Raw genomic sequence first — 111914 nt, 5'->3', positions numbered from 1 at the left:
GCCACCCGCACCAAGGACGGGGACCGGAGCCACCTCCTTGACGACCTGCAGCCACAGCACCACTGAGCCCACCTCGCCGCAGTGTCCGCCGGCCTCGCCACCCTGGGCGATGATGATGTCGACGCCCGCGTCGGCGTGTTTGCGTGCCTGCGAGGGGGAGCCACACAGCGCGGCAACCTTGAGTCCGGCGTCGTGGATGTGTTTGATCATGTCCGCCGGCGGAGTGCCGAGCGCGTTGGCGATCATCTTCACCTTCGGGTGCTTGAGCGCCATCTCGACCTGGGGCGTGGCTGTCGCCTCGGTCCACCCGAGCAACTGCAGAGTGTCGCCGTCGCTGTCCTCGACCGGCACGCCATGATCGGCGAGGATCTTCTTTCCAAAGTCCAGGTACTCCTGCGGAACCATCTTGCGCAGCGTCTCGGCAAGCTCTTCGGCGGACTGGTTCGAGTCCATGCCCTCGTACTTGTTTGGGATGACGATGTCGACGCCATACGGGTGGTCGCCGATGTTCTCGTCAATCCAGTTGAGCTCGATCTCGAGCTGCTCAGGCGTGAAGCCGACCGCTCCGAACACGCCGAACCCCCCGGCCTTGCTGACCGCCACCACGACATCGCGACAGTGCGTGAAGGCGAAGATCGGGAACTCGATGCCGAGTTCGTCGCAAATAGGGGTGTGCATTACAACTCCTGGGATGCTGGCCGAATTGGAACGTGTTCTAGTTTAGTACGCGCGCCCATGACGTGGCCAGCGGCCCCTGACTAACGCCCTGCAACTACGACGTGTCGCTGCCACCTGTCACAGAGTCAGCGTGCGGGCCACCCACAGCACCAGGAACGCGAACATGCACCCGACACAGACCAGGTGATCGCGGCAGACCGACCGCGCCAGACGGCTTTGTTCGGGCACGCTATCGCTGCGATAGCCGAGCCGAACCGCGTCGGGAACCGTCTGCGTCAATGCCAGCATCGCCGGGATACCGCCAAGCCCGGCCGACAACACCAGCAGCCAGGCCGGGTCTCGTCCCAGGGTTGCCTGAAAACCTAACGCTCCCAATAAAATCAACATAACCAGGGCTATCAGGCGGCTCATCGGTCGCGACGTCGTGGTCGCGCGGTGGTAGTAGCCCGCGATGGAAGCCAGCACCGGTTCGGGCAATTCGTCGCCGGAGGATCGGTGCCCGAAAACCTGGACGTCGAAAATCAAATCCATCCACAGGACAGCGAAAAGGAACCCGCTGCAAGCCGTCAGTAAGACCGCCATGGCGCCTATCACCTCCCGTCGACCGCTCGGCGTCGTTCCATTGTTTCCCAGCAGCCGAAACACGGCATGCGTACGCTGAAACCACTTGCACCACTTGCATTTCAGCGGTGTCAACGAGAGCGCTTCGGCCGGTGGGCGGTCGCACTACGCGAACATAGGTTCGATGGGTTGCGCTGTGATCCAGCAGGACTACGAGGCCCAGTCAGGTTTGCTGGGCCGATGGCTGGTGCTGGGTGATGCAGTGAATCCCGCCACCTCGTTCGAATAATGGCCGTGCGTCCACTGGCACCACTTTCCGGCCAGGGTATTGCTCCGCCAGGACGGCCATCGCGGAGGCGTCCGCAACGTCGCCAAAGCTGCAGGCAATGACCCCGCCGTTGACCACCAGGTGGTTGATATAGCTGTAGTCGACGAATCCCTCAGCGTCGGTGAGAGTTGCGGGGGCGGGCATCTCAGTGATTTCCCACGATCTCCCCGCGGCGTCGTGGCTGGCCTCCAGCACAGCACGAATCTCTTGGCAGACAAGATAATCCGGATGTGCAGCGTCGCGCTGGGTGTGCAGCAAGAGTCGGCCCGGCGAGGTGATAGCGGCGACGATGTCGACGTGCCCACGGGTGCCGAAACGTTCAGCGTCCCGAGTCAGCCCCCGGGGCAGCCAGACCGCGTGGGTTGCCCCGATCGCGCCGGCTAGCTCGGCTTCTACGTCCGCACGCGTCATGCCTGGGTTGCGGCGCGGGTCACGCTGCACGGTCTCAGTGACCAGGACGGTGCCCTCGCCATCGACTTGAATGCCGCCACCCTCGTTGACCAGGGGCGAAGCGACGGTCGGAGTGCCGGCAAGCCCTGCCACGAATCGGCCGATGTTCGCGTCGCGGTCCCATCGAGCCCAGTCCTGAGCGCCCCAGCCGTTGAACGACCAGTCGACTGCGACCACGGATCCGTCGTCAGCATGCACGAACGTCGGACCGATGTCACGCATCCAGGCATCGTCCAGCGGCGCCTCGACGATGCTGAGATCTGCCGAAAGGTAGTGCCTGGCCACCGCGCGCTCGCCCGGATCAATGACTACCGTCACCGGTTCGAACTCGGCAACCGCATGTGCCACCGCCGCCCATGTTGCGCGCGCCTCGTGTCTTGCCTGTCTGTTGTTCCCCAATGAATAACCTTCGCAAGGGAACGCCATCCAGACCCGATCCTGCGGCGCCGATTCTGCCGGCATGCGATAACCGTTCAATTGTCCGCCATCTTTTCGTTGGATGATCGAGGTCACAGTGCTGGTGTCCGCGGGGGCGCGGTACGCCGCGCGCCGGTGGCCTCGAACGCCGCGGCGATCGCCAGTAGGGCCGTGTCGTCGTATGCGCGACCGGCGAAGGTCAGTCCGGCCGGCATACCGATGTCGGCCATGATGCCCATCGGCACAGTGACAGTGGGGATTCCCAGGTGTCGGGGCACCAGATTCCCATTCGCGACCCACACGCCGTTACGCCAGCCAAGATCGGCGGCCACAACGTTGACGTCCATGTCGGCGCGACCAACATCGGCGACGGCGGGAAAGACCACAGCATCAAGACCTTGTTGGTCCATCCACTCTTCGAGATCTACCCGGCGAGTCTCCTCCAAACCCCGCAACCCTTCCGCCAGGTGTGGGATATCGCGGAAAGACTCGATGGGATGGTCCTTCAAGATGGTCCTTCAAGAAGGCAGGGTAAGTGGTGATGTCGTCACCGAACCCCTCTGCACGATCCGGCAATGCCTCTGGCGGATGAACCCAGATCAAGCTGCCGTCCACGTCGGCGAGCCGGTTCAGGTTTGGATCACCATTGGCACAAAGGAAGTCGTCCCACGCCCACGCTGATAGATCCCGGATTTCGTGATCGAGAAATTCGCTGCTGACTAGACCTCGGTTTCTGATCGTCGGGGCACCTGCGCGGTCGCCCTCGTAGTTGGATACCACCGGGAAATCAACCCGCACTACGTCCGCTCCAGCGCTCACGAGGTCTGCCTCGGCGACACGAAAAAGATCCATCACCGATGCGCGGGTCTCGATACGCCGCCCGGTCGAACCGCCGATACCCGGCTGCTCGCCCGTTCCGGCATCCGGATCGGCATTCACATACATCCGTGGCACGCCGAACCTCTTGCCCGCCAAAAACTTCTGAGCCGTCCCACGGTCGACTGGCCTCAGGGCCGGATAAGAGGCGGGCCGTACCGTCGATGCCCTTGGGATCGCGACCCAGGGCTGCATACGCCACAGATCCCCACGAGCATCCGGGTCGTCGGCGACGATGACATCGAGAACCTCGAGGAGGTCGGCCATCGTCCGGGTGTGCGGAACGACGACATCCATCGTGGGGACCAGGGGCCAGTTGCCCCGCACGGAAATCACCCCGCGCGACGGGGTATAGGCGCAGAGGGCGTTGTTCGTCGCCGGCGCCCGTCCGCTTGACCAGGTTTCCTCTCCGAGCCCGAACGCCGCAAAACTTGCCGCGGTCGCCGTTCCCGACCCATTCGATGAGCCAGACCCGAACGCCGAAGTCAAGTAGTCACCGTTGTACGGGCTCTCGGCCCGGCCATAGAGACCGCGCTGCATGCCGCCATTGGCCATCGGAGGCATATTGGTGAGCCCGATCAAGACCGCACCGCCGGCCCGCAGCCGCTCAATCGCGAAGGCATCGCGCTGCGCGACCAAGTGCTCGAAAGCATGAGAGCCCGCCGCCGCGGTAAGACCTTTCACAAGGTAGCTGTCTTTAACGGTGTACGGGATTCCGTCGAGCGGGCCCAGCGTCTCGCCCTTGGACCGCCGCCCGTCCGAGGCCCGAGCTTCTTGCTGCGCATCCGGGTTGATCACCACCAGCGCATTGAGCCGGGGGCCATTGCGGTCGTAAGCATCGATTCGCGCCAGGTAGCTCTCGACGAGGTCCTGGCTCGTCAGCCGGCCCTCTTCCAGGGCACGCCGCAGCTGCGCAATGTCTGCCTCGACCACATCGAACGCATTCACCCGCACGCACTCCTGTCTCGATGGTCTCTACGAAGAGGCGACAGCCGCAGCGCCGCGTCCGCACTTCGGCAAATCGGCCGGCAAAACCGCTCAACACCGTGAGTACGGCGGTTTCATGTACGTGGCCGATCCGAGGCCGAGTTCAGATGCGCAATAGGTGCGGCCGATTTGCTTGATTTCGTCGGAGGACACGGCACGAGTCACCTTCTGCGCAGCCAGTCCATCGATCATGGTCAGCAATCGCCACGCTGCCATTTTTGGGCGGGCGACCCGGAATTCCCCCGTTCCGCGGCCCGCCCGCACGATCTCGGCGATCAACTCCAACCACTCGACCGTCAGTGCATCCGCCTCGGCGGCCAGTGCTGGGTTTCGCCGGCCCAAGCTCCATGCCTCCAGCCACAGCGCGTTTGCACCCATACTGCAGTCATCAAGCACGTAGTCGATCAACACATCGATCTTGTCTGCGGCCCCGCTGGCCGCGGCAACCCGCAGTCGAGCCTCATCCAGATCCGCCACTGCGGTGGCCCGGAACGCAGCGGCGACCAGCTGCTCGGCCGAGGAAAAGTAGTGGCTGACTAAGCCCGGTGTGACGCCAAGATCACTGGCAACCTTGCGCAGCGTGACCATGAAAAGCCCTTCGTCCCGACTAATCGCTACCGCCCTGGCCAGCAGCTCGCTGTGGCGTTCGGCGGGCATCTTCCGACGGGCGTCCGTCGTGGCAGTCCAAGTCAATTTCGCTGATCCTCTTGACGCAGGCGGTGCTCTATTGAACACTGCATCAACCCTATTGAATCACCTATCAACAACGGAGGTCAATGACCATTGTGCCGAGCGCAGCCGATCCCACGCCCACCGAAGATCGCTTCGGCCACGTCGAGGCAAAAGGTGTCGAATACCTGCCGGAGTCTGAGCGCGATTCCCGGCCGCGGAACATGCTTGCCGTTTTCTTCGGCGGTAATCTGGCCTTTTCCGTAATCGTGTTCGGCTGGCTGCCAATAACATTCGGCCTCAGCTGGATCGGCGCCGTCACTGCTAGCGCTGCCGGGATAACCCTCGGAACCCTGCTCATTGCGCCGATGGCGCTGATGGGCCCACGCACCGGCACGAACAACACGGTGTCCAGCGGCGCCCACTTCGGGGTGACCGGCCGACTGATCGGGTCAACACTGACCCTGATGTTCGCCCTGGCATACGCCGCGATCGCCGTCTGGACTTCGGGGGATGCGCTCATTGTGGCGTCTCATCGGCTGTTCGGAACGCCCGTCAACCACGGCATGCTCGCAATCGGCTATGGCATCATCGCCGCAGAGATCGTCGTGGTCGCCCTCTTCGGCCACGGCACGGTGGTGGCTTTGCAAAAGTTCGTCCTGCCTATCGTCGGGATACTGCTGTTGCTTGGCTTCATGGCTTTCGGCGGCAAGTTTGAATCGAACGCCGGCGGCGGCGGCCACTACCTTCTTGTCGGGTTCTGGCAAACCTGGGCCCTTGCCGTCGCCATGGCCGCTGGCGGCCCCCTCTCGTATGCCCCGACGCTCGGTGACTACAGCCGCCGGATTTCCCGTAGCAAGTTCAGCGATCGCTCGGTGGTCATCGCCACAATGGCCGGCATCTTCTTCGGACTCTTGCTCACCGCCGCGTTCGGATCGTTTACCGCTTCGACCTTCACCACGCTTGGCGACTCATACGTCGCCGACCTGGTCGCTGAATCGCCCGACTGGTACGTGGTGCCCATCGTGCTCATCGCTCTGGCCGGCGGCTTGGGACAAGGGGTGTTGAACGTCTACGCCAGCGGCCTCGATCTAGAAGCGCTCATCCCGAGGCTGAAGCGGGTACAGACCACGTTGATAACGTCGGGGCTGGCCGTGGTGCTGCTGTACATCGGCGTGTTCGTGGTCAAGGCCGTCGATTCCATCACCGCGATGACGTTGGTGCTCAACGGATTGGCCGCACCGTGGGTGGCAATCAACGTCGTCGGCTTTCTCGTCGCGCGGCGCGGCGAATACCACCCCGCTGATCTTCAGGTGTTCAACCAAGGACGCCGCGGTGGCCGATACTGGTTCACCGGCGGCTGGAACCTGCGCGCCGTGATTCCGTGGCTCGCTGGGTCGCTATTCGGCATCCTTACGGTTGACACCTCGCTGTACCCCGGCCCCCTGGCATACCTCGCCAACGGCATCGATATCAGCCTCGTTGGATCGGCGGCCATCGCAGCACTAGGTTATCTCGCCGCATTGCGGATATGGCCCGAACGCGTGGCCCCGGTCGACGCCGACTCCTGCTAACGCATCCTGGGGGACGCCGAAATCGAGATTACGGTTGCTATGCGATGACGACTCTTGATCGGCTCCGTCGGCACCGGGTAGCGTAGTGCTGCCAATTACGAAACGGTGAGTAGCGTAATCGGAATCCCAGTCCACCGAAAGGATCGGCTCGATGCGCAGCCCCTACTCCGGCCGCCCTTTCACCACCTCGACGGAGGACATCGCCAACGCCCTACAGGACGTCAGCATCCCGACGTTGCTGCTGTCGCTCGTCCACATCACCGGCGACCCGCGATTCATTCGCGACTACAAGCAGATGGGCATCTTCCTCAATGAGGTGCAGGGCTTCATGTCGGAGGACGACAAGGCTCGTGCCCGGGCCGAGGCGCTGACGGTGATCGGCGAATATCGCGACCGGGGCTGTCCCGAGCCTGAGCCGCTGAGCCCGGAGCTGATCAGGGAAATGATGGACTGGGCGGCCTGCGAGCATGTTCCCGACGACTACCTGCCCCTGGTCACCGAAGAACTGGACCTCGACGGGACCGACCCGCGCCGGCCGGCAGCCATACCCGCCGGGCGCGCAGCCGACATCCTGGTCCTCGTCGTCGGATGCGGGGAATCCGGGCTGTTGGCCGGCGTTCGGCTCAAACAAGCCAACATCCCGTTCACGATCGTGGAGAAGAACGCCGGCCCAGGCGGAACATGGTGGGAGAACAGCTATCCCGGAGCCCGCGTCGATGTGGCTAACCATTTCTATTGCTACAGCTTCGAACCCAACAACGACTGGACACACTTCTTCGCCGAACAGGACGAGCTGCAGGACTACTTCAACCAGGTGATGAAAAAGCACGACCTAGCCGAGCACATCCGCTGGAACACCGAGGTTCTCGCCGCCGAATGGAATGACGACGACGGGATCTGGACCGTTTCGCTGCGCGACATCGACGGGCAGACCAGCACGCTTCGGGCACGAGCGCTGCTCACCGCGGTCGGCCAGCTCAATCGGCCGCAGATCCCTGAATTCGACGGTGCCGAAAGCTTCGAAGGCCCGTCATTTCACTCAGCTGCCTGGGATCACTCGGTCGACGTCAGCGGCAAGCGGGTCGCCCTGATCGGTGCCGGCGCCAGCGGCTTCCAGATCGCACCCGCGATTGCCGGAGATGTCGAGCATCTCACGGTGTTCCAGCGAACCGCCCAATGGATGTTCCCGAATGCGATGTACCACGACAAAGTCGGTGACGGTGTGCGCTGGGCAATGCGCAACCTGCCGTTCTACGGACGCTGGTATCGGCTCCTCGTGCTGTGGCCCGGCTCGGACAAGGGCCTTGACGCGGCCGAGGCCGATCCGAACTATGCGGACCCGGACGCCGCGGTCAGCGACATCAACGCCGCCGCGGCAATGATGTTCTCCCAGTGGATCACCAGTCAGGTCGGCGATGATCACGAACTGTTGGCCAAGGTGATGCCCGACTATCCCGCCTGCGGCAAACGGACCCTGCAGGACAACGGCAGCTGGTTGCAGACACTGCAGCGCGACAACGTCGAACTGGTCCGCACGCCGATTCAGCAGATCACCCCCAGCGGGGTCGTCACCGAAGACGGCGCGACGCACCAGGTCGACATCATCGTCTACGCCACCGGGTTTCGGCACACCGACGTGTTGTGGCCGCTAAAGGTGACCGGCCGCAATGGAATCGACCTGCACCAGATGTGGGGGAGCCGACCGTACGCCTACCTGGGCATCACGGTTCCGGATTTCCCGAACTTCTTCATCATCTACGGGCCCGGCACCCACCTCGCCCACGGCGGCAGCCTGATCTTCCAGTCCGAGCTGCAGATGCGCTACATCGACCAGTGCCTTAAGCGGCTGGCCGACACCGACGTCCATTCGATGGAGCCCAAGACCGACGCCGCGACCGACTGGCATCAGCGGACGCAGACCCAGATCAAGAAAATGGTCTGGTCCCATCCAGCGGTCAAGCACTCCTACTTCAAGAACGCCGACGGCGAGATCCATACCGTGAGCCCATGGCGCCTCAACGAGTACTGGGCCGCGGTGCGCGAGCCTGATTGGTCTCAATTTATTGTGCGACAAGGAAAGTGAGCACACCATCATGCGCACGGTAGTCGTCGACGGACCCCGCAATATCCGGGTCGAGACCCGCCCCGATCCCGCGCTTTCCGGCCCCGACGCAGCGATCGTCGAGGTCACCGCCGCCGGCATCTGCGGATCCGACTTGCATTTTTACAAGGCCGATTTCCCGATGCCCGACCCGATCGCGCTGGGCCACGAAGCGGTCGGCACCGTGGTGGAAGTCGGCCCGGACGTGCGCACCGTCAAGGCCGGAGATCAGGTCATGGTGTCGTCGGTGACCGGCTGTGGCAGCTGCCCGGGTTGTGCCACCCGCGACCCGGTCATGTGCTACGCCGGTTTTCAGATCTTCGGCGGGGGCCTGCTCGGCGGTGCACAAGCCGATCTGCTCGCCGTCCCGGCCGCCGATTTCCAGCTGCTGAAGATGCCCGAGGGGATCAGCACCGAACAGGCTCTGCTTCTTACCGACAATCTCGCCACCGGCTGGGCGGCGGCGCAGCGTGCTGACATTCCATTCGGCGGCACGGTAGCGGTCATCGGGCTGGGCGCGGTGGGCTTGTGCTCGCTACGCAGCGCATTTTTCCAGGGCGCCGCAACGGTTTTCGCAGTCGATAGGGTCGGCGGCCGTTTGGACCGTGCGGCTCGGTGGGGCGCAACCCCGGTTAAAGCGCCGGCTCTGGAGGCGATCATGGCGGCGACCGGCGGGCGCGGCGCCGACGCCGTGATCGACGCCGTCGCCACGGATTCGTCCCTGACTGATGCGATCAACACGGTGCGGCCGGGCGGGACCGTATCCGTTGTCGGAGTGCACGATATGAATCCGTTTCCGCTCAACGCCCTGGGCTGCCTGATTCGCAGCACGAGCTTGCGATTCACCACGGCGCCGGTGCAGCGCACCTGGCCGGAGCTCGTCCCGCTGCTGCAGTCCGGCCGGCTAGACGTCGATGGCATTTTCACCACATCACTACCGTTGGATGAAGCCGCCAAGGGGTATGCGACGGCGGAGTCGCGGTCGGGTGACGACGTGAAAGTCCTGCTGAAGCCTTAGGCCCCGTCACGTTGCGCTATCTGGCGAACGTGGTTCGCCAGATAGCGCAGGGTCCGCATCGGCCGGCCTCGCACCGAGGCGAGGCACATCACCGGCCAGCCGTGTGCCGCGGCCGCTGCGGCCAGGCCCGAACGCGGGTTCACCGGTCGGGGATAACCGACAACCGACATCGACGCCGCATCCTCGTCGCCGTCGGCGTAGAAGTAACTGTGTTGCACCGCAACGTTGTTTTCGGTGCAGAACTGTTGCACCGCGGCCGCCTTCGTCGTCCCCCACACAATAGGTTTGAGGATTTCGCCGGTCAGGCGCCCCAGGTCGTCAAGCTCGAAGCGATTGCACTGCACGTTGGAGATCCCGAGAAAGCGGGCGACCGGCAACGCCTGAATCGACAGCGCCGATGAACTCAGCACCACGGTGTGCCCGCGCTCCTGATGCACTTGCACGATTTCACGCATGTGCGAATACAGCCGCGAGGCAACACGTTCGACGAACAGCCGCTCGCCCAGCTCGTCGAGTTCGACCAACAACTCGCCTTGCAGATAGCCCGCGGCCCGGACGATGAGGTTCTCGAATTCCAGGCGGCCGAATCGATATCGCAACGCGGCTTCAAACACGCCGAGGAGCTCGCCGATCCCGACTTGCCGGCGCCGGATCCGATCGCCGACGTGAACCGCGGCCGTGAAGCCGTCGACCAACGTACCGTCGAGATCGAAGAACGCACCGACCTGCGGTCCCGGCGAACTGGCGGCGATCTCGGCAATGGCATCGCCGGGGGAGAGCATCGTCATCGCCACCATGCCGACTCCGTCCGTTACCGGGTTGCCGTTATGTACTGCGAACGCATGAAACCGTCGATCTTCACGTCGACGTCCGGCGGCGTCATGCCGTAGCCGGCCTGCAGATCGAGGGTGTTGCGAACGGGCTCGACGCTCCAGCCATGCGCCGCGAACCATTCGGCGGGGTCGCCCTTGGGCTCGTAGGTAAGCGCGGAGAAATCCACGTCGCCGGACACGTTGACGCCGGGGTGGTTGGTTTCCAGCGCTTCGAGCTGATCGTGGTCCAGCCGCGATCCCAGTGCACCGATGGCGATTCGGCTGCCGGGCACACTAAGCCCGCTGATCCGGCTGAACAGCGTGTTCTGGGCTTCATCGGTGAGGTAGGGCAATATCCCCTCCACCGACCAGGCGCTAGGCCTTTCGGTGTCGAAACCGGCCGCTTCCAACGGCCGGGACCAGTCGGTACGGAGATCGGCGGCGACCTCGACCCTGCTCGCGGTGGGCACCGCGCCATGCTCGCCCAGCACGCGCGCTTTGAATTCCAGGACTTTCGGCAGGTCGATTTCGAAAACGCTTGTTCCGTGCGGCCATTCAAGGCGATACGCGCGAGAGTCCAATCCCGCGGCCACGATCACTGCTTGTCGTATCCCCGCATCACCGGCAGCGGTAAAGAAATCGTCGAAGAAGCGCGTCTGCACGCCGTACAGACGCGGGAAAGCGGTCTCGTCGTCGTTGCTGCCCGGATCGGCGAGCACACCGGCCAAATACGGGTCCCGGGATGCCGCGATGAACACCTTCGCATATTCGTCGCGGACCAGCGGTCGCGCGCTAACCGCGTGCAGTGCGCGCCATCCGGCCACCAGAAGGGCGGTATAGCCGACGCTGCTGACGATGTCCCACTGATCGTCATCGGAACGGAGCGAGCCGAATTCAGGCCCGGACTCGGGCGCAGCGTCCATAGTCGCCCCTCCTAGTTCAATCGGCCACAACGCGCCGACATATCCAAGGTACCTGCGGGGCGTGTTCAGAGCTCGAGAAACACCGTTACCGGTCCGTCGTTTACCAATTCGACATGCATATTCGCACCGAAGACGCCGGTCTCGACGTGAGCACCCAACCCGCGCAACGCCTCCGCGAATCCCGCGACCATAGGTTCGGCGACCGTTGCGGGGGCCGCCATGTTCCAGGATGGCCGGCGGCCCTTGGTGGTGTCGGCATAGAGCGTGAACTGGCTGACCACCAGGATCGGCGCACCGACGTCGGCCGCTGATCGTTCGTCGGCGAGAATCCGTAGGTTCCACAGCTTTTCGGCAAGGCGGCGCGCTATGTCGAAGTAATCGCTGTGGGTAACACCGACAAGTGCCAGCAGCCCCTGGCCGTCGGGCCGAATGGCACCCACCACCTCGCCGTCGATGGACACCGCAGCCGACGAGACCCGTTGCACCAGAACCCGCATGCTTCGATGCTGCCAGGCCGGATGGGTACGCTCGTCAGGGTGTCTGTCCTAGTCGCGTTTTCCGTCACCCCGCTCGGCGTCGGCGAAGGTGTTGGCGAGATCGTTGCCGAAGCGGTTCGGGTGGTGCGTGAATCCGGCTTGCCCAACAAGACGGATTCGATGTTCACCGTGATCGAAGGCGATACCTGGGAGGAAGTCATGACGGTCGTGCAGCGCGCGGTCGAGGCCGTGGCCGCTCGGGCACCGCGCGTCAGCACCGTAATCAAGGCGGATTGGCGGGCCGGTGTCCAGGATGCGATGACGCAGAAGGTCGAGACGGTCGAGCGCCACCTCACCCACGGATAGCGCCGCCCCGCGTTTTCAGAGCACCGGCGCGTCGACTGTGCACTCGACGCCAAAAACGCACACTCGATGCCGACCGGCTGACCGGGCAGCGCAGGTGCGTAGGCTCAAGCCGGTGAGCGCACGCGCAGGCATCGTCGTCACCGGAACCGAAGTCCTCACCGGACGCGTCCAAGACAGAAACGGCCCGTGGATCGCCGACCGGCTGCTGGAACTGGGCGTCGAGCTGGCCCACATCACCATCTGCGGAGATCGCCCTTCCGACATCGAGGCGCAGCTGCACTTCATGGCCGCCCAAGGTGTGGACCTGATCGTCACCAGCGGCGGACTGGGACCAACGGCCGATGACATGACCGTCGCAGTGGTCTCGCGCTTTTGCGGGCGCGAGCTGGTGCTCGACGAAGAAGTCGAAGGCAAGATCGCCAATATCCTCAAAAGGCTTATGGCGCATTTTGATTCGGAAAGTTTTGACGCGGTCCGCACCGCCAACCGCAAGCAGGCCATGGTTCCCGCCGGCGCCCAGGTGCTCGATCCGGTGGGCACCGCCCCGGGCGTCGTGGTGCCCGGTAAGCCCACGGTGATCGTGCTTCCGGGACCCCCGCGCGAACTTCAGCCGATGTGGCACACGGCCATCGAGACTCCCGCGGCGCAGCAAGCGATCGCCGGCCGGACGATCTACCGCCAGGAGACCGTCCGGATGTTCGGGCTGCCCGAGTCCGGGCTGGCTGAAACGCTGCGCGACGCCCAGAATTCCGTCTCCGGATTCGAATCGCTGGAGATCACCACGTGCCTTCGGCGAGGCGAGATTGAGATGGTCACCCGCTACGAGCCGGACGCGGCGGACGTCTACGCTCGACTGACTCAGCTGCTGCGTGAGCGGCACGAACAGCAGCTCTACTCCGAAGACGGATCCCAGGTCGACGCTCTGGTCGCCCGACTACTGTCCGGGCGCCGGATAGCGACCGCGGAGTCCTGCACCGCGGGCCTGGTGGCCGCACGGCTTACCGACCGGCCGGGGTCGTCGGACTACGTGATGGGCGGCGTGGTGAGCTACTCCAACGACGCGAAGATCCAGCTGCTCGGCGTGGACGCCGCACTGATCGACGCGCACGGCGCCGTGTCGGAGCCGGTGGCCGAGGCGATGGCGGCCGGCGCCTTGCAGCGCTTCGACGCCGATACCGCGGTCGCGATCACCGGTATCGCCGGTCCCGGCGGGGGAACACCGGAAAAGCCGGTGGGAACGGTCTGCTTCACCGTGCGACTTGCCGGGGGCCGCACCGACACCCGGACACTGCGTCTTCCGGGCAACCGCTCCGACATCCGAGAGCGCTCGACGACGGTCGCGATGCACATGCTGCGACGCGCGTTGAGCGAGCAGGCACCCCTCTAAGTCACTTCACTTCCGTTGGAAGAAAAGCGCTTTCGGCAGTACCAAAACGGATTCCGGTCGCGTCCTTGCCGATCAGCGTCAGGAACGCCACCGCGCATAGCACCGGAACGATCGTGACGGCCAACGCGAACGGATAGCCGTGCGTCTCCGCAAGGCGTTCCTGGATAGGCAGATTGAAGGCAGCGAGCAGATTGCCGAGCTGATAGGTCACCCCGGGATAGAGGCCGCGGATCGCGTCCGGCGACAACTCGGTCAGATGTGCGGGAATCACACCCCAGGCACCCTGCACGCAGACCTGCATCAAAAACGAGCCCAGGCACAACATCGCCGCGGTCCGGGAGAAGGCGAACAGCGGGACGATCGGCAGTCCCAAAATCGCGCAGAAGACCACCGTGTAGCGGCGACTGAATCGTTGCGACATGGAGCCGAAGAACAGCCCGCCGAGGATGGCACCGATGTTATAGACCACCACGATCCACTTGACCGTCACACTGTCCAGACCGGCGCCGTGGTTGGCCGTCGAGCCCAAAAACGTCGGGTAGACGTCCTGCGTACCGTGGCTCATCCAGTTGAAGGCGGTCATCAGCAGCACCAGGTAGAAGAACCGGCGAACGATCTTGCCATCGCGCAGCACGTCGGTGACTTTGGTGTTGGTGAGCTTCATCTGATCCTGGGCGGCTTCCCACACCTCGGACTCCTGCACCCGGTAGCGAATGATCAGGCTGATCAGTGCGGGAATGATCGACAGACCGAACAACCAGCGCCACGACAACCCCAGCCAGTCCATCACCACCAGCGATCCGATACTGGCCAGCAGATAGCCAAAGGCGTAGCCCTCCTGCAGCAGCCCGGAGAAAAAGCCGCGCCGCTCGACCGGGACTTTCTCCATGGCAAGCGCGGCGCCCAGTCCCCATTCCCCGCCCATGCCAAGGCCATACAGCAGCCGAAGGATCACCAGGACCGTGAAGTTGGGCGCGAATGCGCACAGAAAGCCGACGACCGAGTAGAAGATCACGTCCACCATTAGTGGCGTTCGTCGACCGACCCGATCAGCCCACAGCCCGAAAATCAAGGCGCCCACAGGGCGCATCGCCAGGGTCGCCGTCGTAATGAAGGCGACTTCGGCCTTGCTGTGGTGGAAGGTCTTCGCGATGTCGGCATAGACGAACACCACGATGAAGTAGTCGAAGGCGTCCATCGTCCAGCCGAGCATTGCCGCGATGAACGAATTTCTCTGATCGGCGCTGATCTTTTCTCGTGTCACGAAAGCATCCTGGCGTACGTAGCGTGTTGGCGCGAGCCGGTTCCACTCTGAAAACGGCAAGAGTAAGTTCCCGACAATGCGAATCATCGATGCCGATGGACACGTCGCCGAAAACTCCTCGCTGGCGATCGAAGCGATCAAACGCTGGCCCGATCGCGTTAAGCCGAGCACCGACAGACGCCTGCGGTTGATGATCGAAGGCCGCAACTACCCGGAGGATCGCGGCCCGGGCGCCGGTTGTCCACCCGAGCACGGAATCAGCAAGTCGCCCAACATCAACTGCTCGTCACCCGACGGCGTGCTCGGTGACGCCGACCGCGATCACATCGACACGATGGTGCTGTACCCGAGTCTTGGGCTGTGCGCACCCAGCCTCGAAGACCCGGAATTCGCCGCGGGATTCGCCCGGCTCTACAACCAATGGATCGCGGATTACTGCGCCTCGTCGGGCGGCCGGTTACGTGGTGTGGCCGTGACGCCGATCGAACACGGGCAGCTGGCCATCGACGTGATGACCGAGGCCAAAGACCTAGGCCTGGTCGCGACTCTGGTCCCGCCGGCGCTCAAGACCCGCAATCTGGACCACCCCGATCTCGACCCGTTCTACGCCGCCGCCGTCGAGCTTGCGATGCCGCTCGGCATTCACGGCGCCCCCGGAATCCATCTGCCGAAGATCGGCGTGGACCGTTTCACCAACTACATCCAGGTGCACTGCATCAGCTTCCCATTCGACCAGATGACGGCGATGACAGCGATGGTCTCCGGCGGCGTCTTCGAACGCCATCCGCAGTTGCGGGTCGCGTTCCTCGAAGCGGGCGCGGGCTGGGTTCCGTTCTTCATGGACCGCCTGCACGAGCACTACGAGAAGCGGGGGGACTGGGTCGAGCGCGGCTGGCGGCGCGATCCACACGAATACCTGTCCGCAGGCAACATCTGGGTAACCTGCGAACCCGAAGAACCGATCCTGCCCGGCGTGATCGACGTCCTAGGCGCGGACTTCATCATGTTCGCCAGTGACTACCCGCATTGGGACGGCGAATGGCCGGAGAGCACTAAGCACCTGCGAACGCGCGCGGACATCAGCGAAGAGGCGCGCGAAAAGATCGGCTGCCGCAACGCTCAGCGGTTCTACGCCTTGAACTGAGCCTTCCGGTGGCAGGATCGTGCAGCATGGGTCCTTTTCTGCTTCGCGCCACCTTGACGGGCTTTGCCTTATGGATCGTCACCCACTTCGTTCACGGGCTGAGCTTCGTCGGCGGCAAGACACCGCTGGACAGAGTCGGCATCATCTTCGTCGTGGCCGTGATCTTCGGTCTGGTCAACGCGTTCATCAAACCGATCGTTCAGTTCTTGTCGATCCCGCTGTACATCGTGACCCTCGGTCTCTTCCATGTCGTCGTCAACGCGTTGATGCTCTGGATCACCGCACGGTTCACCGAAAACACCACGCATTGGGGACTGGCGATCGACCACTTTTGCACTTTTGGTGGACGGCAATCTGGGCCGCAATCCTGTTGTCCGTCGTGAGCTGGCTGCTGTCCCTGGTGATCCGCGACGTCGACCGCCACGCTCGCCGCTGATCCCTCAGCGCGCCAGCCATCGGGGCGGTCGCTTCTCGGCGAAGGCGCGCGGACCTTCCTTGGCGTCCTCCGTCTCGAAAACCCGGTCGCTGTGCCGAGTCTCGTTGTCGTAGGCCGCCTCGAGGTCAAGCGTCAGCCCTTCTACCGCAGACTGTTTGGTCGCGAACACCGCGAGCGGAGCGTTAACCGCGATGCGCTCGGCGTAGTCATAGGCCGTATCGATCAGTCGGTCTGCCGGGACCACCCGATTGAGCAGCCCCATGGCCAGGGCCCGTTGCGCGTCCACCATGTCGGCAGTCAGTAACAGCTCCATCGCCAGGGCATAGGGAATCTGGCGCGGCAGCCGCACGGTGCTGCCGCCACCGGCGAAAAGCCCCCGCTTGGGCTCCATCACCGCGAATCGCGCTTCGGGCACGGCGATGCGGATGTCGGTGCAGCCCAACATCTCAAAGCCGCCCGCCACGCAGGTGCCGTTCACCGCCGCGATGATCGGTTTGTACACCGGGAACCGATGGAGCACGGCGTGGATGGCGTCAAGGGCGTCCCACCCGTCGGGTTTGGGAAGGTCGCCGGTCAGTTCCGGAATGAATTTCTTCAGATCCGCCCGCCGGTGCAGAAATCTCGCCCGACGCCGGTGACGACGGCGACCCACGCACCGTCGTCGTCGCGGAAGTCGGCCCATGCGTGCGCCAAATCGCGGAAATGTTCCATATCCAGCGAGTTGCGTGTCTCGGGGCGGTTGATCGTAATAGTGGCAATGTGAGCGTTAAGCGCGTAATCGATGCTCACCGGTGTGCCGCCGTTTCGGTTCGTTTTGCTACCGTTACTGAAATAGTAAGGGTTTCAGTGCCCTTCGGCCGCGAGCCGGCGCGGGGAAACTGGGCGATTTGTGCAATTTCACGTCGATAAATCTCAATTGCACATATGCTTAGCAACGACGTAAAACCGACGGGGGTCGCTTTGCCGACAACCCTGCCGTCCTTTTCGGGAAAAGGACGGCGTCGCCTGATACTGCCCACGACGACGGGATGTCGCAGAGATGGACACTGCCGCAATTGGATTCTCACGGCCCCACAACGGGTCGTATCTTGGCAATGCACCAAGCGGTCTGCGCACGGTTACCGAGCGCACCGGTTCCTCGGTGGTCGTCCGCGTCGGCGGTGACATCGACGCCAGCAACGAGAGGGCGTGGCAGGACGTGCTGAGTCGCGGTGGCGCGGAAACCGTCGCGCCCGGACCGTTCGTAATCGACGTCTGCGACCTCGATTTCATGGGGTCGTGCGGGTACGCAGCGCTGGCGCACGAGGCGACGCAGTGTCGCCATCGCGGCGTCACGCTGCGGCTGGTCACCTGCCAGCCCATCGTGGCCAGAACCATTGCCGCCTGCGGACTGCGTCCGCTGCTGCCGACATACACAACCGTGGAGACGGCACTGTCTCCGGTCAACGATCAGGGCTGACCAGGCGCATTACCTCGCGCGCACAACCCCAGGACAGCGTCACGCCGTTGCCACCGTGGCCGTAGTTGTGGATGCAACGGGCCCGCCCGAGCGACTCGGCTTCCAGTCGCACCGAAGGCCGATCGGGCCGCAGCCCGGTGATCGTCTCGAGCACCTCGGCCTCGCCAAGCCTCGGTTCGATCCCACGACAGCGCGCCAGGATGCGATCGGTGATGTCGGGGTCTGCAGTGGTGTCCCAGCGATCGGGGATGCTGATCCCGCCGCACACCACGCGCTGCGGGTGCGGAAAATAGCAGACCCACTCCGGACCGTTGTTGATCTCTAGAAACAGTTGCCGCAGACCAGGATTGGCGAGGACAACATGCTGGCCGAACAGCGGCCGCACCGTGTCGTCGCCCACCAGCGCCCTTGCGCCGAGGCCGGAACAGTTGATCACGATCGGTGCGGCGTCGGCCGCTTCCGCCAACGACTGGACGGGATGTTCTTCGATCTCGCAGCCGGCCGCGGCAAGTCGCTGCCTCAGATAGTCAAGGTAGTGCGGCATGTCGATCATCGGCAGGGTCGCACGGAACCCGACCTCGAAGCCCGCCGGCAGCTCGGCAGGCTCAGCCGGCCGCAACTCGGGGATCGACTGCGCGGCAGACGACATCGCCTCGGTCGCGGTCAACTCGCTGACGCTGAGCGCCGGCGACATCTGCACGCCGCTGTCGGGATCGGTGGCCAGTTCGCGAAACACCCCGAGTGAATATTCGGTCCACGCCAGGGTTTCCGTAGCGCGTTCGGCTGGCCGCGGCGGAAGCCACACCGCACCGGCAATCACCGAGGTCGTCTGCTTTGGCATTGCCGCGGTCCATACCCGAACCGGCCAGCCCGCCTCGGCCAGACACAGCGCCGACGTCAGTCCACTGACTCCGGCACCGACGACGACGATCTGTTGCGTACTGAGCACGGACGCCACGCTATCCAAAACGCGGCGATCGGGGACTGCGGCTAGCGGCCGCCGTCCGGCGATCAGGTACCGGGTACCCGCTGTCCGTTCGGCGCGAGCAGCCCGTTGAGAGTGCCGATGATGCCCTGTACCTGGGCGCCTGCGACCGGCCCGGGGACGTCTGGGGGCGGGCTGGCGTCCGGGGTCAGCTGCCAGGGCTGGCAGCCGTCCGTCTTGAACGCCTTGTCCGCCGGGTCGATCCTGACGACCTGCGGCTTTTTGCTGAGCGAGTTATCGATCAGGGCGCCGTCAGGGTTGGACGTGCGTTTCCAGTAACAGGTGCCGTTGCCGATGGGGCCGCCACTGCTGTAAATGCCCGGCACGATGTCGGTACCCACCGCATAGAGGCCGTCTTTGTCCATGACGGTCTTCGGCTCGCCGGGCGGCGCCGATGACGGTGCTGCCGAGGGCGACGCTGCAGGTGCCGGTGACGCCGGCGGCGATGGCGGTGCCGATGACGGCCCCGGTGCCGGCCCCCGTGTGTCGTCCGGATCGGCGCTGGCAACGACTGTGGACGCGGCCCAGCCCGTGACCATCAGACTCGCAGCAGCCAACCTTGCCGCAATAGCTACTCCACCCATAGAAATCGAGGATACCGGGGTCGAGAACCTAATTCACGTCGTTGTGAAATCAGCCGAGCAGCTTCGCCAACGCCTAGGCCAGCCGCCGCACTGTGCCGGCATAGCCGAGCGCATGCTCATACGTGTCGAGGTTGTCCCGCGAAATTTTCGCGTGCACCGCCCGTTCGAGGAAGAGGCGCAGCACCGGGTTGTAGGCGTGATACGTCTCGTGGAACGTCAGCACGGTGGTGCCGTCGGGTTGCTCTTCAAGTTGGTGATAACCCTCGGCGCGCGACCACAGCGGGGCACCCACGGCCACATATCGCGACAACTTGTTGAGCTCCGCTTCGGTCACGGTCTCCCAGGAACGCGCCCTACCTCTGGTCAGCAGATATTTAGGCACTTCGAAAATGCAGGTGCGGACCAGGCCCTCGCCGGCTTCGTTGCCCTCGTTCAGGATTTCCATGCTGCCGGTCGGCCACTTGAGCACCCGCGGGCGCGGGGCGTTCGGCGGCGCCGGCGGATGCAGCACTCGCCAGACTTTTTTCGGCGGCGCGTCGACGTGGAATCGCACGGTGTAGGACTGCATCAGCCTTCTCCATCAGCCGGTATCCAACTGTTCCAATAGGTGATGGTCTCCGCGGGCGGCCGCGTGGCCGGCCGGAAGTCGGTACCGATCGTGTAAGCGACGGGGAACAGCGCGGCCTGGGTAACGGTGGGTGGGATGCCGAGCAGCTCGGCCACCTCCCGCTCCTTGAACAGATGCATCGTCGTCCACACCGATCCCAGGCCACGGGAGCGAAGCGCCAGCAGAAAGCTCCAACCCGCCGGAATGATCGACGCCCAGGCCGCCGCTGCGATACCGGGCTCCGCGGTCTCGATGCGCTGGGTGAGGCAGGGAATAACGTGCACCGGAACCTGCCCCAACGTTTCGGTCAGGCTCATCGCGCTCTGGTACACCCGCTGTGTCTGCGGGTCCGTCGCGTTGTCAGCCGCGTACGCCAGGTACTGGGAGCCGATGCTGCGGTAGATCTCGGCGATGGCCGCGCGCTTGTCCGCGTCGGTGATCACCAGCCAACGCCAGTCCTGTGTGTTGCTCGCCGTGGGCGCTTGCATCGCCAGCTGGATGCACTCCAGAATCACGTCGCGGCTGACCGGCCGGCTCAGGTCGAGGCGTTTGCGCACCGACCGTGTGGTGCTCAGCAGTTCGTCGACGGTAGCGATGTCCATGGGTTCCCTTCAGATGCTTGGTTAGAGGTCGATGGCGCAGGAATGGTCGACGCCCAGCACCGTCAGGGAGCGTCCCAGGCCGAGGAATACCGCGACGCACAGCGTGAGATCCAGGATCTCCTTGTCGGAGAATGATTCTCGAAGTCGTTGGAAGAATGCGTCATCCATGGACGCATGATCGTTGGCGAAACGCTCGGCGTACTCGATGGCAAGACGCTGGCGCCGCGTGTAGCCCGGGTAGGTGGCATATGCGGCGACGTTGTCGTAAAGCTCGGGTGCCACGCCGGCCTCCAGCACCGACTGGGCGCGGAAGCCCGAGCAGGCGACGCAGTCGTTGATCTGCGCGATCCGCATTCTGGCCAGCTCGCGCTCGTCGGCCGGCAGAATGCTCTGCTGATAGGCGCCGCGGATCATGCGTTCGACCATGCCGCCGAGTTGCGGACGCAGCGACCAGATCATGGCGGCTTCACCACCGGGGCCGTCCGGCACCTCGAGCCTTGCCATGGGAAATCTCCTGCCCGGTAACGACGGTGCCGACTTGAGCAAACCAGATTCTCAACTCGGCTGTCTAGGCCACCGACCGGGCCTAATTGTGCATATGACTAACCCGGTCTGGACGTGCCATACGGCCGGGGTTTACCGTCCGTGAAGCGGCTTGCAGCCCAACGCCGCGAACGGAGGTCTGTGCGTGCTGTTCATGCACGAGCTACACACGGTGCGCGGCCGCAAGGAAGACGACTTCGAGGCGGCGTTCCGCGACGGCTGGATGCCGATACTCGCCAGCGGTGACGACGCTCGATTGCTGTGGTACGCCAACCAGGCGCATGGCAGCGGACCCGCGTACACCGTCGTCACTGTGACGGCCGTCCGCGACGGAGCGGCGTGGGAACGGCTGACCTTGCGGGTGCAGCAGGGCGACCTTCAGGATTGGATGCGCGGTCTCGACGAACTCCGCCACGAGGTGGACGCCAAGCTACTGATGCCGCTGCCGTGGTCACCACTTGGTGAAGTGCAGTTCGACGAGGTGCCGGTCGACGGGCGAGAGCACGAGATGACCCTCTACATGGAAGACACCATGTGGCCTTACGAGGACAAGTTCGAGGAATACATCGTCCGCTGCGGTGAGGTGTACGCCAGAAGTCTCGAGGAACCGTCCTCGATGCTGACGATGCACGCCGCATTCCAGCCCGCACTCGGCAGCCACGTGCGGCGCGCGGTGATCCTGATGCAGCGCATCAGCAGGCCGGACGCGCTGCTCGACCTGCTTCGCAGCCATATCCCCGCCGAGTACCGCGCGCCGGGCACCTGGATGTACGACGCCCTGGACCTGCGCGATCAGTGGAGTAGCCGGTTGCTGCGCACCTCCGATCCCCGCCGAGTACCGCGCGCCGGGCACCTGGATGTACGACGCCCTGGACCTGCGCGATCAGTGGAGTAGCCGGTTGCTGCGCACCTCCGAGTGGTCGCCTCTTTTCTAAGGGGTACTGCGGCCGCGATGAACACCGGGACGATCCATGACGCCGCCGCCAGCGGCGATCCCGCCCGGCCTGCGCTCGTCGTCGGCGAGCGCACCGTCAGTTACGGCGACCTGGCGACGGCAGTGCGGCAGTGCGCGACGGGTCTGGCCGCACACGGTGTCACACCCGGACAGCGCATCGCCGTCGTCGATGGTGGCAGTCTGCTGGCGGTTGCCGCCTTGCTCGGCGCGGCGCGCGTCGGCGCAGCGCCGGCGCTGATGAATCCCGCACTGACGCCGCCCGAGTTGCAAGGTCTGCGCACGAATGCCGGCTGCGCCGAGGTGACTGTCGCGGGGGAGCAGTACGTCGATCGGGTCCGGGAATCGGGTGCCCGCACGGTATTGACGCTCACCGATCTCACGGGTGGCCCCGGGTCGAACTCACCCGCCGTCGAACCCGATCCCGATGCCGCTGACGACCGCGATGCGTTGATTCTATTCACCAGTGGCACAACGGGACTCCCGAAGAGCGTCAGTATCACCGAACGTCAGCTCACCAGACGCATCACCGGAATGTCGCGACCCTTCCGGGTGGGCGCGAAACCCTCGGTGAGCATGCTGACCGTTCCGTTCTTCCATGTCGGTGGCGCGCTGGGCGTCCTCGGCAGCTTGTATTCGGGCAACACCGCGGTGATACAGCAGCGATTCGACGCCGGCGAGTGGCTGCGTCTGGTATCGGAGCACCGCGTCAGCACCACATTCATGGTGCCGACAATGCTGCAGCGGATCCTCGATCATCCCGACTTCGCCGGCACCGATCTGTCGTCCCTGATCGCCATTGCGTATGGGGCCGCGGCCGCGCCGCTGACTCTGGTGCGCAGGGCCATGACAGCACTGCCGCACGTGGGGTTCGCCAACGTATTCGGCCAGACCGAAACCCTGGGCGCTTACACGACTTTGATGCCGCAGGATCACCTCGATCCGGCGCGCGCCGCTTCCGTCGGCCGGCCACTACCCGGAGTCGAAGTGCGCGTCGTAGACCCCGACACCGGCAACGACGTCAACACCGGAGCGGTCGGCGAGTTGTGGGTGAACACCACCCAGAACGTCACCGAAGGCTGGCTGCACACCGGTGACCTCGCCCGCCAAGATGCCGACGGCTACATCTTTCCTAGCGGACGGCTGAAGGACACAATCAATCGTGGGGGAGAGAAATTCGGACCGATCGAGGTCGAGGAAGCATTGCGTTCACATCCGGCAGTCAGTGATGTCGCGGTCGCCGGGATCGCCGACGACGAGTTGGGCCAACGAGTCGGTGCCGCCGTGGTGATTTGCAGCCCGGTGACCCTCAACGAGTTGCGGGCCCACTGTCGCGAGTTGATCGCGTACTTCAAGCTCCCCGAGCGATTGACGATCATCGACAGCATCCCCTATAGCGCAACCGGGAAGGTCAACCGCGATCAGCTCGCCACGCTGATCGCGGATGGCGCCTGAACCTAGGAGTCCAAGTGCTGTTTCTGCACGAGACCCACAAAGTGGTGGGTACACGGCAAGACGAGTTCGAGGCTGCCTACCGCGAGGGATGGATGCCCACGCTGGCCACCGAAGACAATGCTCGGCTGCTCTGGTACACCAACCACACGCACGGCACCGGGCCTTCCTACACCGTGGTCACGATCACGGGCATCGCCGATGGCGCGTCCTGGGAGAGTCTTGCGCGGCGTACCCAGCGGGGCGATCTGCGGCCGTGGATGCGTGAACTCGACAACCTGCGCCACGAGGTGACGGGAAAGCTGCTGCTGCCGGTGGCGTGGTCCCCGTTGCAGTCGGTCGACCTGGCGACCGTACCTACCGACGCGGGAACACATCCGCTGAGCCTCTTCATGGAAGACACCGGCTGGCCTTCCGCGCCACTCGACGACTACATCCGCTCCTGGAACGACATCTACTATCGGCCGCTGTCTCAGGCGCCGGCACAAATGCGAATACTGGACATCCAAGCCTGTTTCCAAATCGCACATGGAAGCTATCAACGACGAGAAGCCATGCTGTGGCAGAAGATTGATGACTCCAATAACTACGCGGCACTCGTCCATCTGCTGACCAAAGAGGTGCCGCCCGAGTACCGGGCGCCGGGCAGCTACATGTTCGAAGCCCTTAGGTATCGCGATCAGTGGGAGAGTCGGTTGCTGCGGACGTCGGACTGGTCGCCCCTGTACTGAACGTCACTCCCGACCCAAGATCCGGGCGGCGTCAGCCGCCATCTCGCGCACGATGTCGGCAGCCGGGCGAATGTCGCGAACGAGTCCTATCGCCTCGCCGACGAGCATGGGGGCTGCGTCGAAATCCTGTTCGGGCTCCGCCTTTTCGAAGGTGGCCACCGCATCGGGCAAGACCGCCGATAGCTGGTTCTCGTTGCCATGCCAGGTATCGAGGAAGGCGTTCCCCAGCGCTCGCGCGTTGTAGTTGGCGGGCCAATCAAGCTGTCGCACAACGTCATAAACGCGCGTCCGGAAGGTCTGGTCACCGCCGGCCGGGATGGCCCGCTGGTGAGCCCGCGGCGAGACCAACGCCTCCGCGCTGGCCCAGAGCCGAGTGCCGACCAGCGCACCATCGGCACCGAGTGCCAATGCCGCCCCCAGCCCACGGCCGTCGGCGACGCCTCCGGCGGCCACGACCAACGTTTCGGGGGAGCCGGCGACGACGAGATCGACGACTTCGGGAACCAGCGTGAAGGTAGACCGGACGGCCATTCCGTGGCCGCCGGCCTCACCGCCCTGCGCCACAATGATTTCGGCGCCGACGTCCAGCGCCTGGCGCGCCTGGTCCAGCTTCTGCACCTGGGCGATCAGCGGAACACCCGCCGCGTGGATTCGCTCGGCGAACGGCCGAATATCGCCGAACGACAACATGATCGCGGCGGGTTGCCGGTCGAGGACCTGTTCGAGTAGCTCAGGCTCTCGAGCCAGGCTCCAAGTGATGAACCCGCAGCCGACCTTCGCGCCGCCGGCTTCGCCGAATTCACTCCGGAGCCAGTCGGCGTTGCCGTACCCACCGCCGATCAGACCAAGGCCGCCACCGGATGCCACCGCGGCCGCGAGCCGGCCGCCGGAAACCATCGCCATCGGCGCGAGCAGGATCGGATGTTCGATACCGAAGAACTCGGTGAGGCGGGTGGACAGCGCGCTGTTCACTGGAGCTCCCCAGTCAGAAACTGAGCCCGGCCATGACCGAAAGACCAATCTTCGTCGCCATTTTCGGTGATCGACACGATCAGATCGGCCGGATCGAGCCCACACCGTTCGGACAGATTCGACGCCAGCAGCTCGTAGAATCGCTCTTTCATTGCGCGAGCGCGCCGCCTACTCACCACGTGGACCACCACCAGCCGTGCCGAGCGATCGATGCCAAGACTGGTGTCCCAGGCCACGATCTCGTGGTCGGGATGGGTATGCGCCACCTGGTAGCGGTCGCGCGGCGGCACCCCAACGATCCGACGACGGCGTCATGAACGGCGTCCAGCAGCGCCCGAACCTCCGACGGTGTGCGCCCCTCGATCAGGTCGATGTACACAAGCGGCATTTGTTCTCCTCTGCTCGGTGCGCCTCGGTTACGACATTAGGTCCGTCGGCAGCGGCTGTGAAATTCCTGTCGTCAAGCATCTTTGCTTGTCAGGCATGGGCATGCTGGACGGCGGCCGAGTCGAGTTGCGGCACCTGATAGCGGTCGGGTACTTACGGCTTTCGGTGTGCGTGAACCACGGCACCCGCCGGCGTATCGGACGCCTACGGCGGATTACGCCAGCGGCGCCAAGCCGGAGCGAACCAATTCCAGACTCGCGATCACCAGCTCGCCAAGATCGTCGACGCAACCATTTCGGCCCCAATGCTCCACTGCCACAACGAGAGCCGCAGCTATGGCAGATCCCGCGACCTCGGCACTCAGATCTAGATTCGGCGCTTTGGGATTACGGTTCCTGATGAAATCGGTCAGCACCGCGGCGAACGAGGATTGCACGACCCGCAAGTGGCCGGCGATGCGTTCCGCACTGATCAACTCGGTGCGGGCCGTCGCGGCCTGGCGGACCACTTCCAGGTCGTGCGGGAAAGCCGCGACACTCGCCAGCACCGCATCGAATAGCGACTCGGCGGCCGGCCGTTGCGCGAGGGCCTCGGCTAGCCATTCCAGCTGCGTCTCGTAGTCCTGGAACAGCACCGACTCCTTGGTCGGGAAGTGCCGGAAGAAGGTACGTTCCGTAACGCCGGCCTCGCGCGCCAGTTCGGTGACGGTGACGTTCGCAAATCCTTTGTGGGCGAAGCTTTTCAATGCGGCTTGGCGTAACGCCTCATGCGTCGATCGCCGGCGCAGTTCGTGGCGATTGGTCGGCTTACCCGCGAGCACAGTCATTTCGAGCATTTCGAGACGATCGTATCGCACCGGTCGTGTCAGAACTGACATCTTCCAATTATATCAGTACTGACATATTCTTGTCACGCACAGGCCATCGACGGAGGGCAGGACCAGCACATGAGCAAGACGGAGTACGACGCGATCGTGGTGGGTGCAGGGCACAACGGGCTGACCGCCGCCGCGATTCTGCAGCGCGCAGGCCTGCGGACGGTGTGTCTGGAAGCCAACACGTACGCGGGAGGCATGGCGGCAACAGTCGAACTGATCGACGGTTTCCGTTATGAGATCGCCGGTTCGGTGCAGTTTCCGACGTGTTCCCAACTCACCAAGGACCTCGGGCTGGACACACTGCCCGCGATAGAGCCCGAAGTCATGTCGATCAACATCGGCGAAAACGGCGAAGAGCCGATGGTCTTCTACCGCGACCCGATGCAGCTGATGACCCACCTGAACGAGAAGCACGGCGTCCAAGCCGTGATGGGTATGGCTGAGCTGATCGGGTGGAGCCAGGCGCCCGCGCGGGCGCTCGGCCGCTTCGACGTGCGCCAGCCACCCAAGACGCTTGACCAGATGTATGCGTGCGCAACCAATGACGCCGAACGCCGAGCGATCCACGAGATGCTGTTCGGGTCGGCAATGGACGTGATCGACCGCTACCTGCCGGACAAGGACAAGCACGCCGTAATGCGCGGAATGCTCGCATTTTTGGCGGTCAACTCCACCTATCGCGGCCCCTACACACCGGGCAGCGCCGCATGTTTGGCGTTCGCGCTCGCGGTGCCCGACGACAGCACCCCGATGATGACCAAGCTCAAGGGCGGCATCGGCGCACTCACCGAACACCTGCGCGAGCTGTTCGAATCCCACGGCGGCGAGATCCGTTTCCGCACCAAGGCTGAACAGATCCTCGTCGAGAATCAGAAGGTATCCGGCGTGCGACTGCGGGACGGCTCGACGATCTCGGCGCCGATCGTGGTCTCCAACCTGTCGCCCGACGTAACGCTCACCGAGCTCATTGCACCCGAACACGTCCCCGCGGAACTGGTCTCACGTGTCTGTGACCGTGACCACCGGGCCTCGTTCGTGCAGCTTCATTTCGCGCTGGACGGGCTGCCCGAATTCGCGCCGCCGTATGAGTTCCTCAACGAAGAGGGCATGCAGCAGTCGGTGGGTATCTTCGGGACACCGGAAGAGCAGCAGCGGCAATGGGAGATATGCCGGCAGGGCATCGTTCCAGACAACCCGTCAATGGGCATGCAGATCCCCTCGGTGCATGACCCCGGCATGGCGCCGCACGGCAAGCATGCCGCGAGTGCGTTCGCCTACGCGTTCCCCGTCGAAGTCGACCGTGACCAGCATGGGCATCTGAAAAACGAGATGGCACAGCGCGTTATCGACAAGATCTCCAAATTCGCACCCAACTTCAAAGACATTGTGATCCGCCATATCACGTTCGCGCCCTACCACATGAACACGATGTTCGGCGCACCCGCCGGCGACTTCTGCCACGGGCTGTTGCACCCGGATTTGATGGGCCCCAACCGTCCCGGCCCGAAAGGCTTCCTCGACATGCCGATTCCGATCGATGGTCTCTACCTGGGCGGCGCGGGATGCCATGGCGGCCCAGGTATTACGTTTACTCCCGGCTACAACGCGGCCTACCAGATTCTGGACGAGCGATAGCAGATCAGCCGCCGAAGTTCTAGGGAACCAGGACGACCTTCCCGATATTCTCCCGCGCCGCCAGGATCCGGTGTGCCCTCGGCGCCTCGTCGAACGGGACGGCCGCATGCACGATGGGCGAGATGGTGCCGTCGTGCAGGGCTTCGGTCAGCGGCGCGATCCAGGGCTCCAGCGTGCCGCGGTCGTCCCATAGACGCAGCATGTTCAGGCCGATCACGGCCTTTGACGCCGAGAGCTGGTCCATCAGATTGAAACCACGCAGCATCGACAACACCTGCGGAGCCGCCCTGCGCAGCGAGCGTTTCTCACCTTCCTGCAGCGACGAAACCCCGTAGCCGACAAGCCTTCCGCCGGGGCGCAGCAATTCATATGAGCGCCGCAGTGAGGTCCCGCCGAGGGCGTCGAGGATCAGGTCGTACGGGCCGACGTCCTTCCACCAGCCGTCGCGGCGGTAGTCGATCGCGCGGTCCACGCCGAATTCGCCGAGCTTCTGATGCTTGCCCGGCGAGGCGGTACCGTGCACTTCGGCGCCGGCCGCCTTCGCGAACTGGATGGCCGCCGTGCCAACGCCGCCGGCCGCGGCGTGAATCAACACCCGCTCGCCGCGGCGCAGCGAGCCATAGCCGTGCAGCGCCGCCCAGGCCGTCGCATAGTTGACCGGGACGGCGGCACCCTGCTCGAAGCTCAGCGCGTCGGGCAGGGCCACGGAATCGGTGGCGGCGACGTTGACGATTTCGGCGTAACCGCCGAATCGCGTTCCGGCCAAGACCCGTTCGCCAACGCGGTTGGCGTCGACGCCTTCGCCGACGGCCGCGATGGTCCCGGCGACCTCGTAGCCGACGATCGCCGGAAGTTTCGGCGCGTCGGGATAGAGCCCGACGCGAGCCAGGTGGTCGGCGAAGTTCACCCCCGCGGCCCGGACCACAACCTGTAGCTGGCCCGGCCCCGGCCCGGGTGGGTCGGGGCGCTGCTGCACCTGTAAGACCGATGGGTCCCCGTGCTTGGTGATGACGACTGCGCGCATCGCGATCCTTTCCTTACGCTTGTGCCGCCGCCTGGGCGAGGCGGGGGAGTACGACATCACGCCACCCGGGACCCATCCGGTCGAAGGCCTGAGCCATCCTGGTGTCGTCAAGGTCAAAGCCGCTGTGCTCCAAGAATACTCGGGTGCCGGAACCGTCGGGTTCCAAGCGCCAGGTGAGTGTCCAAGCGGGGGTGAAGGTGTAGACGAAGCGGTGCGGCGGATCGACCTCGAGCACCTTACAGGGTTGCTTGCCGTAGCCGGGCATGTCGAGGACAAACTGGTGGCCGACGACCGCGGCTACTTGGCCTTCGGCCCACCAGATCCGCATCAGGTCGGGTTCGGTGAGCAGCCGCCACACCTTCTCCGGGGGCGCGGCCACGAATTGGTCAACAGTGATCGTCGCGGGTGATGGCGTCTGATTCATTCCAGCTCCGCTGCTACATCGGCCAGCGCGGCCAGCCGTCCGCGCCAGAACTTTTCGAACGGGTGCAGCCACTCGCCGAGTTGGGCAAGCGGCTCCGCGGTCAACCGATAGATACGGCGGCGGCCCTGCGGCTCGTCGGCAACCAGGCCGGCGTCGCGCAGCACCTTGAGGTGCTCGGCGACGGCGGGCCGACTGAGCTCGAATCGGTCACTGAGTTCACCCGCGGACAGTTGCTGGCGCGTCAGAATTTGCAACAACTCCCGCCGCACCGGATTCGCCAGGGCGAGAAAAACGCGGTCCGATGTCGCCACGTCCGCACTATATGTCGGGAATTCCCGACACGTCAAGCGCCTGCAACGCAATACCGGCGCGCGCTACGTTTCTCCTATGCGATTCACCTGGGAGTGGCTGACCCCCAGCGTTTATCGCTGCCGGCTTCCGTTCTGCGACGTCACAATTGGCCTGGTGCGCGGACATACTGGAGCATTACTTGTCGATACCGGCAGCACCCTGACCGAGGCGGCCGCGATCGACGAGGACGTCCGGCAGCTCACCGGCGGCCCGGTCACCCATATTGTGTTGACGCACAAGCATTTCGACCATGTACTGGGCTCCTCGCTATTCGCAGAAGCCGACATCTACTGCGCGCCGGAGGTTGTCGACTACCTGTCGTCGGCGCACGACCAGATTCGCGCCGACGCGCTCAGTTGTGGCGCGGACGCCGCCGAGATCGACCGGGCTATTGCGGCGTTGCGGCCGCCGCAGTGCGGGGTCTACGACGCCATCATCGACCTGGGCGACCGCGTAGTGAGGATCACCCACCCCGGCCGCGGGCACACCATATCGGACTTGATCGTCATTGCGCCGGGGCCGGACGATCACGACGACCGGGTCGTGATATTCACCGGTGACCTCGTCGAAGAGTCCGCCGACCCAGCCGTCGATGTCGACTCTGATGTGGCAGCGTGGCCCGCAACACTGGATCGGGTGCGGGCGATCGGTGGTCACGCAGCGATCTACGTCCCAGGTCACGGGAAGATCGTCGACGCGGAGTTCATCCGCCGCCAGCGGGCTTGGCTACAACGACGTTCGGGCTAGCCGGCCGCAACCGTGCACGCTGCGATCAGCGCGTCCGGATCGGTCACGCTGAGTACCAACGAGCGCAGCGTCGCCGACCTGAACGGAACTTTCGCCTGGACACCAGGCTCGATCGTCAATGCCACCAGCTCTTTTCCCGAACCGTTGACCAGCCAGCGACCGTTTGAATAGTGCACGCCCGCGGTGAAGGCCCGCTCTTCGGTCGCTTCGGCGCGAGTGATTGACGCGATCGGGATACGGGCGTCAAACGCCCAGCCCATCTTTACGCGCAGAGCCCCGTCTTCGACCCGCACCTCGCTGCTTTTGGGCCCGAGACCCAGCGGCGTGGATAACAGCACATACCAACGCTCGTACCGGAATTCCGTCTGCACCCGACCGACCTTACTCGTAGTTTGCTGGCTGGGATGGATTTATTTTCATTTACCCATCTATGTAGTTTGCTACCTGGGACACAGACCGCGGCCCGAACCGGCATGGCGGCGACAGCCTCATCGAAATGTGTTGCCCTGCAATGCCTTAGCAGGATGGCAATAGCGGGAATCCGCGCCTCGCCGGGCCCGACCTGCCGCATCGGTGTTCTTTGACCCCGGAGTACGGGGTGTGGCAACAGATTTGGCCCGGCTCGGTAACCGGTCAATTAACCATGATTGAAATATCGGGTCCGGGGATAGACTCACGTGCAGCGAAATCGTGCTGACAGAGGAGCCTAAGGCCATGGCAATCATCGACGCGGACACCGAGGTCTCCGCACCCTTCGAGCAAGACCTGGAACAACAGACAGCCGCCACGCAGCAATACTTCGATGACCCACGGTTTGCCGGGATCATTCGCCTCTATACGGCCCGCCAAGTAGTAGAGCAACGCGGCACGATACCGACCGACTACACCGTGGCCCGGGAAGCGGCGAAAGCGTTCTATCCGCACCTGCGCGCGCTTTTCGCGGCGAAGAAAAGCATCACCACCTTCGGGCCGTACTCACCCGGACAGGCGGTGAGCATGAAGCGGATGGGCATCGAAGGGATCTATCTGGGCGGTTGGGCAACCTCCGCCAAAGGGTCCACCACTGAGGATCCCGGGCCCGACCTCGCCAGTTACCCGCTGAGCCAGGTGCCCGAAGATGCCGCGGTGCTGGTGCGTGCGCTACTCACCGCGGACCGCAACCAGCGTTACCAGCGGCTGCAGATGAGCGAACAGCAGCGCGCCACTGCCAAGCAGTATGACTTCCGGCCGTTCATCATCGCCGACGCGGACACTGGTCACGGCGGTGATCCGCACGTGCGCAACCTGATCCGCCGCTTCGTCGAAGTCGGCGTGCCCGGCTACCACATCGAAGACCAGCGCCCGGGTACCAAGAAGTGTGGTCATCAGGGCGGCAAGGTTCTGGTTCCGTCCGACGAACAGATCAAGCGCCTCAACGCCGCGCGCTTCCAGCTTGACGTCATGGGTGTGCCGGGCATCATCGTCGCGCGCACCGACGCCGAGGCGGCCAACCTGATCGACAGCAATTCCGACGAGCGCGACCAGGCGTTCCTGCTCGGAGCCACCAACCTGGACATTCCGTCCTACAAGAGCTGTTTCCTGGCGCTGATGCGGCGATTCCACGAGCTGGGCGTCAAGGGGCTCAACGGACATCTTCTGTATGCCCTCGCCGATAGCGAGTACGACATCGCGACGGCGTGGCTGGAGCGGCAAGGCATCCTGGGCCTGGTCTCCGAAGCCATCAACCAGTGGCGCGAGAACGGACAAGGCTCGATCGACGACCTCTTCGACCAGGCCGAATCGCGGTTCGTGGCCGCCTGGGAGGACGACGCCGGGCTGATGACCTATAGCGACGCCGTGGCGGACGTGCTGGCGTTCGGCGAAAGCGAAGGCGAGCCGGCGAGCATGAGTCCCGATGAGTGGCGCCAATTCGCCGTGCGGACGTCGCACTACGCAGCCCGCGGCAAGGCGCGAGAGTTGGGCGCCGCCCCACAATGGAGCCCGGAGCTGGCAAGGACCCCGGAAGGTTATTACCAGGTCCGCGGCGGCATTCCGTACGCGATCGCAAAGTCACTCGCGGCGGCGCCGTTCGCCGACATCCTCTGGATGGAGACCAAGACCGCGGATCTGGCCGATGCCAAGGAGTTCGCCGACGCGATCCACGCCGAGTTCCCCGACCAGATGCTGGCCTACAACCTGTCACCGTCATTCAACTGGGACACCACCGGGATGACCGACGAGGAAATGAAGCAGTTCCCCGTCGAACTCGGCAAGATGGGCTTCGTCTTCAACTTCATCACCTACGGCGGACATCAGATCGACGGTGTGGCCGCCGAGGAGTTCGCCACCAACCTCAGACAGGACGGCATGCTCGCGCTGGCCCGCTTGCAGCGCAAGATGCGCCTGGTCGAGTCGCCCTACCGGACGCCGCAGACTCTGGTCGGCGGTCCCCGCAGCGACGCCGCGTTGGCCGCCTCCTCGGGCCGCACCGCGACCACGAAGGCGATGGGCAAAGGCTCGACCCAGCACCAGCACTTGGTGCAGACCGAGGTGCCCAAAAAGCTGCTGGAGGAGTGGCTGGCGCTGTGGAGCGAGCACTACCAGCTCGGCGAGAGACTCCGTGTGACGCTGCGGCCCCGCCGCGCCGGCTCGGACGTGCTCGAACTCGGCATCTACGGCAGCGATGACGACCCGCTGGCCAACGTCGTCGTCGATCCGATCAAGGACCGGCACGGCCGCAGCATCCTGCAGGTGCGCGACCAGAACACGTTTGCCGAGAAGCTGCGCCAGAAGCGGCTGATGACTTTGATCCACCTGTGGCTGGTGCACCGCTTCAAAGCCGACGCCGTCTACTACGTGACGCCCACCGAGGACAACCTGTATCAGACCGAGAAGATGAAGTCCCACGGCATCTTCACCGAGGTCTACCCGGAGGTCGGCGAGATCATCGTCGCCGAGGTGAACAAGCCACGCATCGCCGAGCTGCTGACAGCTGACCGGGTAGCGCTGCGGAAGCTGATCACCAAGGACGGCTAGTCTTCGCAGCCATCCAGTCCATGAAACTGGTTGGCTGCCCTAGTCTTTCGTTGCGTCGTGGCTATGAGCACCGCGATGTGGCCACTTTGTGGCGCCGCCGTGTGGCGGGTTTGCTGATCGCGGCACTCAACAAGCCGCCGGATGCCCACCACTCGGGCAGGCCAATGACGAGTACCCGTCGGGTTGGGTTCCCCGGGCCCGTTAGACATCCCAGCTAAACCTCATAAACCCTGGCACCCAACGCGTGAAAGCCATCACATTTCAGATCCCTAGGCGAATTATTCTTCCAGCAACTATTGCACAAGTGTATGATTTAGCCATCGGCGAAGTTAGCGCCCAATGGACACCCCGACAGAGAGGACAGACCGATGAAGTCTCAGACCAAAATGACCATCACCACCTTCGGCGCAGCTGCGGCACTGGCTTTCGCCGTCGGCTTCGGCGGTCTCGGTGCCAGCCCGGCCGCGGCGGCACCGGCAACTCACGCGCCCTCGATCGTCACGCCAGCGAACGCGTCGGCGCCCGGCAGTGTCCACCAGGCCGTCCTCATCGCCTGCATCTCTGGACTCAACTGCTAGACCGCCGCACGCAGCACACCTGTCTATCGATCGCCCATCTCCACCCCCGAGATGGGCCATCGTCATGTCCAGGCCGATGCGCGGTTTGCGGACGACGCGAGTGGGTACGAACCAAGGAGTTTGCAGGAGAGTCGGAGAGAGTGGGGAGTCTGATGAGATCGGAAGCTCGGACGGCGGCTGCGGTTTTCGGCGGTGCAGCCATGCTCGTGCTGGCGGTTGGGTGCGGCGGCAATAAGGCACCCAGCAGCACAACAACGACAACCACCACAACCACCTCGACGTCCAGCGTCGCGCCCTCCACTGCCCCGGACACCGGCGGTCCGAGCGGCAGCGGCGGGCCCGGCGGCGGCGGTGGCACGGTCCCCGGCGGCCCCACTGGCGGCGGCGGACCCGGCGGCGGCGGCAGCAGCATTCCCGGCGGCCCGACCGGCGGCGGCGGACCCGGCGGCGGCAGCGGCACCATCCCGGGCGTCGGTGGCGGCGGTGGCGGACCCGGCGGAGGCGGTGGCTGCGTCGGCAACATCTGCGGCCACAGCTGATCGCGCCCTCGCGACAAATATCTGCTCGCGGTAGCCGAGGGGCCGGATAGATCTGGTCCCTCGGCTGCCCAGTAGCGCGGTTGAGACGAATAACGACGCGGTCGAGACGATCGGCGAGGTCAAGGCCGCTGACCCTCCCTGAGCCTTACCAGCTTGAGTTATGGTTCTCCGCAACTCGACTGGAAGGTCTGCCCGATGGCCAAGCTCAGGTTCGGATACTTCATCGCCCCCTTCCATCGCGCGGGCACCAACCCGACACTGGCGTTGCAGCGGGACCTCGAGTTCGTCCAACACCTCGACGCTCTCGGCTTCGACGAAGCATGGATCGGCGAGCATCACTCAGCCGGCAGCGAACTCATCGCCTCGCCGGAGATCTTCATCGCCGCGGCCGCCGAGCGGACCAAGCGGATCAAGCTCTGCACCGGCGTCATCTCGCTGAGCTACCACAACCCGCTCTGGGTCGCCGATCGGTTGATGATGCTGGATCACCTCACCCACGGCCGCGTGATCGGCGGGGTGGGACCCGGCTCACTGCCCAGCGATTCGTCGATGATCGGGCTGAACCCGACCGACACCCGCGAGCTGTTGGAAACCAACCTGGACATCGTGGTCCGGCTGCTGGCGGGGAGACCGTGAGCGCCAAGACCCCGACGCACGAGCTGCATAACGCCAAGCTGCAGCTGGCCCCGTACTCCGACGGCGGGGTTCCGCTGGCGGTGGCCGCGGTCGCCTCCCCAACCGGTGCGCGGCTGGCCGGCAAGCACGGCATCGGCCTGCTCTCCATCGGGGCAACCTTGACCGTCGAGGGCTTCAACGCGCTGCAATATCACTGGGACATCGTCGAAGAACGCGCCGCGGCGTTCGGCACCACGGTCGACCGCAAGAACTGGAGCCTGGTCGGGCCGTTCCACATCGCCGAAACCGACAAGCAAGCGCGCGAGGACGTGAAATTCGGCCTGGAGCCCTGGTTCCGGTACTTCCAGAAGGTGGCCGCGTTCCCGCAGATGACGATGCCGGGCGAGCAGATCGACGAGATGATCGACGTCATCAACGAGAACGGCGCGGGCGTGATCGGCACTCCGGAGCGAGCGCGGGCGCAGGTGCAGCGGATGTGGGATCAGTCGGGTGGGTTCGGCTGCATGCTGCAGATGGGTCACGAGTGGGCCAACCCGGCAGCCACCAAACGGTCGGCAGAATTGTTTGCCGCCGAGGTGATGCCGCACTTCCAGGGGCAGTCTCAACCGACAGTGGATGCGGCCGCACGCGCCAGCGAAGCGCGAGAAGGGCTCGCCGAATCGCAGAATCAGGCCGTCGAGCACATGACCAAGAAGTACCAGGACGAACTCAACGCGAAGAAGTAGCGCTCACAGTCCGAACCATCGCGCGAGCGCACCGCGCAGTTCACCCACGTCGTCCGCGCCGGGAGCGGCAGCCGACGACGCCCACGCCACATAGCCGTCGGGGCGCACCAGCAGCGCGGTGGCCGCCACGTCGCCATCCGCATGTCCGGCGGCGACGGTGAGCTGGTCCGCGACGTCCGCCACCGCGGCAGCCACGTCGCCGGTGTCGGTCAGATCGAGAAGCAGCGGCCGTCCGGTGCGGGCCAGCTCCGCGACACGGCTCGTTGCGCCGCCGCTAGCCACGCCGAAGTCGGGCACCCAGTGCCCAGTCAGCGGGTGCGCCTCGGGGTCGGCGCCGTACCGATTTTCAGCGCCGGATATCAGGTCGCTGAGACGACGGGCGATATCGGAATCGGTGAGCAGCTCGGAAAAGAGCTGCCGCAGCGCGGTGACCTCGGGCCCGGGCCGGACGAGCGCTAATTGCGCGCGGCTGTGCATGATGACCCGCTCCGCAGCGGGACGGCGCTCTGCTTCATAGGTGTCGAGCAAGGCGGTCTCGACGCGCCCGTGCAACACCGCGGCGAGCTTCCAGCCAAGGTTCACCGCATCCTGCAACCCCAGATTGAGTCCCGGTCCACCCAATGGGGAATGGACGTGCGCGGCGTCGCCTACCAAGATCACCCGTCCCACCTGGTACCGCGATGCGATTCGGGAGTTGATACCGCAAAATCTGCGCAGATCCAGCGGCGCGTCCGGCGACGCGGGTCGCAGCGGGACGTCGGTGCCGAGCACACGCTTGACGCTGGCCTCCAGTTCGGGCAAGCCCATCGGCGGTTGGTCGTCGTCGTCGTCAACGCGTTCCTCGCGAGCCGATTTGTCCAGCTCGAAAACGAGCATCGCCGCGCGGCCGCCGAGCGCGCCGTATGCGAAGACCCCCTGATCTGCTCGATGAAACTGCAGGGGTGGCACTCGGCCAAACCCGGGGATGTCCAGCTCGCCGCTGACTGGGTCGACCCAGTCCGCCGGCGGCAGTACGTCGAAACCCATCCGGGCGATCACGTCGTACGACGACATCCCGGGAAAATCGATGCCGGCCAATTTGCGGGTCACGCTGGTACCGCCGTCGGCGCCGATGAGGTACTTGGCCCGCAGCTGATAGGCGCCGTCCGGCGCGTCGATTTGCACCATGACGCCGGCTGCGTCCTGATCGAAACCGGTCAGTGCGTGACCCCAACGAAGATCCACGTCGTATTCGTTGGCCCGGTCCGCAAGCGCCTGAACAAGCTTGGGTTGTTGAACGGGCAGCAGAAACGCCTGCGAGTCGGGCATCAGCGCAAGATCCAGTGCGAAGGCGGCGAACATCGGCCGAGGATTGAGCCGCGGCGGCTCCGCGGTTCCCGCGAGTGTGCTGTACAGGCCGCGATGGTCCAGGATCCGAACCCCTTGGCCGATGACACCGTTGGCCCGCCGCAGGGGATTAGGGCCGGGCATCGGCTCCAGCACCACCGGCCGGATCCCGTTCAAGGCGAGTTCACCGGCCAGCATCAGCCCGTTGGGGCCGCCACCCGCAATGACGACGTCAATCACTTAGCCAAGCTTAGTAGTTGGCGACTGAACCGGCAAACGCCGACTCAACTGACAACGCCTGCTTTCATAACTCGGCGCTAGCCGCTTCCCAGCTGACGGCTAGTGACGAGCGCAAATCTGACGTATGACCACCGCGCCCCGGCACCAGCCGCGAATCATCCAAGTCCTCTTCGCCGGGATCGCGAGCATCGCAATGTTGGCGTTTGTCGACGCGGCCCAGCCCGCCGCCGCGGCGGCCATGTTCGGACAGATACGCCTAACGGCCATTGAGACGCCAGCGCCGCAGGCCCCACCGAACGTCGTCGGCGGCGGTTTGGCCGCCGACGACAACGACGACCAGGCCCGGCTTCAACAGCAACTGGCCGAGCAGCAGCTGCAGCAGTCCGAGCAGCAGGCCGAACAGCAAAACGAGGCAGCCCAACAGCAGGCCCAGCAAGCTGAACAACAGGGTCAATGGGTCGAGCAAAACCCCGGGCCGTAGTCCCGCTACCAGCGTGGCGGCCGCATGGCGCGGCCGTCACGCGCTACTCCGCGAAAACCCTTGCCCGCCAAGGGGCAGGTTAGCGTCCGCCGCCCGATTGCCGGTCGGCCGCTTTCACCAGGCGATCCGCGAGAAGCTTGACCGCCCCACCCAGCGCGGCCCGGGTCGCCGCGCCGGTGCCGCGAACTCCCTCGACGAACGAGCCCGACCAGCGAATGTCGGTACCGCCGGCCGCATTCGGGGTCAGCACCACCTCGCCGAGGTAGTCCTTTGCCGGCGATGGTGGTGCAACCACCTTGTAGACCTGCCGGCGATCCTGCTCGTACTCGACGATCTCTTCCTGCGCCAGGATCGGCCACACACCGATCTTGCGAATCGCCCCGACACCGCCGGGCGCCGGATCACCTTGGCGGGCCCAACTCGAACTAACGACCACCGGCTTGGCCCAGCTAGACCAGTCGGCGCCGTCGGCCAGCAGCCGGAACACCGTCGCGGCGGGCGCACTAGTGGTCCGGTTGACCTCGAAGGAAAACTTACGACCAGACATAGCCGCGTACCCTACCGCGAAGGCAATGGCTGCCGAGACCGGGCGGTGAGGACTCCGCAGCCAGGCCGGTGAAATCCGGCACGCGGCGGCGCGCCCACGTGCATACTCACCGTGTGAGTCCGGGGGGTTAACGCGGACCCGCGACTGACACGGTGGGGGAATTCTCAAGCGTGATGAAAAGCTCTGACGGACAGGCCATTTCGAAACTGTCCGATGGCTTCGAAGGGCATGGTGAGGTGCGGCGATTCCATCGGTACACGTGCGCGCCGCTGGCGCTGTGCGCTGCCCTGCTATTGCTCTGCGGCTGCGGCAAGCCAATGCATCCAGCTGCGTCAAAACCCGGCGCGACCGGCAACGCCGTCACCACGACCGGTGGCAACAATGCACTGATCAAGGTGAAAAGCCAGCGCGTGCTGGAAGACGCCGTCAACGCCAACGCCCCCGGCTGCTCGGCCGCGGTGGGATCCAAGGGAAACATCGTCTGGGCTGGAGTACGCGGCCTTGCTGACACAGCGACCGGCGACAGGATCACCCCGACACCTTGTTCGACATCGGCTCGGTGTCCAAGCAGTTCACCGCAGCCGCGATCCTGTTGCTCAACGACGCACGAAAGCTCACGCTCGACGATCCGCTCGCGCAACACATGCCCGAATTTCCGAAATGGGCCTCCACCGTCACGATCGCCGAGCTGATCCACCAGACCAGCGGTATCCCCGAGTACGAGGGACTACTCGCAAAGCAGGGGTTCGGACCCAAAGACCGCACCACCCAGGATCAAGCGGTGCAGGCGCTGGCAGCAGTGCCACAGCTGAATTTCAAGCCGGGCACCCAATTCGGATATTCGGACTCCAACTATCTGCTGCTCGGCGAGATCGCCCATCGAGTGTCGGGGGAACCGCTGCCCCAACTCCTGCGCGCAGAGATCTTTGGTCCGCTCGGTCTGGGGATGGTGATGGATCCGGTCGGACAGATTCCGCATAAAGCCGTCTCATATTCGGGCGGCAGCGACGGATACCGGGTGAGCACATCGGCATGGGAGCAGATCGGCGACGGCGCGATCCAAGCGACGTCCGGCCAGCTGGTCAAGTGGGCGGACAACTACCGAACCGGCCGCGTGGGCGGACCGCGGCTGCTCGATGAGCAACTGTCCGGGGCGGTGGAGATCGGACCCGGCATCCCGGTGCATTACGGCGCGGGCATCTATATCAAGGCTGACGGCTCGCTCGACCACGATGGCGCCTCAACCGGTTTCGTCACAGCGTTCCGCGTCAGCAAGGACCGGCTGACGTCCGTCGCCGTCAGCTGCAACACCGACGACCAGATCCCGGAAGCCCTGGCCGACTCGATAGCGAAGCTCTGGACGTAGTGGATGGCGACCGGAAGCGCCATCATTCACGGTATGGCGAAACGGCCGATGCTCCTTCTCGCGATCGTGGTGTTGCTCAGTGCCTGCAGCGGTGGTCAGCAGTCGGCGCCGAAAACGACCACCTCCGCGGCCACCGCGGTCAACGAAGCCGCCAAGGTCGCTAGCCAGAAAGTGCTGAACGACGCCATCGACGAGGGGGCTCCGGGATGCTCGGCTGCGGTGGGCGTCAAGGGAAAGGTGGTCTGGACAGGTGTGCGCGGCCTGGCTGACCTGTCGACTGACGCCGCGATCACCACAGACACGGTGTTCGACATCGCATCGGTGTCCAAGCAGTTCACTGCCACCGCATTGCTGTTGCTCGTCGATGCCGGAAAGCTGACCCTCGACGACCCGGTGTCCCGGCAGCTGCCCGAGCTACCGCCGTGGGCGGCCACCGTGAACGTCGGTCAGCTGATGCACCAGACCAGCGGCGTCCCCGACTACATCGGTCTGCTCGAGGCACAGGGATTTCAATTCAGCGACCACACGACCGAAGAACAAGCATTGCGTGCAGTGGCCGTTTTGCCGAAGCTGAGGTTCGCGCCCGGCTCCCAGTTCGAGTACTCGAACTCGAACTATCTGCTGCTCGGCGAGATCGTCCATCGGGTTTCGCAGGAACCATTGCCGCTATTCCTGGCCGAGCAGATTTTTCATCCGCTCGACCTCGCGATGGTCTTGGATCCAACCGGACAGATTCCCGGCAAGGCCGTCGGCTATGAATCGGACAGCGACGATTACCACGCCGTATCGTCGGGCTGGGAACAGGTCGGTGACGGTGGAATCCAGACCACACCAACCCAACTGGTCGGATGGGCCGATAATTACCGAACCGGCCGGGTGGGCGGCCCCGAACTGCTACACGCACAATTGAGCGGTGCCGTTCTGACCGATTCGGGCGGCGGCGACAGGTATGGAGCGGGAATCTTCCTGCTTGCCAACGGAACACTCGATCACGACGGCGATTGGCCCGGATTCGTGACAGCCTTTCGGGTGAGCAAGGACCGAACGACGTCCGTCGCGATCAGCTGCAACACCGATGAGCAAGATCCGGAAACCCTGGCCGCGTCGATAGCAAAACTTTGGATGTAGTTCGACACCAAAGCTTTTCGAGTCAATTAGTCTTCCGCGGTCACACCGATGACAGTGCGGCCGTCCTCGAGTTCGACGTTGGTCAACGCCGACAGGAAGCGCCCCAGGCCGGCTTCGGAGATTTGGAACAATTCACCCGGGCGACCTTCGACCGTCGAGATCTGCCCGGCGAACCGGGCGCCGAGTCGCTCGAGTTGCCAGTGCAGCGGGTGTCCCCGCAGGTGGGCGCCGAATACCGCGAGATCGACGCCGGTTCGGGTCAACAGCGTGGCCGCGGTACCGGTGAGTCGTGCGCCGATGTCGACTGCGATTTGGTCGTGAAAAGCCGGGACAACGATCGTCACTCCGAATGGAGTGCCCGCTTGTGTCGGCGCACTGGGAACGGTGACCGCGGCCATGTCGAGCAGATTGCAGAAGTTGGTGTAGGTCCCCATCCGGCGGTTGATCCCGACGGGATCGGCACTGACCTCGCTGAGCGTCGGATGTTCGGTGGTGGTGGGCAACAGCAACGCATCGAAGCCGTCGAGTAGGGACGCGGCGTCGACGCGCGCGCGCCAATGCGTCCAGGTCGGCCGCGAACGCGGGACCGGTGACCGCACGGGCCGCGGTGATGATCGACGAAACCACGGGATCAGCGCTTGCCGGTGCGCTGCCAAGGAATTCGCCGACCGCCGCGTATCGTTCGGCGACCAGTGCGCCGTCGTAGAGCAGCAAGGCCGCATCCAGCAACACCGAGATATCGAGCGGTTTGACGCTCAGCCCGGCATCGACGGCAAGGCGCACGGAGTGCTCGAACGCGTCGCGGTAGCCGGGACGCAGCGCGGTGAGGTTCGCGGGCTCCGGAATTGCCAGCCGGGGAGCGGCGGGCGCGGCCAGCCGAACGTCGGCGGGCCAGGGGCGGCTGCGGGGGTCGCGCGCATCAGGGCCGGCCATCACGGCGACGGCGGCGGCAGCCAGCTCGAGGTCGGCGGCGAGGACACAGACGGCGTCGTAGCTGGCGCAGGCGGGGACGACCCCATGCGTGGGGACAATGCCGAGCGTGGGTTTGATGCCGACCAGATCGTTGAGTGCGGCGGGAACCCGAATCGATCCCGCGGTGTCGGTGCCGATGCCGATATCGGCGATTCCCAACGCGACGGCGACTGCGGAACCGGAACTGGAACCTCCCGAGACCAAGTCCGGATGGCGCGAATTGCGCACGGCTCCATACGGACTGCGGGTGCCGGCCAGACCACAACCGAATTGGTCGAGGTTCGTCTTGCCGAGGACGACAGCTCCCGCATTCCGGAGTCGCTCGATGGCGACCGCGGTGGTTGCCGGCTGGTAGGCGAACTCTCGGCACGCCGCGGTGGTCGGTAGACCCGCGACGTCGATGTTGTCCTTGACGGCAATCAACAGCCCTGCCAGGGGCAAACGCAGTCCCGCGCCGACTTGTTGTTCGACCGCTGCGGCGTCTTTGAGCACATCGTCGCGATCGCGCAGCGTGATCCAGACCTCCGGCCGGTCGGCCTCGGCGATTCGCCGGTACGCAGCCATCACCCGCCCGGTGGGCGAGAGATGCGTTGCCACCGAATTCTTCACAGCACGTGGGGTGCGATGAGGACCGCGGCGCCCGACACCGCGAAACCGATCAGGAACGCGATCACCGTAAAGCCCATCACCTGACGCACATTGAGCTTTGCGATCGCCAGCACCGGCAACAACCAGAACGGTTGAACCATGTTCGCGACGCCCTCACCGACCGCCACCGACATCGACATCAGCCCGAGGTATGCCGGCGAGTGTTGGCCGATGGCCAGCGCCGAGCCCACCGCGATCGGCCCCTGCACCGCCCAGTGCCCGCCGCCGGACGGTACGAACAGCGAGATGATGACCGAGCCAACGAACGTCAGGAACGGAAGCGTGAATTGATCCGCACCCCGCACCAGGGCTTCGGCGAGCACCGTCTGCAACGCTCTGCCCGACCCCGGCGGCAGGTAGCCCAGCAGACCGGCGATCCCGCCATACAACGGATATTGCAGTAGTAGTGGGCCGGACACCTTCGCCGCACTAGAGAACGCGCGGATAAACCGAATCGGCGTACCGTGCAGCAACGCGCTGGTGACGGTGAACAACATGATCATCGACGAAATGTTCAGCGTAAAGCCGCTCAGCACGAAATACGTTATGCCCGCGGCGAACACAAGCACATTTAGAATCCATAGATTCTCCAGCCGCTCGGCGAACGTCTGTGCGCGCTGCGGCGCATCAGGCGTGGGCTCTTCGTCGAACACCGCGGGATCGGGTTCCAGAGTTTCATCGGGCGCCATCCGCCAGATCGTGACCGCGACCAGTGCCACCACAGCGATGACGGCGATCCAGCTGTAGGGCTCAAAGATCGTCAACCTCAGCGGCACGATCGTTCCGGTCATCTTGTGAATCACGTTGATGGGGCTGGTCGTATCGGTGTTGGCCAGCGCGATCGACGAGGACAGACCCTGCGTCCACACGAGGTAGCCCATGAACCCCGTCGCGATCAGGTAGCCGAAATGCACGCCGGGCAGCCGTTTTGCGACCTGCCGCGCAACCAGCGCGCCGGACACGAGACCCAATCCCCAGTTCAACAACGAGAAGACGCTGCTGACGCCGAAGCACAGCAAGGCTCCCTGAGCCTGGTTCGTCGGCTTACTCGCCAGGGCAATGATGGCCCGTTTCACGATGGGCGCCTCGGCCAGTGTGTAGCCGGTCACCAATACCAGCACCATCTGGAACGCGAAGGTGAAGATGTTCTGCGATCCCCACACGCCGCCGTACCACGCTTTCAGCGCGCCGGCGGGCGTGGCGTCCCGGACGAATACCGCTACCAGTGCGACCACGATGAGTGTCAGGATTACCGCGAACAAATACGGGTCTGGCATCAAGCGTTCGACATACCGGACGCAGAGCATTGTGAGGCGCTGCATGAGGCCGCGACGGCCGACATGCTCGCTCTTTGTGGTCGTCATTGCCCGCCTTTACCGCGATACTGCGCCCGCGTACTAGTCGCGTCGGATAGTTGAATCGCTCAGGTAACTCTAGATTGGTGGCCGGCAGATGGCTTTAGACGAACTCGTAGACAAAGACAACGACGATTGCCACTGCCAGCAGAATCAAACCGGCGACGATAACCATTCGGACAACACGGGATTGGCGATGGAACCAGTGCTGCATTTGGGTGAAGCGCCAATCGGTCCACGCGTAAGCCCGCGCCGCCCAAAGGGCTTCGACCGCCAGCAGGCGGAAGGCGATCAGTAGCGCCGGAATACCGAACTCGGGGAGCAACACGGTGAGCGGAATGGAAGCGACGAGCAGCAGGCCGCCGAGGACGGCGAGGCCCACCCGGATCGGCATCGCTCTGGCCTGCCCGCGGGTGCGGTAGGCCAGCACCCGGGCTAGTGCGTCGTCACGGGTCTGGGGGTGCTGATCGCGTGTGTCCACGTTGCTCCTCTGGGCTTCCGCGGCGGTTTCGGCTGGGACTATATCCGAAGCTCGGATTCGCGGGGCAGGCCCTGGGCGCACCTAGACTGCGAACATGGATGACGGTTCCCGACGGAACTCCGTGGCTCCAAAAGGCCTGCTACGAATAGAGGATTGCCTGGACGCCGATGGCAACATCTCTTTGCCGCCGGGAACCACACTGATTTCTCTGATCGAGCGCAACATCACAAATGTGGGTGATGCCGTGGCGTATCGCTACCTGGACTACGCACGCTCGGAAGGCCACACCCTCGAAGTGACCTGGGCCCAACTGGGTGTCCGATTGCAGGCCATCGCCGCGCGCATCCAGCGGCTGGCGGGCGAGGGTGATCGGGTGGCGATCCTTGCGCCGCAAGGCATCGACTACGTCGCCGGCTTCTACGCGGCGGTCAAGGCGGGAACCATCGCGGTGCCGCTGTTCGCTCCCGAATTGCCGGGTCATGCCGAGCGGCTTGCGACGGCGCTTCGCGATTGCGAGCCGACCGTGATGCTGACGACCGCGGCTGCGAAAGACGCTGTTCAAGAGTTTCTGGTCCATGGCGCGCACCTGCGAAAGCCGGATGTCCTCGTCATCGATCGGATCCCCGATTCGGCGGGGGAGTCGTTCGTCCCCGTGGAGTTGGGTGTCGACCGGGTTTCCCACTTGCAGTACACCTCGGGCTCGACCCGGCCGCCGGTCGGCGTGGAGATTACGCACCGGGCAGTGGGCACCAACCTGACGCAGATGATCCTGTCGATCGACCTGCTGAACCGGAACACGCACGGCGTGAGTTGGTTGCCGCTCTACCACGACATGGGGCTGTCGATGATCGGCTTTCCCGCGGTGTACGGCGGCCATTCCACCCTGATGTCGCCAACCGCGTTTGTGCGTCGCCCGCAGCGGTGGATTCAGGCGTTGTCGGCAGGGTCGCGCGAAGGCAATGTCGTCACCGCCGCGCCCAACTTCGCCTACGAGTGGGCCGCGCAACGCGGCCTGCCCGCGCCGGGCGACGACATCGACCTGAGCAATGTCGTACTGATCATCGGCTCCGAGCCGGTCAGCATCGAGGCGATTGCGACGTTCAACAAAGCGTTCGCGCCCTACGGGTTGCCGGGCACGGCATTCAAGCCCTCGTACGGCATCGCGGAGGCGACGCTGTTGATCGCGACAATCGAACCCACTGCCGAAGCAAAGGTTGTCTACCTGGACCGGGATCGGCTGGGCGCGGGCCGCGCGGTGCGTGTCGGCGCCGATGCCCCCAATGCGGTCGCCCAGGTCTCGTGCGGCCGGATCGCTCGCAGTCTGCGGGCTGTGATCGTGAACCCGGATACCGCTGCCGAGCTACCCGACGGCGCGGTCGGCGAAGTCTGGTTGCAGGGCGCCAACGTTGGCCGGGGCTATTGGGGACGCCCCGAAGAAACCGAACGGGCATTCCACGCGGTGCTGCAATCGCGGCTGCCCGACGCCAGTCGAGCCGAAGGATCGGCGGTCGGAAGCTGGTGGCTGCGCACCGGTGACTTGGGCGTCTATCTAGACGGCGAGATCTACATCACCGGCCGTATCGCGGATCTGGTGACCATCGACGGCCGCAACCACTACCCGCAGGACATCGAGGCCACCGCCGCCGAGGCGTCGCCGATGGTGCGGCGCGGCTACGCGACGGCATTCTCCGTGCCGGGCAACGAGGTGCCGGAGACCGGCGGCAGCTTGGTGATCATCGCCGAACGCGCGGCGGGCACCAGCCGCGATGACCCGCAGCCGGCCATCGAGGCGATCACGGCCGCGGTGCTACACCGGCACGGTGTCACCGCCTCCGACGTGCGCCTGCTGCCGGCCGGCGCCATTCCCCGCACCACCAGTGGGAAGCTGGCTCGCCTGGCCACCCGGACGCAGTACCTCAGTGGCACGCTGGGCGCGCACTAACGACCCGGTCGAGTGGCATTCTGACCGTATGGGTCTACTCATCCGGCTGGCGGAATTCCTGATTCTGCTGCTGCCGCTGGTGGGTCTGGCTATCGGCGCGGTACGCGCGTTCGGTGCCAACAAGCGTCGCGCCCCCGAAGCGATGGAGCCTGCGGCCGCGCCGCCCGAACCGACCGCCAACAGCCAGGCCGCCCAGTGGCAATCGGTGCGACGGATCGTCGAGGAGCACGGCCGCACCGACACACGCTGGCTGTCCTACGAACTCGACCTCGCCAAACTGCTCGACTTCCCGGTGATGACGGATCTGCGTGATCCGCGCACCGCTGCCTTTCACAAAGCCAAGCTACGGGCAGACCTGCTTCGGCCTATCAAGGCCGAAGATCTCCTCGACGACCGGGACGCCGCCACGAAATATCAAGTCGCCGTAGAGGACTACGCGACCGCGTTCAACATCGCCGAGGCGGAGGCGATGCGCAGGCGGCGCACCGACTTCTCACGCGACGAACAACAGCGGATTGCTCGCGCCCAGAGTCTGTTCAGGATGGCGTCGGACTCGACCGCCGCGCCGCAGGAGCGTCGCACTGCCTACGAGTCGGCACGTAAAGAACTCGATGGCTTGATCGTGTTGCCGACAAGCGCTCAGGCCAGCATCGAACGCGGGATCTCCGGTGAGATCGAGGGATAAGTCGCGCGGGCGTGTCACGATGACGAGATGACGATGCCCGGCCAGCCGGCCCAGCCCGATCGGGTGCTCACCGGCTATCCCGTCACTCCGCCACCGCTGCCCGGCCCGGTCACCTTCGACCAGCAGTGGAGCGACCTGACGTTCGTCCACTGGCCGGTGCAACCCGACAGCGTCGCGCATTTGTACCCACCCGGGACGCGACCCGACGTTTTCGCCGACGGGCTGACCTATGTGGCATTGGTCCCGTTCATGATGACAGGCACCAAAGTCGGTACCGCACTGCCGCTTCCGTACTTCGGCGGCTTCGCGGAGACGAATGTCCGGCTGTATTCGCTGGACGACGCCGGACGGCACGGCGTCCTGTTCCGGTCGCTGGAAACGGCTCGCCTGGCCGTCGTGCCCGTCACCCGGATCGGCCTTGGCGTCCCCTACACCTGGGCGAAGATGCGGATCACGCGCGACGGCGACCATATCTCGTATAACAGCGTGCGGCGGTGGCCGCGCCGCGGCCTGTGCAGCCGGCTGACCGTCGCGATCGGCGACGCGGTGGAACCGACGCCGCTGGAGGTCTGGCTGACCGCCCGCTGGGGCGCGCACACGCACAATGCCGGCCGGACCTGGTGGGTGCCCAACGAGCACGGGCCGTGGCCGTTGCGTGCGGCCGAAATAGTTGAGCTCAGCGACGAACTGATCGACGCGAGTGGGGTGCGGCCGGCCGGCGATCGCCTGCGCGGTCTCTTCTCGCCGGGTGTCCGAACCCGCTTCGGCCGCCCCTGCCTGGTTCGGTGACGCCGCCGCGATCTCACGGGATGGTGTAACCGCCGTCAATGACGATGTCGGAACCGGTCATGTAGCTGGACGCGTCGCTGGCCAGGTAGACGTAGAGGCCGGTGAGTTCGTCGGGCCGACCGATGCGGCCGAGTGGAATCTTCGGCTCCCACAGCCGGTGATACTCCGCCATCGGTTCGACGAGTTCGGTGAGAATGTAGCCCGGGCTGACGCTGTTCACCCGGATGTTGTGCGGCGCGAGCTCGATGGCCATCGCCTTGGTCAGTTGGATGACTGCGGCCTTGGAGGTGCAGTAATGGCCCGCCGGTTGCGGGATGTTGATGATGTGGCCCGACATCGAGGCGGTGTTGATGATGGCGCCGCCGCGGCCTTGGGCGACCATCGCCCGGGCGGCCGCCTGCGCGGTCAGGAATACGCCGGTCACATTGGTGTCCTGGATGGCCCGGAATTCCTCTGGCGACATGTCCAGCATTGCCTTCAGATTGATGATCCCCGCGTTGCAGACGGCGATGTCGATGCCACCCAACTCCGCGATCACCTGATCAACCATTCGCGTCACCTGATCCGGCTGGGTCACGTCGCAAGGGATCGGGATGACCCTGCCGCCGGCCGAGGCGAGCTCGGCGGCGACCTTGTCCAGCACCTCGGAATGCCGCGCCGCGATGGCTACTTGGGCACCCGCTTGCAGGTATGCCTGTGCCACCTTTTTGCCGATGCCACTGGACGCCCCGGTCACCAAAGCCGACCTGCCGCGCAGCTCAAACAAGTCCAGCACGCTCATTCAATATCCCTATCCAGACGAGGCTCCAAAAAAACCAGAACACGTTCTAGTGTGTCCGCTATGGGCAACTTCAGCAGGGCCGAAATCGAGCAAGCCGTCGAGCACTACACCACTGTGGCGGAAGGGTGCAGCGCTTCTGGCGACTGGGCGCCTTTTGCGGATCTGTTCACTGAGGACGTTGTCTACATCGAACACCATTACGGTGTCTTCCACGGACGCGAAGCGGTCAGGGAATGGATCGTTGCCGTCATGGCCCCGTTCCCGCACATGCGTTTTCCCAGTGCCTGGATCGCCTATGACGACGACAATGACGCCGTTGTCATCATGATCAAGAATCTGCTCGATCACCCGACCGACCCGAACGAGGAACCGTTCTGGTTCCCGAACTGGACTCGCCTGGTGTACGCCGGAAACGGCCTGTTCTCCAGCGAGGAGGACATCTACAACCCGAACCGCGATGCGCCGGGCGCCGTCGCGGCCTGGATGCAGGCCGGCGGGCAGTTTGCGTCAACCGAGTTCCTGCAACCCAACCCCAGCTAGGCCTTCGGAGAAACCGCGGAGAGGTCCGGCTGTCGTTTCCGGCGCCGGGACCGTACCGCCGACAGCGCCTGCTCCCAGGCGATCAACGTCGTCGCCTTGAGGTTTGCCGGCTTGGCACTGTCTCGGGAGAGCAGCGCGGCGGCAGCGGCTTTCGTGCTTGCCGACGCCTTCGACAGGTGGCCGGAGTCAAATGGTGGCTGCGGGTCGTATTCGATCGCGAGCTGGATCGCCTTGGCTCTGCCTTCGCCGCCGATCTCACCGGCCAGCCAGAACGCGAGGTCGAGTCCCGCGGACACCCCCGCGCTGGTGACGACGTTGTCCTGGCGCACGACCCGCTCGTCGCCGACCGGGGTGACGCCGAATCCCTTCAGCAGGGGGAGCGCCATCCAATGCGACGTGGCCCGCCGGCCCTCGAGCAGGCCGGCCGCGGCCAGAATCACCGACCCCGAGCACACCGACGCCGTCCAGCGAGCGGTTCGATGCGCCCCGCGCAGCCAGTCCAGCAACACCTCGTCGCGCGCGTGCACCGTGCTCGACGCGCCACCGGGGACGAGAATGATGTCGGGCGAAGGGGTTTCGGCCAGCGAGTGCGTGGCGCCGATGACCAGCACGCCGGAGTCGGCGGTGATCGGCCCGGATTCGCGCCAGACGAACCGCACCTCGGCGCCCGGCAGGTTGCGCAGCACCTCATACGGGCCGATCATGTCCAGCGCGGTGAATCCGGGGTAGGCCACGAATGCGATTTGGGTCATCGTGGGTGTCCTTTCTGACTGAGCCTCAACTAAGCAAAGGTCTTGCGGTATTGGTCTGGCGAAATGCCAACACGGCGAATGAAGTTGCGCCGCATCGTTTCCGCGGTGCCGAAGCCGCACCGCACCGCGATGGCAACGACGGTGTCGTCGGTCTCTTCCAACTGCCGGCGCGCGGCCTCGGTGCGGACACGTTCGACGTAGTGGCCGGGAGCCTCGCCCACCTCGTCGGTGAACACCCGGGTGAAATGACGAGGGCTCATCGTCGCCCGGCGGGCCAAATCTCCGATGCTGTGCGCGGCGCCCGGCTGCGCCTCGATGGCTTCCTGCACCTCGCGGATGCAGGCGCGTTTGGCCCGCGGTACCCACACCGGCGCAGCGAACTGGGTCTGTCCGCCGGGGCGACGCAGATAGAGCACCATCCAGCGGGCGACCGTCTGGGCGATTTCGGTTCCGTGGTCGTCCTCGACCAGCGACAATGCGAGGTCGATGCCCGAGGCCACCCCCGCGGCGGTCCACACCACCTCGGAGCTTCTGATGAAGATCGGATCGGGGTCGACATCCACGGCGGGAAACTGCTTGGCAAGACGCTCGGCGAACGCCCAGTGGGTGGTCGCGCGGCAGCCGTCCAGCAGTCCAGCCTCGGCTGCGAGAAACGCGCCGGTGCAGACGGTGACGATGCGGTGGGCGGTGCCGGCGACGGCCTTGATCCAGGCCACCAGCTCCGCGTTCGACCGCGCGGCGTCGACCCCGCCGCCGCCGGGCAGCACGACGGTGTCGATCTGCTCATGCGGGTCTGGCAGCGGGCTGCCCACGAACGCGAGACCGGTTCCGGTGTGGATCGGCTGGCCGTCGACCGAGACAAGGCTGACGTCGTATCCACCATTGGTCAGCACTGATGCGCCGATGAACACGTCGTGCGGCCCCACCACATCGAGTGCCTGGACACCCGGGAAGCCGACGATGACCACCTTGCGAACCATGGATTCAGTGTTGGCCCGAGCGGGGCGTGTCGTCTAGGCCTGGTACCCCACGAATTAGGACATTTGGACCTGACCCCAGGCAGTTCGATCGGCCTTGGCAGACTGTTGCCATGGCACAGATAACCCTGCGTGGAAATGCGATCAACACCGTCGGCGAGCTTCCCGCCGTCGGATCTAAAGCCCCAGCCTTTAATTTGACCGGCTCCGACCTCGGCGCGGTCACCAGCGACCAGTTCAGCGGTAAGTCCGTGTTGCTGAACATCTTTCCGTCCGTCGACACCCCGGTGTGCGCGACGAGCGTGCGGAAATTCAACGAGCGTGCCGCTTCAGGAGGTGCGACCGTGGTGAACGTGTCGAAGGATCTGCCGTTCGCGCAGAAGCGCTTCTGCGGCGCGGAGGGAATCGAGAACGTCACCACTGCGTCGGCATTCCGCGACAGCTTCGGCGAGGACTATGGCATCACGATCACCGACGGCCCGATGGCCGGGCTGCTGGGCCGCGCCGTCGTGGTGATCGGCGCCGACGGCAACGTTGCCTACGCGCAACTGGTCCCCGAGATCGCCGAGGAGCCCGACTATGACGCGGCGCTGGCAGCGCTGGGCTGACCTTCGGTCATAACCCGAGCAGTCGGACCGTTTCGGCTCGCATGTCGACTTTGCGCACCTTTCCGGTGACGGTCATCGGGAACTCGTCGACGATGTGGACGTAGCGGGGAATCTTGTAGTGCGCCAGCTTCCCCGCACAGTAGGCCCGGACGGCTTCGGCGTCTAACGGCCGACGGTCTGGCCGCATTTTGATCCAGGCACAGACTTCCTCGCCGTACTTGGCGTCGGGAACGCCGACGACCTGCACGTCATCGATATCGGGGTGGCTATGCAGAAAGTCCTCGATCTCGCGCGGATAGAGGTTTTCGCCGCCCCGGATCACCACGTCCTTGATGCGCCCGACAATCGCGCAATAGCCGTCGTCCCGCATCACCGCGAGATCGCCGGTGTGCATCCAGCCGTCGTGATCGATGACCTCGCGGGTTTTGTCATCGTCGTGCCAGTAACCCAGCATCACCGAGTAGCCGCGAGTGCAGAGTTCGCCGGGCCGTCCGCGCTTGACGATCTCGCCGGTCCCGGCGTCGACCACCTTGATCTCGACATGCGGATGAGCCCGGCCCACGGTGGCGGTCCGGTGCGCCAGGTCGTCGTCGATCAGGGTCTGGCAGGACACCGGGGACGTCTCCGTCATGCCGTAGGCGATGGACAGCTCCGACAGGTTCAGTTCGTCGACGCTGCGCCGCATCACCTCCACCGGGCATGACGCACCTGCCATGATCCCGGTCCGCAATGACGACACGTCGCGGCCGGCGAGGTCGGGATGGCCGAGCATCGCGATGAACATCGTGGGCACACCGTAGAGGCCGGTGCAGCGCTCTGATTCGATCGCTTGTAGCGTCGCGGCGGCATCGAACCCGACCCCCGGAATCACCATGGTCGCTCCATGGGTGGTGCAGCCCAAGTTGCCCATCACCATGCCGAAGCAGTGATAGAAGGGCACGGGGATGCACAGGCGGTCCCCGGGTCTGAGCCTGATGCATTCGGTGACGAAGAACCCGTTGTTGAGGATGTTGCGGTGCGACAGGACGGCGCCTTTGGGGGAACCCGTTGTGCCCGAGGTGTATTGGATGTTAATCGGGTCCGATGGCGTCAATGCCGCCAGCCGGCAGCGCAATTCGCCATCGGATACGTCATCGGCGTGCTGCCGCAGCCGGTCCCAATCATCGGTACCCAGGAACACCACGTCGATCAATCCCGGCACCCCGGAACGCACGTCGGAAATCATCCGGCGGTAGTCGGAGGTCTTGAAGGTCGTTGCCGACACCAACAGCCGAGTATCAGAATCTCGCAGCACATGCGACAACTCGTGCGTGCGATACGCGGGATTGATTGAGACGAGAATTGCGCCGATCTTGGCGGTGGCGTACTGAAGGATGACCCATTCCGGACAGTTCGGAGACCAGATCCCGACTCTATCTCCGCGCTGGATACCGATAGCCATCAATGCCCGTGCCAAGCAGTCGATCTCGGCATTGAGTTCGGTGTAGGTCCAGCGCCGGCCGCCGGCCACATCGACAAGCGCCTCGGCGTTCGGGTAGGTAAGCGCGGTGCGCTCGAAGTTCGCCCCGATCGTCTCGTCCAGCAGGGGAGTATCGACGGGCCCCGCATCGTAGGAATCAACGGCTGCGTGCTGACGCCGCAGCTCGTTCTTGAGCACCTTGCCATTGGCATTGCGCGGCAAGGATTCCACCACCACGACGCGACGAGGACGTTTGTACGCAGCGAGATGCACGCGGCAGTGCGTCTCGATCTCGTCGTCGGTCGGCGGGTTCGCGGGATCGCGCGGGACGACCACCGCCATCGGGATCTCGCCCCATTTCGGGTCGGGCACCCCGATGACCGCGACCTCGGCGACCTTGACGTGCGCTGCCACCACGTTCTCCACCTCGGCGCTGTAGATGTTCTCTCCACCCGAGATGATCATGTCTTTCCTGCGGTCGACGACATAAATGTAACCGTCACCGTCGCGCCGGACCAGATCGCCGGAATGAAACCAGCCACCACGAAAGGCGTCAGCGGTCTCGATGGGCCTATTCCAGTATTCCTTCATCACCAACGGTCCGAGATAGACGATCTCGCCGATTTCGCCCGGCGCAACGTCATTCATCTCGTCATCGACGATGCGGACCTCGACGCCCAGAATCGGGGTGCCTACCGATCCGATCTTGCGGATCGCGTCCTCACCGCACAGCAGGCAAGTGATCGGGCTGCACTCGGTCTGCCCGAAGGCGGCGATGACCTCGGCTTGTGGAAAGGCGTCGAACATATTGCGCAGTAGCGTGGTTGACGCGGGAGCCGCGCCCCACCAGACGCGCCGTAGCCGGCTGAGATCCCACGACCGAAGGTCTGGCAGCGCACACGATCTTGCGCGGAGTTGCCCGCAATAGCGAGAATCCGTTTGCAGCGCCGGACTTTCGCCACTTGTGAGCTGTGGTGTCGGTGCAAACGCGTGTTAGCCTGACGATTCCCGTCGCGTTAGCCTCGGGCTCGGCATACAAAGGAGTATCGCGCAATGATGCGTAGCACCAACCTTGCGGCGGCAGCCGTGGCCGTGGGCCTGATGAGCGTCCTGGCAACCGGGTGTAGCAGTAAATCGACCGTGAAACCCGACGGGGCAGCACAGTCGGTGGTTGACGTCGTTTCCAAGCAGACCGGTTTCCATCCCGGCGATGTGCACTGCCCGGACGGGGTAGAGGCCAAAGTCGGTGTGCAGTTCGACTGCCACTTCACCGGCCCGGAGGGCAAGGAGTACACCGCGAACATGAAGATCACCAAGGTCAACGGCGCCGAGGTCGATTTCGCCGTCAACAGCCATCCAAGCTAGGCCTGGGCTGGCCGGAATCGATTCGCGGTCGCGGCCAGCACCTCGCGGCAACCCGTCCACATTTGGTTGATGATCTCGGCGGCCGGCGGGAGGTCGTCGATCCGGCCGGCGACCTGACCGGTGTTGGCAACGCTGGCGTCCATATCGCCCTCGAAGTAGAGCCGCTGCACGCGTTGCAGTGCCGCGCCACCCTCCTCGAAAGCGGCTGACTTGTCCAGCTTTTCGGCGGCCGGGGTCCGGATGACACGCATCATCCGCTTGCCGTCGAGCGGGAGGAGCACGGTCGCGGTTTCGTCGGCGCGTACGACCGCTTGCTTGAGGTTGCCGTGCACCGGCGAATCCGCCGAGGCCAGCAACCGCGTGCCCATCTGCACGGCTTCGGCGCCGAGCACGAACGCGGCCGCCATCGATCGGGCGTCGCAGATCCCTCCGGCGGCCACGATCGGGACGTTGACGTGAGCGGCCACCAATGGCAGCAGCACCATGGTCGAAGCCCCGAATCGGTTCTTGAATCCGCCCCCCTCCACCCCCTCGACGACCAGCCCGTCGACCCCGGCATCGACGGCCTTTTTCGCCGCGGCCAGCGTGCCCACGACGTGGAACACGGTGATCCCGGCATCGTGGAGCCGATCGGTGAACAGCGAGGGGCTCCCGGCCGAGGTCGTCACAAAGCGAATGCCGTTGGCGGCGAGCAGGTCTACCACCGTCAGGTCACGGTTGAACAGCAGCGCGATGTTCGCACCCACCGAACCGCCGGTGAGACTGCGCACGCGTTGCACGTCGGCGCGGCCCTGATCGGAGGTGGTCTCGATGATGCCCAACGCCCCGGCATTGGACACCGCGGCGGCCAGCTGGGCGCCGGCGATGTAAGTCATCGGCGCCTGAATGATCGGAATATCGATCTGCGCGAGTTCGCAAACCCGATTGGTTGCGGGTTCGCCCCGGCGGGCGGTCATCGGTCCCGCGGATCGACGAGTTCGCGGAAACGCTCCGGCGCGAACACCGAGGCGCCCAGGCTCCGCACCCGGTCGCTCAGCACCCGATCGGACGTCACGACGTGGATATCGTCCGGTCTGGTGGCGGCGTGAACCAGTCGGACGATCTCGTCGTCGGCCGAGTTCGCTCCTGCTTTGGGCGCATGCGCAACCTCGATCACCGTCGCAGTGATGGCGGTCGGCCGCTCGAATACCACCGTCACCGTGTCTCCTTGCGTGCAGGCCCATCTGTCCAACTTGTCTACCAAAGCGACCATGGCGCGGTCGCGATCCCTCCACCAACCGTCCGGGCGACTGCCGATCACGTTCATACCGTCGACGATCCACCGCACCAACCCACAGTAAGACCGGACTGCCGGCACAAATCCACCGCCGCCCCATTGCCTCGGCCGCACACCGCCGGATCAGGTCGAGATTCTGCGCGGCAATGGTTTTCATCACGACGGCATCGGAGCGCCACATCGTGGTCTGGCCGGCCGGCAGAACTGGCGGAAATACACCTGAATCGGGTGCCGATTTCGATGGCTAGACACTTTGAGTAATTGGTACGGTCACCGGTATCAGTGTCCCGGGTTTGACAAGGAGAGAGCGCCAATGACGTCGTTAGCCGATACGGACGACCGTGTGGTCTCGCTGGCGCGCGGCATGCGCGACCTCGTGGGAGCGCAGGCCGCGGAGTCCGAACGGATCCGGACCCTGTCCGCGCCGATCGTGGCTGAGATGTGGGCCAGCGGGCTGATGTCCTCGTTCAACCCCGCGGTGGCCGGCGGTGTAGAGCCGTCCTTCACCGAGATGATCGAGACATGGATCGAAATGGCTTGGCAGGACGGCTCATTCGGATGGGTCGGCATCGCCAACCTGCCGTCGTCGTTCGCCGCGGCAGCCTATCTGCCCGACGAAGGTTTCGCCGAGGTGTTCACCGCTCACGGCAACCGCGTGACCATGGGCGGCCAGTTCTTTCCCAACGGACAGGGCACAGTCGTCGACGACGGATTTCTGCTGAACGGAGCGTGGAGCTTCGGTTCCGGCATCGGCCACTCCGAATACGTCGCGGCCGGATTTCTGCCGTTGGACAACGGTGAGATGCGCTGGATCAGCGAGGGCCTGCCCGAGATGCACGTAGCCGTGCTGCCCCGAGACCAGGTCAGCTTCAACGACGGATGGCACGTACAGGGGCTCAAAGCAACCGGTTCCTACGACTACAGCGTCACCGACGTGTTCGTCCCGGCCAGCCGCACCTTCGAACTGTTCAGCCGCCAGCCACGCCGTGGGACCTCGCCGGCCACCCGGATGGGGCTGATGCCCGTCACCGCCGCCGGTCACGCGTCGTGGGCACTGGGCGTGGCCAAGAGCATGCTCGACGACGTCCAGGAACTGGCCGCCACCAAATTCCGGATGAGCGACATGGCATCACTGGCTAGTCGCCCCACCTTCCAAAAGGGGCTCGCACACCACCGGGCGGCCTGGCGAGCCGCCCGGCTTCTGGTGCTCGACGCCTTCACCACAGCCGAAACGACCGTGGCCGCCGGCGAAGATCTCACCCCAGCCCTGCGTGCCGACATGCGAGTGGCCGCCGTCTACGCCACCGACACCGCCCGAAACTGCGCCGAATGGGCGCACCTGGTCGCCGGGACCAGCGCGATCCGCGAGGGCACTCGCCTCGAACGCGCCTTCCGTGACATCTACACCGGAACCCAGCACGCCTTCATCAGCGAGAAAGTGGCCATCGACGCCGCACAAATATGGCTCGGCATTATCGAAGATCAACCAGGGCTGTAAACCGCTGTCGCGCAGGTTCTCTCAGAGCAGCCGCTCACCAGCAGCATCGGAAATCTCGCGGCCCGGGTCATTCTCGTCGCCGGTCAACGACGATGCCAGTGCCGGTCCGGCGCCGCCCGCGGCCGCTCCGCCCGCCGTAGCGCCGCCGACGCCGCCCTGACCAGCCGAGCCGAGGGAACTCAGCGTGCTCAACGGGGCGCTGCCGGCACCGAGCAGCGTTGACGCGGCGTTCGTTACCGCGGGCATCGAAGCTCCGCCGGTCGACGGGGTCGGCGACACGGCACCTGCGATCAAATTGGCCATCGCCGGGGTGCGGGCCGGCGTTCCTGCCACGCCGGGCACCGCTTCGGCACGTAGCAGCCTCGCACCCGTACTGGGGCCCAGCGGGTTCGCCCACGGACCGCCCACGCTGCCGAATTCGATGGCGCCACTGCGTGCCGCATTGGCCTCCAGGTGGCCGGCGGCCGTCGCGTCGACCTGCGCGTACATCCGGGTGATGTTCACCAGCGCCGCACCCATGCGTGAAATCTCCTCGTGTGCCGCGGCGTGGGCGGTGAGCGTCATGCTGGCCTCGACGCCAAACGCCATCGCGGCCTGCATCGAGATCTCCTCGGCACCCGCGGGCACCAGCGCGGTGATCGACGGCGCAGCGGCTGCACCTGCGGTGATGGCACGAACACCCATGTCCGTCAATTGCCCACCGATGACGGCAACAGCCGGATCGTGGGACATGGATGTCATGTACGTCCTGCTCCTAGGTATTGGTGCGCACACCTTGGCGGAATGCATTCATTCTACTGAGGCGCCCGGCCGCCAGGTGCACAAATCTCGGCCGCACTGCGACCGGGGATCCGGTCACAGGTAAGTCAACAATCGATCGGTGAATTCCTCGGGATGTTCTCGGTGCATGAAATGCCCACCGGGGACCTCCTCGACGATGTACTCGCCCTCGAACATCCGCGCAGCGCCGCGATAATCCGAGGGCTCGGCGACGGGATCATCCAGTCCGGCAAAGGCGACCGTCGGCACCTTGATCCGGGTTTTCAATGATGCACTCGGCACGGGGGAGAGCTTTCGGTAGTAGCCGAAGGCGGCGTTGAGGCTCGCCGGATTCGCAAAGCTCGCGCGCACGGCATCGAACTCGCCCGGATCAGGGTTCCACAGCGGCGACCATCGCCGGTAGATCGCGGGCAGCGCCGCGAAGTCATTGCGCGCGAAGCGTTTCGCCGCACCCGGCAGCTTGTACGCCACGAAATGGCGGACGCCCCAAGCCTTGCGCAGCGTTGGCTTGAGCGCCGCCGGATGTGGAATGCCGATGACGAAAAGCCTTGTCACCCGATCCGGGGCGAGTGCGGCCGCGCCGTAGGCAGCCGATGCTCCCCAATCGTGTCCGATGACGATGGCGTCGCGCGCCCCGAGCGCTTCGATCAACGCCAGCGGATCACGGGCCAAGGTTTCTTGATCGGGGTCGCGATCCGGGATCCCGCTGGGGTCATATCCCCGCATATAGGGGCTCACCACGCGATAGCCCTTCGCGGCGATTCGCGGGCGCAGCTGGTCCCAGGAATGGGCGGTGTCGGGGAACCCGTGCAACATCAGCACGAGAGGCCCCGAACCCTCGTCAAGACATGCGAATCTGAGCCCGTTCGCCTCGACGAAAAGCATCGAATCAGCCATGACTTGGGCGACGTTACGCCGATCGTCGCGGTCCGGCGAGCTCAGGCTCACGCCGGTTCCACAGCATCGCCGACGCCCCCCCGGCAGATGTCCCCCGAGCGTCGCCTAACATCAGCAGATGCACGGCTCAAAGATCCTGATCACCGGCCCAACCGGGCAAGTTGCCACCCCCGTCGCCAAGGCGCTGGCAGCCGACAACGAGGTGTGGGGCATCGCCCGGTTCACCAATCCCGCGGTTCGAGAGGACCTCGAGAAATCGGGCGTGCGGTGTCAGACGGTCAACCTGGCCGCCGGCGACTTCACCGGTCTCCCAAACGACTTCGACTACGTCCTCAACCTTGCGGTGGCCAAGAGTGGCCACTGGGACAAGGACATGGGGGCTAACGCCGAATCCGTCGGGCTCCTGATGGCTCACTGTCGCAACGCAAAAGCCTTCCTGCACTGCTCATCTGGGGCCGTCTACGACCCGCCGGACGACGAAATCCGGACCGAGGACGCCGCCTTGGGCGACAACCACAAGCCGTTGTTCCCCACCTACTCAATCTCCAAGATCGCCGGCGAGGTCGTCGCCCGCACGATGGCGCGCGCGCTGGGCGTACCGACGACGATCGCCCGCCTCAACGTCCCCTACGGCGACAACGGCGGGTGGCCGTTCTATCACATGGAGATGTTGCTGGCCGAAATCCCGATTCCCGTCCCGGCCGGCGGCCCGGCCCGCTACACCCCGATCCACGAGGACGACATCATCGCCACCATCCCGAAGCTGTTCGAGGTGGCGTCGGTCCCGGCCACCACCCTCAACTGGTGCGGCGAGCAGACCGTCAGCCTGCAGGATTGGTGCACCTATCTCGGATCATTGGTCGGCAAGGCGCCGGTGTTCGAGGAAAGCGGGCAGGCGCTACGCGGCAATCCCACCGACGCAAGCCGGATGCGCGAGCTGGTCGGCGCCGCGGCGGTGGACTGGCACGACGGGATGCGCCGCATGGCAGCCAAGTTCCACCCCGACCTCGTCGGCGCCTAGCGCGGCTACCAGTAGCGCATGGCGTGGCCGAACAAATCGGCCAGCACCGGCTTGCTCATCTCTCGCGGGGCGTTCTGCAACAGACGTTGCTGGGGGAAAGCGCCCTCGGTGAGAGCCGCGATGTCGTCGTCGGTGTAGCCCACCCCGCTCAGCCCGTTCGGCATACCCACCGCACGCATGATGCGGATGATTTCCGATGCGAGCACCTCGCCCGCATCGTCGGGACCGGCGTCGCGGGTGTCGGCGCCGAGCAATCGGGCCGCTTCGATATGCCGCTGCGGACTGGCCTGCGCCGTGAAACGGAATACCGCGGGCGCGTTGACGATCACGGACATGCCGTGCGGCACCAGCGACTCGTGGGGCGGGTATCCGGCGGGGTGGAAGTCCCGCACCAGCCCGGCAACCGCGTAGGCCATGCCATGCGGCGCGTGGACGCCCGCGTTGCCGAAGGCGATGCCCGCAAGCGTTGCGGCCCACATCATCTGCTCGCGCGCATCGCCGTCGGAGGCATCGCGCACTGCTGGCTCCAAGTTGCGGCCCAGTACCCGCAGCGCCTCGCTGCAGCCCAAGTCGCTCCACGGGTTGGCGCCCTGACTCATCGGGCGCAGGCTGGGCCGCGCGGGAGCGGGCCGGTGCACGTAGGGGCGCGCGGTGTACGACTCGAGGGCGTGCGACAGCACGTCCAGGCCCGCGGCGGCGACGACTCCACCGGGCAGGCTGGCCGTGCAATCGGGGTCGACGAGCGCCTCGGTGGGCCGCAACGCGGGCGACGCGATTCCGGTCTTCACCGTCAGCGAAAGCAGGTCGAAGATCGCGATGCCGGTGACCTCGCTACCGGTGCCGGCGGTGGTGGGGCAGGCGATGTGCGGCCTGAGCGGTCCGGGTATCGGTTTGCCTTCGCCGATGGGCGCATTGACGTACGCCAGAAAGTCCGCTGGATAGGTGGCGTACAGATTGGCGGCCTTGCACGTGTCGATTGCCGAACCGCCACCCAGCGAAACGTAGCCATCGGGCTTCGCCTCTTGGGCGAAGCGGGTGGCTTCGGCGAATGACGCGTCCGTCGGTTCGACGTGCACGTCGGTGTAGGCGACGACGTCCACACCGGCCCCGGCCAGCGAGTCGCGCGCCCTGGCGAAGATGGGCAGGGCCGCCACGCTGGCGTCGGAGAACAGGGCCACTCGCCGAAGGCCCAGCGCGCCGGCCCGCTCGCCCAACTCGGCGATACAGCCGCGCCCGAACGTTATCCGGGAAGAGTCGACGGTAAAGGCTCCGTCGCAGCCCTGAGCCACAGCCGGGAATTCGCAGCACGCCATGCTGCTATCCAACAACTCCACACTCGGCCGGCCAATGGCGGCCGGGTTGGTCCGCGGGCAAGATGCACCCATGCCGCTCTACATTCGTCACACCCGGTCGGCCCGAATCGTTGAGCTGTCGCGCCGGATCTGCGGCAAGTTGGCCGAACACGCCGCGTCGCGCCAAATCGACCTCAACGATGTCCGGGTGTGGCTGACGCATAGCGAAAACCCGCCGGCCAGTTCGGCATTCGGCAGACTACTGCGCCGGCGCGCCAATCCGGTCGATCCCGACGAAGAGCACTGGACCGCGGTGGTGCTGCATCCCACGCAACTACTCGTGGCGACCGACGGCGCAAAGCGCGGGACCGCAGTGCTGTCCGTGCCATTGCTGCAGGCGTCGATAACGGCGGACACCGGCTCCGGCGATCCTGCCGGATTCACGATCACGGGTTTCCCGGGCGAGCAAACCGGCAGCTACTACGTCGGACTCGGGCCCGAACCCGATGCCGCTGGATGCATTTCGGCCGTGCAGGCGGCGATCGGCGCGGCCAAGCAATAGGACATCGCGCAACCGGAGCCGGCCACCGCCTTGACCGCACTATACTGACAATGCTAAGCAGGTGCTCAGCATTCATGGGCACGGCAGCCCCGGGCTCGATCAAAGTTGATCGGGAAGGAAGCAGATGACGCTGCAGGCAGTACTGGACGAGCTGAGTAAGCGCCCCGGCTCGGGCGAGACCATTCCGATCATCAACCCGGCGACTGAAGAGACGATCACCGAGTTCACCGACTGCGGTCCGGAGGCGGTGAACGAGGCCGCGGCGCGGGCGAAGGCGTCCTTCGAGTCGGGCGTCTGGTCGGAGCTGCCGGGCCGCGAGCGGGCCAAGGTCTTGTGGCGGATCGGGGACTTGATCGACGAGCACGCCGAAGAGTTCGCCCAACTCGACTCGCTCAACACCGGCATGCCGCTGATGCAGGCCCAGTTGCAGATGTCCACCGTTTCGGAGTTCTTCCGCTACTACGCCGGCTGGTGTTCGAAGATCAACGGCGTCGCGTACGACGTGAAGACCGACGGCATCGCGACCGACACCTACGTCAACATGCACGCCTACACGCTCAAAGAGCCGTACAGCGTGGTGGGCCTGATCTTCCCGTGGAACGGCCCCATCTTCAACGCGAGCGCAAAGCTGGCGCCGGCCCTGGCCGCGGGCAGCAGCCTGCTCGTCAAGCCCGCCGAGGAGACGCCGCTGTCGGCAGTGCTGTTGGACAGGCTCATCCACGAGGCCGGCGTTCCTGAGGGTGTCGTCAACCTGCTGACCGGTTACGGGCACACCGCGGGTGCGGCAATCACCGCCCATCGCGACGTCCAAAAGGTCGCCTTCACCGGTTCGACGGAGGTCGGCAAGGAGATCGTGCGGGCATCGGCCGACAACCTGAAGAAGGTCACGCTCGAACTCGGTGGCAAGTCGCCGGTGCTGATCTTCGACGACGCAGACTTGAGCAAGGCCATCATGATGGCGTCACTGGGTATCTTCGTGCACTCCGGTCAGGGCTGCGTGTGTGGGTCGCGGATCTTCGCACAGCGCGCAGTGTACGACCAGGTCGTGGAAGGCATTGCCGCGATGGCGAACACGTTCAAGCTGGGCGCCCCGAGCGAGGAGGGTTGCGTCAGCGGCCCGCTGATCAGCCAGAAGCAGCTAACCCGCGTGATGGGCTTCATTGACGAAGGCCGCGATGACGGCGTCGATGTGGTCACCGGCGGTCACCGGCTGGACCGCAAGGGCTACTTCGTGCACCCGACGGTGCTCACCAACGTCGACACCAGCATGCGGCTGTACCAGCAGGAGATCTTCGGGCCGGTGGTCAGCATCCTGCCGTTCGACGACGAAGACGAGGCCGTGGCCCTGGCCAACGACACCACCTACGGCCTAGCTGCCACCGCCTGGACCGAGAACCTCGGCCGGGCCCACCGGATCATGAAGCGACTGCAAGCCGGCAGTGTGCAGGTGAACTGCCAACTGGTCTTCGATCACGATGTGCCGTTCGGCGGACACAAGCAATCCGGCTGGGGTCACGAGTTCGGCAAAGAGGGCCTCGACATTTACCTGAAGACGAAGTCGGTCTGGGCCCAGCTGTAAAGCGCGGCCCCGCGACGCGAAAAGTCCCGGACCCCAACCAGGTCCGGGACTTTCCGGTGACCGCCCGACGGCGTCAGGATCCTTTGTTGTAGCGAGTCAGGAACCCGACGGACGCGACCCCCGCGGCGGTGCCGATCACACCCCACAGCACCAGCTGGAAAGCCATCGCAGAAATGAACCAGCCAAACGTCATTCCGATGTAGAGCATCCAGATCAGTCGGAAAAAGCTCCAGACCGCAAGCAGGCCGGTGCTGATCCCGATGTACAGGCTCCGTTGGCGATCGACGCGGTTGATCTGCTCCTGGACGCTGGTCGGCACGATGTTCATTTGCTGTCTTCCCTTCATGAGGCGCCGCCTCGTTGGCGGTGTCGTTGCGACAAGTACAGACGGCCGGATCGGCTACCGATCCCAACAACGTCCGAGCCCCATCGCTGACCTGCGGTGGTAAAGACGCGAACTCAGGATGCCGGCGCTGTTGTCCCGGCTCGCTCGCCGACCGCGTGATTCATTTCGGTCAGGAACTGTCGGTAACGCTCGGCGTGGTTAGGGCGGCGTCGCACGATCAGCCAGCCGACACCGAGGACTACAAACCACCCGGGGAACCACGCCAACGCGATCGCGGTGTCATTTTCCGCACCGAGTGTCCAGATGACGAACACGAAGAAGACAAGGACGGCCCCGCACATCACCCGGCCACCTGGCATTTTGAAGGTCGACTCCGCATGACGTTGTGCGTGTCGGCGGCGATAGACGAGGTAGCTGACGATGATCATCGCCCAGACGAACATGAACAGCAGCGCCGAAATTGCTGTCACGAGCGTGAAAGCGCCCATCACCGAACCGCGGAAGTGCTGCAGCGGGATGGACGTCAGCAGCAGTGCGGCCGTCAGAAACAGCGCCGACGCCGGCACGCCGCCGCGGTTCAGCCGGCGGAAAACCGCTGGCGCACTACCTTCGTCGGCCAGACCGTAAAGCATGCGGCCGGTGGAGTACATCCCGGAGTTGGCCGCCGAGGCGGCCGCGGTGGTCACGACAAAGTTGACGATCGACGCAGCACCGGCAAGGCCGGCCAGGGAGAACATCATGACGAACGGTGACTCGTTTCCGGCGAAGCGCCGCCAGGGGATGACTGTGAGAATCACCAGAAGCGCACCGATGTAGAAGATCGCCACCCGCAGCGGCACGGCATTGATTGCGCGGGGGAGGGTGCACCGCGGGTTCGCCGTCTCGGCCGCCGCAGCGCCGACCAGTTCCACACCGACAAACGCGAAGAACGCGATCTGGAATCCACCGACCATGCCCATGAAACCCGTGGCGAAGAATCCGCCATCGTTCCAAAGATTTTCGATCGTCGCGGGATAGCCTTGCGGGGAAACGAAATTGGTGCTCAGCAGGATTGCGCCGACGATCATCAAGCCGATGATCGCAGCGACTTTGATCAAGGCGAACCAGAATTCGATCTCCCCGAAATTGCGGACGCTGAACAAATTGAACAGCAGGATCAGTCCGCATGCGGCGAGCGCGGGCACCCACCCCGGTAAGCCAGGCCACCAGAACTGTAAGTAACCCGAGATCGCGACGAGTTCTGCGATCCCGGTGACGATCCAGGCAAACCAGTACGACCACCCGACGAAAAAGCCTGCGGCAGGCCCTAATAGGTCGGCCGCGAAGTCGACGAACGACTTGTAGTTCAGGTTCGACAGCAGCAGTTCGCCCATCGCCCGGAGTACGAAAAACAAGAAGAACCCGATGATTCCGTAAACCACCACGACCGACGGACCGGCGCGGGAGATCGTTCGTCCGGCGCCCATGAACAGACCCGTCCCGATCGTGCCGCCGATGGCGATCAGCTGAACGTGGCGGTTGGACAGACCCCGGTGAAGCTGCGAGACAGCAGGATTGAACTCGCCGACGTCCTCGCTCATGTGTCACGTCCTCGTGGGTTCCGAGTTGTTGGCAACCACAGCTAACTCCTGTTGTAGCCAAACACAATAATTCTTACCTTCGCCTCCGGCCCTGACCACGCCGATTGTCAATTCACGTACGCTCACCTGCATGAGCTGGTTCGGGCGAGCAAAGGAAGCCAGTGTGGGCCAGCGGGTCACGCGGTCCGACAAGCAACAGGCGATCGACACGATCGCCGAACTCAACGCGCTCAATGCAGAACGGGAGCGGCTGATGCGCGAAGGCCTGCCGGGTGTTGCGACGATCGTGGCCATCCACGAGAACGTCGCGGCGACGCCGCTGGGTTGTTGGCACGAGCTGGAACTGGAAGTGCAGTTGCCCGACCAGGACCCCTACCGCGCCAGGCGGCGCGTCTCACTGCAGCTGTCGGCGTCCCCGCACATCGCGGTTGGTGCCCAGGTGCCGGTTCGAGTCGATCGCGGGGACCTGTCGAAGGTCCTCGTCGTCGCGACGCCATGACCGCTAGCTCGTCTTGACCATCAGCTTGCCGACGTTTTTACCGTCAAACAGCATGTTGATTGCGGTCGGCAGCTGTTCGAAGCCCTCGACGACGGTCTCCAGCGGCGTCAGCTTGCCCGCCGCGATCAGGCCGGCGATCTCGCCTGCCGCCTCGGCTGCACGGCCCAAGTGGTCCAGAACGATGAAGCCCTGCAGGGTCGCGCGCTGGATCAACAGATTCCCGAAGGCGCGCGGCCCGGGAGGCGGGTCGGCCTCGTTGTAGCCCGAGATCAGGCCGCACAGCGCGACGCGCGCCCCGATATTGAGGCGGGCGAACACCGCGTCCATGATGACGCCACCGACGTTCTCGAAGTCGACGTCGATGCCTTTGGGCGTCGCCGCCCTGAGTTGAGCGGCCCAGTCGTCGGCGCGGTAGTCGACGGCGGCGTCGAAGCCGAGTTCCTCGGTGAGCAGCCGGCATTTGTCCGGGCCGCCGGCGATTCCGACAACGCGCGCGCCGTCGGCCTTGGCGAGCTGGCCGGCGATCGAGCCGACCGCGCCCGCCGCGGCCGAGACGACGACGGTCTCACCTGGCTGGGGCTTGCCGATGTCGCGGATCCCGAGCCACGCGGTCAGCCCTGTGGTCCCGAGCGCGCCCATGTAGGCGCTTGGGGAGACCCCGTCGGCGACGTCGACCCCGAACAACGGAGCGGTGTCGGAGACCACCAGGTACTCCTGCCAACCGACGAGGCCCTGGACGATCTGGCCGACCGAATAATTGGGATTCTTCGATTCGACGACGTGGCCGAGTCCGCCCGCCCGCATGACCTCGCCGATACCGACCGGAGGAAGGTAGGTCGGAGTGTCGTTGATCCAGGTCCGATTGGTCGGATCGAGCGAGATCCAGTCGACGCGCACCAGCGCCTCGCCATCCGCGATCTCGGGAACCGCCTCCTCACTCAGCTCGAACGTGCTAGGGCCGATACGTCCGGTGGGACGCTCACGCAAAAGGAAGCGGCGATTTCGATCAGGCATGAGCGCACGCTACGCCGGTACAATAACCCAACCTATGGCGGAGCACACCATTACCCGTGCTTCGGATACCGCACGTTGGACCGCATTGCATCGGGCAACCGAGTCGACACGCAACGGTGGGTGGCTCGTCGCGCGCACCAAGCTCATCGACGACTGACTAACCAGCAACCTGCACAACCGATTTCGTGGCCTTGCGCGCAGAAAAATCGGCCTGCGGACCATTCGCCTGCCAAAGCGCGCCGCCGATCGTAGTATCGCGACATGCGCATCTCGGTCAAATTCGACCTGAGCTTCCAGTACTCCGAGCTTGAGCGGCTGTGGCGCACCGCGGATCGTATTGGCTTCGAAGCGGTGTGGGATTACGACCATTTCTACGGACCAACGGAAAGCACTGACCCGACCTATGAGGGCTGGACCACCCTGGCCGCGATGGCTGCGGTTACCAAGCGGGCGCGGATCGGCTGCCTGGTGTCCAGCGTGACGTTCCGAAATCTCGCGGTCATGGCCAATATGGCGGCCACCGTCGACCACATTTCGGGTGGACGGCTCAACTTTGGGATCGGCGCCGGTTGGCATGAGGCCGAACATTGCGGGTACGGAATCGACTTTCCCAGCCCCGGCACCCGAGTCGCGATGGTCGACGAGGCTCTCACCGTGCTTCGCCGGCTCTGGTCGGAGGAATCGGTCACGTTCAGAGGGCAGTACTTCACCCTCGAGGAGGCGCTGTGCGAGCCCAAGCCTCTTCAGCACCCACACCCGCCGATCGTGATCGGCGGGAGCGAGCCAAAGATGCTGCGAGTCATTGCGCGTCACGCCAGCATGTGGAACATGCCCGGACACGAGGGGCCGCAACGATGGGGTGCTGTCAACGCCCAGCTCGACGAAGCATGCGCCGAGGTGAAGCGCGCGCCGGCCGAGATCCTGCGTTCGGCACAGATTTCGCTGCATCCCGCGGAAGCCGGTCAGGTGGACGAGCAGCTGGCGTTGTTGCCGGAGTTCGAGCAGCAGGGCTGCGAGCAGATGGTGCTGGCGTTCCGCCAGCCACCCACGAAAGCAATGCTCGAACGTTGCCTCGCCCTGGATTCCGCCTCTCGGCCGGTTGCAGCCGTCTGAGCCGCAAAGTTTGCCGCCGGCTCTTTAAAAGAAGGCTGTCGCGGAGGATTGTGACCTGGATGGACGCGTCGCGAGTTGCCGTGCTGCCGGTCGTCGCCGCCGCGCTGTTCTGGGTGACCGGACCGGCAACTGCCGATCCACCACCTACTCAACAGATCACGACGGTTGCCGTCGGCTCCAAGGGGCAGGCGGTCAACGGCTATCAAGAGACGCCTCCCGAGGGCAACGTCCCGTTCGTCAGCGGCTGCACACCATCGCCGTCCGCGGTGGCCGACGACGTCTACTCGTGCTCTCCCAGCGCGGCCGGCGCCGCTACCTGCTGGACGTCGACGCCGGGATCGCTGTTGTGCGTGGACAATCCATGGGATCAACGTCTGCACCGGGTCGCTTACCGCGGTCAACTCCCGCCAGTGCAGCCCACGAGTTCCCCAGAACCGTTTGCGCTCGCGCTCGACGACGGCACCCACTGTCTGCTGCGCAACGGCGGAGCATGGGACAGCCGCGATGACGGGTACGTCGGCGGCTACTGGTGCGGGAAGTCCAGCGCCAATCCCTCGGTGCTGTGCCTCCCGAGTGATCAGTCGTGCATCGACCGCTCGGGGCCCGTGTGGAGCGTCAAAGTCGGTCAACTGGGCGCGCCGGACGCCCACTTTCCGCCGCCGCAAGTGCACGCGGTAGCCAGCGCGTGGTTCGCCGGAGATCGCATACCGGGCTGACGCGGCCGGCTACCAGACCCGGATCCAGTCGACCAGCATGTCCGCGGGATAGCTACCCGACCCGGGATCGCCACCACCGGAGCCGGCGACAGCGAGGTTGAACACCGGATACACGGTGTAGCCAGGGCCGTTGAACGGCCAATCCGGTAGCGAGCTGGCCGGCACATCGAAGTACGGCTGGGCGCCGTCGGAATAGTCTTTCCAGAACCTGATGCCGGCCTCGTCCCACTGGCAGCGCCAGGTGTGCCAGGCGCTGTCGACCGCGATGTTGTGCGTCTTCCACTCACCGCCGTTCGCTTTGGCGTGCACGGTGGTCGCCGAGGGCCAGCTGCCGTTGCCGTACCACTCCATGACATCGATCTCGCCCTGCTCCTCGTTGCCGAGCCAATAGGCGGGCCAGGCGCCGGGGGTCAGGCAGCTCATTTTGATTCGGGCTTCCCAAGTGTGACCCACGCCACCCCGCCACAGGCTTTGCACCTTGCCGCTGAAGTAGGTGGGGCCATCTTTCGCCGCACGAAGGACGAGGTTGGAATTGCCGTCAACGAACACGTTGCGGCGATCGTCGCGGTACTGGCCGATGTGCTCGGGCAGCTCCCAGTACGTCGGGTCCTTGATCGTCTCGCGGGCTTTCGCGATTGCCCACTTCGACGAGTCGGGTGACGAGCCTGCCGGCCCATCGAATTCGTCCTGAAAAATGTAGCTTCCGGCCTGGCCACTGGGTGCGCCGGGCGGTGGGACCCGCCCTGGGAAAGCCTGGGCCGCAGGGATGGGGAGCGCGGCCGCCAACACACCGATCCCTGTCGTCAGCATCATGCGGCGACGGTCCATCTCTGGCATAAGCAAGCGACGATAGCAGCCCCCGCCGTACGGGGTCGAAACAGAAATTGTGTCGGTGGGCGTCGTTAACATTTGGATCGCCGCTCGGCCCAAAACCGACGGCAGCACGGTACTAGCTCGGAATTTGTCATTAATTCACGGCCAATTCTCATGATCACGCTTGGTTTGGTCTCAGGATTGCCTGGGCATCCTGGACACGAACAGATAACACGTCCGTGATTTTGCGGCTGAGTCGGATGCTCTGAGAGGAGTTGACAATCATGGCGAATGCATCAGGGTCGACGGTTATCTTCCTTCAGTCCCATCCGGCTTGGATCGCCGCCCAGCGTCGTGAGCGTGAACGCGCCGAATCTATGCATCGTCACCCGTCATCTCGGGGGCGGCGCGCCGCTGCAGGGGTTGACCACGCTGTCGCCGCTGCTGGCCGTCAGTTCAAGGCTTACTCGGGCTCCGACACACCCGCTTAAGCTGTTTCCGGACCCGCCATCAGAGAATCGGTCCGCGCCGCAGTCCTATCACCAACCAATAACCGGCACTCAAGCGAAATCCTGATCTTTTCGAAACTGCCTGACCGGCCTGTGCGCAGTGACCTGCACCCGCGGTTCAATTAAAGTTTGCTAAGTGGTACTTCCCGCACGCGTTAGCCCGACTACGCGGTCGCCTTCATTCAGCCAAGCCGTTCGCGCCCCCTGCCCGAATTACTACAATTTGTAGTAGCCGACGGCGGGCCGGTGACGCATTTGGGCCCTCGGTCGTAGTTGGCGGAATGATCCAGAGCCTTTTCGTGGTTGTGGCCGTGGCGCTAGCGGTCCGACAACACCGCTGTGCCGCCCAAGCCGCGCAGAAATGTCATATGGTTCTGGCGACTCACCGGCGCCGGCATAGTTCAAGCCGACAAAGCCACAACCCGGTCTGGCACTGGTACCACTGGTCACTTACGAAGCGCGAGCTAGCCCCATCAGCGAGGCCCGGTAATCATGGGCAACAGATACTGGCGCACATAGACGCGGGTGTCGTCGATGGTGGCGAGGTTGATGCTGGTGTGCGGAGTCACGATGAACGACAGCGTCAAACGGGTGTGGAGCTCTGAGACGGTGCGCAGGTGGCGCTCCTGGTCGGGCGTGATGGCGCCCGTGCCGTAGATCTCGGTGCGCAACTCGTCGACGCCCTGGTCTGTGGCGAAGTCGAGGATGGGGCCGGCCTCGACGGTCAGGCTTGGCAGCAGAGTCTCGGGCTCGGTGCGTAGCAGCTTTTTGAGCAAGCCGTGTTCCCGCAGGAATGTCACGGTGAACACGGTGCCGTAGACGAGGCGGTCCTCGAGCGTGGTGGCGTGCGCGCAGGCCTGAACATGGCCATCGAAATAGCGGTGAGCTTCCGCCAGCACAACGGCGTCAATGAGGGCAGCTTTGGTGGGGAAGCGGCGATACAAGGTGGCCATGCACGGCGTGCCGCGGGCGTTCATGAAGGTTCGGGGATGGCGCGGCGACCCGTTGGCCCGGCTGATCGCCAGTCACGGGCGGGTCACCGACCCCTACCCGTTGATGGAGGAGATCCGGGCACGCGGCACCCTGGTGTGCGCGCCCTTCACCTGGGTGAGCGTCGATCACCGAATTTGCCGAGAATTATTGCGCGACAAACGTTTCGATGTCACATCGCCGTCCGCGATGGACGTGCCGCGCCCGCTGCAAAGGATGATCGCCCGCACCGATGCCCCAGGCGTGGCCAATCCGGTCGAACCGCCCGCCATGGTCGTCGTCGACCCGCCCGAACACACCCGCTATCGACAACTGGTGGCGCAAAGCTTCACCCCACGCGCGATCGACCGGCTCAGCGCCCGCGTCACCGAAGTGACCGACGAGCTCATCGAGCGCCTCGCGGCGACGCCAAACCCGGATCTGATCGCTGATTTCGCGTCCCTACTGCCCGTGGCGGTCATTGGCGAAATTCTCGACCTGCCCTCCGATAGTCACCCCCAGATGCTGAAGTGGGGACACAGCGGGGCTCCGTTGCTGGACATCGGAATCGGCTGGCGAACGTACCGGCAGGCCATCGCCGCCCTGCGCGACGCCGATCACGAACTGCGCGAACGCTTCCGTCAATTGCGCTCCGGCGAGGTCGGCGACAATCCGTTCAGCCGGCTCGCGGCCCACGGCTCGCTGACCGATCACGAATTCACCGCGAACGCTGCGCTGCTCATCGGTACCGGCTTCGAGACCACCGTCAACCTGATCGGCAACGGCATCATGCTGCTGCTGCAACATCCCGATCAGCTTGCGCGATTGCGTGACGACCCCGAGCTATGGCCGTCCGCCGTCGAGGAGATCCTTCGGATCGACAGTCCGGTCCAGATGACGGCACGTACCGCGCACTGCGACGTCGATATCGCCGGCCAGCACATCGGCGCGGGCGACATGGTCGGCCTGCTTCTCGGCGGTGCCAACCGCGACCCGCAGGTATTCGCCCGCCCCGCTGACTTCGATATCACCCGGGCGAATGCGCGCGATCATCTGGCTTTCGCGTCCGGAATACACGCATGCCTGGGTGCGGCTTTGGCCCGCGTCGAAGGGACCACGGCGCTGCGCGCGTTGTTCGAGGCATTCCCCGACCTAGCGCTCACCGCGCCGCCGCAACGGCGGGGCCTGGTCAACCTGCGCGGGATTGCCCGCATGCCCGCACACCTGGGTACCAGGAGCGCCGCACCGCTGCGCGCGTGACACCGCGACGGCGACCCAATCAGCCGGCCGCAATCCTCTCGGTGACCGAAACGGTCACGAGGCATGGGTTTCGGTTTCGGCACGCGTGTGCGATCCCAACGCCAGCACACCGTCACGGCCCTGCATGATGTGCTCGGCCATCAGGGAACCGGCGCGCTGGGCCTCGCCGTCGGCGATCGCGTCGCGGAGCATCCGATGGAACAGGTTTGAGGGCTCACTTTCAGCCCGAGTCTGATGCCGGAACACTTGATACACCAACGGAATATCGACCGCGTGTGCGAGACAGGTCGAACATCTCGCCGATGCGCTGTTCAACGAGTCGCGAACCCGGCTCGAAATCACCCTCGGCGATCGCGCGCCGGATCAGCCGGTAAGCCAGGTCTGATCGGCCGTCGATCTCGGTCATCTCAGTCATCCCCCGCGGTAGCGGCGCCGATGTCCAGCACACCGCCGCCCTCGGGGTCGTCGACCTCCACGATCGGATCGTCGACGTCGTCGAACTCCAGGCGCAGCGCCCGCGACATGATCGCGTGCATGACGTACATGGTGGTGGTGTAGGTGAATTCGAGGATCTCGGTGTCAGTGAACACTTCCCGCAGTTGGGTGAACAACTGCTCGGGCACCCGGCCATGTTGGCCCGCAAGGCAATCCGCGTAGGCCAGCAGCAGCCGTTCGGTGTGATCGAAACAGTCGGCGGTCTCCCACGACGGTATCGCCGCGATCTTCTCCTCGGACAACCCCGCGGACCGGCACGCCTTGCAATGCTGGGAGTAGACGAACTGACTGCCGACCACCCAGCCCGCCCGGATCTGACCGAGCTCACGGTGATCGGGCCGGATGCTCACTTCTTGGCGGTACAGGCGAAAGCCACGAACAGCATGGCGCAGGGCAGCGGGGGACTGGGCCATCACCGTCCACCAGTTCCCAGGTGTTCCACCGACGGTGCCCGGTTCGGTCACCGGATCACGATCGCCGAACATGAAGTCGTACATCTTCAATGTGAATTCGTCGTTGACCTCACTCCTGGGAACAGGATTCAGGCGCGGCATTGCGGATCCTCTCGAGAAGAATGCAGATTGCATTCAATCCCAGCCCTATCCACGACGTCAATGCAGTTCGAGGTCCAACTATGGCGTGCATTGCGCACAGTCCGGTGAAACCATGTGCTGTGGAAATCGAGTGTGCGCCGCGGGCGTAATTTGAGCCCCGACTCCCGCCGTAGCCGCACACTCAAGCCGAAACGGCACACTCAAGGCGCGCCGCCGAGGTCCCCGGGTTCCGCGTAGCCTTTTGCCAAAGCTGGCAAGAGCGCGACAACGGATCGGCGGTTGACCCCATGAACGATGGCGGTGCGGAAACCCTCGAGTATCTCCGCAGCACTGGACGGATTGCCATGGCGCACAGGGGATTCACCTCGTTCAGGTTTCCCATGAACAGCATGGGCGCATTTCACGAGGCGGCGAAGCTGGGATTTCGCTACATCGAGACGGACGTTCGCGCCACCCGCGACGGAGTGGCGGTGATCCTGCACGACCGTCAGCTGCCCGCCCAGTCGGAGCTGCCGGGCACGATCGACCAACTTGCTTGGCCGGATGTCCGCACGGCGGATCTGGGTGCGGGGGAGTCTATCCCGACGCTGGAGGAACTCCTGGTCGAACTACCGACGATGCGGGTCAACATCGATATCAAGGCCGAGTCGGCCGTCGAACCGACCGTCGAGGTGATCGAGCGATTGAACGCGCATGACCGGGTGCTGGTGACAGCCTTCTCCGACCGGCGTCGCCGCCGCACACTGCGCTTGCTGTCCAAACGCGTCGCCACTTCGGCGGGCACCGTCGTGTTCCTGGCGCTGGTAGCGGCGAAAACGCCGGCCAGCCGGGCATACGCCTGGCGGATGTTGCACGACAGTGACTGCCTGCAACTGCCGCCGCGGCTCGGACGCCTACCAGTGATCACGCCCGCGCTGGTGCGGGCTGCCCACGCCTCGGGGCGTCAGGTGCACGCGTGGACGGTCGACGACCCGACCGCGATGCGGACGCTGCTCGACATCGGCGTGGACGGGATCATTACCGATCGCGCCGACTTACTGCGCGACGTGCTCGTCGCCCGTGACGAATGGCTCTAGCTAGAGCTTGCTCGCCGCGAAGTCGGCGGCCTGATTGGCCATGCCCGCGTCGATGTAGGCACCGGCGAGATGTGCAGGCCAGTTTTCCTTCCAGGTGTTCGGGTCGGCCGGGTTGCAGATCGGGTCCGCGCCGTGACACAAGTCGATGGTCCGGTCGTTGTAGGTCGGATTGAAGTTCGTAATCGGACCGACCCATTGGCTCCCGTTGCCGAACAACGCGACGGCGGCGATGTGCTGATCCATGCCCGGCGGCAGGGGGCTGTCGAAGCCGAACGCGCCGATGGGCGCGGCAAGCACCACGTCGGTGACGGCGGCACCAAGTGAGTAACCGCCTAACACCAGCCGGGTGTCCGGGCAGTTGTTGGCCATGTCCTGGATGTGATGGCTCATGTCGTTGGCACCGACGTCGACCTGCGTGTCGGCGGGGTACTTCACGGCGTACGAGCTGAAACTCTTATTGCCGACCTTGGATTGCAGATTATTGATGAATGCGTTGCCGAGTTGCCCCGGTCCCGGCGATTCATTTCGGCCACGGGCGAAAACCACCTGGACCTGAGGACAGCTAGCCGCCGCCGATGGCGCCGACCATTGCGACCCAAACGGCAGTGCCGCGGGCGCCAACATCAGTGCACCCGCGATCACGATCGCAGCCAGGCACACACCAACCGATTTACACATGAGTAGAACGCGCACAGCACGATGTTAAATCGAATCCGTCTCCGCCGCTGGGCTGGGTGAACTCCGATCCCGACGGACCCCGACCACGATGTCAGCCACAGCACGCCGACCGATAGGTTCAGCCCATGAGCCACACCGACGCGAGTGCACCCGAGCGCCTATTCGCGCTGGCCGAACGGGTGACGGGTTTCATGCCGGACGACGAGGGGCGCGCGCTGTACGACGCGGCGCTGCGATACCTCAACGGCGGTGTCGGTGTCGAGATCGGTACCTATTGCGGCAAGTCGACCCTGCTGCTCGGCGCAGCGGCGCAACAGACGGCCGGAGTGCTGTTCACGATCGACCATCACCATGGCTCCGAGGAACATCAGGCCGGCTGGGACTACCACGACGCCTCGATGGTCGACGAGGTGACCGGATTGTTCGACACGCTGCCGACGTTTCGACGCACCCTGGACGCCGCCGGGCTGGACGACCTCGTGGTGGCGGTCGTGGGTAAGTCACCGATCGTGGCCCGCGGTTGGGGGTCACCGCTGCAGTTCTTGTTCATCGACGGCGGCCACTCCGAGGCCGCGGCCACCGAGGACTTCAACGGCTGGGCGAAATGGGTGAACGTCGGCGGGGCACTGGTCATCCATGACGTATTCCCCGACCCGAAGGACGGCGGGCGTCCGCCGTATTACATCTATTGCCGCGCACTAGATTCCGGTCAGTTCCGGGAGATCTCCGCACTTGGGTCGCTGCGGGTGCTCGAACGCACCAACGGTCGGGTCGGCGAGCCGATCGAAGTCATCGACCGGGCCCGGTAACCACACATTCACAATCGAAGTCGGTCTGCAGACCCAGCGGCAGACCATGGGCGCGGAAGATCCCCGCGCCCGCGGTGGTGTCCGACAGCGCGTCGGCCGCCAGGATCACCGCCGCACCGGTCCACGCGGTTCGCTCTTCGGGCCACCGCTTGCCGTCGGCGAATACCAGACCGGTCCAATACGAACCGTCTTCTTCGCGCAAGTGCTGCATCGCCGTGAATTGCTTGTGCGCCGCGGAGCGTTGCCCGATGGCTTCGAGCGCCATGACCAGCTCGCAGGTTTCGGCGCCGGTCACCCAGGGCCGGTCGGCTACGCAGCGAATGCCGAGACCGTCGACTACAAAGTCGTCCCAGCGCTGCTTGATTCGTGCTACAGCGGCCGGGCCCCGCAGCGCACTACCGAGGATGGGGTAGTACCAATCCATCGAGTAGCGGTCTTTTTCGGTGAACGCCTCCGGATGCGCGACCAGCGCGTGCCCCAACCGCCCCAATGCCAGCTCCCACTCAGGCTGCGGGTCGTCCAGCAGGGCAGCCAACGCGAGCGCACACCGGATGCTGTGGTACACACTGGCGCAACCTGTGAGCAGGGCTTCACGTACTGGCCCGGATTCGCTTCGAGCCCAACAGATCTCACCGTAGCCAATCTGCAGATCGATGACGAAGTCGATCGCCTTGTGGACCGTCGGCCACATGGATGCGGCGAATGATTCGTCACGGGTGACCGACACGTAATGCCAGACACCCGTAGCGATGTAGGCGCAGAAATTGCTGTCGCTGTTGGCGTCTTCGATTGTCCCTGCCCGGAACTGAAGGGGCCAGGAGCCGTCGGACCGCTGAGTGCGACGGCTCCACTCATATGCGGCCCGGGCCGGTTCCAGCAGTCCGGCAGCGGTGAGCGCCATTGCCGATTCCACGTGATCCCACGGGTCGGTGTGTCCGCCGTGAAACCAGGGGATGGCACCCGATGATTCCTGCTCGGCGGCGATGGACAGGGCTGTCTGGCGACACTGCTCCGGACTGAAGACACCCGGAACTGCCGGCGCGTTAAATCGACGCAACTGAATACCCCGGGGTTGCTTCGGCTTCCGCTGTCTGCGGCTTGGTGAAATACATCGCCACGCTCTTGCCCACGAGAGGATTGAGCACCGACTCCGCGATCCGGGTGAGCTTCGGCCGCTGCATGAGATCCCACACCAGGAGTTTGTGGTAGGCCGCGACCGCGGGGTGCTCGGTATTCTCAACCCCGACAGCACATTTCAGCCACCAGAACGGCGAATGCAGTGCATGCGCATGATGGGAATGCGTCAAGTCCATGCCGCTATCGGCGATCTTGTCCCGCAATTCGCTGGCCCGGTAGATGCGGATGTGGCCGCCCAGGTTGGCGTGATACTCGTCGGACAGTAGCCAACAGACTTGTTCGGGAAGCCACCGCGGCACACTGACTGCCAGCGTGCCACCGACTTTGAGTACCCGGATCAGCTCCACGATCGCCTCGTCGTCTTGCGTGATGTGTTCCAGGATTTCGGATGCGATGACACAGTCGAATGTCTGGTCCGGGTAGGGCAATTTCAACGCATCACCGACGACCGTCTGCGCTGATGCCGCGGCGGGCGCCTCGCCGCCTTCGGCCATCGCTTTCAGAATGGCGTCCACAGACTGCAATTCGTCTTCGTCGCGGTCGAACGCGATGACGTCGGCACCGCGGCGGTATGCCTCGAATGCATGCCGGCCGGCTCCGCAACCCACGTCGATGACCTTGCTGGTGGGCCCGATCCCCAGCCGATTGAAATCGACTGTCAGCATTGCAGTTCGCCTTCGGTCGCGGCCTTTCGTGCGATCGCCCGCTGATAAACCTGCACGGTTTGCGCAGCGACGGCTTCCCAGCTGAACACGCTGACGGCGCGCGCTCGTCCCGCCTTTCCCAGGCTGCGGCGCTTTTCCGGCGAATCGAGGAGCTCACCGAGGGCGCGGGTCAACGCGTCGACGTCGGCGGGCGGCACCAATTCGGCGCACGCGCCATCGGTCCCGAGAACCTCGGGCAGTGCTCCCACCCGGCTCGCGACGATCGGGGTACCGCTCGACATCGCTTCCACGGCAGGAAGCGAAAAGCCTTCGTAGAGCGACGGAATGCAGGCGACCTCTGCCGAGGCGAACAAGGCTGCCAACTCGGCATCGGAGAGCCCGCTGGTGATGTGCACGATGTCGGAGATGCCCAGTTCGGCAATCAGCTTGTGCGTAGGGCCGTTAGGCTCCACTTTGGCGACGAGCCGCAACTCGACATCCCGATTCACCCGAGTCTTGGCGACCGCGTGCAGCAGAGTACTGACGCCCTTCAGCGGGGTGTCGGCGCTGGCGATCGCGATGATGCGGCCCGGTTGCCGTGGGCCCGAACCCGGTTGGAACAGCTCGGTGTTCACACCCAACGGCACAACGTGCAGCTGATCCGCCGACACACCGAAGTCGGAGATGATGTCCGCGGCCGACGACGACGAGACCGTCAACAAGTGCGGAATCTGGCGCGCAACCTGTTCTTGCATCGTGGAAAACCCATACCAGCGGTGCACCAACGGCTTTCGCCACCACTTTGCGGCAGCCACATCGAGCACCCGGTCACGGGTGATGGGGTGGTGCACGGTAGCGACCACCGGCATCCCGGTGCCCGAAATCGTGAGCAGTCCGGTGCCCAGGCTCTGGTTGTCGTGAACGACGTCGAAATCTCCGGCACGCTCAGCCAATAGCCGCGCAACACGCATCGTGAAAGTCCGCGGCTCGGGGAACCCCGCGGTCCACACGGTGAGGAGTTCCAACAGGTCGATCGAGTCGCGGATCTCGCTCGGGCGCGGCACCCGGAACGGGTCGGGCTCGCGGTACAGGTCAAGGCTCGGCACCTTGGTCAATCGCACCCGGGGATCGAGCAGTTCCGGATACGGCTGTCCGGAGAAGATTTCGACGTCGTGACCGAGTTCGACGAGACCGTGGCTGAGATGGCGTATGTAGACGCCCTGCCCACCGCAATGGGTCTTACTACGGTAGGACAACAAGGCAATACGCATACTCAACTCTTCTTTGCTGGTTAACGAACGCGGAAGGGCGCCGAATCCATTGCGATCAACGAGCTCCCGAACCCCGTGACAGCAAACTGGACATGTGTCCAGACTATAGTTCGATCAGCTAATCGACGCAACGCGCCATCGGTGCCCTTCAATCCTAGGTTTCGGCGACTTTCGCCCCTCGGTGCGGCCGCCAGATAACTGTTCCAGGCCGTGCTGAAACGCTTGCCGCACGGATCCTGTTGTGAGCCAATGGGCTCATCATCGATCGATGCCGAGGAGCAATTGTTTGCTGGCGTAAGCGCCGGCGTGGCACAGACGAAGTCCCGGTTCAGCGGTCGAACAGATCGGACAGGGCGTCGGAGACCATGCTTTCGGGGCTTTGGTCGATCCCGACATTGCGCAGCTCACCGTCGATGGCCAGGGATGCGATGCCGTGCACGAGGGACCACAGCGGTCCGGCGGCCTCGCGCGGTTCTTGGCCGCGCAGCGACCCGGCGGCCTGATACGCGGCTATCCCGTCAAGCAAAACTCCAAAGGCTTGACCTGCAGCGACCGCCAAGCTCGGGTACTGGGTTTTGTGGGTATCCGCGCCGAACATGACTCGGTACTGGTCCGGATGACCAATGGCAAAACGCACATATGCGCGACCTATTTCAATCAGCTTCTCCGTCGGCTCCGACACGGCATCAACGGCGGCCGTCAATGCCGTGTGGAGCTCGAGAAATCCCTGTTCAGCGACCGAAGCGAGTAGGTGGGCCTTGTCGGTGAAGTGACGGTACGGAGCCGCGGCGCTGACGCCCGCCCGTCGCGCCGCTTCGGTCAACGTGAAACCCTTTGGCCCCCGCTCGGCCACGAGCGAGAGCGCGGCGCTGGTCAGCGCTCGTTTGAGATCGCCGTGGTGGTAGCTGTCACGCGGCTTCGCCGTCGCAGCAGGTGCCTTCTTCGCAGACATGTTGACGACATTAACATGCTGACTTATGTTTATGGCATTCACATTTTTTGGAGGGAGTCGAAATGTCAACTCAACGACACGGGGGAGCCGGCGGCTGGGCGGTGATCACGGGTGCCAGCTCCGGTCTCGGCGCGATCTTCGCCGACATGCTGGCCAAGCGGAGTTTGTCATTGCTACTGGCCGGACGCGACGAAGTTCGGCTAAACGCGGTGGCGCAGCGAGTTCGCCATGGCACTGCCGGGATTGACGTCGAAGTGGTCGTCGGGGACCTGGGCACCCGGTCGGGCGTCGATGCCCTCGCGGCGCGGCTCGAGGGACGTGCAGTCGAGGTGCTGGTCAATAATGCCGGGTTCGGCACGTACGGACGGTTTTCGGAACTGGATGCCGACCGCGAGCATGAGCTGGTCGCGGTCAACGTCGATGCGCTGGTTCATCTCACCCATGCGGTGCTTCCCGGAATGCTGGCCCGCGGTCGCGGCGGCATCCTCAACGTCGCCTCCACGATCGCGTTTACGCCCGGGACCTATCAGGCCACCTACGGCGCCTCGAAGGCTTTCGTACTTTCGCTCAGCCGGGCGTTGTGGGCAGAGACCCGGGGCTCGGGCGTAACGGTGACTGCGCTGTGCCCAGGACCCACCCGCACCGGATTCGTCGATGCACTGGGATCGGATGTCTCGCACACCGCGATCTACCGACGCCTGGCGGCACCGGAGCCGGTGGTGTCAGCGGGACTGCGCGCACTCGACCGAGGCCGAGGCGTCGCGGTCCCCGGGTGGCGCAATCGGATCATGTCTACCGCCAGCAGCTTCTCACCCGGTTGGCTTTCGGCCTTGATCAGCGCCCGGTTGCTGCGGCCCGCGGCCGCGACGACACATGCAGGCCGCTGAAATGTCCGGCAAGCTCGTCGGCTTTCTCGCCAGTCGCCTCATGAAAGCCGCCGAACGCCTGTAATCCACATCACATCTGACAACCCCGTGCTCCACGTGCTCCGAATTGAGGCTATCCACACGGGAATTCGTGGGTCCGGGTAACCATCCGGCCCGTCCCAGCGTGGCTAGGACGGGGTCATCGTGAAGGCGGCAATACGAACAAGCTACGACGTGATCGTGTGTGGCGCCGGTTCGTCGGGATCGGTCATCGCCGGACGGTTGGCGGAAAATCCCGACGTCTCGGTCTTGCTGGTGGAGGCCGGCGGGAGCGACGAAGTTCCCAGCGTCACCGATGCGAGCCAGTGGCCACTGAATCTGGGCAGTGAACGCGATTGGGGATTCGTGTCCGACCCCGACCCCAGGCTGCACGGGCGCTCGATCGGATTCTCGATGGGCAAGGTGTTGGGTGGCGGATCCAGCATCAACGTAATGATCTGGGCACGCGGGCACCGCAGTGACTGGGACCTGTTCGCGGCCGAGTCCGGTGAACCGGCCTGGGGCTATGAGGCGGTCCTGGATCTGTACAAACAGATCGAGGACTGGCACGGCGTAGGCGAGCCGGACCATCGAGGCAGGGGAGGCCCGGTGTTTGTTCAGCCGGCTCCAGGCGCGCATCCGGCCGCCGCCGCGACGGTGAAAGCGGCTAGGACACTGGGGATCCCGACGTACCAAAGCCCCAACGGTCGCCTGATGGAAGACATGCGCGGTGCCGCGATCACCGACCTGCGTAGCCGCGGTGAAAAACGCCAGTCGATATTTCGCACCTATGCCGCCCCATATCTCGACAAGCCGAACCTGACCGTGGTCTCGAACGCGTTGGTGACACGGGTCGAATTCGAGGGGAATCGGGCCACCGGCGTCGACATCCTCCATCAGGGCACGATCCATCACGCGACCGCCAACGTCGAGGTTGTGTTGTCGCTCGGAGCGATTCACACGCCCAAGGTGCTGATGCAGTCTGGCATCGGCGACGCGGACGAACTGTCCCGGCTCGGTATCGCGGTCCGAGAACACTTGCCCGGGGTCGGACGTAACCTTCAAGACCACTTCGGGTTTGACTGTGTCTGGGAGCTGCCCGAGGACGTGCAGGGCAGCACCGAGTCGGGGGCGACGCTGTTTTGGGACTCCGGCCTCGGCGACCATGACGGACCGGACCTGTTCGCTTGTTTCGCTCCTTTTGGCAAATCCACGCCCGAAAACGTCGCCAAATATGGGTTACCGCAGAACGCATGGATCCTGTTCGGCTCCCCGACGCACCCCAAGAGCCGCGGGCAGTTGCGATTGACCGGTCCCGATCCGAGCGACCCGCTTCGGATCGAGGCGAACGCGCTGTCCGATCCCTACGATGTCAAGACGGGCATCGCCTGCATCGAAACCCTCAGGGAAATAGGCAATTCCACTGAGTTGAGCCCTTATGTCGCGCGCGAAGTCATGCCGGGCAACCTGACGGGTGACGAGTTGGAAACCTACTTACGCAACGCGGTTACCACCTACTGGCACGAATCGGGAACGGCGAAGATGGGCCGTGACCAAATGTCGGTGGTCGATGGACACCTAAACGTCTACGGCGTCGAGAAGCTGCGCGTCGCCGACGCGTCGATCATGCCGCGCATCACCAGTGGTAACACCATGGCGCCCTGCGTAGTAATCGGCGAACACGCCGCACAGTTCATCAAGGCCGACCACCGCTTCTGACATCAAAAGATGTCGCGCCGCGGATCAGGCCGCCGTGCATCCGGCAACGAATCCACAATGACCAAACATCAACGTCCCGATAGGAATCCGATCTCATGCTGGAACTAATCGATAAAGGTCAAACCAGCGAAGAGCACCCGCACCCGTTGCTCTTCGTACACGGCGCCTTCCAGGGCGCATGGAGCTGGGACGCACACTTTCTGGACTTCTTCGCCGAATGCGGGTTTCGTGTCTTAGCGCCCAGTTTGCGCGGTCACGGCTCGAGCCCGGCGGACAAACCCCTTCGCAGGTGTTCGATTTCCGATTTCGTCGACGATGTCACCTCAATCGCTAATAACGTTGCACCGCAGCCAATCCCGATCGGCCATTCGATGGGCGGATTCGTCGTGCAGAAGTACCTGGAAAGCAATGACGCCCCGGCCGCAGTGCTGCTGGCGTCCGCACCGCCGCATGGACACCTGCGGACACTGTTGCGGACGATGCGTCGACACCCATGGGGCTGCAACAAGTTCGCGCTGACGGGCCGACCATCCGACATGTACGGCGGGACGCTGGCGGGCGCGCGCGAGTTGTTCTTCACCGCCACGACGCCCGAATCAGTGGTCATCGAGGGCACCGAGCGGCTTCAACCGGACAGTACGAGGGCAATTATCGGCGACATGGTCGCACTCAAACTCGTCAAGACCGCGCAGGTGACCACGCCCCTGCTAGTGCTCGGGGGTGAGCAGGACGCGATTTACCCCGCGTCCGACGTGCGGAGAACCGCGAAGGCCTACAACACCCAACCGACGTTCATCTCGGACATGGGGCACAATGTGACGCTGGAACCAAAGTGGCCGACAGTCGCCGGCCACATCCTGTCCTGGCTGAACGAGCGAGGACTCTAGCTGGTTTTGCTACCATCGCGCGATGCCCGATTCGGCTGCGCCACGATCTGTTTCACGACGCGAAGTCTTCAAATATGCCGTCGCTCCGGCGCTACTGAGCCTGACCGCAACGTGCGGTGCACCCCGGGCCGCCGCCGACAACATCCAGCTGATCGACTTTGCGGAGAAACGAATCTCGCCGGATGAGATCAAATCGGCCGGTTACGCCGGGGTGATCAACTACGTATCGGCGGAGCGGCCGGGGGCGCATTTCGAAGCGAAGCCCATCACTCGCCAGTACGCGGACGCATTGCGCGCAGCAGGACTTCAGATCGTCAGCAACTTTCAGTACGGCAAGCCGGGATGGCCCGCTACCCCGTCTGATCTCACCCGCGGACACGACGGCGGCGTGGCGGACGCTCAAACGGCCCTGCAACTCCATACCGCTGCCGGAGGCCCGAATTCGGCACCAATCTTCTTCAGCGTCGACGACGATATAGACCAGAACACCTGGAATACTGTTGCCGTCGACTGGTTTCGGGGAATCAACTCGGTACTCGGCGTAGGCCGCACCGGCATCTACGGCCACAACAACGCGTGCGGGTGGGCGATCAGGGACGGCGTGATCGGCAACTCGACGAGTGCCGGACACCGCTGGGCATGGCAAACACGGTCGTGGTCACATGGCCAGCGCGAGCCCATGGCGGTGCTGTACCAAGCGATCGTCAACAGCCCATCCAATCCCGGCCCCCTTCTTGGCGGCATCAACGTGGATGTGGACGACGTCCTCGCGGCCGATTACGGACAGTGGGATCTCAACCGCTGAGCCCGCTACATGCCCAGCGGCACCGAGCTGCCCGTCGCCTGGGGTGTCGTCGAGGCGATGAAGTCCTCCAGGATGTCGGCCACCGCCGCCGGCGCTTCCACGTGGGGGAAGTGCCCGACACCCTCGATCACCTCGAGCCGACTGCCGTCGAGCGCATCGTGGGCAGCGTAGGCGTGCGCGACCGGAATGATCCGATCCTGATCACCCCAGATCAGCACGGTAGGCAAGCCGGCCGCGACGTGCAGCTTGTTGAGCGCGCTGACCGCCTGACCGCGATAGTCCACGACTGAGCGCAACGTCCGCAAAAACGCCTGACGGGTCCGCGCGTCCGACAGCGAGCAATACGCCTGCCACATCTCACCTGCTCGCGGTGCGCGAACCCCCGCGGTCGCCAACCATGAACCCACCTTGTTGCCGACGTTCAGCACCGGCTGCGGCGCGACCACGGGCAACACCAACTCAGCACCGGGTGCCGACAGCATCCGCAGCACCGGGCTGAGCTCTGGGCCGAGGCCGCCGCTGCCGATCAGGGCCAGCCGCTCGCAGTAATCCCGGTGCTGATGGGTGAATTGCATCGCGATGCCGCCGCCCAGCGACTGCCCGACCACGGTTGCGCGCGTCACGCCGAGTTCGTCGAGCAGATCACGCAGAGAAACCGCGAATGCTCCCAGCGAGTAATCGCCGCGGGGCTTAGCGGACTCGCCGTGGCCGAGCAGGTCCGGCGCGATGACGCGGTACTTCTTAGCCAGCTGCGGGATGATTTCACGCCAGGTGGCCGAGCTGCCTGCCATCCCGTGTATCAGCAGCAGGGCTTGACCGTGGCCGGCTTCCCGGTAGGCGATCCGGTCGCCGTGCAGTTCGATGTACCTCAAGTCGCTCATCTCAACCGTTTACCCAGCTTTACTCGTTGGACGCATCGGCGCTTCAACAAAGCGTACGCAACTTACGCTCTCGTAGGTTACTCGTGGGTAGTAGTGTGGCGGGCCTCACGGGCTCGCCGAGACGAACGACACCCCGCGAGCCGGGGCGCCCGCGGGGTGTCGTCTGGTAGCAGCGATCAGGCCGGTATCACTTGAGGTCGTACCGGTCGTTGTTCATCACCTTGACCCACGCCGCGACGAAGTCCTCGACGAACTTGCCTGCGTTGTCGTCCTGCGCGTAGACCTCGACGAGAGCCCGCAGGATCGAGTTCGAGCCGAACACGAGGTCGTTCGCGGTTGCGGTCCACTTGGGAGCGCCAGAGGCCCGGTCACGGCCCTCGTAGACGTTCTCCTGGGTCTCCGACGCCTTCCACTCCGTGCCCATGTCGAGCAGGTTGACGAAGAAGTCGTTGGTCAAGGCGCCCGGCTTGTCGGTGAACACGCCGTGCTTGCTCCCGCTGTGGTTGGCACCAAGGGCACGTAAGCCACCGATGAGCACCGTCAGCTCCGGACCGGTCACACCGAGCAGGTAAGCCCGCTCCAGCAGGAGCTGCTCCAGCGGGGCCTTCTCCCCGGGCCGCGCGTAGTTGCGGAACCCGTCGGCTCGCGGCTCGAGCACCGCGAACGACTCCACATCGGTGTTCTCCTGGGAAGCATCAGTACGGCCGGGGGCGAAATGCACCGCGATGTCGTACCCGGCTTCCTTGGCCGCCTTCTCGACCGCCGCCGAACCGGCCAACACGATCACATCAGCCAGCGAGATCTTCTTGCCGCCCGACGCCGAGGCGTTGAAGTCCCGCTGGATCTTTTCCAGCACGGGCAACACCTTGTCCAGCTCGGAGGGCTCGTTGACCTCCCAATTCCGTTGCGGCTCAAGACGAATCCGCGCCCCATTCGCACCACCGCGCTTGTCGGTGTTGCGGTAGCTGCCCGCCGCCGACCATGCGGTCTTAACCAGCTGGGGAACGGTCAGGCCGGACTCGAGCACCTTCTTTTTCAGAGCCGCCACGTCCTTGTCGTTGACCAACGGGTGGTCGACGGCGGGAACCGGATCCTGCCACAGCTGCGGTTCGGGAACCCACGGACCGAGGTAACGCGAAATCGGTCCCAGATCACGGTGCAGCAGCTTGTACCAGGCCTTGGCGAACGCCACCGCCAGCTCGTCGGGGTTCTTCAGCCAGCGCTGGGTGATCTCGCGGTAGATCGGGTCTTCTCGCAGGGAGACGTCGGTGACCAACATCGTCGGAGCACGGCCCGGTCCGCCGAACGGATCGGGAATGGTGCCCGCGCCGGCGCCGTCCTTGGCCGTGAACTGCCAGGCTCCGCCCGGGCTCTTGACCAGCTCCCATTCGTAGCCGTACAGCGTCTCCAGGAAGGTGTTGTCCCACTTGGTCGGGGTAGGCGTCCATACCACCTCGAGGCCGCTGGTGATGGCGTCCTCGCCCGAGCCGCTGCCATAGGAGCTCTTCCAGCCGAGCCCCTGCTGTTCGATCGGGGCGGCCTCGGGCTCGGGGCCGACCAGATCACCGTTGCCGGCGCCGTGGGTCTTGCCGAAGCTGTGGCCGCCGACGATCAGCGCAGCGGTCTCCTCGTCGTTCATCGCCATCCTGCCGAAGGTCTCGCGGATGTCGATCGCCGCGGCAACCGGGTCCGGTTTACCTTCGGGGCCTTCGGGATTCACGTAGATCAGACCCATGGTGGTCGCACCGTAGGGTTCCGCAAGATCGCGCTTGCCGGAGTAACGCTTGTTGGTGCCCAACCATTCGTCCTCTTCGCCGAAGAGGATCTCTTCAGGCTCCCACACGTCGGGGCGACCGAAAGCGAACCCAAAGGTTTCGAATCCCATCGACTCCAGCGCAACGTTGCCGGCCAGCAGCAGCAAGTCCGCCCAGGAGATCTTGTTGCCGTGCTTCTTCTTGACCGGCCACAGCAGTCTGCGTGCCTTGTCCAGGCTGGCGTTGTCGGGCCAGCTGTTCAGCGGCGCGAAGCGCTGCAAGCCCTGACCGCCACCGCCGCGGCCGTCGTAAATGCGGTAGGTGCCGGCGGCGTGCCAGCTCATCCGAATGAAGAAGCCACCGTAGTGGCCGTAGTCGGCGGGCCACCAGTCCTGGGAGGTGGTCAGCACCGACACCAGGTCGGCCTTGACGGCCTCGACGTCGAGCTTGGCGAACTCTTCGGCGTAGTCGAAGTCGTCGCCGAGCGGGTTGGCCTGGGGTGAGTGCGGGTGCAGCCTCGATACGTCGATCTGGTTGGGCCACCAGTCCTGGTTGGTCCGGGGCGCATCACCCTTGGGCTCGGGGGCCGCGATGCCCGGGTTCTCACTCTCGCTCTTGTGGGATGTATCTGATGACACAGCATTCCTTCCGGTGGTGGGTGAATCGGGCTGTGATCACGGGCTGTGATCAGGAATCTGCACTCGAGCAGTTGGGGCAAGTGCCCCAGTAGATGACTTCCGCCTCATCGAGGACGAAGCCATCGAGAACGTTGTTGTCGTCCGATGGGGTCAGGCAGGGGGCGTCGCCGACCGCGCAGTCGACGTCGCCGATGATGCCGCAGGACCGGCATACGACGTGATGGTGGTTGTCGCCGACCCGAGATTCGTATCGCGCGACCATCCCCAATGGCTGGATGCGCCGGACCAGGCCCACCGCCGTGAGGGCATTGAGCACGTCGTACACCGCCTGACGCGAAACGTCGGGGAGACCGGCTCGCACCGAGGAGAAGATCGTCTCGGTGTCGGCATGTGGATGGGCGTGTACTGCCTCCAGGACCGCAATCCTGGGCCGGGTCACACGCAGATCGGCAAGCCTGAGCCGCTCTGCGTAGTCCGACGTTGACGACACAAGGCCAGTATGGCCCACTTATCTGGAATCAGTCAAGACTTTATCGGTGCAACACCCCGTAAAAATTTGGTGTCGCTAAGCGGGCTTCAACGCGCTGCCGCCGCGCCACTGGTCCCAGCGCAGCGTCCAGTCGCCGTTTTCGGCCAGTTTCAACGATGGCCCACCGGTGTTGCGGATCTCGACCACGTCACCGGGAACGGAGAAGCCGTAGAACCATTTCGCGTTGTCGGCGTTGAGGTTCAGGCACCCGTGCGAGGTGTCGGTGTGTCCCTGCGCCCAAACCGTCGCGTCGAGCTGGTGCAGATAGATGCCGTCGATGCTGATTCGGGTCGCGTAATTGATGGTCTCCCGGTATCCGAGGCGGGAGTTTTTCGGCAGCCCAAATGTCGAGGAGTCCATCACCACGGGATTGCCCTTGTCCAGCACGGTGTAGATGCCGGAGGGGGTCCACAGCGATATGGTCTGCGCGCCGACCGTCTCGGTGCCACCCATTCCCATGGAGGTGGGCATGGTGCGGACCAGAGCTCCGTTGCTGTAAACGCTGACCGTCTTGGTGGCATCATCGGCGATCGAGACGTGAGCGTCGCCGATCCGGAACGACACCCGGGTGTCCTCTTGCCCGAAGAGGCCGTCGCCCAGCGCAATTCCGTAGATTTTCGCTTCGACGGTGACGGTGGTACCGGATGCGTAGTAGCGCTCTGGTCGCCAATGCGCGTTCTGCTCGTCGACCCAGAACCAGGAACCTTGCACCACGGGATCGGTCGTCACTTTCAGCTGTCGCTCGGCGGCGGCGCGATCGGCGATCTTCTCGTCGAAGTGGGCAACGACCACGGTGCCGACCCCGTAGCTGCCGCCGTTTCGCAGCGAGGCCTGCGATGTGGTGGTGAACGAGACTTTGGTCTGGTTCGACGGCTGCAGTGTGGAGAATGACGACACCTGAGTCGACACAACGCCGCCTGTGCCGCGACTGCTGACGTTCAGCGTGTAGGTACGTCCATAGCCCAGGGGAGTGGTGGGCATCCAGACGGTGTTGTCGGGCGTCATCACGCCTTCGATCGACTTGCCGCCATCATTGACCATACGAACATCGGTGATCGTCCCGTTGTCAGCCTTCACCTCTACCTGCGCGACCGGGTCGACGTCGCGTGCATTGACAGCGGGAGTGATCGAAACCTTTGCCGCCCCAGACCCGTTCGCCGAGTCTGCCCGATGTGAGCACCTACCGTTCGGGCAGTCGGGGAGCACCGCGACCTGCGCTGCACCGGCCGCCGCGATGAAAACGAACACCACGAACAGGAAACGGCGTGGCCAGCTGATGCCAAGTATTCGGTGGACATACCCGGCGCTGCTCTTGGACGTCATTGAAACGGGGGATCCTCATGGGCTCGTGATTGCTGCCCATCAAGTAGCCCGCCAGCAGCTCTCTGAAACCGATTCGTGTTGGTTCGCCCAGAACACCGTCACCGTGAGGGGGGCCTCAGGTAGCCAGCGGAGCCGCGGCCCAGGGTTGAAAGTCGTTCCCGTTATTGATAACCCAGACGTCGGGCAAGGATCGTCGCCGAATCAACCCTGCTTGCGGTACACGAGCCAGCGCAACTCGATGGGGGATTCTTCACGCGCGACATCGAAAACGTCGAGACCATTAGCCCATCCGTCGAACCAGTCCGTGGGCGGCCAGGCGCCGTCGGGCAAATTTGCTTTCTCGTACTCGTAAGCCGAGTCATCGGAGACGAGCAAGAACGGCAATCCGGCCGCCGCCGTGGTGACCTCGTCACGGGTGAAGAACGTGGTGTTGCATTGCTGCCCGAGTTCTCGTGCGGCGTCGTCGGGGGTGTAGCCGTCGCGCGCCAAAAAGGTGTTGAACACCAAACGGCCGCCGGCGGCAAGACACTGCTCAGCGAGTTCGAACATGCCGCGCAGCTCGTGTGCGGTGCGGAAGTCGGGCACCACTTCGGCGAGCACGATCAGCTGATAGTCCTCGCGAACACCTTCCATCGCGACAAAAACGTCGCTTTGGATAACCCGGACATCGAGTGAATCCCGGTGGGCTTCCGCGCGAATGATGTCGGCGAACTTGGCAGCCAGCTCCACCGCGTCGACCGGGTGACCACGGCGGGCCAAGGCGAGGGCATTTCGTCCGGTGCCGGCACCGACGTCCAGTACCCGACACGTGCTCGGGTCGGTGGCTTCGTTGGCGAGCGCCCATACGCGCGCGTCAGGTGCGGTGCCGAACAACGGCCCCTCGCGGGTGGTGACCCAGTTGTCGTATTCGATGCCGACCGTGGACACTTGGGGTTTGACGCGGTAGTTCAGCATCGTGCCGAACGGTGCGCTGAACTGTATGACAATGTCCGAACGCGAGGAGCCCTTAAAGGCTTTTGCCAGTTCCCCTTGCAACACCCCTCTGAGCTGAGTGCGTTCCTCGTCTGTGTGCAGAATGCCCTGGCCGCCGAAGATGGTTTCGCACATCTTGACGTACTCGTCGAGCATGCCCGGAACGGCTGGCAGCTGAATCTGCCCCTCGGCATTCGACCGTCGATACAGCCGCCGGGCCATCGCTTCGCGCAGCGTGGACGGGTCGAAAGATCTGCGGGCCCGATCCTCCATCAGACTCTTGTACACGACCCGGCCGCTGACTGCACGATGGGGCGGGATACCCGATGCAAAGCGCGGCGCTATCCGTCGCCGAGAGGGGAGATCATGAGCGAGGACGCGACCGCCCGGTTAGGCGATGAGAAGTTCGTATCTTTGACGACGTTCAAGCGCAACGGCGATGCGGTCGCCGTGCCGATGTGGATCGTCGATGACGGTGCACACCTGTCGGCGTGGACACCGGCCGACTCGGGGAAGGTCAAGCGGATTCGACACGATCCCCGGGTCACGCTTACGGCGTGCGGTCGAACCGGCAAGGTGCGGGCCGGCCAGCCTGTCGTTGCGGGGACCGCCGAGGTGATCACCGACCCAGGGGAGGTCGCGCGCGTCGAATCACTTGTCAAGCGCAAATACGGGTTCGGGTTTCGGGTCGTCACCCTTCTCGAAACCATCGCCGCCTGCGGCCGCAAACCGCGGTTCGCCCTGCGCGTCACGTTGTCAGCTGGTGGATGATGGTCGGCAACTGGGTGTGCGGTGTCGCTTGATGGGAATATTCGGATGAGGGTCGAGAGCTTGCGCCGGTACCCGGTGAAATCGATGCTCGGAGAAGCCGTCGATCACTTGTTCGTCGACGAACGTGGCGCGGATGGAGACCGGCGGCTGGCACTCCTCGACACCGCAACCGGGCATGTAGCCAGCGCCAAACAGGCGCGGCTATGGCGGGGGCTGTTGAAATGCACTGCCAGCGCAGACACCGGGGGCGTAACCATTGGGCTGCCTGACGGTACGCGAGTCGCGGCCGACGACCCCGACGTCAATGAGCTGCTCTCGCGCCTGTTGGGACGTGCGGTCCAACTGGTCAGCAAGCGGACGGATGGTGCGACGGTGGAACGTCCGGACCCCGAAAAGCTGCTTGACCTTGGGTTGGACGCCGAAATCGCGGGCCGCATCTTGGAGATTGGCCTGGGAACGCCGGGAGATTCGATTACCGACGATGCTCCACTGCACGCGATCACCACCGCCACCCTGGAACACATCGGCGCCGAAGCCCTGCGCTACCGGCCCAATATCGTGATCGCGACACCGCCCGATTGCCCTCCTTACGTCGAAAATGACTGGGTTCAAAAGGAGTTCGACATCGGCGAACTTCGGCTACACGGCCTGGAACTTACCCCCCCCCCCCCGCTGCGTGGTACCGACGTTGGAGCACGGGCCGCTACCAAGAGCTCCGCAGGCGCTCCGCACACCCGCCGCCGAGAATCGTCTGGAAGCAGGCAGTTGCGGACTGGCGGCCTGCGCCGGCATCTACTTCAAGGCAACAACGAAAGGTGTTATCCGCGTTGGTGATCGGGTGGTCCTGGTAGACGCCTAGCGCCTAGTTGCCGAAACCATTGGGCGCGTGCGTCACTGGTGCCGGTGGGCCGGGGGCGGCATCGAGACGGCTGGCCGCAAAGGACGCGCCCTTGTCGATCATGGTGCCGTCGTCGGCGTAGGTGTTGTGCGCGGCGAAGTTCATACCATCCGAGCACACCGGGTCTTCTTCAGCGCAGACCTTGATGGTCTTGTCGGCATAGGTCGGCCCGATGACCACGGGCGGCTCGCCTAGGAAGTTCATCGCCCGCACGTTGGGCATACCGAAGAGCACCACCGCGGCGACATGGTCGGCGACGCCAGGCGCCAGCGGCTTGGGAACCGTCGCGGGATCAACGCCAGCGGGTACCGCGTCCGACGTCACGAAGCCCATCACGGCCGCGCCCTGGGAGAACCCGCCGAGCACCATCTTGGTCTTGGGGCAGCTGCCCGCCATCGACACGACATGAGCGCCGGCGTCCCTAATGCCGTCGATCCCGGTCTCCCACTCATTGCTGGCGGGGTAGTTGACCGCGTAGACGTCGACGGACTTTCCGCCCTCACGCCCACGCAGGTTGTCGACGAAGGCTTGCCCGGTCGGGCCGATTCCCTCTGGCTCACCAGTACCGCGAGCGAACACCACTTGCGTGTCCGGGCACGGCTCGGCCGATGCTGGGGCAGGGGAGAAAAGGACAGAGGTGCCAAGGCTCAAACCTGCTGCAGCCGCAGGACCCACAAAACGCACGACGTAACCGGCAATCATGTTCAATTAAGTGCCCATCCAGGCCGATCACCAAACGGCGGATAATCCGCCCGCGTTCGTAGCGAACGCAGTGGCCACCGGCGTGGACCCAGCGATTTGGGCCTGCGGCCGACGAACACACCAGTGGGGGCGGGCACGCAGGGTCGTGGCCGAGGCGCGGCGACACCCGATTTCACGTTGTGACAACGCATGTTGCCAGCTGCGGTCGGCCCTACCGCCTGCGGCGGATCAACGCCACTTGATGCCGCAGCCTATTGACGGCCGCTGGTTAGGGTCGACCGGCTGCCCGGCCAGCACGGCGTCGACCGCCGCCCGGATGTCGGCGCCCGTTACCGGTAGCTCGTTTTTGGGCCGGGAGTCGTCGAGCTGTCCGCGATAGACGAGTCGGCGTTCGCCGTCGAACACAAACGTATCGGGCGTGCACGCCGCGGAGAAGGACCGCGCAATGTCTTGCGTCTCGTCGTACAGGTACGGAAACGTCCAGCCGTGGCGGCGGCCCTCGGCGACCATCTGGTCCGGGCCGTCCTGCGGGTAGGTGGCCACGTCATTGCTGGAGATCCCCACCATTGCGACACCTTGGTCGGCCAGGTCGCGGCCCAGCGCGGCCAGCCCGGCGGCGACATGCTGGACATACGGGCAGTGGTTGCAGATGAAGGTGACGACCAGTGCGGGACCCGCCAACTCGTCGAGGCTGACCACCACTCCGGTTGCTGGGTCGGGCAACGCGAAGGGCGGCGCGGACGTTCCGAGGGCGAGCATCGTGGACTCGATAGCCATGCCCGCCAGACTAGTCCGCGGCGACCCCGGCGCGATCGCCGAGCGCGGGTGCGCAACGCTGTATCCGGTGGGGCCAGAGTTAGCCGCGTTGCAATCCGGGGTACCAGTCCGAAACATGGGGTGGGTGATATCGCACGCCGTCGCGATCTGCTCAGGGCTGCTCGCCGCGTTCTGGGCAGCAGTCGGCATCGTCGTTCGACAGCGCGCCGCCCAAAACGTTGCGGCTGGTGACGATCTGACCGGGCCGACGGTGACGAACGTGGTTCGCCAGCCGCTGTGGTGGGCAGGTCTGCTCGCCGCCATCGCCGGTTTTGTGTTCCAGACCCTGGCTCTGGCGCACGGATCCCTGATGCTGGTGCAGCCGCTGCTGGTTTCGTCGATGCTGTTTGCGTTGCCGTTGAGCGCGAGGCTTTGCCATCAACGCATCACCCGGGCCGAGTGGAGTTGGGCGATCGTGTTGACTGTCGCCCTGGCGGCGTTCTTGCTCGTCGGCCAGCCCCGCGAGGGTTACAACCGTCCGCCGATACCGTCGTGGACCCTGGCGGTGCTGCTCACCGCACCGCTGGTCATCGCCTGCCTCGTCGTCGCACGGCGCACTATTGGGCGTCCGCGCGCCATGCTGCTGGCGGTCGCCGTGGCGGTGCTGCTCGGCGTGGTCGCGGTTCTGACGAAGATCTGCACGCACCGCTACGCGGTGGGGGGATGGCACGCACTGCTGACCGTCCCCGCGCCATACCTACTGGTCGTGCTGGCGGTCGCGGTGACCATGGTGCAAAGCTCGGCTTTTCACGCCGGCGCATTGCAGGCGTCGGTGCCGATCATGCTGGTCGGCGAACCTGTCGTCGCGGTAGTGCTCGGAGTTGTCGTGCTCGGCGAACACCTTGAGGTGCGGGGATCGGCAACACTGGGCCTGCTCGTCGCCGTCGTCGCGATGGTGGCTTCCACGATCGCACTCGCCCGCGACCAGGCACCCGGCACAGACGGCACGACCGTGAAAGCTGTTGGTGCACAAGGCGCTAACGAAGACGGTGTGGTTTGCACCTAGGCAACGCCGGCTCGCGCTCATCGCGGCTGCTTGAGAGCGGCCTCTTCCAGGAGATCGACGGCGCGCGCGATGCTTTCGGCGGGCTTGGTCATCAATGCGGCAACCTCACGAGCCCGCGCGGCCAATTCCGGAGCGAGGAGGCCCTGCAGGTCCGCGATCACTGAGTCCAGGGTGCTTTCCATAAAGCCGCGTCCAGAGCCAACTTTCAGTTTTGCGACCCCGGCTGCCCAGACCGGCTGATCAAGCCAGAACCACAAAATCAGTGTGGGGACTCCGGCCCGCATGCCTGCCGCCGTCGCGCCGGCGCCGCCGTGATGGACGACCGCGCGACACAACGGAAACACGGCCGCGTGGTTCACCCCGGTCACAATCTTTACGTGATCGGGGTGCGGGACGCCGGTGACTTCATTTGGGCCGGTGCAAATCAACGCCCGCTCGCCGACGCGCGCGCTGGCCTCGCTGATCACCGCGATGGTCTCGACAGGCGATGTCAGCGGTGTGCTGCCGAAGCCGAAGTAGATCGGCGGTGCGCCAGCGGCAATCCAGGACAACACCTCGTCGTCAGCATCGCTTGGCAACCGCAGCGTCAGCGCACCGACGAACAACGGCGCAGTTTCCGGTTCCAGCCATTCGTCCACCGGCCCCGGCAAGCAGATCGCGTCATAGGCCTGGATTTCTAACCCCGGTCGCGGATCTCCGGTGAGCTCCGGCAAGCCGAGCGCGCGGCGGTGCGCGTCGTCGGTTTCCTTCATTATCTGCGGACCGAATGCACCGGAGCCCAAGATCCGCGACGGGAAGTAGTGCAACGCCCCGAGGGGAATGCCGTGATACTCCGCGATGTTGGCGGCCAGGCCCTGCTCGTTGAAGGCAGCGACCAACAGGTCGGATCCGTTTGCCAACGATGTCAGCACGGCGCTCTTCTCCGACTTGACCTGGTTGACATGCCGGGCGACCTCGGCCCACATAGTGACGGGGTTCTGGACCTTGTCGACGAAGGCCGCGGCGAAGTCCATCTGTTCCCGCGAGTCGGGACCGTACGGGACCGCGGCCAACCCTGCCGATTCGACGAAGCCCACCATGTTGGGCGCGACCGCCATCTGCACGTCGTGGCCGCGTCGCATCAGCTCGCGGCCGACGGCGGCCAGGGGCTCGACATCGCCGCGACTTCCATAGCCCGCCAGCACGCATTTCATCGACGGAACCTCACTCGCGGTGCTGCCTGTCCCGTGCACCAAATCTGTTCTGTAGGTTGCGATCCGTCGCGCGGCGCTGCGCGGGGGGCCGTTAGCGGACCCGGTCGGCCGCGTAGTTGGCTGCTTGGTCCGTCATCCCATCCTGAATGTAGGAGACATGCGCCATGATATTCCCGCCGCCGGAGCAGATCGGATCGTCGGGAGCGCACAAGCTGATGGTCTTGCCGCTGTAAACCGGGTTAATCGTGGGCAGCGGCTGGCCGCCCCACAACATGCTCGAGAATTGACTGGTCGGCTCGCCGAACAAGGCAACCGCGGCGACATGGTCAGCCACCGCAGCCGGCATCGCCTGGGTGGCAAGGTCGATCACCGTCGAACCCTGGGAGTACCCGCCGAGCACGATCTTTGTGTTGGGACAGTTGGCGACGGTGCCCTGGATGTGACCGCTCGCGTCGTTAGACCCGGCCGGCGCACTGTTGTGGTAATCGTCGTTGGCCGGGTAGTTGACCGCGTAGACCCCGACGGACTTCCCGCCGACTTTCGAAGTAAACGAGTCGGCGAACGCTTGACCGATGTTGCCCAGCCCCGGGTCCTGATGGGTACCGCGAGCGAAAACCACCTCGACGTCCGAGCAGGGATCAGCGGAGGCGGTAGGGGAGATTGGCGCGGCAGCCAGCGCCCACATCATCACTGCAGCGACGCCAACGATACGAATAAGTCTGAGTGCACTCATTCCCAAATGCTGACACACCGACCGAGACGGCTCTACCGGCGGCTCGCTTTACCCGGATGCGGACCAGATATGCTGGCACTATCAAAATGAGGTATCTGCCGACGGGAAGGAACTGCATGTTCGCACAGTTTGAGTTTGGTAACCCGGCGACGCCGTAGAGATCCGTCCTGGGGGTTCTGAAAGGCTGGGAAACGTGACCGACTCAACGACCGGGTCGAAGACCGGTGCGGTGTCCGCAGACCGGTCACGTCCGGTGCGGATAGGCGTTCAGCTGTGGGCGGGTGGAACACCGGACTACCGGACATGGCGCCAGGCGGTGTTGCACGCCGAAGAGCTAGGCGTTGACGCCATATTCGGCTACGACCACTTCCACAAACCCTTCCTCGACATGGTCGACGGCACTCCGCAACTGCAGGATGAGCAGCCCGAAGTCAACAACTTCGAGGCATGGACCGCGCTTGCATCGTGGGCCGAGATCACCAGTCGAGCCGAGATCGGACTGCTCGTCAGCGGCATGCCGTATCGCAACCCCGACCTGGTTGCGGATATGGCACGCACGGTCGATCACATCAGTGGCGGCCGATTGATCCTCGGCCTCGGGGCCGGCTGGTATCCGCAAGACTTCATTGGCTACGGCTACGAATACGGCACTGTCAGATCGAGGATGGACCAGTTCGACGAGGGCTTGCAGCGCATCGAATACCGGCTCAACCATTTGACGCCCAGCCCGCTGCGTCAGATCCCGATCCTGATCGGCGGAGGCGGGGAGCGGCGCACCATTCCCGCGGCGGCCCGACACGCCCACATCTGGCACAGCTTTGCACCCATTGACGAGTTTCGACGCAAGAACGAGCTCCTCAAACGGCTCGCAACGGACGCCGGACGCGACGAGGCCGGCATCGAACGCGCGATGGCGTGGACCGACGCCAAGTCGGCGGATGCTTTCGTCGACGCGGGCGTCACGCTGTTCACCACCAAAATCCACCCAGACGACAACGGGTATGACTTCTGTCGGCTCGAGGCGATGCTGGCCTGGCGCGGTCGCAGATGAACATCTGATTTTCCGGAGCAAGCCGATGCGAGCCCACCGCTGCGGAGATGTCGCGACAGTGGAAGTATCTCGGGAGTGGCCGCTAAGAAACCGCAGACGATCTCTTACCCGGCGCCTGACTCACGTCCGCGCCGCCACGACTACGACCCGCTCGACCCCCATGTCATCGTGTTGTTCGGCGCGACGGGGGACTTGGCCAAGCGCAAGCTGATTTCCGGCTTGGCTTATCTGGATCAATCCGAGCTCGCGCCCGATATCCAAATCGTCGCGACGTCGCTCGAAGAACTCAGCGATGACGAGTTTCGCGATATCGCGAAGAACTCAATCGACTCGTACGGCACTCACAAGCTCACACCCGAGCAGTGGGCCGACTTCGCGAAGATCGTGCACTACGTCCCGCAGGGCACCGGGCCCGAGGCCCTGGCCGCCGCGGTCGCCGAGGCCGAAAGCAATCTGGGGCCGAACGTGCGGCGACTGCACTACCTGTCGGTTCCGCCGAAAGCAGCCCGCGCCGTCATCACCACGCTGCGCGACGCGAATCTCGTCGAGCGATCCCGAGTGGTGATGGAAAAGCCGTTCGGCACCGACCTGGCCAGTGCGGTGGCCCTCAACGACTTCCTGCACGAGACATTCGACGAATCCCAGATTTTCCGGATCGACCACTTCCTGGGGAAGGAGGCGGCCCAGAACATCTTGGCGTTCCGCTTTGCCAACGGTCTGTTCGAGCCGATCTGGAACCGGAACTTCATCGACCACATCCAGATCGACATTCCCGAAACGCTCGGTCTGGACCAGCGAGCCAACTTTTACGAAAGCACCGGCGCCTACAAGGACATGGTCGTCACCCACCTGTTGCAGGTGATGGCGTTCGTGGTGATGGAACCGCCGACGGCCCTTGAGCCGTATGCGATCAGCGAAGAGAAGAACAAAGTGTTCCGCTCCATGCTGCCCGTCAAGTGTTCAGATGTGGTGCGCGGCCAGTACAGCGGGTATCGCGAAGAGAACGGTGTGGCAAGGGATTCCGATACCGAGACGTTCATCGCGCTTAAGGTCGGCGTCGACAACTGGCGGTGGGCCGGCGTGCCGATCTACCTGCGCACCGGCAAGAAGATGGCCGAAGGCATCCGCATTATCTCGATTGCGTTCAAAGAGGCTCCGCGCAGCATGTTCCCGGCAGGGTCAGGCGTGGGGACTCAGGGTCCCGACCACCTCACGTTCGATCTGGCCGACAACTCAAAGGTGTCACTGTCCTTCTACGGCAAGCGGCCCGGCCCCGGGATGAGGCTCGACAAGTTGTCGATGCAATTCTCTTCGCAGGAAATCGACACCGCGGACCAAACGCTCGAGGCATACGAGCGGCTCATTCTCGATGCGATGCGCGGCGATCACACACTATTCACCACCGCCGAGGGCATCGAATCCCTTTGGGAGCGTTCGGCAGATCTGCTCACCGACCCGCCGCCCGCCAAGGTATATCCGACCGGAACCTGGGGCCCCAACGCCATTCACCAACTGATTGCGCCCAACGCGTGGCGGTTGCCGTTCGAGCGCGGATGGCGCGAAAAATCGCACGGTCAATAGTCAGAACACCATCCACGACAGCACCGAGGCTTGCAGCCCCGACAGGGCGCAGATAAACACCAGGAACACCACGCTCCACAGGACCACGCGGCGGAAAACGTCACCCTCTTTTCCGTGCATGTCGACCGCCGCCGCGGCGATGGCCAGGTTCTGCGGGGAGATCATCTTGCCCAGCACACCGCCGCTGCTGTTGCCCGCGGCCATCAGCAGCGGTGACAGACCCGCCTTGGCAGCCGCGGTCACCTGCAGGGCGCCGAACAGAGAATTCGACGAGGTATCGGATCCGGTGACCGCTACGCCGAGCCACCCTAAAATGGGGGAGAGCAGTGCGAAAGCACCGCCCGCCCCCGCCATCCACGCGCCAAGGGTAATGGTCTGTCCGGAGGCGTTCATCACGAAAGCCAGTGCCAGCACTACCATTACAGTGAGGATGGCCCATCGGAGCTGATACAGCGTTGCCCCATAGGCCTTGACGGCCCCGGCCACCGACAGTCGCAGCACCACCATGGCGACGACGCCCGCTAGCAGCATCTGCGTGCCCGGAGTGGTCAGCAGATTGAAGGTGAAGTTCGGCAGCGTCGACGGGCTGCCCTTGGCCGTGTACAAGTGCAGTCCCGGCCAGTGCACGGTATAGGTCGCGTGTTCGAGAAATTTCTTCACCGCCGGTACCTGGCAGACGACGAAAATGGCGATGATGATCGCGTAGGGCGAGTACGCGCGGGCCACCTCGATGCGCGAGTCCGGACGCCCGAGATTCGCAGCGAATTCGGGGGACAGCGTGTCAGAAGCGCCGCCCGCGACCACGGTGGCCCGCGGTGCGGATTGTTGACGCTGGACGCGCAGCAGCAACACCACGGCACCGGCGGACAGCAACGAAGCCACCACATCGGCCAGCGGCACCGACACGAAATTCGAAGTGGCGTATTGGCCGATGCCGAAAACCACGCCGGCCACCAGCGCCGCGGGCCAGGTTTCCCGAACTCCGCGCCGACCGTCGGCGATGGCCACCAGAACCAGCGGAACGAAGATGGCCAGGATCGGGGTTTGACGCCCGACCATCGCGCCGAGCGCGTCGCTGGATAATCCGGAAACCTTGCCGAGCGTGATAATCGGTGTGGCCATCGCCCCGTAGGCGACCGGTGCGGTATTGGCAACCAGCGCGAGGACAGCCGCCTTGAGCGGTTTGAATCCCAGGGCGAGCAGCATCACCGAGGTGACCGCCACGGGCGCACCGAATCCGGCCAAGGCTTCCAGTAGAGCGCCGAACGAAAACGCGATGATGATCGCTTGGATGCGGTGGTCGTCGCTGACACTCGCGAAACTGCGCCGCAGCACATCGAAATGCCCTGTCTGCACAGTCATCTGGTAGACCCAGATCGCGTTGATCACGATCCAGAGAATCGGGAAGAATCCGAACACGGCACCCTCGCCGCCCGCCAGCAGCGTCTGGCCAATGGGCATGCGATACACGGCAACCGCGATCGCGATCGCGACGGCCAGCGATAGCAGTGAGGCCCGCCACGCCCGCACACGCAAAACCCCAAGCATCAGGAAGAGCATCGCCAGCGGCAGGGCGGCCACCAGGGAACTCCAGCCCAGCGAGTGGGCGACAGGGTCGAGGATCTGACGATACATATTGGGCACCTTATGGACCCCGAACGGCGCATTGTTTCTGATCCGTCGGCTGACAACCACGAATGTCTGAACGAGATTTGGAGAACCATTAAATCAATCAGTTTATTTAGGCGTAGAGTCACCACCAGCTCGCGCTCGCGCAGCCGACGGGCTGCGTTCGAAGAGACCGGTGACCAGCAAAGGAAGAGAACATGCCACCAGGCGTTGCCGCAAAAAATGCCACCGAGCAACTCGTGCTCGACTTCATCCACACCTTCTACGGGCAGAGCATCGACATCGGTGCGGCAACAGCCCTGATGACAGATGACTTCATTTGGCAGCTGCATGTGCCGCTGTCACTGGTGATCGTCGGACGCGACGCGGCGCGCGCGGAACTCGAGAAACACAACAGCCTTTCCACCGGCATGATCGACGGCAGCGAAATCCGCACGATTGTGTCGACCGGCGACACCGTCGTGGTCGAACGTGTTGACGTGAATTCCCTTGGTGGCGTGCCGGTAACGTTCCACGTGATCGCGGTCTTCGAAGTGCGCGACGGGGCGGTCAGCCACTGGCGTGAGTATTGGGACACCAGCCATGTTGCTCAGCAGATCGGCATCGACCCGGCGCACATGTTCGAACCGCTCGCCGGTTAGTCGGCGCGCAAATCACGGGCGCGCTCGGCCCAGCGACGACGGAGCCGATCAAGCACTTTTTCGGCTTCGGGGCGGGGCGCCGACGAGCAGGAACAGGAACTCGTCGCCACCGATCCTGCGATCAGCTACCGGGGAAGGCGTTGACTCCCATGACAAGCGCTGCGGTGCCACCGTAGAGATAGGCGACCTCGACCGCTTCGGTGACCTCGGCCTCCGAGGCCCCCGCGGCACGGGCGTTGTCAGCGAGCGACCTCACCCCGTCGGGATGCGCGGCGATCGTGTCCGTGATCATCCCCATCAGCAGCTTGTACTTGGCCGGAATGACACCTTCGTTGAGGATTCGTTCACGCATCCCCTGATAAGAGCCGGCGAATTGCGGGTCGCGCTGTTCCATCGCCGCAAGCCATGGCGGGCGACCGGACGGCGCTTGCGAGGCAGGCACGGGATCGGTACAGCCACTTGGCGAAACGTGGGCCGGTCCGCCATCGCCGCACCAGTCGGCGCGGCTAAGTGGTGCGACCTCGACGGCCAGACTCCCGCCGATTATCAACACAGCTGCAGCTAGTGCCGTGAATTTACCGACTAGAACCCGGGCAGGCTCAAGCACTCCGAGTTGGGGGTGAGATGTATTCGTCATGCCGGAACGGTACGCTCGCGCCGTCAGCCGCGGCAACCGAAAGCTATTGCGGCACTTAGTATAACGTCGCAGTTCCAGGCTCAGGCGGCGGCCAGGGCGAACGACGTACCTACAGCGCTGGGGACGAAAGCGTCGGGCAGTGCCGTCGCGAGCCGGACCTGGGCGCGCCATCCCGTGCAGTGCGCCGGGACGACGAGGCCGGGGGACAAGGCCACGAGCGCATCGACGGTGGGTTCGATAATCGGCTCGAATCCTGGCCCGGTCAGGTGAAATCCCCCGAGCAGGCCGTGCAACCGATCGACGCCGGTGAGCCGCATCGCGTGCCGCGCAATGTTGATGGCCCCACCGTGCCCACATCCGGTCAACACGACAAGCCCTAGTCCGCGGACATGGACGACGAGCGCCTGGTCGTCGACGATCAGGGGATCCGGCTCCCAGGCACCGTCGCGCGACACCTCGTGGAATTTCATTCCGATCTCGAAATCGGTTGTGCGGTCGATCTCACCGGTGATCAGCACGCCCCCGTCAAGCAGGATCGAGGGCTGGCGTCGCTCGATGACCTCGAAACCCTCGCACTGCAGCGAAGACTTGCTGAGCACGGGGAGTTCCCAGCCCGGACGCCCCGGCAGGGCGATCCTTCGCCGGCTCCACACGAGCGGATGCACCGTCAACGGCAGCCCGGTGCGGCCGCGCAGGCGAGCCAGACCGGCGAAGCCGCCGGCATGGTCGAAGTGGCCGTGACTCAGCACGACGGCTTCGATGTCGGCGACGTCGACACCCAATCGCTCCATGTTGGTCGCCATGCCGTCAGGTGAGACACCGGTATCGAACAGCAGCGTGCGTGAGCGGTTGCCCCGCCGCATCGTGACCAGCGCCGAGAACCCATGCTCGGCGAGCATTCCCGGGACCGTGGTGCCGCCGTCGAATTGCGCCGCTTCCACTGCCGGCGTACGGCTCATCGGCATTCGCCGCGCCGGGCCCATGTCCGTCATCAAGCCGTCGTAGCTGTTGCGACCAGAGTCGTGATCACCAACTCGTCGACCGGTTCAAGCGCAATCGGATCGACCGCCTCGCCCTCGACGACGCGGGGCGCCACCCCGCGAATATCGTTCCCACTACCGCCACACATAGTCCAGAGCATGTGCACCACGCGAACCGTAACGCCAGCATCTAACCTGGTCCATCCTGCAATGTCCAGAGAACTGCGTTCTTAGGCTTGAAGCTGAGCCGTTCGAAACGTGCTGCACTGCAACGGAACAGCCTGGCACAATTGCACATTGCGGTAGGTGCCGGAATCGATTTAGTCTCGGGAGCGATGACCTCCGGCACTCCTCACGACGCGCAGACCGGAGCCGCCGCGACTTACAACGCGGCGGCTGATGCGTTCGACGATCCGGCGAATACGTTCTGGGCTCGCTTCGGTCGCGAGACCGTCGAGCGGCTTGCCCTCGCACCCGGCCACCGGGTCTTGGACGTTTGTTGCGGCAGCGGCGCTTCGGCGATACCCGCAGCGCAGATCGTCGGGCCTCGCGGGGCGGTGGTCGGTGTCGATCTCGCTGAGCGACTGCTCGCGCTGGGACGGGCAAAGGCCGAGGCATTGGGCTTACGCAACATCGAGTTTCGCTCCGGCGACATGCTCGATCTCCGGCTAACACCCGAGGAATTCGACGCGGTCGTGTGTGTGTTCGGTGTCTTTTTCGTGCCCGATATCGACGCCGCGGTGCGGGCGTTGTGGCACCTCGTTCGCCCGGGCGGCAAGCTCGCGATCACCACCTGGGGACCACGCTTTCTCGAGCCCGCCAATACCGCTTTCTGGGATTCGATCCGCGAGGTCCGACCCGATCTCTACAAGGGCTTCAATCCGTGGGATCGCATCTGCGATCCGGCATCGTTGCGTGAAGTGATGCGTGCGGGCGGAGTGGAGCAGGCCGAGGTCGTAGCCGAATTCGGCGCACATCCGATCACGTCGCCCGAAGCCTGGTGGGCGGCGATACTGGGCTCAGGCTATCGCGGCACCGTCGAGCAGCTCTCGCCGCACGATCGCGATCGCGTGCACACGACGAACCTTAATTACGTTCGCAGTTCTGGTATCACCAGCGCCGAAACCAATGTCGTGTATGCGGTGGCCACCAAAGACGGTGGATAGGGTAGTCGAACCTGCTGGGCTGCAGATGATTTAGGACGTCGTCAGGTCTTCGAGTCAAGCAGCTCACGCAGGATCTCTTCGAAGTGGTCGACGAACATGAGGTGGCCTTCACCCGGCACGACGTGCAGGGTGGCGCCCGGGATCGCTGCGGCCTGACGCCGTGCGTGGGCCACAGGGACGTTCACGTCGACGTCGCCCTGCCACACCTGCACGGGTACGTTGATGTCCTCGAGCCGAAAGCCCCAGTCACGAGCGAAGAGTCGGAAATCTTGCGCCGCAGCGCGGCCCGCAGTAGGGGATGCGTCTGCCAGCATGCTAATGAACATGCTCAGCACCTCGGGCCGCGACAGCACCCCGATGTCGACTGCCGGCATGCTGTTCATCAACAACGGCAATACCCGGTGAGGAGCTCGGCGCCCGAATAGAAAGATGAGCCCGAAAATTGCGGTATTGGCCGCGGGCACTCTCCGCCCAAGCCGGGCGAACAACCTGTTGGCTACCATCATTCCCGACTCCGACCCGGGCTCAGCGAGCGAACCGACCCCGCTGATGAGTGCGGCGGCACTGACCCGGTCGGGTAGGAAGCGGGCGCAGACCGCCGCGTGGGGCCCGCCTCCGGAGATGCCGAGGACGGCGAACCGCCGAATGCCCAAGTGGTCAGCGAGTTCGGCCACGTCGTCCGCCCACCCCGCGAACGCGCGCCGCCGTTGCCGGGTGCTGGCCCCACAGCCGGGCCGGTCCGGGACGATCATCCGGACGCCCGCAGCGTGCAGGGACGCCGATTCGACGAGGATGAGGATTTGGTGACGGGAACCGGGCGTGCCGTGGAATGCGAACACCGGATAGCCGCTGGGGTCACCCAGCTCCGCCCAGGCCAGCTCTCGTCCGTCGATCAGCTGCATGAATCGTGCATCCACAGCAACGACCCTATGCGCTGAATGTGTATTCGACTGAGCGACAAGTATTTACGGTGTAGTGACATCCCGCATTTTCAGCGGATCTTCCACAAGTTGCAGCCTTTGAACTGATAGATGACGCGTCGCAGTGACAATTCCACCGCGGCAACCTCATTGAGTATCGTCACTGCACGGTTACCGCGGTATGGATCTGATCGGCATGCAGTTGAACTGATGTTCGCCACGGGGGAAGGCAGGATGAACAAGCAGGACAAGCCATTGCTGGTCGAGTTAACGCGCGGGCCCATCCTTCCCTCCGAACTGAAACAGATGCTGGCGTTGGGAGCCCAGGATGCGAATTGCCTCATCATGACGGTGGTTTGGTCGGACAACAGTCAGGCATCAACTACCGATGTCGACCAGATCGAGCCGATCGAGGATGCCGAAGGTATCAGATCGGTGTTCGCCAAATTCCACTACAGCGACGGTTCGAACTTGACCATCTGGCTACGCCGGTACTACTGCAACATCGTCGAGGCAGTCGGAAAAATGTCGCTTCAGCGTCAATCATCGATAGCTCAATATTGGGCCAGCCTGCCTGACCGCAGCTCACTGACCTATCGCGCGGCCAACTGGCTTCGCTCCCTGCCGATTGCACTGCTCGGCGGCGCATGTACATTTTTCGCCGCCGGCTTCGTCTTTCACGGGCATCGACATTCCATGGCGCCGTGGGCGCTGCGGATAGGATTCTTGTTAATCGCTCTGTGCTCGTACCTGTTTGTGCGATCCACGCATGCCACCCGCGGGTTTTCCAAATTGGTCGTCTTGGCGCGCCGTCCCCGCAGGGATACCTGGACTGTCGTTGCCGGACTTTCGGGGATCGCAGCACTCGTTCTTAGCCTGATTGCCTATCTTTTCCCACGGTAATGAATCAGGCCTGCGGCCCCTCTGGCCGTAAGGCGTTGTAGCACAGCAGAATATGCAGCGAGCTCAGGCAATGAAGCTCACATCGTCGCTGCCTAGCCGGCGGCGCTGAGGATCTTGATCGCGAAGATGAGCGAGTCGCCGGGCCGGATTCCAGCGCTGGGCTGACCTTCGGGATAGCCATCCGCAGGGACCATCGCGACCGCGACAGTAGACCCGACCTTCTGCCCCGCGATGCCTTTTTGAAAGCCCGGCACAACTCCGGTAAGCGGGAAGTCAACCGGGGCACCCCGGTCGTAGCTGCTGTCGAACACCGAGCCGTCACGTCCGTTGACGCCCATGTAGCAGACGGAAACCTTGGCGACAGGTGAGACCACCGGTCCGTCGCCAACGTGCAGCGTGTGCACCTGGGTCTGGCTCACGCTGAACGGTGCCGTCACGGTCACGCGCGGAGCGGTCGTATCCGTGGGGCCGATGACCGCGATGCTGCCGGTGGTACCGGCCAGCGTCCAGTCAGGCGTTCCGCCGTTCGACGCTGCCGCCGTTGGGCAGGAGCCGGCCGCGGTTGCCACGCCCGTTGCACCCAGAGTCAGAACAGTTGCCGCGACACAGGACGCAAGCGCGGCCGAAGAGTACGCCGAGGAGAACTTCACGGCCGTCACGCTACAGCCAGCCTGGTTTTCCGGCACCGCGGACCCCGCTGCCCGCTGGTTTGCCCGAGCCCAGGCCTTCAGTTGGCTACGCCTGGCCTGCTGGTATTCCCGGCTCCAGGTCATCCGCCAAGACCAACCGAGACGGGGAACTCTGGTCCCACGCGCCGAACGATGCGGGGACGGCACGCGGGGCGGGTTCGCCGGCTAAGGCGAGGATTTCATCGAATCCGGCCAGCAGACACTCGGCGAATAACTCTTCGTGTCGCACGGCCGCCCGGTCATAGCGTGCGGTAATGGTGCAGATCCCACCCCTGGACAGCAGCGCCACTTCCACCGCCGTGCCGTTCAACGGACCAAGCCCGAACTGCCGCAGCACCTTTGCGCCACAAATGTAGGTGTCATGTGGGTAGACAGCAATGTTGGTCGCCAGCACATCGGAGCCGGCCGCAGAGCGGAGCATCATCTGCACCAACACCGTTGTCGGCAACATACTCAGTGCCGGCGCAACGGCGCCGATCAGGCCTTTGGCGGGCTCCTTGCGGCGCCGCGTCATCTGTGCGCGGATCTTCTGTATTCGCTCCAACGGGTCGGCCGTGCCGACCGGAGCCGCAAGGCTGACAGTGGTAAACCTGTTGCCGCCCTCGGGATCTGCTTCGGAGCGTAAATTCATCGGCACCACCATCGGCAGTTCGTTCATCGGCGAGCCGAGTGCAGAGTGGTAACGCCCCAACACAGCGCACAGGGCGGCAAGATAGACGTCGTTGATCGACCCGCCGCACGCTTTGGCCGCTGCGTCTAGATCGCAGAGCTGGAACTCGAGCGCTTCGCTGCGAGTCGCAACGCCGCGGCTGCGTAGCAACGGCGAAGGCTCGGCTGCCGGCTGAAGTATTCGCGCACTCGAACGGGCGTAGCCGAAGACGCCCGTCACCGTTGCGGCAGGGTCCCGAGCCGCGCGGGTGACCGTTGACAGCACACCCCGGACCCCTTTAAGAAAGGCGCCGGGCAGCTGATTGACCCCTTCTCGCATCAATTCGGTGGCAGACAAGTCCTGCGGGATCGGTTGTGGTGGTAGCGGTTCCGCGGGTGGGTGCCGTTCCAGGTCGAAGATGGGCACGAACATCGCCATGCTGCCGAGGCCGTCGGCGACAGCATGGCTGAGATGCAGCAGCGCCGCGGCCCTCCCGTCGGCCAGCCCCTCGACAAGCGTGGCGGTCCACAACGGCCGAGCAAGGTCCAGCGGCGACTGCAGCATCACCTCTGCCAGGTCGAACACTTCGCGCAAGGTGCCGGGTTCCGGGGCACGCACGCGTCGCACATGGAAGTCGATGTTGAAGTCCGGGTCGGTCACCCAGCGCGGCGCGGCCGTGGGCAGCGGTGGCGCGACCACTTTCTGCCGCAGCCGCAACACGCGGCGGGAGACATCTTCGGCGCGAGTCCGAAACCGCTCCCAATCCGGCGTATTGTCAAGAATTTCCACCGATATGAACCCCGAGCGCAACCGTGGGTTGGCATCACCTCGAAGCATCAGATAGTCGACCGCCGCTAATTCCGTGCGCGGCTCGCGCTGACTCTGCGGGTCTAGGCGGACTGGATTTGTCGCCACGGTTGTGCCTCCTCAAGTTCGTATGCCAATTCGAGCAGCCGAGCATCCTGCCCAATGTCGGCGGCCAGCATCATTCCCACTGGCATGCCGTCTACCGATTCGGCCAGGGGGAGCGAGATCGAGGGCTCCCCGGTGATGTTGAACTGCGGCAGAAATGCGACAAAATCGGTGAGCCGATCGATGACCTGTTGAAAGGTCGCGGTGGGGTCGAGATACCCAATTCGTGGAGTTTCCCGACTCAGCGTCGGTGTCAGCACCGCGTCGTAGTCACCGAAGAAGATGGCGCTTCGTTGCCGCAGACCTTTCAGCCGATCGATCACCCGCGGCATCCGGTGCAGATTGCGGCGGCCAAGGCGGGCCAGACCAAGCGTGAAGTTGTCCAGCTTGCGGCGGTCGACGGCGGGGCCACCCACATAGCGGCTAACCCGCACCTGCGTCATCACCAAACACGCGCAATACGAACAAAACAGTAAGAAGTCGTCGGCGAAGGACGCCGGCACCAATGGCTCATCGACTTGTTCGACGCGATGCCCGAGTTCTTCGAGTAGGGCTGCGGTCTTCAGCGCCAACTCGGAAACCCCCGTGCTACATGTCCCCACGCTCGGCCGCGTGCATACCGCGATCCGCAGGCGAGCTCGACCCGGTGCGCTGACGTCACCCACGCCCGGCAGATCTTGATTGCGGTACAGCCGCTCGGCCTCGCGGTAAAACGCCGCGGTGTCGCGAACTGATCGAGTGAGCACGCCGTTTTCGATGAGGACGATCGGCAACCGGCGCATCTGCTTGTCCATGGGCAACCGGCCACGCGAAGGCTTGAATCCAACCAACCCGTTGCACGAGGCGGGAATTCGGATCGATCCGCCGGCATCGTTGGCGTGCGCGATCGGCACCACGCCTGCCGCGACGAAAGCCGCTGAACCCGAGGATGATCCGCCCGCGGTGCAGTCCGGATTCCAGGGATTACGAACCGCGCCCAGCCGCGGGTGCTCGGTTGCCGCGTTGAACCCGAACTCCGACATGCGTGTCAGCCCCAGCGGGACCATTCCCGTCGCCAGGTATGCGCTGGCGAATTCACCGTCAGCCGCGGCGGGTCGGGGTTTCCACGCGTCGCAGCCCGCCATCGTCGGCATTCCCGCCACGGCTTCGCAGTCCTTGACGAAGGTGGGCACCCCACCCAAGAATCGCTCACCACCGGTAGTCGCGGCTCTTTCCCGCGCGCGATCGAAGGCCTGAAACGACAGCCCGTTGAGCACCGGATTTACCGCCTCGGTGCGCGCGATGGCGGCCTCAACAACCTCGGGTACCGACACTTGGCGGGATTTCAAAGCGGCGACCAGACCAACCGCGTCGTGGTAACCGAGGGCATCATCACAAAAAGCATGTACGGCATTCACCTAACGACTTCCAATCGCTCTAGGAAAACGTGAGCCCATCTTGATGTGCAAACGGTCACGACGGCCACCACGATTCGTCGCTTGGCGTGTGAGTTAGGCCTCATCACAAGCAAACAGCTAGAAGCGCAGTTCATTGACTGCCTACAGATGTTGTCAATCGACTAAATGCTTCTCCGTACTCCGAAGCAGGGACAGTGACGTCGGGGTCCCTGCCGAGTGTCAAGTGCCCAGCCCTCCTGCGTAAGAGGAAGCGCGTCATGGCGTGGTTCCTTACTAGTGGTCATCGTTAATCCAGTCAGCACAATGTGCCGAGATCGGCTTGGGTGCCGAGCTACGTTCTCGCGCAGTGAAACTGGAGGCTTACAAGGGGATGCCATGCAACATCTAGCCAACCGGATGCGGTCTTCTGGCAGATTGACCGCGTTGTGGCGATTCGTCAGCGGCGCACCGCTCACCTATCTATGGCTAATCACCTTGTTGATCACCTCCACCATCGCCCGGCACTTGACCAGGTATCAATTGCACGCCTTGCTCGTGCGCGACTCCACGAACATCTACCAGCTGGCGACCGATCCGCTCGACGTACTCTTCTCCAGCCTGCTATTCATCGATGGCCGCTTTTGGACGCCGTACTTGTTGCTGTTCACCGTGTTCCTTGCCCCAGCCGAGCACTGGCTTGGACAGATGCGTTGGCTCACAGTCGGATTGACCACGCACGTTGGTGCAACGTACTTCACCGAAGGTGTGCTGCTTCTGGCCATCCGTTATCATCAGGCTCCCGAAAAGCTGGTTGACGCTGTCGATATCGGGGTCAGTTACTTTCTTGTCGGCGTCATCGCGGTGCTGGCCTATCGCATAGCGCCGCCATGGCGTTGGGGGTACATCGCCATCTTGATCACAGTCTTCTTCGTCCCGCTGGTCATCAAGGTGGATTTCACGGCGATCGGCCATTTCTGCGCGGTCTTCATCGGGCTGTGCTTTTACCCGATGGTGCGAAAACACAGCCGGCCAACAGTTGACTCGGCATAACCTGTGTGCCGGTACCTGTTGTAGCACAGCGCAATTAGGCGCTCTGCACAGCCATCGGCCCTAAGGGTGCAGATAGTCCCACGCATCATCGTGACGCAGTTGAGTGTTGTCCAGAACCACCGAGATCACCTCCTTGCGAGATGGAGATCGCCCAGCCACGTGTGCCAGCGTAGCTTGACAACGAAGAGCACCCCCACGGCACGAACGGACAAAGATGTCGTGCAAATCAATCACCAGATGTAACAAAAACCGTTGTGCGCGTTGATAACCCGCACCTGCACAAGCGTGGGCTCAGGTGAACTTCAAAGACGACACGTCAATGCATGTGAAATTCAAAGAATTGTCGAGAAAGGTCGTTTGTCGAGGGCAAATGGGTTTTCAGCGGCTTGCCGAGACGTTTGACCTTTATCACAGAGGTAGGCGATTGACTGCCCCATTGCGCTAGAAAAGGCGTCGAGGGTTGGACGAGAACTTGGAGTCGACGACGATGACAACTGCGGCGCCCCCATGCGCAGTCGTCGACCGCGACCTCGGCAAAGCCCGAGCTAGTGGCCACCTGGGCTCGGTTATCGGCGGGCGCGTTCGAGGCGGCGTTCACCACGGCGATGCCCCCAAAGCGGCGGCGGTCGCGGTGAACACGAAATCGGGTGCGGTACATGAGCACCGTGGTCTCGTCCGGCCGACCGGGAGGTGACCGGCCCGTCCCGTAAACGCGGCCAGCTACACGTTGGTTCTTACGGTCGCGACCACAGTGGCCACAGTGGCGGAGCGCGATGGCCGCAGAGGGCCAAGGTTATGCCTTTGGCATGAGGTTTGCCTCCATAATTGATAATGACAACCGTTTTCACTTATTGTTCGGTAGTTCTGCAAGCCTTCCCAGCCCAGGAGTCGCCGATGTCGTTGCCTGCCGTAGTCATCCCGTTGGTCGCTGATCACAGGAGCGGCGTTCGCCGATGACCGCACCGATGTGGATGGCTTCTCCGCCGGAGGTGCATTCGGCGCTGCTGGGCAGCGGTCCCGGGCCGGCGTCGCTGTTTGCCGCGGCGGCCGCGTGGAGCGCGATGAGCGCCGAATACGCCGCGGCGGCAGCAGAACTCAGCAGCGTGCTGGCGTCGACGCAGGCC

General features: G+C 64.4%; 109 protein-coding genes and 10 pseudogenes (1 of these 119 only partly in view). 51 read left to right on the top strand and 68 right to left on the bottom strand.

Translation table 11 applies throughout. From position 1 onward, the window contains the following. The 5 genes and pseudogenes from H7K34_RS04025 to H7K34_RS04005 form a co-directional block, all read right to left on the bottom strand. Positions 1 to 678, bottom strand: partial view of an NAD(P)H-dependent flavin oxidoreductase gene (locus tag H7K34_RS04025; protein WP_264060184.1) — the 5' portion only. 453 nt of this gene lie to the left of the window's left edge; 678 of the gene's 1131 nt are visible here — the first part of the coding sequence; its start codon is at positions 676 to 678; its stop codon lies off the left edge, out of view. 117 nt (positions 679 to 795) lie between these two features. Next, positions 796 to 1260, bottom strand: a complete 465-nt coding sequence (locus tag H7K34_RS04020; protein ID WP_264060181.1) for a hypothetical protein — start codon at positions 1258 to 1260, stop codon at positions 796 to 798. Positions 1261 to 1462: 202 nt separating this feature from the next. Beyond that, the gene (locus H7K34_RS04015) at positions 1463 to 2479 is read right to left on the bottom strand and encodes an agmatine deiminase family protein (protein WP_264060176.1); all 1017 of its coding nucleotides are present in this window, start codon (positions 2477 to 2479) and stop codon (positions 1463 to 1465) included. Positions 2480 to 2526: 47 nt separating this feature from the next. Then, a pseudogene (locus tag H7K34_RS04010) lies at positions 2527 to 4243 on the bottom strand (amidase). Between the two features lie 105 nt (positions 4244 to 4348). Next, positions 4349 to 4990: a TetR/AcrR family transcriptional regulator gene (locus H7K34_RS04005; protein ID WP_264060170.1), complete on the bottom strand. Its 642-nt coding sequence runs from the start codon at positions 4988 to 4990 to the stop codon at positions 4349 to 4351. Positions 4991 to 5073: 83 nt separating this feature from the next. On the opposite strand from H7K34_RS04005, the gene H7K34_RS04000 reads away from it, so the two are divergent. The 3 genes from H7K34_RS04000 (at position 5074) to H7K34_RS03990 (ending at position 9659) form a co-directional block, all read left to right on the top strand. Beyond that, a complete protein-coding gene (locus H7K34_RS04000) occupies positions 5074 to 6540 on the top strand; it encodes a purine-cytosine permease family protein (RefSeq protein WP_264060167.1) in 1467 nt (488 codons plus the stop codon). 151 nt (positions 6541 to 6691) lie between these two features. Next, positions 6692 to 8623: a flavin-containing monooxygenase gene (locus tag H7K34_RS03995; protein WP_264060166.1), complete on the top strand. Its 1932-nt coding sequence runs from the start codon at positions 6692 to 6694 to the stop codon at positions 8621 to 8623. Between the two features lie 10 nt (positions 8624 to 8633). After that, complete coding sequence (locus H7K34_RS03990; RefSeq protein ID WP_264060164.1) at positions 8634 to 9659, top strand: alcohol dehydrogenase catalytic domain-containing protein; 1026 nt, start codon at positions 8634 to 8636, stop codon at positions 9657 to 9659. On the opposite strand, the gene H7K34_RS03985 is transcribed toward H7K34_RS03990, so the two are convergent. The 3 genes from H7K34_RS03985 to dtd all read right to left on the bottom strand — a co-directional run bounded on the left by H7K34_RS03985 (position 9656) and on the right by dtd (position 11891). Beyond that, positions 9656 to 10456, bottom strand: a complete 801-nt coding sequence (locus tag H7K34_RS03985) for an HAD-IB family hydrolase (protein ID WP_372510678.1) — start codon at positions 10454 to 10456, stop codon at positions 9656 to 9658. The two genes, H7K34_RS03990 and H7K34_RS03985, sit on opposite strands and share 4 nt — an antisense overlap. Before the next feature lie 14 nt (positions 10457 to 10470). Further along, positions 10471 to 11394, bottom strand: coding sequence for a class I SAM-dependent methyltransferase (locus H7K34_RS03980; protein ID WP_264060162.1), 924 nt, complete (start codon positions 11392 to 11394; stop codon positions 10471 to 10473). Positions 11395 to 11459: 65 nt separating this feature from the next. Next, entirely contained in the window at positions 11460 to 11891 is a 432-nt protein-coding gene (gene dtd / locus H7K34_RS03975; RefSeq protein ID WP_264060160.1) for a D-aminoacyl-tRNA deacylase, read from the bottom strand. 39 nt (positions 11892 to 11930) lie between these two features. Here dtd and H7K34_RS03970 point away from each other — a divergent pair, with 39 nt between their 5' ends. Together H7K34_RS03970 and H7K34_RS03965 are read left to right on the top strand one after the other, a co-directional pair. Then, positions 11931 to 12236, top strand: coding sequence for an MTH1187 family thiamine-binding protein (locus tag H7K34_RS03970; RefSeq protein WP_264060158.1), 306 nt, complete (start codon positions 11931 to 11933; stop codon positions 12234 to 12236). A 112-nt stretch (positions 12237 to 12348) separates the two neighbouring features. Beyond that, a complete protein-coding gene (locus tag H7K34_RS03965) occupies positions 12349 to 13623 on the top strand; it encodes a competence/damage-inducible protein A (RefSeq protein ID WP_264060156.1) in 1275 nt (424 codons plus the stop codon). A 1-nt stretch (position 13624) separates the two neighbouring features. On the opposite strand, the gene H7K34_RS03960 is transcribed toward H7K34_RS03965, so the two are convergent. Next, positions 13625 to 14836, bottom strand: a complete 1212-nt coding sequence (locus H7K34_RS03960) for an MFS transporter (protein ID WP_276059263.1) — start codon at positions 14834 to 14836, stop codon at positions 13625 to 13627. Between the two features lie 127 nt (positions 14837 to 14963). Here H7K34_RS03960 and H7K34_RS03955 point away from each other — a divergent pair, with 127 nt between their 5' ends. Next, on the top strand, positions 14964 to 16031 hold the full coding sequence (locus H7K34_RS03955) for an amidohydrolase family protein (RefSeq protein ID WP_264060147.1): 1068 nt from the start codon (positions 14964 to 14966) through the stop codon (positions 16029 to 16031). A gap of 26 nt (positions 16032 to 16057) precedes the next feature. Then, positions 16058 to 16467: pseudogene (locus H7K34_RS03950) on the top strand (phage holin family protein). A 4-nt stretch (positions 16468 to 16471) separates the two neighbouring features. On the opposite strand, the gene H7K34_RS03945 reads toward H7K34_RS03950, so the two are convergent. Next, positions 16472 to 17119, bottom strand: a complete 648-nt coding sequence (locus H7K34_RS03945) for an enoyl-CoA hydratase/isomerase family protein (RefSeq protein WP_264060139.1) — start codon at positions 17117 to 17119, stop codon at positions 16472 to 16474. Then, positions 17062 to 17256 (bottom strand): enoyl-CoA hydratase/isomerase family protein, encoded by a 195-nt coding sequence (locus H7K34_RS26725; protein ID WP_264060137.1) that lies wholly within the window; start codon positions 17254 to 17256, stop codon positions 17062 to 17064. Before H7K34_RS26725 ends, H7K34_RS03945 begins: the two co-directional genes overlap by 58 nt. Positions 17257 to 17506: 250 nt before the next feature. On the opposite strand from H7K34_RS26725, the gene H7K34_RS03935 reads away from it, so the two are divergent. Continuing rightward, positions 17507 to 17926: an anti-sigma factor antagonist gene (locus H7K34_RS03935; protein WP_264060135.1), complete on the top strand. Its 420-nt coding sequence runs from the start codon at positions 17507 to 17509 to the stop codon at positions 17924 to 17926. Here H7K34_RS03935 and H7K34_RS03930 read toward each other — a convergent pair. From H7K34_RS03930 to H7K34_RS03910, 5 genes are all read right to left on the bottom strand, one after another. Beyond that, on the bottom strand, positions 17910 to 18875 hold the full coding sequence (locus H7K34_RS03930; protein ID WP_264060134.1) for an FAD-dependent oxidoreductase: 966 nt from the start codon (positions 18873 to 18875) through the stop codon (positions 17910 to 17912). The genes H7K34_RS03935 and H7K34_RS03930 overlap by 17 nt on opposite strands. 62 nt (positions 18876 to 18937) lie before the next feature. Beyond that, a complete protein-coding gene (locus H7K34_RS03925; RefSeq protein ID WP_264060133.1) occupies positions 18938 to 19495 on the bottom strand; it encodes a hypothetical protein in 558 nt (185 codons plus the stop codon). 73 nt (positions 19496 to 19568) lie between these two features. After that, the gene (locus tag H7K34_RS03920) at positions 19569 to 20063 is read right to left on the bottom strand and encodes an SRPBCC family protein (RefSeq protein WP_264060132.1); all 495 of its coding nucleotides are present in this window, start codon (positions 20061 to 20063) and stop codon (positions 19569 to 19571) included. Beyond that, positions 20063 to 20704 carry a nitroreductase family protein gene (locus H7K34_RS03915; RefSeq protein ID WP_108923658.1) on the bottom strand — a complete coding sequence of 214 codons (642 nt, stop codon included), beginning with the start codon at positions 20702 to 20704 and terminating at the stop codon, positions 20063 to 20065. Before H7K34_RS03915 ends, H7K34_RS03920 begins: the two co-directional genes overlap by 1 nt. A gap of 21 nt (positions 20705 to 20725) precedes the next feature. Then, a complete protein-coding gene (locus H7K34_RS03910; protein ID WP_264060128.1) occupies positions 20726 to 21208 on the bottom strand; it encodes a carboxymuconolactone decarboxylase family protein in 483 nt (160 codons plus the stop codon). Positions 21209 to 21401: 193 nt separating this feature from the next. On the opposite strand from H7K34_RS03910, the gene H7K34_RS03905 reads away from it, so the two are divergent. The 3 genes from H7K34_RS03905 to H7K34_RS03895 are packed head-to-tail and all read left to right on the top strand — an operon-like array spanning position 21402 to position 24382. Continuing rightward, positions 21402 to 22142: a hypothetical protein gene (locus tag H7K34_RS03905; protein WP_264060538.1), complete on the top strand. Its 741-nt coding sequence runs from the start codon at positions 21402 to 21404 to the stop codon at positions 22140 to 22142. Positions 22143 to 22199: 57 nt separating this feature from the next. Beyond that, complete coding sequence (locus H7K34_RS03900; RefSeq protein WP_264060126.1) at positions 22200 to 23654, top strand: class I adenylate-forming enzyme family protein; 1455 nt, start codon at positions 22200 to 22202, stop codon at positions 23652 to 23654. A gap of 14 nt (positions 23655 to 23668) precedes the next feature. Continuing rightward, positions 23669 to 24382 carry a hypothetical protein gene (locus tag H7K34_RS03895; protein WP_108923662.1) on the top strand — a complete coding sequence of 238 codons (714 nt, stop codon included), beginning with the start codon at positions 23669 to 23671 and terminating at the stop codon, positions 24380 to 24382. A 3-nt stretch (positions 24383 to 24385) separates the two neighbouring features. Here H7K34_RS03895 and H7K34_RS03890 read toward each other — a convergent pair whose 3' ends face one another. The 4 genes and pseudogenes from H7K34_RS03890 to H7K34_RS03875 all read right to left on the bottom strand — a co-directional run bounded on the left by H7K34_RS03890 (position 24386) and on the right by H7K34_RS03875 (position 26567). Continuing rightward, the gene (locus tag H7K34_RS03890; protein ID WP_264060124.1) at positions 24386 to 25354 is read right to left on the bottom strand and encodes an NAD(P)H-dependent flavin oxidoreductase; all 969 of its coding nucleotides are present in this window, start codon (positions 25352 to 25354) and stop codon (positions 24386 to 24388) included. Then, positions 25351 to 25644 carry a tautomerase family protein gene (locus tag H7K34_RS26720; RefSeq protein WP_264060121.1) on the bottom strand — a complete coding sequence of 98 codons (294 nt, stop codon included), beginning with the start codon at positions 25642 to 25644 and terminating at the stop codon, positions 25351 to 25353. Before H7K34_RS26720 ends, H7K34_RS03890 begins: the two co-directional genes overlap by 4 nt. Before the next feature lie 35 nt (positions 25645 to 25679). Then, positions 25680 to 25742: pseudogene (locus H7K34_RS26860) on the bottom strand (tautomerase family protein); the annotation flags it as partial. 213 nt (positions 25743 to 25955) lie between these two features. Next, the gene (locus H7K34_RS03875; protein WP_264060537.1) at positions 25956 to 26567 is read right to left on the bottom strand and encodes a TetR/AcrR family transcriptional regulator; all 612 of its coding nucleotides are present in this window, start codon (positions 26565 to 26567) and stop codon (positions 25956 to 25958) included. Between the two features lie 120 nt (positions 26568 to 26687). Between H7K34_RS03875 and H7K34_RS03870 the strand changes: the two genes are divergently transcribed. Continuing rightward, positions 26688 to 28253 (top strand): phytoene desaturase family protein, encoded by a 1566-nt coding sequence (locus H7K34_RS03870; RefSeq protein WP_264060120.1) that lies wholly within the window; start codon positions 26688 to 26690, stop codon positions 28251 to 28253. Between the two features lie 19 nt (positions 28254 to 28272). On the opposite strand, the gene H7K34_RS03865 is transcribed toward H7K34_RS03870, so the two are convergent. From H7K34_RS03865 to H7K34_RS03855, 3 genes are read right to left on the bottom strand one after another with little or no spacing between them, the layout of a single operon-like run. After that, positions 28273 to 29277 (bottom strand): zinc-binding dehydrogenase, encoded by a 1005-nt coding sequence (locus H7K34_RS03865; protein WP_264060117.1) that lies wholly within the window; start codon positions 29275 to 29277, stop codon positions 28273 to 28275. A 13-nt stretch (positions 29278 to 29290) separates the two neighbouring features. After that, positions 29291 to 29701: an SRPBCC family protein gene (locus H7K34_RS03860; RefSeq protein WP_264060112.1), complete on the bottom strand. Its 411-nt coding sequence runs from the start codon at positions 29699 to 29701 to the stop codon at positions 29291 to 29293. Further along, positions 29698 to 30012 carry an ArsR/SmtB family transcription factor gene (locus H7K34_RS03855; protein WP_264060104.1) on the bottom strand — a complete coding sequence of 105 codons (315 nt, stop codon included), beginning with the start codon at positions 30010 to 30012 and terminating at the stop codon, positions 29698 to 29700. The genes H7K34_RS03860 and H7K34_RS03855 overlap by 4 nt, the downstream gene beginning before the upstream one ends. A gap of 76 nt (positions 30013 to 30088) precedes the next feature. Here H7K34_RS03855 and H7K34_RS03850 point away from each other — a divergent pair, with 76 nt between their 5' ends. Next, entirely contained in the window at positions 30089 to 30799 is a 711-nt protein-coding gene (locus H7K34_RS03850; protein WP_264060102.1) for an MBL fold metallo-hydrolase, read from the top strand. On the opposite strand, the gene H7K34_RS03845 is transcribed toward H7K34_RS03850, so the two are convergent. Continuing rightward, the gene (locus tag H7K34_RS03845; RefSeq protein WP_372510676.1) at positions 30796 to 31170 is read right to left on the bottom strand and encodes a hypothetical protein; all 375 of its coding nucleotides are present in this window, start codon (positions 31168 to 31170) and stop codon (positions 30796 to 30798) included. The two genes, H7K34_RS03850 and H7K34_RS03845, sit on opposite strands and share 4 nt — an antisense overlap. A gap of 343 nt (positions 31171 to 31513) precedes the next feature. Between H7K34_RS03845 and aceA the strand changes: the two genes are divergently transcribed. The 4 genes and pseudogenes from aceA to H7K34_RS03825 all read left to right on the top strand — a co-directional run bounded on the left by aceA (position 31514) and on the right by H7K34_RS03825 (position 36292). Further along, complete coding sequence (gene aceA, locus H7K34_RS03840) at positions 31514 to 33814, top strand: isocitrate lyase ICL2 (protein WP_264060099.1); 2301 nt, start codon at positions 31514 to 31516, stop codon at positions 33812 to 33814. Between the two features lie 368 nt (positions 33815 to 34182). Continuing rightward, complete coding sequence (locus H7K34_RS03835; protein ID WP_264060097.1) at positions 34183 to 34392, top strand: hypothetical protein; 210 nt, start codon at positions 34183 to 34185, stop codon at positions 34390 to 34392. A 152-nt stretch (positions 34393 to 34544) separates the two neighbouring features. Next, positions 34545 to 34931, top strand: a complete 387-nt coding sequence (locus H7K34_RS03830) for a hypothetical protein (protein WP_264060095.1) — start codon at positions 34545 to 34547, stop codon at positions 34929 to 34931. Positions 34932 to 35126: 195 nt separating this feature from the next. Further along, positions 35127 to 36292, top strand: a pseudogene (locus tag H7K34_RS03825) (LLM class flavin-dependent oxidoreductase). Positions 36293 to 36295: 3 nt separating this feature from the next. Here H7K34_RS03825 and H7K34_RS03820 read toward each other — a convergent pair. Continuing rightward, the gene (locus H7K34_RS03820; RefSeq protein ID WP_264060093.1) at positions 36296 to 37858 is read right to left on the bottom strand and encodes an FAD-dependent monooxygenase; all 1563 of its coding nucleotides are present in this window, start codon (positions 37856 to 37858) and stop codon (positions 36296 to 36298) included. A 124-nt stretch (positions 37859 to 37982) separates the two neighbouring features. On the opposite strand from H7K34_RS03820, the gene H7K34_RS03815 reads away from it, so the two are divergent. Next, the gene (locus H7K34_RS03815) at positions 37983 to 38339 is read left to right on the top strand and encodes a hypothetical protein (protein WP_264060090.1); all 357 of its coding nucleotides are present in this window, start codon (positions 37983 to 37985) and stop codon (positions 38337 to 38339) included. Positions 38340 to 38418: 79 nt separating this feature from the next. Here the strand turns inward: H7K34_RS03815 and H7K34_RS03810 are convergent, their stop codons facing one another. Continuing rightward, the gene (locus H7K34_RS03810) at positions 38419 to 38886 is read right to left on the bottom strand and encodes an SRPBCC family protein (protein ID WP_264060087.1); all 468 of its coding nucleotides are present in this window, start codon (positions 38884 to 38886) and stop codon (positions 38419 to 38421) included. 317 nt (positions 38887 to 39203) lie between these two features. Here H7K34_RS03810 and H7K34_RS03805 point away from each other — a divergent pair. Continuing rightward, positions 39204 to 40252: pseudogene (locus tag H7K34_RS03805) on the top strand (serine hydrolase domain-containing protein). Positions 40253 to 40285: 33 nt separating this feature from the next. Then, positions 40286 to 41380 carry a serine hydrolase domain-containing protein gene (locus tag H7K34_RS03800; protein WP_264060083.1) on the top strand — a complete coding sequence of 365 codons (1095 nt, stop codon included), beginning with the start codon at positions 40286 to 40288 and terminating at the stop codon, positions 41378 to 41380. A gap of 26 nt (positions 41381 to 41406) precedes the next feature. Here the strand turns inward: H7K34_RS03800 and H7K34_RS03795 are convergent. The 3 genes and pseudogenes from H7K34_RS03795 to H7K34_RS03785 all read right to left on the bottom strand — a co-directional run bounded on the left by H7K34_RS03795 (position 41407) and on the right by H7K34_RS03785 (position 44836). Continuing rightward, positions 41407 to 42916, bottom strand: a pseudogene (locus tag H7K34_RS03795) (allophanate hydrolase). A gap of 41 nt (positions 42917 to 42957) precedes the next feature. Further along, positions 42958 to 44364, bottom strand: a complete 1407-nt coding sequence (locus H7K34_RS03790) for a TIGR00366 family protein (RefSeq protein ID WP_264060077.1) — start codon at positions 44362 to 44364, stop codon at positions 42958 to 42960. 94 nt (positions 44365 to 44458) lie between these two features. After that, a complete protein-coding gene (locus H7K34_RS03785) occupies positions 44459 to 44836 on the bottom strand; it encodes a hypothetical protein (protein WP_264060069.1) in 378 nt (125 codons plus the stop codon). A 94-nt stretch (positions 44837 to 44930) separates the two neighbouring features. On the opposite strand from H7K34_RS03785, the gene H7K34_RS03780 reads away from it, so the two are divergent. From H7K34_RS03780 to H7K34_RS03770, 3 genes are read left to right on the top strand one after another with little or no spacing between them, the layout of a single operon-like run. Continuing rightward, a complete protein-coding gene (locus tag H7K34_RS03780; RefSeq protein WP_264060067.1) occupies positions 44931 to 46778 on the top strand; it encodes a fatty acyl-AMP ligase in 1848 nt (615 codons plus the stop codon). 28 nt (positions 46779 to 46806) lie between these two features. Then, on the top strand, positions 46807 to 47463 hold the full coding sequence (locus H7K34_RS03775) for a hypothetical protein (RefSeq protein ID WP_264060065.1): 657 nt from the start codon (positions 46807 to 46809) through the stop codon (positions 47461 to 47463). A gap of 27 nt (positions 47464 to 47490) precedes the next feature. Then, entirely contained in the window at positions 47491 to 48252 is a 762-nt protein-coding gene (locus tag H7K34_RS03770; RefSeq protein ID WP_264060063.1) for a YqjF family protein, read from the top strand. 13 nt (positions 48253 to 48265) lie between these two features. On the opposite strand, the gene H7K34_RS03765 is transcribed toward H7K34_RS03770, so the two are convergent. Continuing rightward, positions 48266 to 49033 carry an SDR family oxidoreductase gene (locus tag H7K34_RS03765; protein WP_108923698.1) on the bottom strand — a complete coding sequence of 256 codons (768 nt, stop codon included), beginning with the start codon at positions 49031 to 49033 and terminating at the stop codon, positions 48266 to 48268. A gap of 60 nt (positions 49034 to 49093) precedes the next feature. On the opposite strand from H7K34_RS03765, the gene H7K34_RS03760 reads away from it, so the two are divergent. Beyond that, positions 49094 to 49573 carry a nuclear transport factor 2 family protein gene (locus H7K34_RS03760; protein ID WP_264060060.1) on the top strand — a complete coding sequence of 160 codons (480 nt, stop codon included), beginning with the start codon at positions 49094 to 49096 and terminating at the stop codon, positions 49571 to 49573. Here H7K34_RS03760 and H7K34_RS03755 read toward each other — a convergent pair. Continuing rightward, positions 49570 to 50325: a DJ-1/PfpI family protein gene (locus H7K34_RS03755; RefSeq protein WP_264060057.1), complete on the bottom strand. Its 756-nt coding sequence runs from the start codon at positions 50323 to 50325 to the stop codon at positions 49570 to 49572. The two genes, H7K34_RS03760 and H7K34_RS03755, sit on opposite strands and share 4 nt — an antisense overlap. A gap of 29 nt (positions 50326 to 50354) precedes the next feature. After that, the gene (locus H7K34_RS03750) at positions 50355 to 51305 is read right to left on the bottom strand and encodes a GlxA family transcriptional regulator (RefSeq protein ID WP_264060055.1); all 951 of its coding nucleotides are present in this window, start codon (positions 51303 to 51305) and stop codon (positions 50355 to 50357) included. Between the two features lie 110 nt (positions 51306 to 51415). Here H7K34_RS03750 and tpx point away from each other — a divergent pair, with 110 nt between their 5' ends. After that, positions 51416 to 51910 (top strand): thiol peroxidase, encoded by a 495-nt coding sequence (tpx, locus tag H7K34_RS03745; RefSeq protein WP_108923706.1) that lies wholly within the window; start codon positions 51416 to 51418, stop codon positions 51908 to 51910. A gap of 7 nt (positions 51911 to 51917) precedes the next feature. Here the strand turns inward: tpx and H7K34_RS03740 are convergent, their stop codons facing one another. Both H7K34_RS03740 and H7K34_RS03735 read right to left on the bottom strand, forming a co-directional pair. Continuing rightward, positions 51918 to 53552, bottom strand: coding sequence for an AMP-binding protein (locus tag H7K34_RS03740; RefSeq protein WP_264060533.1), 1635 nt, complete (start codon positions 53550 to 53552; stop codon positions 51918 to 51920). A 27-nt stretch (positions 53553 to 53579) separates the two neighbouring features. Next, a pseudogene (locus H7K34_RS03735) lies at positions 53580 to 54263 on the bottom strand (AMP-binding protein); the annotation flags it as partial. Between the two features lie 159 nt (positions 54264 to 54422). Here H7K34_RS03735 and H7K34_RS03730 point away from each other — a divergent pair. Continuing rightward, positions 54423 to 54734: a DUF4333 domain-containing protein gene (locus H7K34_RS03730; RefSeq protein WP_235616799.1), complete on the top strand. Its 312-nt coding sequence runs from the start codon at positions 54423 to 54425 to the stop codon at positions 54732 to 54734. On the opposite strand, the gene H7K34_RS03725 is transcribed toward H7K34_RS03730, so the two are convergent. Together H7K34_RS03725 and H7K34_RS03720 are read right to left on the bottom strand one after the other, a co-directional pair. Continuing rightward, on the bottom strand, positions 54731 to 55690 hold the full coding sequence (locus tag H7K34_RS03725) for an NAD(P)H-dependent flavin oxidoreductase (RefSeq protein ID WP_264060041.1): 960 nt from the start codon (positions 55688 to 55690) through the stop codon (positions 54731 to 54733). The genes H7K34_RS03730 and H7K34_RS03725 overlap by 4 nt on opposite strands. Further along, positions 55687 to 56061, bottom strand: a complete 375-nt coding sequence (locus H7K34_RS03720) for an NYN domain-containing protein (RefSeq protein WP_264060038.1) — start codon at positions 56059 to 56061, stop codon at positions 55687 to 55689. The genes H7K34_RS03725 and H7K34_RS03720 overlap by 4 nt, the downstream gene beginning before the upstream one ends. Before the next feature lie 262 nt (positions 56062 to 56323). On the opposite strand from H7K34_RS03720, the gene H7K34_RS03715 reads away from it, so the two are divergent. Then, the gene (locus H7K34_RS03715; RefSeq protein WP_264060036.1) at positions 56324 to 57508 is read left to right on the top strand and encodes an acyl-CoA dehydrogenase family protein; all 1185 of its coding nucleotides are present in this window, start codon (positions 56324 to 56326) and stop codon (positions 57506 to 57508) included. Between the two features lie 21 nt (positions 57509 to 57529). On the opposite strand, the gene H7K34_RS03710 is transcribed toward H7K34_RS03715, so the two are convergent. Both H7K34_RS03710 and H7K34_RS03705 read right to left on the bottom strand, forming a co-directional pair. Then, positions 57530 to 58249 carry a PE family protein gene (locus H7K34_RS03710; protein ID WP_264060033.1) on the bottom strand — a complete coding sequence of 240 codons (720 nt, stop codon included), beginning with the start codon at positions 58247 to 58249 and terminating at the stop codon, positions 57530 to 57532. 114 nt (positions 58250 to 58363) lie between these two features. Next, entirely contained in the window at positions 58364 to 59236 is an 873-nt protein-coding gene (locus tag H7K34_RS03705; protein ID WP_264060031.1) for an alpha/beta fold hydrolase, read from the bottom strand. Positions 59237 to 59303: 67 nt separating this feature from the next. Between H7K34_RS03705 and H7K34_RS03700 the strand changes: the two genes are divergently transcribed. Then, entirely contained in the window at positions 59304 to 60206 is a 903-nt protein-coding gene (locus H7K34_RS03700) for an NAD-dependent epimerase/dehydratase family protein (protein ID WP_264060029.1), read from the top strand. 5 nt (positions 60207 to 60211) lie between these two features. On the opposite strand, the gene H7K34_RS03695 is transcribed toward H7K34_RS03700, so the two are convergent. Continuing rightward, positions 60212 to 61591 carry a hydroxyacid-oxoacid transhydrogenase gene (locus tag H7K34_RS03695; protein ID WP_264060028.1) on the bottom strand — a complete coding sequence of 460 codons (1380 nt, stop codon included), beginning with the start codon at positions 61589 to 61591 and terminating at the stop codon, positions 60212 to 60214. On the opposite strand from H7K34_RS03695, the gene H7K34_RS03690 reads away from it, so the two are divergent. After that, entirely contained in the window at positions 61590 to 62060 is a 471-nt protein-coding gene (locus H7K34_RS03690; RefSeq protein WP_264060026.1) for a hypothetical protein, read from the top strand. The two genes, H7K34_RS03695 and H7K34_RS03690, sit on opposite strands and share 2 nt — an antisense overlap. 124 nt (positions 62061 to 62184) lie before the next feature. Beyond that, a complete protein-coding gene (locus tag H7K34_RS03685) occupies positions 62185 to 63639 on the top strand; it encodes an aldehyde dehydrogenase family protein (protein WP_264060024.1) in 1455 nt (484 codons plus the stop codon). 73 nt (positions 63640 to 63712) lie between these two features. Here H7K34_RS03685 and H7K34_RS03680 read toward each other — a convergent pair whose 3' ends face one another. Together H7K34_RS03680 and H7K34_RS03675 are read right to left on the bottom strand one after the other, a co-directional pair. After that, positions 63713 to 63967 carry a hypothetical protein gene (locus tag H7K34_RS03680; RefSeq protein WP_264060022.1) on the bottom strand — a complete coding sequence of 85 codons (255 nt, stop codon included), beginning with the start codon at positions 63965 to 63967 and terminating at the stop codon, positions 63713 to 63715. 131 nt (positions 63968 to 64098) lie between these two features. Further along, positions 64099 to 65565 carry an amino acid permease gene (locus tag H7K34_RS03675; protein WP_264060017.1) on the bottom strand — a complete coding sequence of 489 codons (1467 nt, stop codon included), beginning with the start codon at positions 65563 to 65565 and terminating at the stop codon, positions 64099 to 64101. Positions 65566 to 65728: 163 nt separating this feature from the next. Here H7K34_RS03675 and H7K34_RS03670 point away from each other — a divergent pair, with 163 nt between their 5' ends. Then, a complete protein-coding gene (locus H7K34_RS03670) occupies positions 65729 to 66064 on the top strand; it encodes a hypothetical protein (RefSeq protein WP_264060015.1) in 336 nt (111 codons plus the stop codon). A 3-nt stretch (positions 66065 to 66067) separates the two neighbouring features. On the opposite strand, the gene H7K34_RS03665 is transcribed toward H7K34_RS03670, so the two are convergent. Beyond that, a complete protein-coding gene (locus H7K34_RS03665) occupies positions 66068 to 67078 on the bottom strand; it encodes an NADP-dependent oxidoreductase (RefSeq protein WP_264060014.1) in 1011 nt (336 codons plus the stop codon). 34 nt (positions 67079 to 67112) lie between these two features. On the opposite strand from H7K34_RS03665, the pseudogene H7K34_RS03660 reads away from it, so the two are divergent. From H7K34_RS03660 to H7K34_RS03650, 3 genes and pseudogenes are all read left to right on the top strand, one after another. Beyond that, a pseudogene (locus H7K34_RS03660) lies at positions 67113 to 67232 on the top strand (class I SAM-dependent methyltransferase); the annotation flags it as partial. A gap of 107 nt (positions 67233 to 67339) precedes the next feature. Continuing rightward, positions 67340 to 68191, top strand: a complete 852-nt coding sequence (locus H7K34_RS03655; RefSeq protein ID WP_264060013.1) for a TIGR03560 family F420-dependent LLM class oxidoreductase — start codon at positions 67340 to 67342, stop codon at positions 68189 to 68191. Positions 68192 to 68250: 59 nt separating this feature from the next. After that, positions 68251 to 68907 carry a hypothetical protein gene (locus H7K34_RS03650; protein WP_264060012.1) on the top strand — a complete coding sequence of 219 codons (657 nt, stop codon included), beginning with the start codon at positions 68251 to 68253 and terminating at the stop codon, positions 68905 to 68907. Between the two features lie 9 nt (positions 68908 to 68916). Here the strand turns inward: H7K34_RS03650 and H7K34_RS03645 are convergent, their stop codons facing one another. Together H7K34_RS03645 and H7K34_RS03640 are read right to left on the bottom strand one after the other, a co-directional pair. Beyond that, entirely contained in the window at positions 68917 to 69744 is an 828-nt protein-coding gene (locus H7K34_RS03645; RefSeq protein WP_264060011.1) for a glycoside hydrolase family 16 protein, read from the bottom strand. A 958-nt stretch (positions 69745 to 70702) separates the two neighbouring features. Next, positions 70703 to 71179 (bottom strand): annotated as a pseudogene (locus H7K34_RS03640) (TetR/AcrR family transcriptional regulator); the annotation flags it as partial. Here H7K34_RS03640 and H7K34_RS03635 point away from each other — a divergent pair. Then, entirely contained in the window at positions 71139 to 72458 is a 1320-nt protein-coding gene (locus H7K34_RS03635; RefSeq protein ID WP_264060010.1) for a cytochrome P450, read from the top strand. The pseudogene H7K34_RS03640 and the gene H7K34_RS03635 sit on opposite strands and share 41 nt — an antisense overlap. A gap of 54 nt (positions 72459 to 72512) precedes the next feature. Here H7K34_RS03635 and H7K34_RS03630 read toward each other — a convergent pair whose 3' ends face one another. The 3 genes from H7K34_RS03630 to H7K34_RS03620 are packed head-to-tail and all read right to left on the bottom strand — an operon-like array spanning position 72513 to position 73507. After that, positions 72513 to 72650, bottom strand: a complete 138-nt coding sequence (locus tag H7K34_RS03630) for a hypothetical protein (protein WP_264060009.1) — start codon at positions 72648 to 72650, stop codon at positions 72513 to 72515. Between the two features lie 28 nt (positions 72651 to 72678). Beyond that, positions 72679 to 72864, bottom strand: a complete 186-nt coding sequence (locus H7K34_RS03625) for a GntR family transcriptional regulator (RefSeq protein WP_264060007.1) — start codon at positions 72862 to 72864, stop codon at positions 72679 to 72681. Between the two features lies 1 nt (position 72865). Beyond that, the gene (locus tag H7K34_RS03620; RefSeq protein WP_264060005.1) at positions 72866 to 73507 is read right to left on the bottom strand and encodes a carboxymuconolactone decarboxylase family protein; all 642 of its coding nucleotides are present in this window, start codon (positions 73505 to 73507) and stop codon (positions 72866 to 72868) included. 287 nt (positions 73508 to 73794) lie between these two features. On the opposite strand from H7K34_RS03620, the gene H7K34_RS03615 reads away from it, so the two are divergent. Continuing rightward, positions 73795 to 74583: a glycerophosphodiester phosphodiesterase family protein gene (locus H7K34_RS03615; protein ID WP_264059998.1), complete on the top strand. Its 789-nt coding sequence runs from the start codon at positions 73795 to 73797 to the stop codon at positions 74581 to 74583. Here the strand turns inward: H7K34_RS03615 and H7K34_RS03610 are convergent, their stop codons facing one another. Further along, positions 74584 to 75261: a cutinase family protein gene (locus H7K34_RS03610; RefSeq protein ID WP_264060525.1), complete on the bottom strand. Its 678-nt coding sequence runs from the start codon at positions 75259 to 75261 to the stop codon at positions 74584 to 74586. A 125-nt stretch (positions 75262 to 75386) separates the two neighbouring features. Between H7K34_RS03610 and H7K34_RS03605 the strand changes: the two genes are divergently transcribed. Next, a complete protein-coding gene (locus H7K34_RS03605; protein ID WP_264059997.1) occupies positions 75387 to 76070 on the top strand; it encodes a class I SAM-dependent methyltransferase in 684 nt (227 codons plus the stop codon). On the opposite strand, the gene H7K34_RS03600 is transcribed toward H7K34_RS03605, so the two are convergent. The 4 genes from H7K34_RS03600 to H7K34_RS03585 all read right to left on the bottom strand — a co-directional run bounded on the left by H7K34_RS03600 (position 76051) and on the right by H7K34_RS03585 (position 80074). Continuing rightward, positions 76051 to 77127, bottom strand: coding sequence for a prenyltransferase (locus tag H7K34_RS03600; protein WP_264059996.1), 1077 nt, complete (start codon positions 77125 to 77127; stop codon positions 76051 to 76053). The two genes, H7K34_RS03605 and H7K34_RS03600, sit on opposite strands and share 20 nt — an antisense overlap. Next, positions 77114 to 77872: a class I SAM-dependent methyltransferase gene (locus H7K34_RS03595; RefSeq protein WP_264059993.1), complete on the bottom strand. Its 759-nt coding sequence runs from the start codon at positions 77870 to 77872 to the stop codon at positions 77114 to 77116. Before H7K34_RS03595 ends, H7K34_RS03600 begins: the two co-directional genes overlap by 14 nt. Then, positions 77866 to 79122: a glycosyltransferase family 4 protein gene (locus H7K34_RS03590; protein WP_264059989.1), complete on the bottom strand. Its 1257-nt coding sequence runs from the start codon at positions 79120 to 79122 to the stop codon at positions 77866 to 77868. The genes H7K34_RS03595 and H7K34_RS03590 overlap by 7 nt, the downstream gene beginning before the upstream one ends. 328 nt (positions 79123 to 79450) lie before the next feature. Then, positions 79451 to 80074, bottom strand: coding sequence for a TetR/AcrR family transcriptional regulator (locus H7K34_RS03585; protein WP_264060523.1), 624 nt, complete (start codon positions 80072 to 80074; stop codon positions 79451 to 79453). A 62-nt stretch (positions 80075 to 80136) separates the two neighbouring features. On the opposite strand from H7K34_RS03585, the gene H7K34_RS03580 reads away from it, so the two are divergent. The 4 genes from H7K34_RS03580 to H7K34_RS03565 all read left to right on the top strand — a co-directional run bounded on the left by H7K34_RS03580 (position 80137) and on the right by H7K34_RS03565 (position 84390). Beyond that, a complete protein-coding gene (locus H7K34_RS03580; protein ID WP_264059985.1) occupies positions 80137 to 80961 on the top strand; it encodes an SDR family NAD(P)-dependent oxidoreductase in 825 nt (274 codons plus the stop codon). A 183-nt stretch (positions 80962 to 81144) separates the two neighbouring features. Further along, complete coding sequence (locus H7K34_RS03575; protein WP_264059982.1) at positions 81145 to 82698, top strand: GMC family oxidoreductase; 1554 nt, start codon at positions 81145 to 81147, stop codon at positions 82696 to 82698. A gap of 95 nt (positions 82699 to 82793) precedes the next feature. Further along, a complete protein-coding gene (locus H7K34_RS03570; RefSeq protein ID WP_264059981.1) occupies positions 82794 to 83585 on the top strand; it encodes an alpha/beta hydrolase in 792 nt (263 codons plus the stop codon). A 22-nt stretch (positions 83586 to 83607) separates the two neighbouring features. After that, a complete protein-coding gene (locus H7K34_RS03565; RefSeq protein ID WP_264059980.1) occupies positions 83608 to 84390 on the top strand; it encodes a DUF1906 domain-containing protein in 783 nt (260 codons plus the stop codon). A gap of 5 nt (positions 84391 to 84395) precedes the next feature. On the opposite strand, the gene H7K34_RS03560 is transcribed toward H7K34_RS03565, so the two are convergent. From H7K34_RS03560 to H7K34_RS03540, 5 genes are all read right to left on the bottom strand, one after another. Further along, positions 84396 to 85271, bottom strand: coding sequence for an alpha/beta fold hydrolase (locus H7K34_RS03560; RefSeq protein ID WP_108923815.1), 876 nt, complete (start codon positions 85269 to 85271; stop codon positions 84396 to 84398). Between the two features lie 187 nt (positions 85272 to 85458). Then, complete coding sequence (gene katG, locus H7K34_RS03555) at positions 85459 to 87663, bottom strand: catalase/peroxidase HPI (RefSeq protein ID WP_264059979.1); 2205 nt, start codon at positions 87661 to 87663, stop codon at positions 85459 to 85461. 49 nt (positions 87664 to 87712) lie between these two features. Further along, positions 87713 to 88153: a Fur family transcriptional regulator gene (locus H7K34_RS03550; RefSeq protein WP_264059978.1), complete on the bottom strand. Its 441-nt coding sequence runs from the start codon at positions 88151 to 88153 to the stop codon at positions 87713 to 87715. 75 nt (positions 88154 to 88228) lie between these two features. Further along, positions 88229 to 89515: a L,D-transpeptidase gene (locus H7K34_RS03545; protein WP_264059977.1), complete on the bottom strand. Its 1287-nt coding sequence runs from the start codon at positions 89513 to 89515 to the stop codon at positions 88229 to 88231. Positions 89516 to 89716: 201 nt separating this feature from the next. Further along, positions 89717 to 90760, bottom strand: a complete 1044-nt coding sequence (locus tag H7K34_RS03540; protein WP_264059976.1) for a class I SAM-dependent methyltransferase — start codon at positions 90758 to 90760, stop codon at positions 89717 to 89719. Positions 90761 to 90853: 93 nt separating this feature from the next. Between H7K34_RS03540 and H7K34_RS03535 the strand changes: the two genes are divergently transcribed. Both H7K34_RS03535 and H7K34_RS03530 read left to right on the top strand, forming a co-directional pair. Further along, a complete protein-coding gene (locus H7K34_RS03535) occupies positions 90854 to 91258 on the top strand; it encodes a PPOX class F420-dependent oxidoreductase (protein ID WP_264059972.1) in 405 nt (134 codons plus the stop codon). Between the two features lie 45 nt (positions 91259 to 91303). Next, positions 91304 to 92117 (top strand): annotated as a pseudogene (locus H7K34_RS03530) (MOSC domain-containing protein). A gap of 3 nt (positions 92118 to 92120) precedes the next feature. Here the strand turns inward: H7K34_RS03530 and H7K34_RS03525 are convergent. Together H7K34_RS03525 and H7K34_RS03520 are read right to left on the bottom strand one after the other, a co-directional pair. After that, positions 92121 to 92858: a cutinase family protein gene (locus H7K34_RS03525; RefSeq protein WP_108923829.1), complete on the bottom strand. Its 738-nt coding sequence runs from the start codon at positions 92856 to 92858 to the stop codon at positions 92121 to 92123. A 228-nt stretch (positions 92859 to 93086) separates the two neighbouring features. Continuing rightward, the gene (locus H7K34_RS03520; protein WP_264059970.1) at positions 93087 to 93635 is read right to left on the bottom strand and encodes a thioredoxin family protein; all 549 of its coding nucleotides are present in this window, start codon (positions 93633 to 93635) and stop codon (positions 93087 to 93089) included. On the opposite strand from H7K34_RS03520, the gene H7K34_RS03515 reads away from it, so the two are divergent. After that, positions 93634 to 94680: a DMT family transporter gene (locus H7K34_RS03515; protein WP_264059968.1), complete on the top strand. Its 1047-nt coding sequence runs from the start codon at positions 93634 to 93636 to the stop codon at positions 94678 to 94680. The two genes, H7K34_RS03520 and H7K34_RS03515, sit on opposite strands and share 2 nt — an antisense overlap. Before the next feature lie 17 nt (positions 94681 to 94697). Here H7K34_RS03515 and H7K34_RS03510 read toward each other — a convergent pair whose 3' ends face one another. Together H7K34_RS03510 and H7K34_RS03505 are read right to left on the bottom strand one after the other, a co-directional pair. After that, positions 94698 to 95873: a glycosyltransferase gene (locus tag H7K34_RS03510; RefSeq protein ID WP_264059966.1), complete on the bottom strand. Its 1176-nt coding sequence runs from the start codon at positions 95871 to 95873 to the stop codon at positions 94698 to 94700. 91 nt (positions 95874 to 95964) lie between these two features. Next, positions 95965 to 96606 carry a cutinase family protein gene (locus H7K34_RS03505; RefSeq protein WP_264059963.1) on the bottom strand — a complete coding sequence of 214 codons (642 nt, stop codon included), beginning with the start codon at positions 96604 to 96606 and terminating at the stop codon, positions 95965 to 95967. Between the two features lie 193 nt (positions 96607 to 96799). On the opposite strand from H7K34_RS03505, the gene H7K34_RS03500 reads away from it, so the two are divergent. Both H7K34_RS03500 and zwf read left to right on the top strand, forming a co-directional pair. Then, entirely contained in the window at positions 96800 to 97657 is an 858-nt protein-coding gene (locus tag H7K34_RS03500; RefSeq protein ID WP_264059961.1) for an LLM class F420-dependent oxidoreductase, read from the top strand. A 75-nt stretch (positions 97658 to 97732) separates the two neighbouring features. After that, on the top strand, positions 97733 to 99238 hold the full coding sequence (zwf, locus tag H7K34_RS03495) for a glucose-6-phosphate dehydrogenase (RefSeq protein ID WP_108923835.1): 1506 nt from the start codon (positions 97733 to 97735) through the stop codon (positions 99236 to 99238). Here the strand turns inward: zwf and H7K34_RS03490 are convergent, their stop codons facing one another. Further along, positions 99239 to 100873 carry an L-lactate permease gene (locus H7K34_RS03490; protein ID WP_264059955.1) on the bottom strand — a complete coding sequence of 545 codons (1635 nt, stop codon included), beginning with the start codon at positions 100871 to 100873 and terminating at the stop codon, positions 99239 to 99241. A gap of 191 nt (positions 100874 to 101064) precedes the next feature. On the opposite strand from H7K34_RS03490, the gene H7K34_RS03485 reads away from it, so the two are divergent. Then, complete coding sequence (locus H7K34_RS03485; RefSeq protein WP_264059951.1) at positions 101065 to 101508, top strand: limonene-1,2-epoxide hydrolase family protein; 444 nt, start codon at positions 101065 to 101067, stop codon at positions 101506 to 101508. A 121-nt stretch (positions 101509 to 101629) separates the two neighbouring features. On the opposite strand, the gene H7K34_RS03480 is transcribed toward H7K34_RS03485, so the two are convergent. Together H7K34_RS03480 and H7K34_RS03475 are read right to left on the bottom strand one after the other, a co-directional pair. Continuing rightward, entirely contained in the window at positions 101630 to 101902 is a 273-nt protein-coding gene (locus tag H7K34_RS03480; RefSeq protein ID WP_264059949.1) for a carboxymuconolactone decarboxylase family protein, read from the bottom strand. A 323-nt stretch (positions 101903 to 102225) separates the two neighbouring features. After that, a complete protein-coding gene (locus H7K34_RS03475) occupies positions 102226 to 103137 on the bottom strand; it encodes an MBL fold metallo-hydrolase (RefSeq protein ID WP_264059947.1) in 912 nt (303 codons plus the stop codon). A 323-nt stretch (positions 103138 to 103460) separates the two neighbouring features. On the opposite strand from H7K34_RS03475, the gene H7K34_RS03470 reads away from it, so the two are divergent. After that, positions 103461 to 104291, top strand: coding sequence for a class I SAM-dependent methyltransferase (locus H7K34_RS03470; protein ID WP_264059945.1), 831 nt, complete (start codon positions 103461 to 103463; stop codon positions 104289 to 104291). A 41-nt stretch (positions 104292 to 104332) separates the two neighbouring features. Here the strand turns inward: H7K34_RS03470 and H7K34_RS03465 are convergent, their stop codons facing one another. Then, positions 104333 to 105208 carry an alpha/beta fold hydrolase gene (locus H7K34_RS03465; protein ID WP_264059943.1) on the bottom strand — a complete coding sequence of 292 codons (876 nt, stop codon included), beginning with the start codon at positions 105206 to 105208 and terminating at the stop codon, positions 104333 to 104335. Positions 105209 to 105445: 237 nt separating this feature from the next. On the opposite strand from H7K34_RS03465, the gene H7K34_RS03460 reads away from it, so the two are divergent. Continuing rightward, positions 105446 to 106114 (top strand): hypothetical protein, encoded by a 669-nt coding sequence (locus tag H7K34_RS03460; RefSeq protein WP_264059941.1) that lies wholly within the window; start codon positions 105446 to 105448, stop codon positions 106112 to 106114. 92 nt (positions 106115 to 106206) lie between these two features. Here H7K34_RS03460 and H7K34_RS03455 read toward each other — a convergent pair whose 3' ends face one another. The 3 genes from H7K34_RS03455 to H7K34_RS03445 form a co-directional block, all read right to left on the bottom strand. Beyond that, positions 106207 to 106773: an FKBP-type peptidyl-prolyl cis-trans isomerase gene (locus tag H7K34_RS03455; RefSeq protein WP_264059938.1), complete on the bottom strand. Its 567-nt coding sequence runs from the start codon at positions 106771 to 106773 to the stop codon at positions 106207 to 106209. Between the two features lie 76 nt (positions 106774 to 106849). Next, positions 106850 to 108367 carry a wax ester/triacylglycerol synthase family O-acyltransferase gene (locus tag H7K34_RS03450; protein WP_264059936.1) on the bottom strand — a complete coding sequence of 506 codons (1518 nt, stop codon included), beginning with the start codon at positions 108365 to 108367 and terminating at the stop codon, positions 106850 to 106852. Further along, complete coding sequence (locus H7K34_RS03445; RefSeq protein WP_264059929.1) at positions 108343 to 109761, bottom strand: amidase; 1419 nt, start codon at positions 109759 to 109761, stop codon at positions 108343 to 108345. The genes H7K34_RS03450 and H7K34_RS03445 overlap by 25 nt, the downstream gene beginning before the upstream one ends. 375 nt (positions 109762 to 110136) lie before the next feature. On the opposite strand from H7K34_RS03445, the gene H7K34_RS03440 reads away from it, so the two are divergent. Next, the gene (locus tag H7K34_RS03440; protein WP_372510675.1) at positions 110137 to 110790 is read left to right on the top strand and encodes a rhomboid-like protein; all 654 of its coding nucleotides are present in this window, start codon (positions 110137 to 110139) and stop codon (positions 110788 to 110790) included. Between the two features lie 953 nt (positions 110791 to 111743). Then, positions 111744 to 111914, top strand: a 171-nt coding sequence (locus H7K34_RS03435; RefSeq protein ID WP_264060516.1) for a PPE domain-containing protein, incomplete at its 3' end; no start/stop codon positions are given.

The organism is Mycobacterium montefiorense (assembly GCF_025823255.1).
GTDB classification, from domain to species: Bacteria; Actinomycetota; Actinomycetes; order Mycobacteriales; family Mycobacteriaceae; genus Mycobacterium; species Mycobacterium montefiorense.
The sequence above is the reverse complement of the archived record's forward strand: the minus strand, read 5'-3'. Positions and strand labels throughout refer to the sequence as shown.

What these genes read in the sequence shown, in the direction of transcription:
- H7K34_RS04020 (WP_264060181.1), bottom strand. Translation starts at nt 1,260, where the DNA reads ATGGCGGTCTTACTGACGGCTTGCAGCGGGTTCCTTTTCGCTGTCCTG.
- H7K34_RS04015 (WP_264060176.1), bottom strand. Translation starts at nt 2,479, where the DNA reads ATGCCGGCAGAATCGGCGCCGCAGGATCGGGTCTGGATGGCGTTCCCT.
- H7K34_RS04000 (WP_264060167.1), top strand. Translation starts at nt 5,074, where the DNA reads ATGACCATTGTGCCGAGCGCAGCCGATCCCACGCCCACCGAAGATCGC.
- H7K34_RS03995 (WP_264060166.1), top strand. Translation starts at nt 6,692, where the DNA reads ATGCGCAGCCCCTACTCCGGCCGCCCTTTCACCACCTCGACGGAGGAC.
- H7K34_RS03990 (WP_264060164.1), top strand. Translation starts at nt 8,634, where the DNA reads ATGCGCACGGTAGTCGTCGACGGACCCCGCAATATCCGGGTCGAGACC.
- H7K34_RS03985 (WP_372510678.1), bottom strand. Translation starts at nt 10,456, where the DNA reads ATGGTGGCGATGACGATGCTCTCCCCCGGCGATGCCATTGCCGAGATC.
- H7K34_RS03980 (WP_264060162.1), bottom strand. Translation starts at nt 11,394, where the DNA reads ATGGACGCTGCGCCCGAGTCCGGGCCTGAATTCGGCTCGCTCCGTTCC.
- dtd (WP_264060160.1), bottom strand. Translation starts at nt 11,891, where the DNA reads ATGCGGGTTCTGGTGCAACGGGTCTCGTCGGCTGCGGTGTCCATCGAC.
- H7K34_RS03960 (WP_276059263.1), bottom strand. Translation starts at nt 14,836, where the DNA reads ATGCTCGGCTGGACGATGGACGCCTTCGACTACTTCATCGTGGTGTTC.
- H7K34_RS03955 (WP_264060147.1), top strand. Translation starts at nt 14,964, where the DNA reads ATGCGAATCATCGATGCCGATGGACACGTCGCCGAAAACTCCTCGCTG.
- H7K34_RS03935 (WP_264060135.1), top strand. Translation starts at nt 17,507, where the DNA reads ATGGACACTGCCGCAATTGGATTCTCACGGCCCCACAACGGGTCGTAT.
- H7K34_RS03925 (WP_264060133.1), bottom strand. Translation starts at nt 19,495, where the DNA reads ATGGGTGGAGTAGCTATTGCGGCAAGGTTGGCTGCTGCGAGTCTGATG.
- H7K34_RS03920 (WP_264060132.1), bottom strand. Translation starts at nt 20,063, where the DNA reads ATGCAGTCCTACACCGTGCGATTCCACGTCGACGCGCCGCCGAAAAAA.
- H7K34_RS03915 (WP_108923658.1), bottom strand. Translation starts at nt 20,704, where the DNA reads ATGGACATCGCTACCGTCGACGAACTGCTGAGCACCACACGGTCGGTG.
- H7K34_RS03910 (WP_264060128.1), bottom strand. Translation starts at nt 21,208, where the DNA reads ATGGCAAGGCTCGAGGTGCCGGACGGCCCCGGTGGTGAAGCCGCCATG.
- H7K34_RS03905 (WP_264060538.1), top strand. Translation starts at nt 21,402, where the DNA reads ATGCACGAGCTACACACGGTGCGCGGCCGCAAGGAAGACGACTTCGAG.
- H7K34_RS03900 (WP_264060126.1), top strand. Translation starts at nt 22,200, where the DNA reads ATGAACACCGGGACGATCCATGACGCCGCCGCCAGCGGCGATCCCGCC.
- H7K34_RS03875 (WP_264060537.1), bottom strand. Translation starts at nt 26,567, where the DNA reads ATGACTGTGCTCGCGGGTAAGCCGACCAATCGCCACGAACTGCGCCGG.
- H7K34_RS03870 (WP_264060120.1), top strand. Translation starts at nt 26,688, where the DNA reads ATGAGCAAGACGGAGTACGACGCGATCGTGGTGGGTGCAGGGCACAAC.
- H7K34_RS03865 (WP_264060117.1), bottom strand. Translation starts at nt 29,277, where the DNA reads ATGCGCGCAGTCGTCATCACCAAGCACGGGGACCCATCGGTCTTACAG.
- H7K34_RS03860 (WP_264060112.1), bottom strand. Translation starts at nt 29,701, where the DNA reads ATGAATCAGACGCCATCACCCGCGACGATCACTGTTGACCAATTCGTG.
- H7K34_RS03850 (WP_264060102.1), top strand. Translation starts at nt 30,089, where the DNA reads ATGCGATTCACCTGGGAGTGGCTGACCCCCAGCGTTTATCGCTGCCGG.
- aceA (WP_264060099.1), top strand. Translation starts at nt 31,514, where the DNA reads ATGGCAATCATCGACGCGGACACCGAGGTCTCCGCACCCTTCGAGCAA.
- H7K34_RS03835 (WP_264060097.1), top strand. Translation starts at nt 34,183, where the DNA reads ATGAAGTCTCAGACCAAAATGACCATCACCACCTTCGGCGCAGCTGCG.
- H7K34_RS03830 (WP_264060095.1), top strand. Translation starts at nt 34,545, where the DNA reads ATGAGATCGGAAGCTCGGACGGCGGCTGCGGTTTTCGGCGGTGCAGCC.
- H7K34_RS03815 (WP_264060090.1), top strand. Translation starts at nt 37,983, where the DNA reads ATGACCACCGCGCCCCGGCACCAGCCGCGAATCATCCAAGTCCTCTTC.
- H7K34_RS03810 (WP_264060087.1), bottom strand. Translation starts at nt 38,886, where the DNA reads ATGTCTGGTCGTAAGTTTTCCTTCGAGGTCAACCGGACCACTAGTGCG.
- H7K34_RS03800 (WP_264060083.1), top strand. Translation starts at nt 40,286, where the DNA reads ATGGCGAAACGGCCGATGCTCCTTCTCGCGATCGTGGTGTTGCTCAGT.
- H7K34_RS03790 (WP_264060077.1), bottom strand. Translation starts at nt 44,364, where the DNA reads ATGACGACCACAAAGAGCGAGCATGTCGGCCGTCGCGGCCTCATGCAG.
- H7K34_RS03780 (WP_264060067.1), top strand. Translation starts at nt 44,931, where the DNA reads ATGGATGACGGTTCCCGACGGAACTCCGTGGCTCCAAAAGGCCTGCTA.
- H7K34_RS03775 (WP_264060065.1), top strand. Translation starts at nt 46,807, where the DNA reads ATGGGTCTACTCATCCGGCTGGCGGAATTCCTGATTCTGCTGCTGCCG.
- H7K34_RS03770 (WP_264060063.1), top strand. Translation starts at nt 47,491, where the DNA reads ATGACGATGCCCGGCCAGCCGGCCCAGCCCGATCGGGTGCTCACCGGC.
- H7K34_RS03765 (WP_108923698.1), bottom strand. Translation starts at nt 49,033, where the DNA reads ATGAGCGTGCTGGACTTGTTTGAGCTGCGCGGCAGGTCGGCTTTGGTG.
- H7K34_RS03760 (WP_264060060.1), top strand. Translation starts at nt 49,094, where the DNA reads ATGGGCAACTTCAGCAGGGCCGAAATCGAGCAAGCCGTCGAGCACTAC.
- H7K34_RS03755 (WP_264060057.1), bottom strand. Translation starts at nt 50,325, where the DNA reads ATGACCCAAATCGCATTCGTGGCCTACCCCGGATTCACCGCGCTGGAC.
- H7K34_RS03750 (WP_264060055.1), bottom strand. Translation starts at nt 51,305, where the DNA reads ATGGTTCGCAAGGTGGTCATCGTCGGCTTCCCGGGTGTCCAGGCACTC.
- tpx (WP_108923706.1), top strand. Translation starts at nt 51,416, where the DNA reads ATGGCACAGATAACCCTGCGTGGAAATGCGATCAACACCGTCGGCGAG.
- H7K34_RS03730 (WP_235616799.1), top strand. Translation starts at nt 54,423, where the DNA reads ATGATGCGTAGCACCAACCTTGCGGCGGCAGCCGTGGCCGTGGGCCTG.
- H7K34_RS03725 (WP_264060041.1), bottom strand. Translation starts at nt 55,690, where the DNA reads ATGACCGCCCGCCGGGGCGAACCCGCAACCAATCGGGTTTGCGAACTC.
- H7K34_RS03715 (WP_264060036.1), top strand. Translation starts at nt 56,324, where the DNA reads ATGACGTCGTTAGCCGATACGGACGACCGTGTGGTCTCGCTGGCGCGC.
- H7K34_RS03710 (WP_264060033.1), bottom strand. Translation starts at nt 58,249, where the DNA reads ATGACATCCATGTCCCACGATCCGGCTGTTGCCGTCATCGGTGGGCAA.
- H7K34_RS03700 (WP_264060029.1), top strand. Translation starts at nt 59,304, where the DNA reads ATGCACGGCTCAAAGATCCTGATCACCGGCCCAACCGGGCAAGTTGCC.
- H7K34_RS03690 (WP_264060026.1), top strand. Translation starts at nt 61,590, where the DNA reads ATGCCGCTCTACATTCGTCACACCCGGTCGGCCCGAATCGTTGAGCTG.
- H7K34_RS03695 (WP_264060028.1), bottom strand. Translation starts at nt 61,591, where the DNA reads ATGGGTGCATCTTGCCCGCGGACCAACCCGGCCGCCATTGGCCGGCCG.
- H7K34_RS03685 (WP_264060024.1), top strand. Translation starts at nt 62,185, where the DNA reads ATGACGCTGCAGGCAGTACTGGACGAGCTGAGTAAGCGCCCCGGCTCG.
- H7K34_RS03680 (WP_264060022.1), bottom strand. Translation starts at nt 63,967, where the DNA reads ATGAACATCGTGCCGACCAGCGTCCAGGAGCAGATCAACCGCGTCGAT.
- H7K34_RS03675 (WP_264060017.1), bottom strand. Translation starts at nt 65,565, where the DNA reads ATGAGCGAGGACGTCGGCGAGTTCAATCCTGCTGTCTCGCAGCTTCAC.
- H7K34_RS03665 (WP_264060014.1), bottom strand. Translation starts at nt 67,078, where the DNA reads ATGCCTGATCGAAATCGCCGCTTCCTTTTGCGTGAGCGTCCCACCGGA.
- H7K34_RS03655 (WP_264060013.1), top strand. Translation starts at nt 67,340, where the DNA reads ATGCGCATCTCGGTCAAATTCGACCTGAGCTTCCAGTACTCCGAGCTT.
- H7K34_RS03650 (WP_264060012.1), top strand. Translation starts at nt 68,251, where the DNA reads ATGGACGCGTCGCGAGTTGCCGTGCTGCCGGTCGTCGCCGCCGCGCTG.
- H7K34_RS03645 (WP_264060011.1), bottom strand. Translation starts at nt 69,744, where the DNA reads ATGCCAGAGATGGACCGTCGCCGCATGATGCTGACGACAGGGATCGGT.
- H7K34_RS03635 (WP_264060010.1), top strand. Translation starts at nt 71,139, where the DNA reads ATGAGGGCAGCTTTGGTGGGGAAGCGGCGATACAAGGTGGCCATGCAC.
- H7K34_RS03630 (WP_264060009.1), bottom strand. Translation starts at nt 72,650, where the DNA reads ATGCTCCGCGACGCGATCGCCGACGGCGAGGCCCAGCGCGCCGGTTCC.
- H7K34_RS03625 (WP_264060007.1), bottom strand. Translation starts at nt 72,864, where the DNA reads ATGACCGAGATCGACGGCCGATCAGACCTGGCTTACCGGCTGATCCGG.
- H7K34_RS03620 (WP_264060005.1), bottom strand. Translation starts at nt 73,507, where the DNA reads ATGCCGCGCCTGAATCCTGTTCCCAGGAGTGAGGTCAACGACGAATTC.
- H7K34_RS03615 (WP_264059998.1), top strand. Translation starts at nt 73,795, where the DNA reads ATGAACGATGGCGGTGCGGAAACCCTCGAGTATCTCCGCAGCACTGGA.
- H7K34_RS03610 (WP_264060525.1), bottom strand. Translation starts at nt 75,261, where the DNA reads ATGTGTAAATCGGTTGGTGTGTGCCTGGCTGCGATCGTGATCGCGGGT.
- H7K34_RS03605 (WP_264059997.1), top strand. Translation starts at nt 75,387, where the DNA reads ATGAGCCACACCGACGCGAGTGCACCCGAGCGCCTATTCGCGCTGGCC.
- H7K34_RS03595 (WP_264059993.1), bottom strand. Translation starts at nt 77,872, where the DNA reads ATGCTGACAGTCGATTTCAATCGGCTGGGGATCGGGCCCACCAGCAAG.
- H7K34_RS03590 (WP_264059989.1), bottom strand. Translation starts at nt 79,122, where the DNA reads ATGCGTATTGCCTTGTTGTCCTACCGTAGTAAGACCCATTGCGGTGGG.
- H7K34_RS03585 (WP_264060523.1), bottom strand. Translation starts at nt 80,074, where the DNA reads ATGTCTGCGAAGAAGGCACCTGCTGCGACGGCGAAGCCGCGTGACAGC.
- H7K34_RS03580 (WP_264059985.1), top strand. Translation starts at nt 80,137, where the DNA reads ATGTCAACTCAACGACACGGGGGAGCCGGCGGCTGGGCGGTGATCACG.
- H7K34_RS03570 (WP_264059981.1), top strand. Translation starts at nt 82,794, where the DNA reads ATGCTGGAACTAATCGATAAAGGTCAAACCAGCGAAGAGCACCCGCAC.
- H7K34_RS03565 (WP_264059980.1), top strand. Translation starts at nt 83,608, where the DNA reads ATGCCCGATTCGGCTGCGCCACGATCTGTTTCACGACGCGAAGTCTTC.
- H7K34_RS03560 (WP_108923815.1), bottom strand. Translation starts at nt 85,271, where the DNA reads ATGAGCGACTTGAGGTACATCGAACTGCACGGCGACCGGATCGCCTAC.
- H7K34_RS03545 (WP_264059977.1), bottom strand. Translation starts at nt 89,515, where the DNA reads ATGACGTCCAAGAGCAGCGCCGGGTATGTCCACCGAATACTTGGCATC.
- H7K34_RS03540 (WP_264059976.1), bottom strand. Translation starts at nt 90,760, where the DNA reads ATGGAGGATCGGGCCCGCAGATCTTTCGACCCGTCCACGCTGCGCGAA.
- H7K34_RS03535 (WP_264059972.1), top strand. Translation starts at nt 90,854, where the DNA reads ATGAGCGAGGACGCGACCGCCCGGTTAGGCGATGAGAAGTTCGTATCT.
- H7K34_RS03525 (WP_108923829.1), bottom strand. Translation starts at nt 92,858, where the DNA reads ATGATTGCCGGTTACGTCGTGCGTTTTGTGGGTCCTGCGGCTGCAGCA.
- H7K34_RS03515 (WP_264059968.1), top strand. Translation starts at nt 93,634, where the DNA reads ATGCCCGCCAGACTAGTCCGCGGCGACCCCGGCGCGATCGCCGAGCGC.
- H7K34_RS03520 (WP_264059970.1), bottom strand. Translation starts at nt 93,635, where the DNA reads ATGGCTATCGAGTCCACGATGCTCGCCCTCGGAACGTCCGCGCCGCCC.
- H7K34_RS03510 (WP_264059966.1), bottom strand. Translation starts at nt 95,873, where the DNA reads ATGAAATGCGTGCTGGCGGGCTATGGAAGTCGCGGCGATGTCGAGCCC.
- H7K34_RS03505 (WP_264059963.1), bottom strand. Translation starts at nt 96,606, where the DNA reads ATGAGTGCACTCAGACTTATTCGTATCGTTGGCGTCGCTGCAGTGATG.
- H7K34_RS03490 (WP_264059955.1), bottom strand. Translation starts at nt 100,873, where the DNA reads ATGTATCGTCAGATCCTCGACCCTGTCGCCCACTCGCTGGGCTGGAGT.
- H7K34_RS03485 (WP_264059951.1), top strand. Translation starts at nt 101,065, where the DNA reads ATGCCACCAGGCGTTGCCGCAAAAAATGCCACCGAGCAACTCGTGCTC.
- H7K34_RS03480 (WP_264059949.1), bottom strand. Translation starts at nt 101,902, where the DNA reads ATGGAACAGCGCGACCCGCAATTCGCCGGCTCTTATCAGGGGATGCGT.
- H7K34_RS03475 (WP_264059947.1), bottom strand. Translation starts at nt 103,137, where the DNA reads ATGACGGACATGGGCCCGGCGCGGCGAATGCCGATGAGCCGTACGCCG.
- H7K34_RS03470 (WP_264059945.1), top strand. Translation starts at nt 103,461, where the DNA reads ATGACCTCCGGCACTCCTCACGACGCGCAGACCGGAGCCGCCGCGACT.
- H7K34_RS03460 (WP_264059941.1), top strand. Translation starts at nt 105,446, where the DNA reads ATGAACAAGCAGGACAAGCCATTGCTGGTCGAGTTAACGCGCGGGCCC.
- H7K34_RS03440 (WP_372510675.1), top strand. Translation starts at nt 110,137, where the DNA reads ATGCAACATCTAGCCAACCGGATGCGGTCTTCTGGCAGATTGACCGCG.